General features: G+C 63.1%; 117 protein-coding genes, 1 tRNA gene and 1 pseudogene (2 of these 119 cut by a window edge). 74 read left to right on the forward strand and 45 right to left on the reverse strand.

All coding sequences use genetic code 11. From position 1 onward, the window contains the following. Together ATN37_RS17415 and glpX are read right to left on the reverse strand one after the other, a co-directional pair. Positions 1–1,271 carry the 5' portion of a class II fumarate hydratase gene (locus ATN37_RS17415; protein WP_003945220.1) on the reverse strand. It extends 133 nt beyond the left edge of the window, so only the first 1,271 of its 1,404 coding nucleotides appear in the window; its start codon is at positions 1,269–1,271; the stop codon falls past the left edge of the window. A 101-nt stretch (positions 1,272–1,372) separates the two neighbouring features. After that, complete coding sequence (gene glpX / locus ATN37_RS17420; RefSeq protein WP_003945202.1) at positions 1,373–2,407, reverse strand: class II fructose-bisphosphatase; 1,035 nt, start codon at positions 2,405–2,407, stop codon at positions 1,373–1,375. Positions 2,408–2,587: 180 nt separating this feature from the next. On the opposite strand from glpX, the gene ATN37_RS17425 reads away from it, so the two are divergent. Beyond that, positions 2,588–3,157, forward strand: coding sequence for a DUF4245 domain-containing protein (locus ATN37_RS17425; protein WP_218695449.1), 570 nt, complete (start codon positions 2,588–2,590; stop codon positions 3,155–3,157). A 21-nt stretch (positions 3,158–3,178) separates the two neighbouring features. On the opposite strand, the gene ATN37_RS17430 is transcribed toward ATN37_RS17425, so the two are convergent. Genes ATN37_RS17430 through ATN37_RS17440 form a run of 3 tightly spaced genes read right to left on the reverse strand, consistent with a single transcriptional unit; the run spans position 3,179 to position 5,255 of the window. Further along, positions 3,179–3,397 carry an exodeoxyribonuclease VII small subunit gene (locus ATN37_RS17430; RefSeq protein ID WP_003945276.1) on the reverse strand — a complete coding sequence of 73 codons (219 nt, stop codon included), beginning with the start codon at positions 3,395–3,397 and terminating at the stop codon, positions 3,179–3,181. Next, the gene (gene xseA / locus ATN37_RS17435; RefSeq protein WP_003945258.1) at positions 3,394–4,659 is read right to left on the reverse strand and encodes an exodeoxyribonuclease VII large subunit; all 1,266 of its coding nucleotides are present in this window, start codon (positions 4,657–4,659) and stop codon (positions 3,394–3,396) included. Before xseA ends, ATN37_RS17430 begins: the two co-directional genes overlap by 4 nt. Continuing rightward, complete coding sequence (locus tag ATN37_RS17440) at positions 4,656–5,255, reverse strand: lipid droplet-associated protein (protein WP_134932325.1); 600 nt, start codon at positions 5,253–5,255, stop codon at positions 4,656–4,658. Before ATN37_RS17440 ends, xseA begins: the two co-directional genes overlap by 4 nt. A 153-nt stretch (positions 5,256–5,408) precedes the next feature. Here ATN37_RS17440 and ATN37_RS17445 point away from each other — a divergent pair, with 153 nt between their 5' ends. Then, a complete protein-coding gene (locus tag ATN37_RS17445; protein WP_003945273.1) occupies positions 5,409–6,422 on the forward strand; it encodes a 4-hydroxy-3-methylbut-2-enyl diphosphate reductase in 1,014 nt (337 codons plus the stop codon). Positions 6,423–6,492: 70 nt separating this feature from the next. Here ATN37_RS17445 and ATN37_RS17450 read toward each other — a convergent pair whose 3' ends face one another. After that, the gene (locus ATN37_RS17450; protein WP_042448843.1) at positions 6,493–7,449 is read right to left on the reverse strand and encodes a DUF6542 domain-containing protein; all 957 of its coding nucleotides are present in this window, start codon (positions 7,447–7,449) and stop codon (positions 6,493–6,495) included. Positions 7,450–7,666: 217 nt separating this feature from the next. Between ATN37_RS17450 and ATN37_RS17455 the strand changes: the two genes are divergently transcribed. Further along, positions 7,667–8,842: an exonuclease SbcCD subunit D gene (locus tag ATN37_RS17455; RefSeq protein WP_054826655.1), complete on the forward strand. Its 1,176-nt coding sequence runs from the start codon at positions 7,667–7,669 to the stop codon at positions 8,840–8,842. Beyond that, on the forward strand, positions 8,839–11,817 hold the full coding sequence (locus ATN37_RS17460) for an AAA family ATPase (RefSeq protein ID WP_218695450.1): 2,979 nt from the start codon (positions 8,839–8,841) through the stop codon (positions 11,815–11,817). The genes ATN37_RS17455 and ATN37_RS17460 overlap by 4 nt, the downstream gene beginning before the upstream one ends. Here the strand turns inward: ATN37_RS17460 and ATN37_RS17465 are convergent, their stop codons facing one another. Next, a complete protein-coding gene (locus tag ATN37_RS17465; protein ID WP_003945249.1) occupies positions 11,818–13,011 on the reverse strand; it encodes an AI-2E family transporter in 1,194 nt (397 codons plus the stop codon). 152 nt (positions 13,012–13,163) lie between these two features. Here ATN37_RS17465 and ATN37_RS17470 point away from each other — a divergent pair, with 152 nt between their 5' ends. Further along, positions 13,164–13,568, forward strand: coding sequence for a hypothetical protein (locus ATN37_RS17470; RefSeq protein WP_003945253.1), 405 nt, complete (start codon positions 13,164–13,166; stop codon positions 13,566–13,568). Positions 13,569–13,574: 6 nt separating this feature from the next. Here the strand turns inward: ATN37_RS17470 and ATN37_RS17475 are convergent, their stop codons facing one another. From ATN37_RS17475 to ATN37_RS17485, 3 genes are all read right to left on the reverse strand, one after another. After that, positions 13,575–13,784 carry a YbdD/YjiX family protein gene (locus tag ATN37_RS17475; protein ID WP_218695451.1) on the reverse strand — a complete coding sequence of 70 codons (210 nt, stop codon included), beginning with the start codon at positions 13,782–13,784 and terminating at the stop codon, positions 13,575–13,577. A gap of 2 nt (positions 13,785–13,786) precedes the next feature. Continuing rightward, positions 13,787–16,069, reverse strand: coding sequence for a carbon starvation CstA family protein (locus tag ATN37_RS17480; RefSeq protein WP_007726338.1), 2,283 nt, complete (start codon positions 16,067–16,069; stop codon positions 13,787–13,789). A gap of 112 nt (positions 16,070–16,181) precedes the next feature. Next, the gene (locus ATN37_RS17485; RefSeq protein WP_037132028.1) at positions 16,182–17,759 is read right to left on the reverse strand and encodes an FMN-binding glutamate synthase family protein; all 1,578 of its coding nucleotides are present in this window, start codon (positions 17,757–17,759) and stop codon (positions 16,182–16,184) included. Positions 17,760–17,848: 89 nt separating this feature from the next. Here ATN37_RS17485 and ATN37_RS17490 point away from each other — a divergent pair, with 89 nt between their 5' ends. The 4 genes and pseudogenes from ATN37_RS17490 (at position 17,849) to ATN37_RS17500 (ending at position 21,134) form a co-directional block, all read left to right on the forward strand. Further along, entirely contained in the window at positions 17,849–18,352 is a 504-nt protein-coding gene (locus ATN37_RS17490) for a CD225/dispanin family protein (protein WP_218695452.1), read from the forward strand. A gap of 70 nt (positions 18,353–18,422) precedes the next feature. Further along, positions 18,423–19,502 carry a redox-regulated ATPase YchF gene (gene ychF / locus ATN37_RS17495; RefSeq protein WP_218695453.1) on the forward strand — a complete coding sequence of 360 codons (1,080 nt, stop codon included), beginning with the start codon at positions 18,423–18,425 and terminating at the stop codon, positions 19,500–19,502. 93 nt (positions 19,503–19,595) lie between these two features. Then, positions 19,596–19,946, forward strand: a pseudogene (locus tag ATN37_RS32575) (recombinase family protein); the annotation flags it as partial. 72 nt (positions 19,947–20,018) lie between these two features. Continuing rightward, complete coding sequence (locus ATN37_RS17500; protein ID WP_256933375.1) at positions 20,019–21,134, forward strand: recombinase family protein; 1,116 nt, start codon at positions 20,019–20,021, stop codon at positions 21,132–21,134. Between the two features lie 154 nt (positions 21,135–21,288). On the opposite strand, the gene ATN37_RS17505 is transcribed toward ATN37_RS17500, so the two are convergent. The 3 genes from ATN37_RS17505 to ATN37_RS17515 form a co-directional block, all read right to left on the reverse strand. After that, a complete protein-coding gene (locus ATN37_RS17505) occupies positions 21,289–22,302 on the reverse strand; it encodes an adenine-specific methyltransferase EcoRI family protein (RefSeq protein WP_218695454.1) in 1,014 nt (337 codons plus the stop codon). After that, positions 22,286–23,152 carry an EcoRI family type II restriction endonuclease gene (locus ATN37_RS17510; protein ID WP_308125219.1) on the reverse strand — a complete coding sequence of 289 codons (867 nt, stop codon included), beginning with the start codon at positions 23,150–23,152 and terminating at the stop codon, positions 22,286–22,288. The genes ATN37_RS17505 and ATN37_RS17510 overlap by 17 nt, the downstream gene beginning before the upstream one ends. A 157-nt stretch (positions 23,153–23,309) precedes the next feature. Then, positions 23,310–23,618, reverse strand: coding sequence for a hypothetical protein (locus ATN37_RS17515; RefSeq protein WP_218695455.1), 309 nt, complete (start codon positions 23,616–23,618; stop codon positions 23,310–23,312). 20 nt (positions 23,619–23,638) lie between these two features. Here ATN37_RS17515 and ATN37_RS32580 point away from each other — a divergent pair, with 20 nt between their 5' ends. Further along, positions 23,639–24,367, forward strand: coding sequence for a hypothetical protein (locus tag ATN37_RS32580; RefSeq protein ID WP_256933362.1), 729 nt, complete (start codon positions 23,639–23,641; stop codon positions 24,365–24,367). Positions 24,368–24,489: 122 nt separating this feature from the next. Here ATN37_RS32580 and ATN37_RS32585 read toward each other — a convergent pair whose 3' ends face one another. Both ATN37_RS32585 and ATN37_RS17525 read right to left on the reverse strand, forming a co-directional pair. Then, positions 24,490–24,738 (reverse strand): hypothetical protein, encoded by a 249-nt coding sequence (locus ATN37_RS32585; protein ID WP_256933363.1) that lies wholly within the window; start codon positions 24,736–24,738, stop codon positions 24,490–24,492. A 199-nt stretch (positions 24,739–24,937) separates the two neighbouring features. Next, positions 24,938–25,279, reverse strand: a complete 342-nt coding sequence (locus tag ATN37_RS17525; RefSeq protein WP_218695457.1) for a hypothetical protein — start codon at positions 25,277–25,279, stop codon at positions 24,938–24,940. A 72-nt stretch (positions 25,280–25,351) separates the two neighbouring features. Here ATN37_RS17525 and ATN37_RS17530 point away from each other — a divergent pair, with 72 nt between their 5' ends. Next, entirely contained in the window at positions 25,352–25,528 is a 177-nt protein-coding gene (locus ATN37_RS17530; protein WP_218695458.1) for a hypothetical protein, read from the forward strand. Here ATN37_RS17530 and ATN37_RS17535 read toward each other — a convergent pair. Continuing rightward, the gene (locus tag ATN37_RS17535) at positions 25,506–26,468 is read right to left on the reverse strand and encodes a pseudouridine synthase (protein WP_218695459.1); all 963 of its coding nucleotides are present in this window, start codon (positions 26,466–26,468) and stop codon (positions 25,506–25,508) included. The genes ATN37_RS17530 and ATN37_RS17535 overlap by 23 nt on opposite strands. A gap of 188 nt (positions 26,469–26,656) precedes the next feature. Here ATN37_RS17535 and ATN37_RS17540 point away from each other — a divergent pair. Further along, positions 26,657–26,732: transfer RNA gene (locus ATN37_RS17540), tRNA-His, on the forward strand. Between the two features lie 296 nt (positions 26,733–27,028). On the opposite strand, the gene ATN37_RS17545 is transcribed toward ATN37_RS17540, so the two are convergent. Continuing rightward, on the reverse strand, positions 27,029–28,126 hold the full coding sequence (locus tag ATN37_RS17545) for a glycerophosphodiester phosphodiesterase family protein (RefSeq protein WP_172827019.1): 1,098 nt from the start codon (positions 28,124–28,126) through the stop codon (positions 27,029–27,031). Between the two features lie 62 nt (positions 28,127–28,188). After that, positions 28,189–29,031, reverse strand: coding sequence for a PE-PPE domain-containing protein (locus tag ATN37_RS17550; RefSeq protein WP_256933364.1), 843 nt, complete (start codon positions 29,029–29,031; stop codon positions 28,189–28,191). Positions 29,032–29,138: 107 nt separating this feature from the next. Here ATN37_RS17550 and ATN37_RS17555 point away from each other — a divergent pair, with 107 nt between their 5' ends. The 7 genes from ATN37_RS17555 to ATN37_RS17585 all read left to right on the forward strand — a co-directional run bounded on the left by ATN37_RS17555 (position 29,139) and on the right by ATN37_RS17585 (position 33,793). Then, positions 29,139–30,104 carry an L-lactate dehydrogenase gene (locus ATN37_RS17555; protein ID WP_039972672.1) on the forward strand — a complete coding sequence of 322 codons (966 nt, stop codon included), beginning with the start codon at positions 29,139–29,141 and terminating at the stop codon, positions 30,102–30,104. A gap of 40 nt (positions 30,105–30,144) precedes the next feature. Further along, on the forward strand, positions 30,145–30,531 hold the full coding sequence (locus ATN37_RS17560; RefSeq protein ID WP_003945275.1) for a phage holin family protein: 387 nt from the start codon (positions 30,145–30,147) through the stop codon (positions 30,529–30,531). Next, positions 30,528–30,893, forward strand: a complete 366-nt coding sequence (locus tag ATN37_RS17565) for a VOC family protein (RefSeq protein ID WP_047270327.1) — start codon at positions 30,528–30,530, stop codon at positions 30,891–30,893. The genes ATN37_RS17560 and ATN37_RS17565 overlap by 4 nt, the downstream gene beginning before the upstream one ends. Before the next feature lie 75 nt (positions 30,894–30,968). Further along, positions 30,969–31,445, forward strand: coding sequence for an SRPBCC family protein (locus tag ATN37_RS17570; protein WP_007726321.1), 477 nt, complete (start codon positions 30,969–30,971; stop codon positions 31,443–31,445). 32 nt (positions 31,446–31,477) lie between these two features. Continuing rightward, positions 31,478–32,806: a WS/DGAT domain-containing protein gene (locus ATN37_RS17575; protein ID WP_218695461.1), complete on the forward strand. Its 1,329-nt coding sequence runs from the start codon at positions 31,478–31,480 to the stop codon at positions 32,804–32,806. A gap of 20 nt (positions 32,807–32,826) precedes the next feature. Continuing rightward, the gene (locus tag ATN37_RS17580) at positions 32,827–33,390 is read left to right on the forward strand and encodes a mismatch-specific DNA-glycosylase (protein ID WP_058037411.1); all 564 of its coding nucleotides are present in this window, start codon (positions 32,827–32,829) and stop codon (positions 33,388–33,390) included. A gap of 52 nt (positions 33,391–33,442) precedes the next feature. Then, positions 33,443–33,793: a hypothetical protein gene (locus ATN37_RS17585; RefSeq protein ID WP_003945214.1), complete on the forward strand. Its 351-nt coding sequence runs from the start codon at positions 33,443–33,445 to the stop codon at positions 33,791–33,793. A 60-nt stretch (positions 33,794–33,853) separates the two neighbouring features. Here ATN37_RS17585 and ATN37_RS17590 read toward each other — a convergent pair whose 3' ends face one another. Together ATN37_RS17590 and ATN37_RS17595 are read right to left on the reverse strand one after the other, a co-directional pair. Further along, positions 33,854–35,551 (reverse strand): fumarate hydratase, encoded by a 1,698-nt coding sequence (locus ATN37_RS17590; protein ID WP_007726313.1) that lies wholly within the window; start codon positions 35,549–35,551, stop codon positions 33,854–33,856. A gap of 114 nt (positions 35,552–35,665) precedes the next feature. After that, on the reverse strand, positions 35,666–36,787 hold the full coding sequence (locus tag ATN37_RS17595; protein ID WP_058037412.1) for a winged helix DNA-binding domain-containing protein: 1,122 nt from the start codon (positions 36,785–36,787) through the stop codon (positions 35,666–35,668). Between the two features lie 271 nt (positions 36,788–37,058). On the opposite strand from ATN37_RS17595, the gene ATN37_RS32590 reads away from it, so the two are divergent. The 8 genes from ATN37_RS32590 (at position 37,059) to ATN37_RS17630 (ending at position 44,389) form a co-directional block, all read left to right on the forward strand. Next, positions 37,059–37,184: a hypothetical protein gene (locus ATN37_RS32590; protein WP_019744544.1), complete on the forward strand. Its 126-nt coding sequence runs from the start codon at positions 37,059–37,061 to the stop codon at positions 37,182–37,184. Between the two features lie 315 nt (positions 37,185–37,499). Next, complete coding sequence (locus ATN37_RS17600) at positions 37,500–38,504, forward strand: alpha/beta hydrolase family protein (protein ID WP_058037413.1); 1,005 nt, start codon at positions 37,500–37,502, stop codon at positions 38,502–38,504. A gap of 50 nt (positions 38,505–38,554) precedes the next feature. Next, entirely contained in the window at positions 38,555–39,487 is a 933-nt protein-coding gene (locus ATN37_RS17605) for an alpha/beta hydrolase family protein (protein WP_256933365.1), read from the forward strand. An 85-nt stretch (positions 39,488–39,572) separates the two neighbouring features. Beyond that, the gene (locus ATN37_RS17610) at positions 39,573–40,052 is read left to right on the forward strand and encodes a VOC family protein (protein ID WP_050656019.1); all 480 of its coding nucleotides are present in this window, start codon (positions 39,573–39,575) and stop codon (positions 40,050–40,052) included. A 109-nt stretch (positions 40,053–40,161) separates the two neighbouring features. Further along, a complete protein-coding gene (locus ATN37_RS17615; RefSeq protein WP_231915195.1) occupies positions 40,162–41,124 on the forward strand; it encodes an iron-siderophore ABC transporter substrate-binding protein in 963 nt (320 codons plus the stop codon). 153 nt (positions 41,125–41,277) lie between these two features. After that, positions 41,278–41,976, forward strand: a complete 699-nt coding sequence (locus tag ATN37_RS17620) for a CPBP family intramembrane glutamic endopeptidase (protein WP_020908494.1) — start codon at positions 41,278–41,280, stop codon at positions 41,974–41,976. A 69-nt stretch (positions 41,977–42,045) separates the two neighbouring features. After that, a complete protein-coding gene (locus tag ATN37_RS17625) occupies positions 42,046–43,446 on the forward strand; it encodes an amidohydrolase family protein (RefSeq protein WP_209920276.1) in 1,401 nt (466 codons plus the stop codon). A gap of 1 nt (position 43,447) precedes the next feature. Next, positions 43,448–44,389, forward strand: coding sequence for an antibiotic biosynthesis monooxygenase (locus ATN37_RS17630; RefSeq protein ID WP_042920831.1), 942 nt, complete (start codon positions 43,448–43,450; stop codon positions 44,387–44,389). On the opposite strand, the gene ATN37_RS17635 is transcribed toward ATN37_RS17630, so the two are convergent. Next, entirely contained in the window at positions 44,377–44,607 is a 231-nt protein-coding gene (locus ATN37_RS17635) for a PLD nuclease N-terminal domain-containing protein (protein WP_007726301.1), read from the reverse strand. The genes ATN37_RS17630 and ATN37_RS17635 overlap by 13 nt on opposite strands. An 877-nt stretch (positions 44,608–45,484) precedes the next feature. Here ATN37_RS17635 and ATN37_RS17640 point away from each other — a divergent pair. After that, positions 45,485–46,267 carry a DUF1906 domain-containing protein gene (locus ATN37_RS17640; RefSeq protein WP_042920828.1) on the forward strand — a complete coding sequence of 261 codons (783 nt, stop codon included), beginning with the start codon at positions 45,485–45,487 and terminating at the stop codon, positions 46,265–46,267. On the opposite strand, the gene ATN37_RS17645 is transcribed toward ATN37_RS17640, so the two are convergent. Continuing rightward, the gene (locus tag ATN37_RS17645) at positions 46,254–46,754 is read right to left on the reverse strand and encodes a nuclear transport factor 2 family protein (RefSeq protein ID WP_042920826.1); all 501 of its coding nucleotides are present in this window, start codon (positions 46,752–46,754) and stop codon (positions 46,254–46,256) included. The two genes, ATN37_RS17640 and ATN37_RS17645, sit on opposite strands and share 14 nt — an antisense overlap. 235 nt (positions 46,755–46,989) lie before the next feature. Beyond that, entirely contained in the window at positions 46,990–48,420 is a 1,431-nt protein-coding gene (locus ATN37_RS17650; protein ID WP_054188751.1) for an MFS transporter, read from the reverse strand. An 85-nt stretch (positions 48,421–48,505) separates the two neighbouring features. Here ATN37_RS17650 and ATN37_RS17655 point away from each other — a divergent pair, with 85 nt between their 5' ends. After that, positions 48,506–48,964, forward strand: coding sequence for a MarR family winged helix-turn-helix transcriptional regulator (locus tag ATN37_RS17655; RefSeq protein WP_003945257.1), 459 nt, complete (start codon positions 48,506–48,508; stop codon positions 48,962–48,964). On the opposite strand, the gene ATN37_RS17660 is transcribed toward ATN37_RS17655, so the two are convergent. The 3 genes from ATN37_RS17660 to ATN37_RS17670 all read right to left on the reverse strand — a co-directional run bounded on the left by ATN37_RS17660 (position 48,955) and on the right by ATN37_RS17670 (position 50,749). Next, positions 48,955–49,353, reverse strand: coding sequence for a hypothetical protein (locus ATN37_RS17660; RefSeq protein ID WP_042448789.1), 399 nt, complete (start codon positions 49,351–49,353; stop codon positions 48,955–48,957). The two genes, ATN37_RS17655 and ATN37_RS17660, sit on opposite strands and share 10 nt — an antisense overlap. 78 nt (positions 49,354–49,431) lie before the next feature. Beyond that, positions 49,432–50,175 carry a hypothetical protein gene (locus ATN37_RS17665; protein ID WP_003945233.1) on the reverse strand — a complete coding sequence of 248 codons (744 nt, stop codon included), beginning with the start codon at positions 50,173–50,175 and terminating at the stop codon, positions 49,432–49,434. Between the two features lie 271 nt (positions 50,176–50,446). Next, positions 50,447–50,749 carry a 4a-hydroxytetrahydrobiopterin dehydratase gene (locus ATN37_RS17670; protein WP_003945236.1) on the reverse strand — a complete coding sequence of 101 codons (303 nt, stop codon included), beginning with the start codon at positions 50,747–50,749 and terminating at the stop codon, positions 50,447–50,449. 16 nt (positions 50,750–50,765) lie between these two features. Here ATN37_RS17670 and ATN37_RS17675 point away from each other — a divergent pair, with 16 nt between their 5' ends. Beyond that, the gene (locus tag ATN37_RS17675) at positions 50,766–51,191 is read left to right on the forward strand and encodes a (deoxy)nucleoside triphosphate pyrophosphohydrolase (RefSeq protein ID WP_007726279.1); all 426 of its coding nucleotides are present in this window, start codon (positions 50,766–50,768) and stop codon (positions 51,189–51,191) included. Here the strand turns inward: ATN37_RS17675 and ATN37_RS17680 are convergent. Next, a complete protein-coding gene (locus tag ATN37_RS17680) occupies positions 51,169–51,345 on the reverse strand; it encodes a hypothetical protein (protein WP_003945207.1) in 177 nt (58 codons plus the stop codon). The two genes, ATN37_RS17675 and ATN37_RS17680, sit on opposite strands and share 23 nt — an antisense overlap. A gap of 324 nt (positions 51,346–51,669) precedes the next feature. Here ATN37_RS17680 and typA point away from each other — a divergent pair, with 324 nt between their 5' ends. The 6 genes from typA (at position 51,670) to ATN37_RS17710 (ending at position 58,067) form a co-directional block, all read left to right on the forward strand. Beyond that, positions 51,670–53,577, forward strand: a complete 1,908-nt coding sequence (typA, locus tag ATN37_RS17685; RefSeq protein WP_007726276.1) for a translational GTPase TypA — start codon at positions 51,670–51,672, stop codon at positions 53,575–53,577. A gap of 152 nt (positions 53,578–53,729) precedes the next feature. Next, positions 53,730–55,514, forward strand: coding sequence for an ABC transporter family substrate-binding protein (locus ATN37_RS17690; RefSeq protein ID WP_030536226.1), 1,785 nt, complete (start codon positions 53,730–53,732; stop codon positions 55,512–55,514). Continuing rightward, positions 55,511–56,395, forward strand: coding sequence for an N-acetyl-1-D-myo-inositol-2-amino-2-deoxy-alpha-D-glucopyranoside deacetylase (gene mshB / locus ATN37_RS17695; RefSeq protein WP_030536225.1), 885 nt, complete (start codon positions 55,511–55,513; stop codon positions 56,393–56,395). The genes ATN37_RS17690 and mshB overlap by 4 nt, the downstream gene beginning before the upstream one ends. Positions 56,396–56,502: 107 nt before the next feature. After that, positions 56,503–56,661 (forward strand): hypothetical protein, encoded by a 159-nt coding sequence (locus tag ATN37_RS17700; protein WP_003945210.1) that lies wholly within the window; start codon positions 56,503–56,505, stop codon positions 56,659–56,661. Between the two features lie 92 nt (positions 56,662–56,753). Continuing rightward, the gene (locus ATN37_RS17705) at positions 56,754–57,170 is read left to right on the forward strand and encodes a hypothetical protein (protein WP_030536224.1); all 417 of its coding nucleotides are present in this window, start codon (positions 56,754–56,756) and stop codon (positions 57,168–57,170) included. A 51-nt stretch (positions 57,171–57,221) separates the two neighbouring features. Then, entirely contained in the window at positions 57,222–58,067 is an 846-nt protein-coding gene (locus ATN37_RS17710; protein ID WP_007726271.1) for a uroporphyrinogen-III synthase, read from the forward strand. Here the strand turns inward: ATN37_RS17710 and ATN37_RS17715 are convergent. Together ATN37_RS17715 and ATN37_RS17720 are read right to left on the reverse strand one after the other, a co-directional pair. Continuing rightward, positions 58,027–59,598: a PH domain-containing protein gene (locus tag ATN37_RS17715; protein WP_308125220.1), complete on the reverse strand. Its 1,572-nt coding sequence runs from the start codon at positions 59,596–59,598 to the stop codon at positions 58,027–58,029. The genes ATN37_RS17710 and ATN37_RS17715 overlap by 41 nt on opposite strands. After that, complete coding sequence (locus tag ATN37_RS17720) at positions 59,595–60,098, reverse strand: PH domain-containing protein (protein ID WP_042926352.1); 504 nt, start codon at positions 60,096–60,098, stop codon at positions 59,595–59,597. Before ATN37_RS17720 ends, ATN37_RS17715 begins: the two co-directional genes overlap by 4 nt. A gap of 82 nt (positions 60,099–60,180) precedes the next feature. Here ATN37_RS17720 and ATN37_RS17725 point away from each other — a divergent pair, with 82 nt between their 5' ends. From ATN37_RS17725 to ATN37_RS17760, 8 genes are all read left to right on the forward strand, one after another. After that, positions 60,181–60,369: a hypothetical protein gene (locus ATN37_RS17725; protein WP_003945217.1), complete on the forward strand. Its 189-nt coding sequence runs from the start codon at positions 60,181–60,183 to the stop codon at positions 60,367–60,369. Positions 60,370–60,487: 118 nt separating this feature from the next. After that, complete coding sequence (locus ATN37_RS17730; protein ID WP_003945208.1) at positions 60,488–63,046, forward strand: bifunctional FO biosynthesis protein CofGH; 2,559 nt, start codon at positions 60,488–60,490, stop codon at positions 63,044–63,046. Continuing rightward, the gene (locus tag ATN37_RS17735; protein WP_030536220.1) at positions 63,046–63,804 is read left to right on the forward strand and encodes a hypothetical protein; all 759 of its coding nucleotides are present in this window, start codon (positions 63,046–63,048) and stop codon (positions 63,802–63,804) included. Before ATN37_RS17730 ends, ATN37_RS17735 begins: the two co-directional genes overlap by 1 nt. A 146-nt stretch (positions 63,805–63,950) precedes the next feature. Then, on the forward strand, positions 63,951–64,274 hold the full coding sequence (fdxA, locus tag ATN37_RS17740) for a ferredoxin (protein ID WP_003945248.1): 324 nt from the start codon (positions 63,951–63,953) through the stop codon (positions 64,272–64,274). 5 nt (positions 64,275–64,279) lie between these two features. Next, positions 64,280–65,383, forward strand: a complete 1,104-nt coding sequence (gene dapC, locus ATN37_RS17745) for a succinyldiaminopimelate transaminase (protein ID WP_039972669.1) — start codon at positions 64,280–64,282, stop codon at positions 65,381–65,383. A gap of 64 nt (positions 65,384–65,447) precedes the next feature. After that, entirely contained in the window at positions 65,448–66,128 is a 681-nt protein-coding gene (locus ATN37_RS17750; protein WP_007726255.1) for a hypothetical protein, read from the forward strand. Between the two features lie 12 nt (positions 66,129–66,140). Beyond that, positions 66,141–67,553: an acyl-CoA synthetase gene (locus ATN37_RS17755; RefSeq protein WP_209920268.1), complete on the forward strand. Its 1,413-nt coding sequence runs from the start codon at positions 66,141–66,143 to the stop codon at positions 67,551–67,553. A gap of 213 nt (positions 67,554–67,766) precedes the next feature. Beyond that, positions 67,767–69,368, forward strand: coding sequence for a substrate-binding and VWA domain-containing protein (locus tag ATN37_RS17760; protein ID WP_204855544.1), 1,602 nt, complete (start codon positions 67,767–67,769; stop codon positions 69,366–69,368). Here the strand turns inward: ATN37_RS17760 and ATN37_RS17765 are convergent. Next, the gene (locus ATN37_RS17765; protein ID WP_007726246.1) at positions 69,365–70,585 is read right to left on the reverse strand and encodes an HNH endonuclease signature motif containing protein; all 1,221 of its coding nucleotides are present in this window, start codon (positions 70,583–70,585) and stop codon (positions 69,365–69,367) included. The genes ATN37_RS17760 and ATN37_RS17765 overlap by 4 nt on opposite strands. 211 nt (positions 70,586–70,796) lie before the next feature. Between ATN37_RS17765 and ATN37_RS17770 the strand changes: the two genes are divergently transcribed. Together ATN37_RS17770 and ATN37_RS17775 are read left to right on the forward strand one after the other, a co-directional pair. Beyond that, positions 70,797–71,786, forward strand: coding sequence for an ABC transporter ATP-binding protein (locus tag ATN37_RS17770; protein ID WP_058038516.1), 990 nt, complete (start codon positions 70,797–70,799; stop codon positions 71,784–71,786). After that, a complete protein-coding gene (locus tag ATN37_RS17775) occupies positions 71,786–72,544 on the forward strand; it encodes an ABC transporter permease (protein ID WP_064689318.1) in 759 nt (252 codons plus the stop codon). Before ATN37_RS17770 ends, ATN37_RS17775 begins: the two co-directional genes overlap by 1 nt. A 9-nt stretch (positions 72,545–72,553) precedes the next feature. Here the strand turns inward: ATN37_RS17775 and ATN37_RS17780 are convergent, their stop codons facing one another. Next, positions 72,554–73,936, reverse strand: a complete 1,383-nt coding sequence (locus tag ATN37_RS17780) for an amino acid permease (protein WP_218695462.1) — start codon at positions 73,934–73,936, stop codon at positions 72,554–72,556. Then, entirely contained in the window at positions 73,936–74,889 is a 954-nt protein-coding gene (gene dapD / locus ATN37_RS17785) for a 2,3,4,5-tetrahydropyridine-2,6-dicarboxylate N-succinyltransferase (protein ID WP_019749368.1), read from the reverse strand. The genes ATN37_RS17780 and dapD overlap by 1 nt, the downstream gene beginning before the upstream one ends. A gap of 49 nt (positions 74,890–74,938) precedes the next feature. On the opposite strand from dapD, the gene dapE reads away from it, so the two are divergent. The 10 genes from dapE to ATN37_RS17835 all read left to right on the forward strand — a co-directional run bounded on the left by dapE (position 74,939) and on the right by ATN37_RS17835 (position 83,388). Then, positions 74,939–76,009 (forward strand): succinyl-diaminopimelate desuccinylase, encoded by a 1,071-nt coding sequence (dapE, locus tag ATN37_RS17790; RefSeq protein WP_030536946.1) that lies wholly within the window; start codon positions 74,939–74,941, stop codon positions 76,007–76,009. A 16-nt stretch (positions 76,010–76,025) separates the two neighbouring features. Further along, entirely contained in the window at positions 76,026–76,829 is an 804-nt protein-coding gene (locus ATN37_RS17795) for a TIGR00730 family Rossman fold protein (protein WP_003945176.1), read from the forward strand. Then, positions 76,823–77,380: a TIGR00730 family Rossman fold protein gene (locus ATN37_RS17800; RefSeq protein WP_003945191.1), complete on the forward strand. Its 558-nt coding sequence runs from the start codon at positions 76,823–76,825 to the stop codon at positions 77,378–77,380. The genes ATN37_RS17795 and ATN37_RS17800 overlap by 7 nt, the downstream gene beginning before the upstream one ends. A gap of 112 nt (positions 77,381–77,492) precedes the next feature. Beyond that, positions 77,493–79,265, forward strand: coding sequence for a long-chain-acyl-CoA synthetase (locus tag ATN37_RS17805; protein WP_003945170.1), 1,773 nt, complete (start codon positions 77,493–77,495; stop codon positions 79,263–79,265). Positions 79,266–79,295: 30 nt separating this feature from the next. Next, positions 79,296–80,195: a dihydropteroate synthase gene (gene folP, locus ATN37_RS17810; protein ID WP_030536944.1), complete on the forward strand. Its 900-nt coding sequence runs from the start codon at positions 79,296–79,298 to the stop codon at positions 80,193–80,195. After that, positions 80,192–81,133 (forward strand): glucosyl-3-phosphoglycerate synthase, encoded by a 942-nt coding sequence (locus ATN37_RS17815; protein ID WP_019749363.1) that lies wholly within the window; start codon positions 80,192–80,194, stop codon positions 81,131–81,133. The genes folP and ATN37_RS17815 overlap by 4 nt, the downstream gene beginning before the upstream one ends. A gap of 32 nt (positions 81,134–81,165) precedes the next feature. Beyond that, complete coding sequence (locus ATN37_RS17820) at positions 81,166–81,543, forward strand: DivIVA domain-containing protein (protein ID WP_003945181.1); 378 nt, start codon at positions 81,166–81,168, stop codon at positions 81,541–81,543. Next, complete coding sequence (locus ATN37_RS17825; RefSeq protein WP_030536943.1) at positions 81,543–82,112, forward strand: DNA-3-methyladenine glycosylase I; 570 nt, start codon at positions 81,543–81,545, stop codon at positions 82,110–82,112. The genes ATN37_RS17820 and ATN37_RS17825 overlap by 1 nt, the downstream gene beginning before the upstream one ends. Before the next feature lie 151 nt (positions 82,113–82,263). Beyond that, entirely contained in the window at positions 82,264–82,431 is a 168-nt protein-coding gene (locus ATN37_RS17830) for a DUF3117 domain-containing protein (protein ID WP_003945169.1), read from the forward strand. A gap of 117 nt (positions 82,432–82,548) precedes the next feature. Continuing rightward, positions 82,549–83,388 (forward strand): putative RNA methyltransferase, encoded by an 840-nt coding sequence (locus tag ATN37_RS17835; RefSeq protein ID WP_054832111.1) that lies wholly within the window; start codon positions 82,549–82,551, stop codon positions 83,386–83,388. Between the two features lie 6 nt (positions 83,389–83,394). Here the strand turns inward: ATN37_RS17835 and glgA are convergent, their stop codons facing one another. Further along, positions 83,395–84,567, reverse strand: a complete 1,173-nt coding sequence (gene glgA, locus ATN37_RS17840; RefSeq protein WP_064075552.1) for a glycogen synthase — start codon at positions 84,565–84,567, stop codon at positions 83,395–83,397. A gap of 132 nt (positions 84,568–84,699) precedes the next feature. Here glgA and glgC point away from each other — a divergent pair, with 132 nt between their 5' ends. Beyond that, positions 84,700–85,914 (forward strand): glucose-1-phosphate adenylyltransferase, encoded by a 1,215-nt coding sequence (gene glgC / locus ATN37_RS17845; RefSeq protein ID WP_082893321.1) that lies wholly within the window; start codon positions 84,700–84,702, stop codon positions 85,912–85,914. Here the strand turns inward: glgC and ATN37_RS17850 are convergent. Then, complete coding sequence (locus ATN37_RS17850; protein WP_007736091.1) at positions 85,911–86,546, reverse strand: O-methyltransferase; 636 nt, start codon at positions 86,544–86,546, stop codon at positions 85,911–85,913. The two genes, glgC and ATN37_RS17850, sit on opposite strands and share 4 nt — an antisense overlap. A 330-nt stretch (positions 86,547–86,876) precedes the next feature. On the opposite strand from ATN37_RS17850, the gene sigE reads away from it, so the two are divergent. The 4 genes from sigE (at position 86,877) to tatB (ending at position 89,906) form a co-directional block, all read left to right on the forward strand. Continuing rightward, a complete protein-coding gene (gene sigE / locus ATN37_RS17855) occupies positions 86,877–87,473 on the forward strand; it encodes an RNA polymerase sigma factor SigE (RefSeq protein ID WP_029255812.1) in 597 nt (198 codons plus the stop codon). 52 nt (positions 87,474–87,525) lie between these two features. Continuing rightward, on the forward strand, positions 87,526–87,885 hold the full coding sequence (locus ATN37_RS17860; RefSeq protein WP_003945180.1) for a hypothetical protein: 360 nt from the start codon (positions 87,526–87,528) through the stop codon (positions 87,883–87,885). A 75-nt stretch (positions 87,886–87,960) separates the two neighbouring features. Next, a complete protein-coding gene (locus ATN37_RS17865) occupies positions 87,961–89,439 on the forward strand; it encodes a S1C family serine protease (protein WP_218695463.1) in 1,479 nt (492 codons plus the stop codon). Between the two features lie 74 nt (positions 89,440–89,513). Continuing rightward, the gene (gene tatB / locus ATN37_RS17870; protein ID WP_003945177.1) at positions 89,514–89,906 is read left to right on the forward strand and encodes a Sec-independent protein translocase protein TatB; all 393 of its coding nucleotides are present in this window, start codon (positions 89,514–89,516) and stop codon (positions 89,904–89,906) included. 64 nt (positions 89,907–89,970) lie between these two features. On the opposite strand, the gene ATN37_RS17875 is transcribed toward tatB, so the two are convergent. The 5 genes from ATN37_RS17875 to ATN37_RS17895 form a co-directional block, all read right to left on the reverse strand. Further along, positions 89,971–91,107 (reverse strand): Mrp/NBP35 family ATP-binding protein, encoded by a 1,137-nt coding sequence (locus ATN37_RS17875; protein ID WP_003945178.1) that lies wholly within the window; start codon positions 91,105–91,107, stop codon positions 89,971–89,973. Between the two features lie 24 nt (positions 91,108–91,131). Then, a complete protein-coding gene (locus ATN37_RS17880) occupies positions 91,132–91,995 on the reverse strand; it encodes a lytic transglycosylase domain-containing protein (RefSeq protein ID WP_003945171.1) in 864 nt (287 codons plus the stop codon). Positions 91,996–92,140: 145 nt separating this feature from the next. Then, on the reverse strand, positions 92,141–93,598 hold the full coding sequence (locus ATN37_RS17885; protein WP_308125221.1) for a lytic murein transglycosylase: 1,458 nt from the start codon (positions 93,596–93,598) through the stop codon (positions 92,141–92,143). A 75-nt stretch (positions 93,599–93,673) separates the two neighbouring features. Continuing rightward, on the reverse strand, positions 93,674–94,216 hold the full coding sequence (locus ATN37_RS17890) for a DUF1003 domain-containing protein (protein ID WP_003945067.1): 543 nt from the start codon (positions 94,214–94,216) through the stop codon (positions 93,674–93,676). Beyond that, the gene (locus tag ATN37_RS17895; RefSeq protein WP_003945077.1) at positions 94,213–95,499 is read right to left on the reverse strand and encodes a magnesium transporter MgtE N-terminal domain-containing protein; all 1,287 of its coding nucleotides are present in this window, start codon (positions 95,497–95,499) and stop codon (positions 94,213–94,215) included. The genes ATN37_RS17890 and ATN37_RS17895 overlap by 4 nt, the downstream gene beginning before the upstream one ends. Positions 95,500–95,571: 72 nt before the next feature. Here ATN37_RS17895 and ATN37_RS17900 point away from each other — a divergent pair, with 72 nt between their 5' ends. From ATN37_RS17900 to ATN37_RS17925, 6 genes are all read left to right on the forward strand, one after another. Beyond that, a complete protein-coding gene (locus ATN37_RS17900) occupies positions 95,572–96,534 on the forward strand; it encodes a CoA ester lyase (RefSeq protein WP_020908461.1) in 963 nt (320 codons plus the stop codon). 107 nt (positions 96,535–96,641) lie between these two features. After that, positions 96,642–97,136 (forward strand): general stress protein, encoded by a 495-nt coding sequence (locus ATN37_RS17905; protein WP_003945065.1) that lies wholly within the window; start codon positions 96,642–96,644, stop codon positions 97,134–97,136. A 251-nt stretch (positions 97,137–97,387) separates the two neighbouring features. Then, positions 97,388–98,725: an ABC transporter substrate-binding protein gene (locus ATN37_RS17910; RefSeq protein WP_218695472.1), complete on the forward strand. Its 1,338-nt coding sequence runs from the start codon at positions 97,388–97,390 to the stop codon at positions 98,723–98,725. Positions 98,726–98,805: 80 nt separating this feature from the next. Continuing rightward, positions 98,806–99,687 (forward strand): carbohydrate ABC transporter permease, encoded by an 882-nt coding sequence (locus ATN37_RS17915; protein WP_044480569.1) that lies wholly within the window; start codon positions 98,806–98,808, stop codon positions 99,685–99,687. Between the two features lies 1 nt (position 99,688). Then, positions 99,689–100,519: a carbohydrate ABC transporter permease gene (locus ATN37_RS17920; protein WP_003945075.1), complete on the forward strand. Its 831-nt coding sequence runs from the start codon at positions 99,689–99,691 to the stop codon at positions 100,517–100,519. Between the two features lie 4 nt (positions 100,520–100,523). Then, complete coding sequence (locus ATN37_RS17925; RefSeq protein ID WP_003945069.1) at positions 100,524–101,693, forward strand: ABC transporter ATP-binding protein; 1,170 nt, start codon at positions 100,524–100,526, stop codon at positions 101,691–101,693. A 3-nt stretch (positions 101,694–101,696) separates the two neighbouring features. On the opposite strand, the gene ATN37_RS17930 is transcribed toward ATN37_RS17925, so the two are convergent. Then, the gene (locus ATN37_RS17930) at positions 101,697–101,933 is read right to left on the reverse strand and encodes a hypothetical protein (RefSeq protein WP_007736112.1); all 237 of its coding nucleotides are present in this window, start codon (positions 101,931–101,933) and stop codon (positions 101,697–101,699) included. Positions 101,934–102,059: 126 nt separating this feature from the next. On the opposite strand from ATN37_RS17930, the gene ATN37_RS17935 reads away from it, so the two are divergent. Both ATN37_RS17935 and ATN37_RS17940 read left to right on the forward strand, forming a co-directional pair. Continuing rightward, on the forward strand, positions 102,060–103,325 hold the full coding sequence (locus ATN37_RS17935; RefSeq protein ID WP_218695464.1) for a sensor histidine kinase: 1,266 nt from the start codon (positions 102,060–102,062) through the stop codon (positions 103,323–103,325). 10 nt (positions 103,326–103,335) lie between these two features. Beyond that, entirely contained in the window at positions 103,336–104,442 is a 1,107-nt protein-coding gene (locus tag ATN37_RS17940) for a winged helix DNA-binding domain-containing protein (protein ID WP_054782366.1), read from the forward strand. Here ATN37_RS17940 and ATN37_RS17945 read toward each other — a convergent pair. Then, complete coding sequence (locus ATN37_RS17945; RefSeq protein ID WP_218695465.1) at positions 104,435–105,298, reverse strand: chromosome partitioning protein ParB; 864 nt, start codon at positions 105,296–105,298, stop codon at positions 104,435–104,437. The two genes, ATN37_RS17940 and ATN37_RS17945, sit on opposite strands and share 8 nt — an antisense overlap. Then, entirely contained in the window at positions 105,288–105,986 is a 699-nt protein-coding gene (locus ATN37_RS17950; RefSeq protein ID WP_218695473.1) for a metallophosphoesterase, read from the reverse strand. The genes ATN37_RS17945 and ATN37_RS17950 overlap by 11 nt, the downstream gene beginning before the upstream one ends. Before the next feature lie 71 nt (positions 105,987–106,057). Between ATN37_RS17950 and ATN37_RS17955 the strand changes: the two genes are divergently transcribed. After that, positions 106,058–106,642, forward strand: a complete 585-nt coding sequence (locus ATN37_RS17955) for a suppressor of fused domain protein (protein WP_007736116.1) — start codon at positions 106,058–106,060, stop codon at positions 106,640–106,642. A gap of 25 nt (positions 106,643–106,667) precedes the next feature. On the opposite strand, the gene ATN37_RS17960 is transcribed toward ATN37_RS17955, so the two are convergent. Together ATN37_RS17960 and ATN37_RS17965 are read right to left on the reverse strand one after the other, a co-directional pair. Continuing rightward, positions 106,668–107,114, reverse strand: a complete 447-nt coding sequence (locus ATN37_RS17960; protein WP_007736117.1) for an SRPBCC family protein — start codon at positions 107,112–107,114, stop codon at positions 106,668–106,670. Between the two features lie 134 nt (positions 107,115–107,248). Continuing rightward, positions 107,249–108,319, reverse strand: coding sequence for a magnesium and cobalt transport protein CorA (locus tag ATN37_RS17965; protein ID WP_007736118.1), 1,071 nt, complete (start codon positions 108,317–108,319; stop codon positions 107,249–107,251). A 169-nt stretch (positions 108,320–108,488) separates the two neighbouring features. On the opposite strand from ATN37_RS17965, the gene ATN37_RS17970 reads away from it, so the two are divergent. The 4 genes from ATN37_RS17970 to ATN37_RS17985 all read left to right on the forward strand — a co-directional run bounded on the left by ATN37_RS17970 (position 108,489) and on the right by ATN37_RS17985 (position 111,978). Then, positions 108,489–109,343 (forward strand): PHP domain-containing protein, encoded by an 855-nt coding sequence (locus tag ATN37_RS17970; RefSeq protein WP_064075557.1) that lies wholly within the window; start codon positions 108,489–108,491, stop codon positions 109,341–109,343. Then, a complete protein-coding gene (locus tag ATN37_RS17975; protein WP_164490628.1) occupies positions 109,340–109,954 on the forward strand; it encodes a MarC family protein in 615 nt (204 codons plus the stop codon). The genes ATN37_RS17970 and ATN37_RS17975 overlap by 4 nt, the downstream gene beginning before the upstream one ends. Positions 109,955–109,957: 3 nt before the next feature. After that, positions 109,958–110,350 (forward strand): hypothetical protein, encoded by a 393-nt coding sequence (locus ATN37_RS17980; protein ID WP_007736120.1) that lies wholly within the window; start codon positions 109,958–109,960, stop codon positions 110,348–110,350. A 434-nt stretch (positions 110,351–110,784) separates the two neighbouring features. Beyond that, positions 110,785–111,978 carry an NADP-dependent malic enzyme gene (locus tag ATN37_RS17985; RefSeq protein ID WP_003945072.1) on the forward strand — a complete coding sequence of 398 codons (1,194 nt, stop codon included), beginning with the start codon at positions 110,785–110,787 and terminating at the stop codon, positions 111,976–111,978. Between the two features lie 73 nt (positions 111,979–112,051). Here ATN37_RS17985 and ATN37_RS17990 read toward each other — a convergent pair whose 3' ends face one another. After that, positions 112,052–112,218, reverse strand: the final stretch of a protein-coding gene (locus ATN37_RS17990) for an ABC transporter permease (protein ID WP_003945081.1). The gene runs 523 nt beyond the window's last position; 167 of the gene's 690 nt are visible here — the last part of the coding sequence; its start codon lies off the right edge, out of view — the gene reads right to left on this strand; the stop codon is at positions 112,052–112,054.

Here is a 112,218-nt window from a genome sequence, read left to right on the forward strand (position 1 = left end):
GCGACGGCTGCGGCTTCCTCGTAACCGATTGCCGAGTTGAGGGGCGTCACGATCGACGGCGAAGATTCGGCGAGTGTCTTGAGGTGCTCCTCGTGCGCGACCAGTCCGCTGACGCACTTGTCGGCGAACAGTCGAGAGACGTTGGCCAGCAAGGTGAACGACTCCAGCAGGTTGCGGGCCATGACCGGGATGTAGACGTTGAGTTCGAAAGCTCCGGCGGCGCCACCCCACGCGATGGCGGCGTCGTTTCCGATCACCTGAGCCGCAACCTGAGTAGTTGCCTCGGGCAGGACCGGGTTCACCTTTCCGGGCATGATCGAGCTTCCCGGCTGCAGATCAGGGAGTGCGATCTCGCCGAGTCCGGTCAGCGGACCCGATCCCATCCACCGAATGTCGTTGGCAATCTTCGTCAGTGAGACGGCGATGGTCCGCAGCGCGCCCGATGCCTCGACCAGTCCGTCACGCGCGGCCTGCGCTTCGAAGCTGTTCTTCGCCGGAGTCAGCGCGTCGACACCGGTCGACTTGACCAGTTCGGCAACAACTTTGGGGCCGAATCCATCCGGAGCATTGAGACCGGTGCCGACTGCTGTTCCGCCGATCGGCAGCTCGCCGAGGCGGGGGAGTGTTGCGTTGACGCGCTCGATGCCGGCCTCGATCTGACGTGCGTAGCCGCCGAACTCCTGACCGAGCGTGACCGGCACAGCGTCCATCAGATGGGTGCGTCCGGATTTGACGACGGTCTTCCACTCGGTCGCCTTCGTGGCAAGCGCAGCATGCAGATGTTCCAGTGCCGGAACAAGATCGGTGACCGCTGCTTCGGTAGCTGCGACATGCGTGGCGGTGGGGAAGGTGTCGTTGGAGGACTGCGACATGTTGACGTGATCATTGGGATGTACGTCCACACCGGCGGCCTTCGCGATGGATGCGATGACCTCGTTGGCGTTCATGTTCGAACTGGTTCCCGAGCCGGTCTGGAAGACGTCGATGGGGAACTGATCGTCGTGCTTGCCTTCGGCGATCTCGTTCGCGGCGGCGATGATTGCGTCGGCCTTGTCCGCGTCGAGGAGTCCGAGGTCCTTGTTGACCTGCGCACACGCTGCTTTCAGCAAGCCCATTGCGCGGATCTGGGTGCGCTCGAGCGGGCGCCCGCTGATCGGGAAGTTCTCGACTGCACGCTGGGTCTGTGCTCGCCACAGTGCGTCGATGGGCACCCGAACTTCGCCCATGGTGTCGTGTTCGATTCGGAACTGTTGATCGTTGCTCTCCGTCATGGCTCCACATTGCCACTTTTCGAGAGCGGGTAGGGGACTACGTCCCCCGTGAGCGGTTAAGGAGTGCAGGGACTCCCTAACCACTCACGGGGCGGAGCCCATCAGAACGTCGGGGGAACCGCGCCCTCTTCGCCGTCGAAGTCGACGGAGCTGTACTCGCGCAGCTTCTCGAGACGGTGGTACGCGTCGATCATGCGAACGGTGCCGGACTTGCTACGCATCACGATGGACTGCGTGCTGGCGCCGCCGCCGTAGTAGCGGACGCCGCGCAGGAGGTCACCGTCGGTGACGCCGGTGGCGCAGAAGAAGACGTTCTCGCCCGAGACGAGATCTTCGGTGGACAGGATCCGATCGAGATCGTGACCGGCGTCGATGGCCTTCTGACGCTCTTCGTCGTCGGTGGGGGCCAGCTTGCCCTGCAACGATCCACCCATGCAGCGCATGGCTGCTGCGGCGATGATGCCCTCTGGCGTTCCGCCGATGCCCACGAGCATGTCGGTGCCGGACTCCGGACGCGCTGCGGCGATCGCGCCGGCAACGTCACCGTCGGAGATCAGACGGATACGAGCGCCGGTGTCGCGAACGTCCTGGATCAGCTGGTTGTGACGCGGGCGGTCCAGGATGCAGATCGTGATGTCGGAGACCGACGCCTTCTTGACCTTGGCCACGCGCTTGATGTTCTCGGCGATCGGTGCGCTGATGTCGATGACATCTGCGGCATCCGGCCCGACAGCGATCTTCTCCATGTAGAACACGGCCGACGGATCGAACATCGCGCCGCGCTCGGCAACAGCCAGAACAGAGATCGCGTTGGGCATGCCCTTGGACATCAAGGTGGTGCCGTCGACCGGGTCGACGGCGAAGTCACAGTCGGGGCCGTCGCCGTTTCCGACCTCTTCGCCGTTGAACAGCATCGGCGCTTCGTCCTTCTCGCCTTCACCGATGACGACGATGCCGCGCATCGAGACGGAGGAGACGAGCTGACGCATGGCGTCGACGGCTGCTCCGTCGCCGCCTTCCTTGTCGCCGCGGCCTACCCAGCGGCCGGCAGCCATAGCACCGGCTTCGGTGACTCGGACCAATTCGAGTGCGAGGTTACGGTCCGGGGTCTCACGATGAGTGCTGCTGGCCGTCATGTGCGGTGCCTCCTGGCGCGGTCGCGGTCGACGGGGTGTGTCGACGCAGTGGTTTCTTCAGGCGTCATTGTCCCAGATGGGAGCGGCTACGTGCGCTGTCGGGTCGCCGCAGAGACGTTTTGTCTCGCTCGAGGGGGACCGGGAATCGTATCTACTGCGGAGTACCTGGATACTGGGGGTGTGGCATCGAAGAAACCCCGCATTCTCGAAGACAACAAAGACATGGTCTGGTCTCTCGTACCGTTGGTGCTGTTCTGCATCATAATTGCGGGCATCGCCAGCCAGTGCACGTTCAGTCCTGGCGGCCCGACACAGGGGCCTATCCCGAGCGTCGACGTGGACGCAGCTCTGAACTACGACGCGAAGGAACTCGGATTTCCCATCCGTAATCCCGGTGTTCCGGACGGGTGGACTCCGAACTCCGGCAGTCGCAAGATCATCTCCGGCGACGGCGGCGGAGATTCGAGCACTGTGGGATTCATCACGACCAGTGGTCGCTACATCCAGCTGACACAGAGCAACGCCGAGGAATTCCCGTTGGTGTCACATGTTGCCGGTGGACAGCGATTCGCGACCGCAGTCGAGACCGTCGGTGCCGATACGTGGAACGTCTTCGGCGGCGAAGGTGTCGAGTCGATCTGGGTCACGGACGTCGGGGATGTTCGCCTGTTGCTCACGGGCGCGGCGACGCCGGAAGAGTTCCGGATTCTTGCCGAGAAGGTCGGTGCAGCGCAGCCGATCACGCCATAGGATTTGCGGTCGGAGCGGACGTTACTCGTCCGCTTCGGCCAGAGCCTTTTCGACGCGGGCCCTCGCGCCGGCCAAGTGCTCTTCACAGCGCTTGGCCAACGCTTCGCCTCGCTCCCACAGTGAGAGTGACGCGTCGAGGTCCAGACCGCCCTGTTCGAGAATCTTCACGACGCTCACCAATTCGTCGCGGGCTGCTTCGTAGCCGAGTTCGTTGATGTCGGTGTCGGTGGCGTTGCTCATTTTTCTCTTCCCATCACTGCGGCGCGAACGGCGCCGTCTGCAAGTCGAACTCGAATCTGGGTTCCGGGTGGCGCGTCCTCGACCGAGCGCAGAACCTCCGGATCGCCGTCGGCGACAACACGTTGCACGACTGCGTACCCGCGGGCCAGCGTCGCGGCGGGGCCCAGCGTGGTGAGCCGGGCGCGCAGATGCTCGATCGTTCGGGACTCGGAGTCGATCAACCGAGTCACATCGCGTCGTCCGGCGGCTTGGAGCCTTTCGACCTCCTCGGCGCGACGGTCCACCGCGAGCAGCGGCGATGCCATGACCGGTCGAGTGCGCAACTGTTCGATCAGATGAGACTCACGCTTGACCCAGCTGCGCAGTGCCGCAGCGCTGCGGTCACGCAGATCCGCAACCAGGGCAGCTTCCGCAACCGCGTCGGGTACGACGCGCTTGGCCGCGTCCGTGGGTGTGGCTGCGCGCAGGTCGGCGACGTGGTCACTGAGCGGGCTGTCCGGCTCGTGTCCGATGGCACTGACGATCGGCGTCGTGCAGGCCACGATGGCGCGGCACAGCGCTTCGTCGGAGAACGGCAGGAGATCCTCGACGCTACCGCCGCCGCGAGCGAGGATGATGACGTCGACTACCGGGTTGGCGTCGAGTTCCTTCAGCGCTTCGATGATCTGGGGAACAGCAGTCGGGCCCTGAACCGCGGTGTTACGCACTGCGATGGCAACTGCTGGCCAACGACGATGGGCGACTGAGACGACATCCTTCTCGGCCGCACTGGCTCGGCCCGTGATCAGGCCGATCGTGCCGGGCAGAAACGGAAGCGGCCGTTTGAGCCGCGGATCGAACAAGCCCTCGGCGGCGAGCAAGGCGCGCAGTCTCTCGATGCGGGCAAGCAGCTCACCGATACCCACGGCGCGAATCTCGGTGACACGCAACGACACCGTTCCGCGTCCGGTGTAGAACGAGAGCTTGCCGAACATCACGACACGCGAGCCCTCGGTCAACGGCACCGGGGAGTTGTGCAACAACTGCGGTGAGCACGTGATCGACAGCGACATGTCTGCCGACGGATCACGCAGGACGAGAAAGGCCGTTCGGGTGCCGGGGCGTGCATTGATCTGGGTGATCTGGCCTTCGACCCAGATGCTGCCGAGCCGATCGATCCAGCCGGCGACCTTGGCGGAAACCGTGCGGACCGGCCACGGCTGCTCAGCGCTGCTGGCGCCGGACGATCGCTGCGATGAAGCGGGGGGCGTTGCGGAAGTCACTTTGCCTTGGCTGTGGTGATGCGGTTGGTGAGCATGGTCTGGAACGGTGCCCGGGCGAGCGTCGCATTCTCGTAGTCCAGGACTGCGGTCAGCTCGTCGATGCTGAGCGTCCGGATGCGCGCACGGAGCTGTGCGAGTGTGAGGTTGGGGTAGTCGAGTTCGGTGACGATCTCGGGCTCTTCGGCAGGTCCGTCCGTCGTAGCTGCCGTGGATTCGGACTCGGCGACGGGTGCGGGTTCCTCGATGGGGGCAGTCGGCTCGAGCGAGTAGAGCGCGAAGCGACCGGCGTTGGTCGGGGTGTCAGCGGTGGTCGATCCGGTGGAAGACGTCGGGTCAGCAGGCGCGTCGACGTCTTCGTCGAAGACCGCCCACTCGGGCTGTTCGTCCTCGGAAGACCAGTTGATCAGTGCAAATGCCTGATCGCCCTTGATGGCCAACGAGGTGATCGACTGCTGCACGCGCATGCTTGTCTGCAGCATCTGGCTCACGGCGGTCATCGGCAGGGCGACGGCGGTGGTGGGCAACTTCTTTGCTTCTTCCATCGCGGTGACGGCGAGTCCCGCGGCAACGCGCGCCACGAACGGTGGTCGGATCATTCCCACAGCTTGCCGCAAAGCTCCGACAATCGGTAGCCGACTTGCCTGTGACGGCCGTACTCGTTTACTTCGGAACCTTCGATCGGAGCCCGAAACCGAGGTGTTCACGTTTGCCGGAGTGTCTCACGTTCGAGGTGCCAGTAGGCTGGTCACATGTCTTCGGCTGTTCCTCTCAATCTCGGTATCGCGCACTCGGCTGATTCGCCGTCCACCCGCAAGGGCAGCGCCAAGCGCGTGCTCCTCGCCGAGCCTCGCGGCTACTGCGCCGGCGTCGACCGCGCGGTCGAGACCGTCGAGAAGGCCCTCGAGAAGCACGGCGCACCCATCTACGTGCGTAAGGAGATCGTCCACAATCGCCACGTCGTCGAGACGCTCGAAGATCAAGGCGTGATCTTCGTCGACGAAACCGACGAGGTTCCCGAGGGATCGTTGCTCGTGTTCTCGGCGCACGGTGTGTCGCCGGCCGTCCACGACTCGGCTGCCGAGCGGAACCTGCGCACGATCGACGCAACGTGCCCCCTGGTCACGAAGGTGCACCAGGAAGCAAAGCGATTCGCCCGCGACGATTACGACATTCTGCTCATCGGCCACGAAGGCCACGAGGAGGTCGAGGGCACCGCAGGTGAGGCTCCCGATCACGTCACCATCGTCGACGGCCCGGATTCGGTCGACGCGGTCACGGTTCGTGACGAGTCGAAGGTCATCTGGCTTTCCCAGACCACACTGAGCGTCGACGAGACAATGCAGACCGTCGCGCGCCTGCGTGAGCGCTTCCCCAATCTGCAGGACCCGCCGTCCGACGACATCTGCTACGCCACGCAGAACCGTCAGGTCGCGGTCAAGGCGATGGCTCCCGAGTGCGATCTCGTGATCGTGGTGGGTTCGCGGAACTCGTCCAACTCGGTTCGCCTGGTCGAGGTCGCGCTCGGGGCGGGCGCTGCCGCGTCGTACCTGGTCGACTACGCCCGTGAGGTCGATCTCGCGTGGCTCGAGGGTGTCCAGACAGTCGGCATCACGTCAGGCGCATCGGTACCCGAGGTGCTCGTGCGCGGCGTGATCGAACTTCTTGCCGAGCACGGATACAACGACGTTCAACCCGTCACCACTGCCAACGAGACTCTGGTGTTCGCCCTTCCCCGTGAATTGCGAGCAGCGCGCACGTCCTGAATCAAGAAAATGCGGGGCACCTTCCATCTGGAAGGTGCCCCGCATTTTTTGTGCTACCGGGCGCGTCTGTTCAGGGCTCTTCGCGATCGCGGTACCGAACTCGCGGCGGCGGATACGCGGGAAGATCGACTCCGGGTGGGCGGCGGCGAGGGGGCAGCGGCGGCGATACGTCGTCACCCGAAGCGAAGAAGGGCTCCATCCGCTCCTCACGTCTGGGCGACGGAGTGGGCTCGGGCGCCCGGCGGCGACCGTACGACGGGTAGTCGTCGTCTGCCACGGGCCGACTGTCGGGCTGGGGGCGACGCGTAGGCGGTTGGTGCGTGCGATCGACCCTGGGTGGCTGAGGGCTTCTCCGAGGCGGCAGCGGACGCTCGTCCTGGATCGGCTCGCGCCTGGGGGTGCTTCGGTAGGCGGGCTGCTCGTCCACCTCGGGGGCGCGGCGACGCGGGGGCCCGGGGACGGGCGCGTCCGAGACTCTGCGTCGACGCCCGGTCTCGGGTGCGGGTTGTTCTCGCGTGGCAGCCGCAGAGGAGTCACGAGTGGTGGCCGCCGAGCGGCGGGAGCGGGTCGAGCGCGCGGGCCCGGTGGGGCGCTGATTGAGCAGGAAGTACCGGAAGCCACCGATGATCAGCACGACCACGGTTGCGGCCAACATGATCGGAAAGCGGTTGACCAACGGGTACGCGATGTTGATCGCGATATCGCGCAGCGCGGTGCTGTTGTCCTTGCCGATGAGCGTGTGCCCGATCGGCACCGCAGCGAAGAGCAGCAACGGCGGTTGGGCCATCGCGGTGAAGAGGGCCTTGTTCGAAGCGGCAACCACAGCGAAGAGACAGCCCAGGAAGTAGAACGTCGAGAACACCGCGGTGAGCTCTCCGCCGCCTCCGGTGGCATCGATCAGTACGCCGACGGCGGTCACACCGGCAGCAAGCAGGATCACTCCCCACCAGGGCAGGCCGGGGACGGTCACGATGAGCGATCGCTTGTCCAGCGGTACCCCGGAGCGAGCACGTTGGGTTGCAGACACATAACGACATTAGCGGTTCTTGCGTTGTCGGCCGTGTTTGTGCGGGTCGTGGCTGGCGCATTTATCGACGCGATGGCGCGATGGTTTCGGGTTCTTCGTCAAACGAACCGGACGGATTGTGTGCAGGGTCACCGGACGCTCGTGGGTTGGGGCACACCGACGAAGCCGTCAGCGTGGGAGATCGGCGGTGTCGGTGGGCTGCTCTACCGTCGGATTCATGAAGATTCTGCACACCTCCGATTGGCATATAGGTCGCACCTTTCACGGCGTCGATCTGTTGGCCGATCAGGCGAGTGTGCTCGGTTCCATCGCAGATTCCGTCCGTGAACACGGCGTCGACGTCGTGGTCGTGCCGGGCGACATCTACGACCGCTCGATTCCCAGTTCCGACGCGGTCACCGTGTGCAATCGAGGCTTCGAGGCAATCCGGGCGGCGGGGGCGGTCATCGTCGCGACGTCCGGCAATCACGATTCCGCGGTGCGGCTCGGAGCCGGGGCATCCTTTGCCGCTGCCGGCGGCTTGCACTTGATCACTCGCGTCGGCCAGATCGGTACTCCGGTGATGCTGAGCGATCAGTTCGGGCCCGTCGCCTTTTACGGGATTCCGTACCTCGAGCCGGAGATCACGCGCGTCGAGTTGGACGTGCCCCGGGCTCGTACTCATTCCGACATCCTCGGAGCGGCCATGTCGCGTGTTCGGCGAGATCTCGCCGAACGAACGGCTGCCGACCCCGCGACTCGATCGGTATTGCTCGCCCATGCCTTCGTCGTGGGCGGTGAGGCCTCTGAATCGGAACGCTCCATCTCGGTCGGCGGAGTGGAGACCGTCGCAGTGGGCGAGTTCGACGGCGTCGACTACGTCGCCCTCGGACACCTGCATTCTCCGCAGATGCTCTCGGAGAGTGTGCGGTACTCGGGTTCACCGTTGCCGTATTCGTTCGGTGAACGCAGCCACCGTAAGGCGGCGCTGCTGATAGAACTCGACGCAGCCGGCCTGTCGTCGGTGCAGCGCCTGGATCTCCCGGTCATTCGGGGGCTGAGCCAGGTGACGGGAACTCTCGAGGAACTACTCGGTGAGTCGAAGTACACCGATTCCGAGCAGTGCTACCTCTCCGCATTGCTCACTGATCCGGTTCGTCCCGTCGATGCCATGAGGCAACTTCAGGCGCGTTTTCCCTTTGCCGTTCATCTCGAATGGCAAAGGCCGGAAGGGCAATCGGATCTCAAGTACCGTGACGCGGTACGGGGTCGATCCGACATGGAGATCGCCCGCGGCTTTGTCTCGGCAGTGCGTAGTGACCCGTCCGAGCGTGAGGTCACGCTGATGGCCGAAGCGCTCAGCGCTGCCGCGCGCGCCGAGGAGTCCACGGTAGAACTGAGTGAAACCGCGTGAGGCTGCACAAACTCGAAGTCAGCTCTTTCGGGCCCTTCGCCGACACGGTCGAAGTCGACTTCGACCGTTTGGGTGCAGACGGGCTGTTCCTTCTGCACGGCGACACCGGTGCAGGCAAGACCACGATCCTCGACGCGGTTGCGTTTGCCCTGTACGGGCGGGTGCCGGGTGCGCGCAACGAGGGCAAGCGATTGTTGTCCGATCACGCGCCCGCCGGTTCGGTGCCGCGCGTGGAACTCGAAGCGACCATCAGTGGTCGCAGAATCAAACTTGTTCGTAGTCCAGAGTATTCGCGTCCGAAGAAGCGCGGGACCGGTTCGATCACAGAGAATGCAAAGGCCACACTGACGTGGTTGGACGGCCGCGGCGAGAATCTTTCGCGCATCCCTGACATCGGTGACGAGATCAACCGCCTCATGGGCATGAGCGCTGATCAGTTCTTCCAGGTGGTGCTCTTGCCGCAGGGTGAGTTCGCCAAATTCCTGCGTGCCGAGAGTGACGAGCGAGGCAAACTGCTCGAGCGTCTGTTCGACACCAAGCGTTTTGTCTCCGTCGAGGCATGGTTCGACGCCAAGCGAAAGGCAAGTGCGACCGCGCTCGCGGCAAGGGAGCAATCCGTGCGGCTGCTGCTCGCGAAGGTCGAGACAGCTGCGGGACTCGAGGTAGGCGCCGAGGCACACCCACTGGAATGGTCGCGCAAACTCCTCGCCGAGGCTCAGGACACCCGCGATACAAGTCTTGCGGAGCTGGTGACCGCGAAAGATGCAGCAGCCGAGGCTAATCGGGTTCTGTCGGCGGCGCAGCGAACCGCAGATCTGGTCGCTCGCCGTAATCGTGCGACCACTGAACTCGCAGCATTCGATACGGGCGCCGCCCAAAGAGCTGTGATCGGCGCTGAACTCGAGACCGCCAAGCGCGCACTGCCGGTGGCCGCTGTCGCCGGCGATGTGGACGCTGCCGGCTTGCACCTCGCTGCCGCACTCGAATCGATGACCGCAGCGATGTCGACCTACTCCGCACTCGACGGTCCGGAGATTTTTGTGCCGGAGGTGTGGCCACCCACCGACGACGAGCGTCAACGCGTCGTAGCTCGGATCCGGACCTGGCGTGACGAGATCGTTCGCCTGGACGCAATGGCGGAGGATGCTCGCAGAGCCGATGCGGCAGAAGCCGAGATCGAGAAACTCGGAGTTCGGCGAGACGCTCTGTCCGAGCGCATGGATGCCATCGCGGTTGAACGCACTCAACTGCCAGAAAAGGTGCGCTCGGCCGGCCAACGACTGGAGGATGCGCAACGCGCGCACGCGGCTCTGCCCGGCCTCGAAGCTGCACTGGCCAAAGCATCGGATGCTGCGGCAGCGGGTCATGAATTCGTCTCTCTGCGTACGCAAGCCGAGAAGATTCGTGTGCAGGTGTTGGATGCGCGCGACGCCCATCAGAGTGCTCGCGGGCGCTGGCTCGACCTCGTGCAGAAGCGTATCGAGGGCATGGCGGCGGAGTTGGCGAGTTCACTCGCGCCCGGTGACCCATGCCAGGTGTGTGGTTCGCGTGAACACCCTGCGCCGGCGCAGTCTGATGTCGTCACGGTCACCGAGCCCGATCTGGAAGCCGCGTCCGCAGCCGAGCGTGCGGCCGAGAAAGCCCTGAGCAAGGTAGTCGACCACCAGGTAGCCGTCGACCGTGACATCGACCGGGTGATCGCCCGCGGCGGGGATGGAGACGTCGCAGAACTCGACAGGCTCCGCGCCGCGGCTCGGAACGCCGTTGACGAGGCGACCCACTCTGCCGGTCAGGTTGGAGGGTTGGCCGACAAGCTCGGGCATCTCAACGAGCGTGACGGCGAGCTGCAACAGGAATCCGCTTCTCTGACGGCCGAATTGGCGGCACTGACCGAGCGTACGACGACTCTGTCGGCCACGGTCGAGCAGATTCGAGCGGCGATCGTCGCTGCGGTGGGAGAAGATTCGACCATCGCTGCTCGGCGCTCGTGGTTCGAAAGGCTTGCCTCCGCTGCCTCGGCGGCGTCTGAGATGCGTGACGACGCCGTTCGTGCGCAGGCGCGATCGGCGGAACTGTCGACCAAACTGGCCGCTGCCGCGGCCGCTGCTGGATTCGATTCGGTCGAGGCTGCGATCGAAGGGGTGAGATCGCCGGCCCGAATCGCGGCGATCGAAACGGAACTCGCCAAAGCACGCGACCTCGAGGTGGCCGCTCGGACGGTCCTCGACGACCCCGAGATCGTTGCGGTGAGCGAAGTCGAGACAGTCGACGTCGACGGTCCTCGCGAGCGTGCTCTTCAGTGCGCCGAGGTGGTGAACTCGGCTGTTGCATCTGCTTCCCTGGCCGAGAACCGTGTGTCGGATCTCGAACGGTTCAGCGGACAACTCGAGAAGGCATACGAAGCGGTTGCACCTGAGCGGGAACTGCACGACGAACTCGCGGCGCTTGCCGACGTGATCGCCGGCAAAGGTCAGAACAGTCGCAAGATGTCGCTGCGAGCGTATGTGCTCGCGTCGCGGTTGGAAGAGATCGCCGTGTCGGCATCGGTTCGGCTGCAGCGGATGTCCGGGGGCAGATACGAGTTCGTGCACAGTGACGAGGCAGGTTCTCGGGGTCGCCGCGGCGGTCTGGGACTCGACATCCGGGACGACTTCACGGGTGTCGTTCGCTCGGCGAAGACGCTCTCGGGCGGTGAATCATTCTTGGCGTCATTGTCTTTGGCCCTCGGACTTGCCGATGTGGTTGCGGCGGAGTCCGGCGGAATCGTTCTCGACACGATGTTCATCGACGAAGGATTCGGCACTCTCGACGCCGACACCCTCGACTCGGTGATGGCTGTGTTGGACGAGCTTCGCGACGGTGGACGAGTGGTGGGCATCGTCAGTCACGTGGACGAGATGAGGCAGCGAATCCCGAGTCGCCTGCACGTCATTCGCGGACGTGCAGGCTCCTCGGTGAAGGTGATCGCGGGCTGATCAGGCCTTTTTGTTCTCTACCTCTGACTCGGCGTCGTCGTCTTGATCCTCGAGGATGTCCGACGCATCGCCGGCGGGCATCGGTTCGTTGTCGCTTGCGCGTTCGTCGATCTGCTCGCCGATGTACCGGATGACAACTGCTGCCACAGCGGCGACGGGCACTGCGAGGAAGGCGCCGACGATGCCGTACAGCGAGCTACCGGCGGCCACGGCAAGCAGCACGATGACGGCGTGGAGTTTCATCGACTTGCTCTGCAGCACAGGCTGAAGGACGTTTCCTTCGATCTGCTGAACGGCCAGGATGATGATCAACACGATGATGGCGGTGGTGAGACCGTTGGCCACCAGCGCAACCAACACGGCCAGGGCGCCGGCGACAAAGGCACCGACGATCGGGATGAAGCCACCGATGAACGTGAGAATTGCCAGCACCGGTGCCAGCGGGACCCCGAGTATCAGCAGTCCGGCGCCGATGAAGACCGCGTCGATCAGACTCACCAGTGCTTGTGTCCTGATGAATCCGCCGAGCGTGTCCCACATGCGGGTGAGGACCTCTTCGAGATGCCGACCGGCGCGGCCGCCGCCGACAGCGTGGAGCCAGGGGATGAACCTCGGTCCGTCCTTGATGAAGAAGAAAGCGAGAATCAGGACCAAACCGAGCGTGACCAACAACGAGCTCGCTGTGCTCACGCCGCTGAAAACGCCTGAAGCGATGGCGGTTCCACTTTCCTGCACCTTGGTGATGACGGCATGGACGGCGTTGTCGATCTGGTCGTCCTTCAGGTTCAGCGGCGGACCCTGGAGCCAGTCCTGAACCTGGTTGATGCCCTCGGTGGTCTTGTTCGCGAGCTCGGGGGCCTGGCTGACCACTGACGGAACGATGCCGGCGATCACACCGGCGAGGATTCCGATCGAGAGCACCAGGGTGATGCCGGCTGCCGCGGCCGGTGGCATACCGCGCTTGATCATGCCGCGGGTCGGCGGCCACATGACTGTCGCAACAACGATAGCCAGAGCCACCGGCAGGATGATGACCCAGAGCTTTTCGATCAGCCAGCCGAAAATCCAGGCGCCCAGCGAAATCGACGCCAACACCAACGACCATTTTGCGAGCCACATACCCCCTTGCCCGATGATCTCGCCGCGGTCGCGCTTGCGCACCCCTGCGGACGTCCCCTTGTCTTGCTCGCTCACTGATCGTCCTTTCCGTCGGCGCAGGGATCTCCTCGCCGATGTGCGAATCCGGTGATCTAGCTGAGCTGATCGTAACGACTGCATGCGATAACTCGTGTGTTGCGCTGCAATACTGTGTTTTGAAGCATGCTGATCGGACTAACATTTCCGTCATGAGAATCGCAGCAGCAGTCGGGGCAGCAGCAATCGTCGTTCTCGGGCTCACCGCGTGTAGCACCGAGGATCAGGACAACGCGCAGAACAAGATCAGCGAGGCAGTCACGAGCGGGCAACAGGCGCTCGAGACGGCGAAACAGTCAGCGGGCAACGCCATCGATCAGGGCAAGACGGCGCTGTTCGTCGCCACGTTCCGTGGGGCTTACGCACCGTTGGCGGAGAACCGCGACGACGCAGACATCGAGGAGATCTTGACGACCACGTGTACCGAGGTCGCCAACGGCACGGACGAGGCGGAGGTCAAGACCAAGATCACCGACCTGGCCGAGAACAACGGCAACAAGCCCACCGACGAGCAGGCCGGCCACATTTACGAACTCGCGAAGGCCACCTGCCCCTGACCGGATTCAGCAGCAGCGGGCGCCTGGGTTGGCGTCGGCTGCTGCGTGACGGCGGCGCCAGAACTCTCGTTCGCTGATCACCGGTGAGTCGGCGTGCTGGCGTCGGGTGTGCTCGACGTAGCGCTGATAGTCGAGATCACCCATCACCGAGCGAACCCACCACAGCGTTCCGCGGAACGCTGTGGTGAGTTTTGCCGTCATGGTCGCCGTCGTCATGGTCAGTGCCCACCTCCGTGTGCGGCGCCGGGCGCCCGGACTTTCCCGGCTTTGATCAGCTCGTCCCATTCTTTCTGGATTTCCTTCTCCGCGGGCGTCGGAATGAAGCTGGCGGGTCCGAAGATTTTCGACGGTTCTTCCGGGGACTCGGTGGTCGGCAGCCCGCCCGCTCGGATTGCCTTGGCACATACGATGATCCCGGCGATGACCACGACGATCACCAGTGACGCGAAGATGATCGACAACGTGCCCTGGATGAAGGTGTTGCGAATGACGGCATCGATGGCCTCCGGAGTCTTCGCGGAACCGTGCGCCGTCTCGCCGGCAGCCTTCGCGTCCTTGAACACGTTGTGCTGAGCCCAGTACCCGATCGCGGGGTTGTCGGAGAAGATCTTCTGGTACGACGCGGTCATGGTTACGACCAGGTCCCACACCAGCGGCACGCCGGGAATCCAGGCCCATTTGAACAGGCCCTTCTTCATGACGATCGTCATGACCACCGTCAGTGCGATCGCGGCGAGTAGCTGGTTGGCGATGCCGAAGAGCGGGAAGAGTGTGTTGATTCCGCCCAGCGGATCGGTGACACCCATGAGCAGAATCGCGCCCCAGGCAGCGACGACGATCAGCGAGCACAGCCACGCGCCGATGCGCCACGACGGGTCCTTGAACTTCTTTGCCGGACCGCCGAAGTTGCCGAGCGAGTCGGAGAGCATGAATCGAGCGACGCGGGTGCCGGCATCGATCGTGGTGAGGATGAAGAGCGCCTCGAACATGATCGCGAAGTGGTACCAGAACGATTTCAGCGAGTCGCCGCCGAAGACGTCGCTGAGCACTTCGGACATTCCGAACGCGAGCGTCGGGGCGCCGCCGGTTCGCGAGATGATCGATTCTTCGCCGACGGCCTCGGCTGCCTGAGTCAGCACGTCCGGTGTGATGGGGGCAGTGCCGAGGGGCAGATTGTTGACGTATTCGGCTGCGGTTTCCGGTGTTCCACCGGTCAGTGCCGCGGGAGCGTTGAGTGCGAAGTACAGGTGCTGATCGAGGATGCAGGCGGTGACCAGAGCCATGATCGCGACAAACGATTCGGTCAGCATGCCGCCGTACCCGATCATCTTGGTCTGGCTTTCCTTCTCGAGCAGCTTTGGCGTCGTACCGGACGCGATCAGTGCGTGGAAGCCCGAGAGTGCGCCACAGGCAATGGTGATGAACAGGAACGGGAACAGTGAACCGGCAAAGGCCGGGCCTTCGCCGTTGGAGGCGAACGGCGTCACTGCCGGCATGTTCAGAGCGGGTCGTGCGACCAGAATTCCGATGGCCAGCAGCGCGATGGTGCCGACCTTCATGAACGTCGACAAGTAGTCGCGCGGTGCCAGGAGCAGCCAGACTGGCAGCACCGATGCGGCGAATCCGTACGCGATCATCAGCCACGCGATGGTGACCTTCGAGAGTGTGAACCAGTCTGCGCCCCAACCGGTATCGGCAACCCATCCGCCGGAGACGATGGCAAGGAGAAGCAGGACGACGCCGATCAGGGAGACCTCGGAAACCTTGCCCGGCCGCAGATACCGCAGGTACACGCCCATGAACAGCGCGATGGGGATGGTCATCGCGATCGAGAACACTCCCCACGGGGACTCGGCGAGCGCATTGACGACCACAAGTCCGAGCACCGCGATGAGGATGATCATGATGACGAACACGCCGATCAGTGCGGCGACGCCGCCGACAAGGCCGAGTTCTTCGCGGGCCATCTGACCGAGGCTGCGCCCGCGGCGCTTCGACGAGATCCACAGGACCATGAAGTCCTGCACCGCCCCGGCGAACACGACGCCGACGATGATCCAGATAGTTCCCGGAAGATATCCCATCTGCGCGGCCAACACGGGTCCGACCAGGGGACCGGCACCGGCGATTGCCGCGAAGTGGTGACCGAACAGCACCCGACGGTCGGTCGGCATGTAGTCGGCGCCGTTCTCCATGATCTCGGCGGGAGTTGCGACGTCGTCGCGGGGCTTGACGATCTTGCGTTCGATCAACCGCGCATAGAAGCGGTAGGCGATCAGATAGGTACAGATTGCGGCCAACACGAACCACACAGCGCTGATGTGTTCACCGCGGACGATCGCAATCATGTACCAGGCGCCCGCGCCGACCAGTCCGAGAACAAGGAAGACGACGCGCGCAGTCGTGGAGATGGGTGTTTTGTCGATGACGCCGACAGGTGGCAGGTCAGGATCGGTTTTCAGGTACTCGACATTTGGTTCCGGCGCAGTCGTCAAGCTCATCGTCGAACTCCGTCCACTAGTGCACGTGTGGCCGCCGTCACAGCGGGCCATCTGTCACTGTAGGACCAGAAGGGTGAATCCGCGCGATCTGAAACGCGGGAGTCGACCGACGTCAGAATCGGTGAGCGTCGGCGTCGATCCAATCGGTGAGCCAGCTCTGCGGCGGGGAGTCGAGCAGTTCGCCCGGCATCAGCCAGTCGAACAGGTCGGCATAGGTGCGAGTGGTGAGACCGTCGACGCGGCGGTTGAGCATTCCCGGTTGCAGTTGGTCGAAGGAATCGATGCCCATCGACGCGATCATCTGTTGCGCGCTGGCGACGGTTGCCTTCTGGAATCGGTAGACGCGCTCGCTCTTGTCGGGGATGTCGAGTGCGCGGGTGCGTGCCGGATCCTGAGTGGCAACGCCGACCGGGCAGCGGTTGGTGTGGCACATCTGGGCCTGAATACAGCCCACTGCGAACATCATTGCGCGGGCCGCCATCGTGAAGTCTGCGCCCTGGATGATGCGTTTGACGATGTCGGAACCGCTCGCCACCTTTCCGGAAGCGCCGACTTTCACGAGAGGGCGCAAACCAGTTCCCACCAGAGCGTTGTGCACCAGCATCAGGCCCTCGGTCAACGGCATGCCCATGTGGTCCTCGAACTCCACCGGACCTGCGCCGGTGCCGCCTTCGGAACCGTCCACGATGATGAAGTCGGGCGTGATGCCGCGTTCGATCATCGCCTTGCAGATTCCGAGGAATTCACGACGCGAGCCGACACACAGTTTCATCCCGACCGGCTTGCCTCCCGAAAGTTTTCGCAGGGTCGCGATGAAATCGACCAGTTCGACCGGGGTGCTGAACGCGGTGTGCGCGGGTGGCGAAATCACAGTCTGGCCGACGGGTACCCCGCGGGTTTCGGCGATTTCGGGGGAGACCTTGACTCCGGGAAGCACGCCACCCAACCCGGGTTTCGCACCTTGCGAGAGCTTGATCGAAATGGCCTTCACCTGGTCGGAGCCTGCGCGCTCGGCAAAACGGTCAGGATCGAATCGGCCGTCCTCGGTCCGGCATCCGAAGTATCCCGAAGCGATTTCCCAGATCAGATCGCCGCCGTGCTTGCGGTGATACGGACTGATCGCGCCTTCACCGGTGTCGTGAGCGAAACCGCCTTTGGCGGCGCCGGCGTTGAGGGCCTCGATTGCGTTGGCGGACAACGACCCGAAGCTCATCGCGGAGACGTTCAGGAGAGCGATGTCGTACGGCTTCGTGCAATCGCGTCCGCCGAGGCGAACTCGGGGAACGGTGTCGGGGGCGGTCCGTGCGCGAATCGAATGCGTCATGAACTCGTAGCCGATCGCATTGACGTCGCGCTCGGTCCCGAAGGGCTCTTCCGCCAGTGTTCCCTTTGCCCGCTCGTAAACCAGATCTCGCGTTTCGCGATCGAATGGCATTCCATCGGTGGATGATTCGACGAAGTACTGCTGGATCTCCGGTCGAATCTTCTCGAGGAGGAATCGCGCGTGCCCCAGGACCGGATAGTTACGGAGGATGCTGTGGGACTTCTGAGTGAGGTCGTAGGTGCCCATCGCCGCCAGCGCGAGTGTGACGACAGCGATCACCCACCATCCGGGCGAGGCGACAATTGCGAGCGCGGCGGTGCCGAGACCCACTATCCATATCAAGAGCACGATCAGCATCCGAGTCACCTCGAGAGCGTAGGCGCTCACTGTGACACGGCAGCGGTAAGTCTCCACTAGGTTCTGCGATAGAGAACCGAATCCGACTCTTTGGGGGAATGATGACCGAACCGCAATATCCGACCGACCCGCAGGATCCGAAGGAGCAGCAGTATCCGGCAGGCCAGCAGTATTCAGCCGGTCAGCAATATTCAGCAGGCCAGGAATATCCGACGGGCCAGCAGTACCCGACCGACCCGCAGTACTCAGCCGGACAGCAGTATCCGACCGGTCAGCAGTACAGCGCAGCCCAGCAGTACAGCGCTGCTCCCACGTACGCGGCGCCGCAGTACGGTCCGCCGAAGTCCAACGCGGGATGGGCCGTCGCGTCGATCATCTTCTTCTGGCCTATCGCGTTCGCCGCGTTCAACCATCTCCACGACATCTACCCGAAGTGGGCGATGGGCGATCACCAGGGCGCGCAGTACGCGTCCGAGCGGGTGAAGAAGCTCGGGCAGATTTCGCTCCTCATAGCCGTCACCTGCTGGGTGTTGTTCATCGCGTTCTACGTCATCTTCCTGGTTGCGATCGTGTCATCCGTCGATTCGTATACCTACAACTGATCACCTGCCGCGACGTGACGGTGGGGCGAGTACCCGTCACGTCGCCGCGAGGCCGTAGAATCCACAGACCGTGAGCCTTACCCTCGGAATCGTCGGACTGCCCAACGTCGGCAAGTCCACCCTTTTCAATGCACTGACCAACAACGACGTGTTGGCAGCGAACTACCCGTTCGCGACCATCGAACCCAACGTCGGCCTGGTCGAGCTGCCCGATCCGCGGCTGCAGAAGCTCGCCGAGATCTTCGGCTCCGAGCGCATCCTCCCCGCGACCGTGTCGTTCGTCGACATCGCCGGAATCGTCAAGGGTGCATCCGAGGGCGCCGGCCTGGGTAACAAGTTCCTGGCCAACATCCGTGAAGCGGACGCCATCTGCCAGGTAGTTCGCGTCTTCGCCGACGACGACGTCATCCACGTCGACGGCAAGGTCGACCCGGCCTCGGACATCGAGGTCATCGAGACCGAGTTGGTGATCGCCGACATGCAGACTCTCGAGAAGGCTCTCCCGCGTCTGGACAAGGAAGCTCGTAAGAACAAGGAGCTCAAGCCGGCCCACGACGAGGCACTCAAGGCTCAGGCCTTCCTCAACGAGGGCACGACGCTCTTCAGTGTCAAGGACAAGCTCGACTTCTCGCTGCTGCGTGAACTGAGCCTGCTCACCACCAAGCCCTTCCTGTACGTCTTCAACGCCGACGAGTCTGTGCTCACCGACGAGGCGAAGATCGCGGACCTGCGCGCTTCCGTCGCTCCGGCCGACGCCGTGTTCCTCGACGCGAAGGTCGAGCAGGAACTCCTCGAGCTGGACCAGGAAGACCGCCAGGAAATGCTCGACTCGATCGGTCAGACCGAGCCGGGCCTGCACGCTCTCGCGCGCACCGGCTTCCACACCCTCGGACTGCAGACCTACCTGACGGCTGGTCCGAAGGAAGCTCGCGCCTGGACCATCCACAAGGGTGACACCGCTCCCCAGGCTGCCGGCGTCATTCACACCGACTTCGAGCGCGGCTTCATCAAGGCTGAAATCGTGTCCTTCGACGATCTCGTCGAGGCGGGTTCCATGGCCGCAGCCAAGGCTGCCGGCAAGGTCCGCATGGAGGGCAAGGAATACGTCATGGCCGACGGCGATGTGGTGGAGTTCCGCTTCAACGTCTAAATCCGGCTTCTGGTCTCTATGGCCGTTACCAGCGCGAACGCCGGAAATACTACCTGAGCGGCGATCTACCTCCGGGGCAGCCAGGACCGGGAGGTGGACGGGCTCGCGCTCAGTCGCCAGCGTGAGGATTGCGAAAACCTGGCCAAGTTCCGCCGGTGGGAGGTCGTCAAGGTCTACACCGAACAGTCGAAGTCGGCCACGGACAAGACCGCTGTCCGGCCCGAGTACGACGACATGATCGCCGACTACGAGTCCGGGGCGTTCGAGGCCATCATCTGTTGGGTCCTCGACCGACTCACCCGCCAGCCCCGACAGCTCTAAGACTGGATCGACCGAGCGGAGGAACGCGACCTGGCCCTGGTGACCGCGAACGGTGTCGCGGACCTGAGCACCGACGGCGGCCGCATGTACGCCCGGATCAAGGCAGCTGTGGCCAGAGCCGAGATGGAGCGGAAGTCGGCCAGGCAGAAGGCAGCCCACCAACAGCGCGCCCGGCAGGGGAGAGCGCCGAAAGGCATGCGCCCGTTGGGGTATGACACCGCTGGCCACCAGATTGCAGCCGAGGCGAAGGTCGTCAACGCGATCTACCACGCCTTCAATGACGACAAGGGGACGTTGCGAGGCATTGCCCGGGCGCTGTCCGGGAAGCCCGACGAGCGCCACGCGGACGTTCCCCAGCTCCCGCGCCACAGCTGGACTCTCAACGAAGAGCGCAATGCGCGCAGGCGACGGGAGAACAAGAAGCTCCCGAAGGGGAAGCAGCAGCCACTGCGCAAGCCGCCGTGTGCGCCAGACGCGCCCTGGCCGGAGAGCAGCGTTTTGGAGATCCTGCGGAACCCCCGACATGGGGGATACGCCGTCTACACGCAGAAGAAGGACCGGCGGCAGGCCGTCGCCGAGAACGCAGAGAAGCAGGCCCGTCTCGACAACGGCATAGCCACCGACGAGGACAGGCAGCGCGGCCGGCGCCGGTCGTGGCGTGATCAGGTCGTCACCGATGACGACGGTCAGCCGATCATGGGGCAGTGGGAGCCGATCATCGACGTGGAGACCTGGCAAGCGGTGCAGGTCAAGCTCGACGACCACAGCCGGGTGACGAACAATGGCAGCACTCGCCGCACGCACACGGGATCAGGTCTGTATCTGTGCGGGGTCCGCGGGCTGCCAGTACGCGGATCGTCCCGCGGCTACCGATGCCGGACAGAGGGCCACGTCAACCGCACCGGCGCGCCCATCGACGAACACGTCATGGAGAAGATCGCCGATCGGCTGGCGGCCGCGCCAGAGGCCAGCGCCACGGTGCCCGCGAGCGATTCACCACAGCTGGCCACAGTCGTGGCCGACCTCGACGGACTGCACGCCCGCATTCAGCGGGCAGAGAAGGACTACGCCGCCGACCTCATCGAGGCCGCCGACCTGAAGCGGGTCCGAGACACTGCGCGCACGGAGATCGAGCGCCTTGAACGCGAACGGCTGGCACTCTCACGCAACGCCGCCACGGTGCCCCTGTTGGGGACGTCAGACCCGGCCGGACTGTTCAAGAGCGCGGACTTGGAAGGTCGCCGCCGGATCATCGACATCAATGCCGCCGTCACCCTGCTTCCAGTCCCTCAGGGCCGACGGGGGATTTGATCCGAGCACTGTGCAAATCGCTCGGAAGTAGCACGACAAGAGTCGTCTCGATCGCGGATCAGCGCGATCGAGCTATTGCCCAATTGGCTCGAACGCTGCCTCATCATGCTTGGCAAAGTAACAATTCATCGCTCCTCGACGACGGGCCCGATCGCTAGAACATCAACGTCTGACCGTCGGCAAGCGCAGCTTCTCCAGGAAGACGGGGCTCGGCTTCACGATCGATCTTTCGGCGCACGATGATGCGAAAGTACGGTGACTTTCCGTTCACCCTAAGGTCCTTGCCGTCGTCCCCCTTGCGAAAGCGGACGATCTCGAACTGGCGGGGATTGTGCTTGTGTAGGAACGTGATCGGAACACCGATGAGACCGTAGTAGTCCGCCGGGATGTCCTTGGTCTTGTTGACGTTGATCCCGTCGAGGTTGTCGTACGTCGGGTACTTGTCCTCGTTGCCCGCATAGGTCTCGACTAGCGGGATGTCTTCGTGTCGCTTCTTCAGATCCAACGTCGTGAGCCAGAGGCTGTTGTTCGTCGAGACGATCCGTTCTCCCCGCTCGTTGATCCGCGCCTCCGTGCCGTAGAGCTCGTAGTGCTCCGGGACGATGAAGCCTGAGACGGCTCGGCCAAGACCGACGCCCAGCCAGACTCTTCCGTCGTGGATGAGCTTGAAGATGTCCTTGTAGGTGATAGCGTTGACCGTGGCGACGATCAGGAAGTCCTTCTCATAGTTCGTCATGAACGAGACGAACTGGCGCAGAAGCGAATACGGCGGATTGGTAACCACCACGTCCGCCTGGCGCAAGTACTCGAGGCATTCGCTGCTGCGGAAGTCTCCGTCTCCCTCGAGTCGCTCGGCCTTCCCGGCCTCGAAGTCCTCGAGCGCCTGTTTCGAACCGTCATAGACCATGACCGAGCCGTGGGTCTCGGCTCCCAGGGCATAGCCGGTGGCGATGAGCTTAGCCAGCCCCAGGGACTCGAAGTTGTCGACGAAGAACTTGACGAAGTTGCTCACCTGCGGGTCATCGGTATTGCAGTAGACGACCTTGCCGTCGAAGTGGCCCTGATAGTGCGCCAGCTCGCTCTCGATGTCCACGTACTGCGTGTAGAACTCGTCGTTCTTGTTCTTCTTAGCCTTCTCAAGCAGAGACCTGTCAACGACCCTGGTCATTGGCCCTCCCCTCATCAGACTTGAGCACCATTTGGTTGAATAGATCGCTCGCCAGCACCTTGATTGAGGTGGTCGCGACCTCGATCATGATCGCCAACATGTCGGCGCCATCCCAGTCCCCGCCTTTGCCCTGGGTGAAGAGAGAGGCCGCCTGAAGCATGATCGCCTGTCCCTTACTGGTGACGACCCGATTCTCGCAAAGGTTGGTGTTGATGGGCATCGAGTAGTTGACGGCAGTCAAGCGGTCGATCCGGTTGAGGGTCCCCGAGTCGTAATGGAGCGTGACCTCCCGGCCGTCGGGCCTGACGACCGAGATCGTCTCGGTTAGGAAGTTCGACCCCTCTAGAAACAGGATGTAGGGGAAGTGCTGTTCACCGAGCATGAAGTTGGCGATTTCCCGGACGTTCTTGTGGGACCTCTCGATGGCGTTGCCCGCAGCCATGAGGTCTTGGTCCTTGTTCTTACCGACCAGAACCCCTTGGCTGATGTTCTCGATGTCCTTGCCCTGGTACTTGGCCTCTGTAACTAGGATGACTCTCCACTCTTTGTGGTCGTCGAGAACCTCGATCAGCCCACCGTCAGGCCGGATCTCCGCTTGCGGGAGGAAGAGCTCCTGACCCAGGTAGTCGTCGATCTTCTTGAGCTTGGCGTTGATCTCCGACTTGCGAATCGTCATACGGTGGCGGAACTGCAGACCTGGGAAGTCCTTCTCCAGCTTCTTGACCGCCAGACCAGCGATTTCGCCGACGTTCCCGTCGTGCTTTTTGGCGAGCTCGCCGAAAATGCCGTCTACGCCGCGACTAGCAAGATGCTGCGTTGTCAGTCGGTTGGTCTGGCCCCACTTCGCCACCTGTCCTCCGAACCCTTTGTCCCTGAAGGCACTACTCTAGCCGGAACCCTCTTGCGTGCTCGGCACCGAGTCCCGGATCTACCCGCCATCCGAATACCCGGCCTAACTCTCGTAGCAGGCGCCGACGAAGTGGTCACTAGACCCTGTCCCGACGCCGTCAGACGCGCACGACGCCGTACGCCCACACCAGCGAGCGCCACACTCCCCACAGAGCGGCGCCCACGGCGAAGACGAACAGGAGCGCCTTCGAGATCAGTTCCGGCTTGGAGCCGTCGGTGGTGACCAACTCCCAGGCATAGAAGACGCCACCAACGAGAACCGTCCAACTCATGAGCAGCGCGGCGCCCGGGACCAGCGTCAGCACGAACGCACCCAGCGCATCCCAGTACCGCTGTGCGGCCACCTTGTCGGCAGCGGCCACCAACTTCTCGACGCGGGCGGCCTTCGCCCGCTCTCTGGCGTCCATCGACTTTCTCGACCTCGGTGATGACGGCGTTGGCCACCACGCGGATTTCCTTCGCGGCAGCGGCCCGCACCCCATCGACAGCACCGGTGGCCTTCTCGGCAGCGTCGGCAGCTTTCCGGGCGTCGGCGGCCGCCTGCTTACTGGCCGAAGTAACGCCCTTCGTCTCGGCGCTGAGGACCTTCGTGGCTGAGCGCAGATCGTTCCCGCTGACGCTGTCGGCTAGCACGCTTAGCGTCTCCTCGATCTCGTCGAGCCTTTGCCGCACGGGCTCGATCTCGGATGCCGCGCTGGACGGCGGCGGACTGCTGGGCCGCTGCTGCTCCATCATCGTCAGCCGCCCGGACAGGCTCCGCGTGTCGCTGCTCTGCTTTTCGATGAGCTTGTTGATCGCCGCCGTCAACCCTGCGACGGGTTCCTCGACGCGGCTCTGGCGAGCCGTCAACTCGCGCAACAGATCCAAGTTCTCGGCGCTCGTCTGCGCGGACTGGTCCTCGGTCTTCATGTCGTTGAGCAACGGCATTGCTTCGCTCCTTCGTCCTGTTCTCGCTGTGGTACTTGAAGATCTCGTCAGCGCTCTTCGCGCTGAAGTCGGGGGAGAGCGCCTTGCCGGACTTCGACAGGAGCTTCCCGTTCTGGTGTCGCATTTTGTAGCGGTGTTCATCGCTCTTGGCCACGCTGAACTTCACGTCGTGCTCAGTCAGCACGGCCTTGTACGCCTCACGGTCGGTCGAGCGCGGATCACGCAATGAGGCAGCGATCTTGTCGCCCAGGGTCCGCGCGAAGCCGTCGACGTCGTACTGCTCCCGCTGCAACGACCAGTCGACCTTCGCTTGCATGGGGGAGTCGAGCACCTGACAACCCTCGCGCTCCATCAGGGCGTCGTTGGTCTGGTGGACGCCTTCCGCCCATGAGGTGTTCCGTTGCAACGACTTCCCGGTGAAATTGTCGTTGTTGCAGACGTAGACGTGGTTGTGGAGATGGCCGCCTTGCTGTCGACGTGCGTCACCACGAGGTAGTCCGCGCTGTGCATGTCCTCGGCGAGCATCCGGCCCAGATCGTTCACGCGCTTGACGTCGTCGGGGTTGTTCACGTCGAACTCGTCGGGGCTGAAGTTCTGCATGTAGCTGTACACCTCGACCTTTCGTCCGTGGCCCCGCACCGCGCGATGAAATCATCGGGATCATCCACGGACGAGGAGAGCGCGGCGGCGCGACTGGTACCGCGTCGCCGTTGCTCTTCCTTCTGCGGACCGCTGTCACCGTAGAGGGCGTAGTCCACACTGGACTGGGCCGAGCGGGACGACTGGACGTTGACGGTGCTCACAACCGGGTCCGATCCCCGGCGTCAGCCCGCAGTGCTTCGACGGCCGTGAGCACCGGATCGAGAACCTCGTCCCGGACGGTATCGGCGAGCACGGCCAGGGCATCGTCGAGCGCGGCCGCCCGCTGCCCGTCGAGCTGGCCACCATCGCGGATCAGATCCCGAATCTCGGTAAGGAGTTTGACCACCAGCTGTTCACGCCGACGCTCCCGCCAGAGCGCCGAGCCCTCTCGGCGCAACTGCTCCACCAGCGCTGCCCGCTCCGGGTCGGGACGACGCGCAGCGGCGCGATGAAGCCTCTCGACTTCATCGTGCCGAGCGTCGAGACCGTCGCGTGCCAAGGCTGCGCAACCACGCGCCGGGTTTGACTCGCTCGGGAGTGGTTCGGCAAGAAGTCCTTGGAGGAGTTGGCGGTGAAGACCATGGCCAACTCGACGTACGGCAAGACCGCGCAGGACGTTTCGCAGCAGAACGTGTGGGACGCCTTCGGTTATGCGCTCAGTTACAGCAAACTTACGAAACGCGGTGGAGTTCCGCTTCAACGTCTAAATCCGCGGCTTCTGGTCGTCACCCCACGGGCATCTCGCTGAGCGTCCGACGGGTGACGAACCGCCGCGCTTTCCCCGACAGCGGGTCGGTGAATTCGAGTTCCCTCGCGAGCAATTGGAGTGGGAGGGAATGATCGTCCGGGGCGTCGGGAAGCAGGTCGGGGTATCGCCGGTCGCCCAGGATCCCGGCGCCGAGAGCTGCCAAATGCACCCGCAACTGGTGCATCCGTCCGGACTGCGGACGTAGAACCGTGTGCAGCACAGCACGTCCGGAGGCACTCACGCCCATCCCTCGCGCCTCGATCATGGTCTCGGAGTTGGGTTCACGGCTGTCGTCGACGACGACTCGCAACTCGCCGCGTCGAGCTTCGATGTGGTTGCGGTAAACGAGAGGGACGTCGAGCGCTGGTGCATCCCGGCCCCGCCGGGTCGGTCGCGCCGACACCGCCTCGTAAACCTTCGTGACCTGACGCTTCTCGAACAGTGACTGGTACGCGCCGCGCGTCGCGGGGCGGGCCGAGAACATCACCACCCCTGCGGTGCCGCGGTCGAGTCGATGGATCGGGGTCAGATCTGGGTTGTCGAGACGAACCCGCAGGCGGATGAGCGCCGACTCACGCAGGTATCGCCCGCTCGGAGTGGTCGGGAGAAAATGTGGCTTGTCGATGACGACGAGATCGTCGTCGGTGTGCAGGATCTCCTCGTGGAACGGCACCGGGTCCTCCGCCGGCAACTCGCGGTAGTACCAGACGAACCGGTGCGCACAGAGTTCTGTGCTCCGGCAGAGCGACTGGCCGTCGATACCCACGAACTCGCCGTCGTCGAACCGCCGATACAGGTTCTCGGCGTCCAGATGGTCGAACTTGGCCACGACGTACTCGGCGATCGTCGCCCACGGCCCCGAGAGCGGGATGCGTAGGCGCGTCGGGCCAACCCCGTTCTTGACGGGCAGCGGTGGGGACATGGACACGCGGGTCATCATCCCATCGACTACTGGTCAGCGGTGATTCGGTGTGGCCTCGACGGGGACGTCCCCGCGGGGACGCGGAAACCGAACTCACAGCGGTGGTCGGTGTAGATCGTCTACTCGAAAATCAGTAGCGCGGACGAGATGCGGGCCCGTATGGTTCGGCAGAGAAAGATCGCAGTCGAAAAGCACTGCGGGCCATACCTTCTGTAGCTCAATTGGTGAGAGCACCCGACTGTGACTCGGGCGACGGCGGATCGTAACCGCCCAGAGGGACCAGCTCAGATACGGTTGAGGTCGGGCCTCTAGGCGCAGAGACCGGCGGCCCTTTGCCTGCACAGTTGTCGAACGAGCCTGAGCCGGTATTCCCTGAATCGCCGGACAGCATTCCAGTCGCCGGCCATTTCCGCGTCGGCAAGTAGGTATTCGCAGTTGTCCAACTGATCCTTCAAAGACATCATCAGAATTCACCTCCGATCACCCGAGCAAGTACCTGTCCAGGATGCGGCCGACGGGACCCCGGGGACATCGGCCGTAGTACCTGTTCAGGTACCTGCTTCGGTGCGCGGTGGAGGCTACTTCTTGACCGCAGGTGCAGGTAGTGGCATGCCTCGCTCGGCCAGAACGGCTCGGAGACGATCGGGGTAGTCGGTGATGATCCCGTCGACACCGAGGTCGATCAGGGCGTGCATGGTGGCGGGATCATCGACGGTCCACGGGATGACCTTCATGCCACGCGCATGTGCGCTCGCGATCATGTCGGCTGTCGGATAGAGGGTGAAACCGGGATCCCCGACCTTTCCGCCCTGCGGAGTTCCTTGGACGGGGGAGTAGGCGGAGGCACCAAAGGTTGCTACCGCCGCGATGCCGTCGCCACCGAAATCATCGATGTCCAGACCGCCGAGCCACGGTGACGCTCCGTCCTTGCCTACCTGGAGAAAGTCGCCGTTTGTGAGCGCAACGACGGGGACACTCGGCGCGAGTTGACGGGTGAGCATGAGCGAGCCCCAGTCGAAGCTCTGAATGGTGACGCTGTCCAACAATCCGGCTGCCCGGATCGTATCGAGGACTACAGAGACGAACTGCTCACGCGGGGCGGTCTCGTGAGGCGCTCCCGCTTCCACCTTGGTCTCGATGTTGAGCTTGATTCCGGGTGCGTTGTACGACTTCACCAGGGCAAGCACTTCTTCGAGCGTCTGCATTTTCGCTCCCGGAACATTCTGCTGTTCAGGGTATCCGGCAAGGGGGAGAGTGCCGCAGTCCATGGTCTTGATCTGCTGCAGGCTCAGCGTGTTGACGAATTTGCCGACGTACGGGAACTCCGGGTCACCCGCAGTTGCGGGCTCGGTGTCGAGGCATTTCTTGTTCGAGATCTTACGATCGTGCGTGACGACAGCGATCCCGTCCTCGGTGATCTGGGTATCGAGTTCCAGTGTGCTGACGCCCATTTCGAGGGCATTCGCGAACGCGGCCAGGCTGCTTTCCGTGTACAGGCCGAGCCCGCCGCGGTGGGCTTGGACGTCGAACGTCGAAACCGGCTGGGGTGCTGAACTACCGAACGAACCGGACCAGTCGAGACTGCCGGTTGGCGATGCGCCGGCCGGGGCCGCCAGGGCGGTGAGGGGGAGTGCGACGGTCACGGCGGCGCACGACAATATTCTGCTCAGTTGCATGAAAGGAACGTAGAGGTGTCGAATGGCTCACCGGGGTTCGTTAGGTAAACTAACGGTAAAGGTCAGGCCGCGTGAATGCGCTGCTCGACGCCGCTCGCGTGGACCTTCATCCACGACGCCAGAAGCTCACACCCGGTCAGTCCACTGGTGTCGAGAGGTTCGATCGCGTAGCTGATGTGTCTACCGCCGCGAGGGTTCTTCAGCTGAAATCGGTTCAGGTTCAACTTCGTCGGCAGATAACCAAGTACTTCGAGGAACGCGGTGCGGATGCGTCGTAGATCGGTACGCCACTGTTTGGGACTGAAACGAGTCTTCTGCGCATTCTGGAAAGCATTGCTACGAAGTAGTTCCCAAACCTTTCCTGCCCACACGCGTGCCTGCGAGAAGGACATCCAGCGCGTCAAGTCTGCGATGTCGCGAATGTAGCTGTCGTCGCTGGCATTACAGATCATGTCCTGCGGGTGCCCGATCCACTTGACCGGAATCCACGGCTGGATCTCGGGTCCGTCGCCGGCAACTCCGTGTCCCTCGCAACCTTCGATCACGCCTGCCGGTTGTTGAGGATCGGAGATCAGTCCGACTCCGATGATGTTGGCGCGGTTCAGCGTCGGAAGAGCCGAGCGGATCACGGTGCATCCCTGTGAGTATCCGATCAGCATGACCGGACCGTCTCTCTGTGCGATTTCGGCGGTGAGGGCCTTCACACCCATCGCGGTGCTGTGCCGAAAGCTCAGGCCACCGTCGGCGACCGGACCGTACGATGCGGGATAAGCGACCCAGCGAGAATCGAATCGACTGTCGAGTTCGTCGGTGACGGCACTGAGGAGTCCGCGCACACGGCCGCCGTCGTCGCCGACGTGGGATTCGCCGGTGCCGCCAACTGCAAGAACGGTTACCTCAGCCATGTCAGCGATCATCCACGTCGATTCTGAGAGGTCTGCATCCAAACCCTGAGAAGAGACTGGCAATCCGTTGTACTGCGAAATCGTTATCGAGCGAGCACCATTTACCCATGACGACGCCGAATCGTTCATCCAGACGAAAAGTGTCCGTTGTCGGTGCGGGAAGTGTCGGCACCGCAATTGCGTATGCGTGCCTGATACGCGGATCGGCCGACGCGCTCGCCCTCTACGACACCAACAGCGCAAAGGTCCGGGCCGAAGTTCTCGATCTCAACCACGGCACCCAGTTCACACCGCCGTGCACTGTCGACGGAGGCGATGACATCTCGGTCACCGCGGGATCCGACTTGGTCGTCGTCACCGCGGGTGCCAAACAGCATCCCGGTCAGTCGCGGCTCGAACTTGCCGCGGTGAACGTCAAGATCGCGCAGACACTGACCGAACAACTGTTGGCGGTGTCACCGGACGCGGTCCTTCTCTTCGTCACCAACCCGGTCGACGTGGCGACCTACGCAGCGATCCAGGCCGCGGGACCGTCGTACCGCGGCCGAATTTTCGGATCTGGGACCGTGCTGGACACGGCCCGATTGCGATTCCTGCTGGCTACCGAACTCGGAGTCGCGGTGGAGAACGTTCATGCCTTCATCGTGGGCGAGCATGGGGATTCCGAGATTCCGCTCTGGTCGAGCGCAACCATCGGCGGAGTGCCGGCAACCTCGTTCGTGGGACCGTCGGGTGGCGTCCTCGGCCCCGACCTACGCGCGAAAGTAGCGAAGTCTGTAGTCGAGAGTGCTTACGAGATCATCGAGGGTAAGGGTGCGACCAACCTCGCCATCGGATTGTCGAGCGCATTCATCGCGGAAGTCGTGTTGCGGGACGAACAACGGGTTCTGCCGGTGTCGACTTTGCAGAGCGGCGTCCACGGACTCGAGCACGTTTGCCTGTCCCTTCCCACGATGGTTGGTCGTGCTGGTGCCGGCCGAGTCCTCGAAGTGCCGCTATCGGAAAAGGAGGCTTCGGGGCTCCGATCTTCTGCCCGGACATTGCGAGAGGTGCAGGAATCTCTGGGATTGTGAATATCTGTTCTCCTTGATATCCGACATATAGGATCAACAAATGATCAGCTTCCTGATTCGCGCCGCGATCTTCCTGGGTTCTGCCGCTGTCGGGCTTCTAGTTGCGTCGTTGATTCTTTCGGGCTTCTCGGCGCCCACATCCGGATTCATCGTTGCGGTCGTGATCTTTGCGATTGCGCAGTCGGTCCTGGCGCCGTTCATCGCCACGGTGGCAAAGCGCCATGCACCGGCATTTCTCGGCGGAATCGGATTGGTGTCGACATTTGTCGCGCTGTTGGTGGCGTCGCTCTTCTCCAATCTGTCGATCTCCGGTGTCTCGACGTGGATTCTGGGAACCGTCGTCGTGTGGCTTGTAACCGCCGTTGCGACGTTGGTTCTTCCGTTGTTGTTCGTGCGTAAGAAAGTTCAGGAGAAGAAGGCACAGTGACGCGCCCGAACATCGGCATGGACTACACAGTCCTGGACTGCCCGGATCCGGCTGCATTGGCCAACTTCTACGTCCAGGTCCTCGAGTGGAAAAGTGTTCGCGACGAGGATGATTGGCACGTGATCGAAGGGCCCGGCGGGGGGCGGCTCGCATTTCAGCTCGCTCCGGATTTCGTTCCGGTGGACTGGCCGACCTCCGGTGTCGGGATCCATCTGGATCTGTTCGTGGATTCTCTCGACCCCGCCGAGGCTTGGGTGATCAGCCTGGGTGCGCAGCGGGTGACCGACATTCCGGAGCATCAGACTTTCCGCGTGTACCGCGACCCGGTCGGTCACTATTTCTGCCTGTGCCTGCGGGACTGAGTGTCGACTCGCTCCGATCTCGTCGACCGTGGATAATTCCGAACACTTGTCACGCCCGAGAATTGGAGATCGACGATGGCTTCGCAGAATTCCAACGAATTCCTGGTAGAACGTACGACGATCGTCAAGGCAGAAGCACCGGTCGTCTTCGCGTTGATCAACGATTTCCATCAGTGGACTCAGTGGTCGCCGTGGGAAGGTCTCGACCCGGCGATGCAGCGGACGTACGCGGGGCCTGACGCGGGCGTCGGGGCTTCGTACGCCTGGGCGGGAAACAAGAAGGCGGGCTCCGGTTCGATGGTGATCACCGAATCCGTCCCGAATGAACGAGTAGTTTTGGACCTGGCCTTCCTCAAGCCGTTCAAGGCGCAGAACGTCACCACGTTTCTCATCTCGCCGAATTCCGGTGAAGTTCAGGTGACGTGGAAGATGACCGGAAAGAAGAATCTGTTCTTCAAGATCTTCGGTTTCATCTTCAGCATGGACAAGCTTGTCGGAAAGGATTTCGAGAAGGGCCTGTCCCAGCTGAAAGCTGCTGCAGAAAAGAGCTGACAAGCCGGTGGTACCGTCTCCCGGTGTTACGGATGACGCCCACCGATGCCCAAACCTTCTGGATTTCGGAGAAGATCCCGAACGATCAGCTGCTGCTCTACTGTTTCGACGGGCAGAGCCAGCACATGGACGAGCTACGACGCTCGGTGGTCGAAAGAGCGTCGCTCATTCCGGATCTCAATGTTCGGATTCGTGAATCACCGTGGCACCTCGACTATCCGGTGTGGGAGCCCATGCCGGTCGACGCCTCCTTGGTGAGAGTGCATGAGCTGCCCGAAAACTCGTGGCTCTCGTGCATTCACGGAATCGAGAAACTACTCGAGAACCACGTCGACCCGCGCGAGTCCCCGTGGACGCTGCACCTGTTTCACGGCGTCACCGGCGTGCCGCGCTGCAGTGACCCGGCGCTGATCGCAGTTCTGCAGGTCGCTCATTCTCTGGCGGACGGCAAACGCGCGTCGGCGATTGCTCGCCAGCTGTTCTCGCCGCAACCGCCCGCGAAGCAGAAGACGGACGAGCGGCGTAGCGGATCAGCCGAGATTCTGGGCCGCGCCGCCCTGCGCCTTCCGGGACAACTTGTTTCGCTGTTCCGCGACGGCCGGGCGGGGCACCGCGCGCAGTTACAGCTGCAGGCGGACACCGAATCGGGAGTTGTTGCGGCGCAGGCGGCGAGCCGTCCGAAGGTGCGCTCGAACATCCCTCCCGGACCGCACCGACTGGTGCGCATGGTCGTGCGGGACAGCGCCGATTTCCGTGGCGACGGCGTATCCGTCACAGTCGGAGCGATGACAGCCATCTCGGTAGCGATGGCGAACTACCTCACCGAGCGAGACGGCTCGGTACCGCCCGAATTGGGAGCTGAGGTGACCATCGCCAAGGCAGGTACACCCACGGCGCGCAATCACTTCCGCAATGCAGGTGTCGGGCTGTTCCCGGAAGTCGATGATCTTCGTGAGCGAGCCCAATTGATCAGGGAGTCGATGGACGAGCGTCGCGCACGTGCGTCCCATCCATCCAGCGCAGCGTCGGATCTCGCGCTGAACGCGGTTCCCGGCCCGCTGGTCCGTTGGGGCGTGCAGCAATACGATTTCACGGCAGTACCCGACGAGGTCACTGGAAACACCGTGGTGTCGAGTGTCGCGCGCGGTGACGCGGATCTGGTGCTCGGAGGCGGCGTCGTTCGGTTCACAGCGGGCTTCCCGAGTTTGTCGCCGGTCATGTCGTTGACCCACGGCGTACACGGGATCGGGGACACTGTGACGATCAGCATCACCAGCAGTCCGGCCTCGATTCCGGACATCGATGTGTACGAGCAGATGATGCACGACGCGATCGACGAGGTGCGCGAAGCGCTGTCGTGACGGCCTGATGTACTGGCTGCATGGGATTCACGCGCGCCGAACTGGAATCGTTCCGAGACGCCGAGATCGAGGATCTGATCGGGCCGGATTGCCGGCTGTTGTTCGTCGGTATCAATCCGGGACTGTGGACGGCGGCGACCGGCGCGCATTTCGCCAGACCGGGTAATCGGTTCTATCCGGCACTGCTGCGGGCAGGCATAATCGAGCATGCGATCGATCCTTCCGCGGGTATGTCGGACGCTGACACACAGCATCTGATCGATCGGGGAGTGGGCATCACCAATTTGGCGGTGCGGGCAACTGCGCGCGCCGATGAATTGACGTCGGAGGAACTCGCAACTGGCGGAGTTCGGGTCCGAAACATCGTGCGCGCAACCAATCCAAGAGTCGTTGCCTTCGCCGGGATCACCGCCTATCGAACAGCTTTCGGTGACAAGAAGGCGAAGGCCGGGCGTCAGGACCGTGATTTCGAGGGGGCAAAACTGTGGATCGTGCCCAATCCCAGTGGTCTCAACGCACACGAGACGGTGGACACCTTGGCAGCGAAATATCGTTCCGCCGCATCCGAAGCCGGAATTCTCTGAGAGAAGTCGCAGTTCCGTTCGGCCAGAACAAGGTACAAGTTAAAGTGCTTGTATGTCTGTTCTATACAACGTCTTTGTAGTGATTCACCTACTCGGCATGGCTGCCCTGGTCGGTAGCTACTTCACCGTCCTCAAGGCTCCTTCGATCACCGAGGTCATGGTGTGGGGTGCCAGGATGCAGTTCGTGTCCGGCCTGATCATCGTCGGGTTGGGCGAAGGCGCCCTGGACAAGAACTACATTCACGCGAAGATCGCTGTGAAGCTGGTGCTTTCGCTGGTCATCGTGGCGCTTGCCGAGATCACCCGGGCGAAGCAGAAGAAGGGCCAGCCCAATCCGAATCTGGTACACGTCGTCGGCGGGTTGTCGATCGTGACCGTATTCGTGGCCGCGCTCTGGACCTGACAAAGACACAAAAGAGCCCCGGCGATCGAAACTCGCCGGGGCTCTTTGCTGTTGACGTGTCTACAGACCCGGGCGCTTGCCGATCGTCAGGGTCACTTCACCGGTGTGCGCAAAGAAGTCGTTGCCCTTGTCGTCGACGACGATGAAGGCGGGGAAGTCCTCGACGTCGATCTTCCAGACGGCTTCCATTCCCAGTTCGGCGTACTCGAGGATGTCGACCTTCTTGATGCAGTCGAGCGCCAGGCGAGCGGCCGGTCCACCGATCGACCCGAGGTAGAAACCGCCGTGCGAGTTGCAGGCGTCGGTGACCTGCTTGGAGCGGTTTCCCTTGGCCAGCATGATCATCGAGCCACCGGCGGCCTGGAACTGCTCGACGTACGAGTCCATACGGCCGGCCGTGGTCGGGCCGAACGAACCGGATGCCATACCGTCGGGCGTCTTGGCGGGGCCGGCGTAGTACACCGGGTGATCCTTGAGGTACTGCGGCATCTCTTCGCCTGCGTCGAGGCGTTCCTTGATCTTGGCGTGCGCGATGTCGCGTGCCACGACGAGCGGACCGGTCAAGGAGAGACGAGTCTTCACCGGGTGCTTGGAGAGCTCGGCGAGGATCTCCGACATCGGCTTGGTCAGATCGATCTTGACCGCAGCGCCCTTGCCGGTACCCGAAATGCCATCCGTCTCTTCGTCGAGCTGAGCGTCCGTGACCTCGGGCAGGAAACGGCCCGGGTTGAATTCGAGCTGTTCCAGGAACACGCCCTCCGGGGTGATCTTGGCCTTCGCCTGTCGATCTGCCGAGCAGGACACCGCAATGGCGACGGGCAACGAAGCGCCGTGGCGGGGGAGTCGAACGACGCGGACGTCGTGGCAGAAGTACTTACCGCCGAACTGTGCGCCGATGCCGATCTTCTGCGTGAGCTCGAAGACCTTCTTCTCGAGTTCGTGATCGCGGAAGCCGCGGCCCGTGATGGCGCCTTCGGTGGGCAATTCGTCGAGGTAGTGCGCGGACGCGTACTTGGCCGTCTTCATCGCGAACTCGGCCGAGGTACCGCCGACGACGATCGCGAGGTGGTACGGCGGGCAGGCCGCGGTGCCGAGTGAGCGGATCTTCGCCTCGAGGAACTGCATCATCGAGTCGGGGTTCAGGATCGCTTTGGTTTCCTGGTACAGGTAGGACTTGTTGGCGCTTCCGCCGCCCTTGGCCATGAAGAGGAACTTGTACGAGTTCTCATGTCCGGCAGCAGTATCGGCGTACAGCTCGATCTGCGCGGGCAAGTTGTTGCCAGTGTTCTTCTCGTCCCACATCGTGATGGGGGCGTTCTGCGAGTAGCGCAGGTTCAGACGCGTGTAGGCGTCGTAGACACCGCGGGCAATGGACTTCTCGTCGTCGCCGGGGGTGAGCACATGCTGTCCACGCTTGCCCATGACGATGGCGGTTCCGGTGTCCTGGCACATCGGCAGAACGCCGGCAGCGGCGATATTGGCGTTCTTGAGCAGATCGAGCGCGACGAACTTGTCGTTGTTCGACGCTTCGGGATCGTCGAGGATGCTCGCGAGTTGCGTCAGGTGATCCGTGCGCAGGTAATGAGAGATGTCGTGCAGCGCCGTTTCAGTCAGCAAGCGCATCGCTTCCGGCTCGACCTGCAGGAAGGTGCGGCCGTCCGGTCCCTCGACTGTCGACACCCCTTCGGTGGTGAGCAATCGGTACTCGGTGGTGTCATCACCGATCGGCAACAGGTCCTCATAGAGGAAGTCGGCCATCATCTCTCCTGAACAAGGGTGCGTGCGAAGGTCGCATTCAGGTTATCGTTGGGGGTTTCCTTCTCCGAATCGGGGCGGGTGTGAGCTGGAATTATCCGGATGCCACTGGCTCGATCAAGATACTTCGACCAGTTCGGAGAGCTCGACGCCGCGAAATTCGGCAAGTATTTCGGCCTGCTCGGCCACTGCTGCGCGGGCCGATCGTGACCACGTTCCCCACGGGGTGATCGCGACCTTCAGCTTCTTTCCGGATGCTCGTGGTCGCCACAATCCGGTGATCGTGCCACCGACCACCACCGTGCCCGGTCGCCCGAGGGTCGGCCACACCGTCTTTTGGGCGGTCGGATCGGGAACCAGGGTCTCCCGATCCTTGAGCTGTACATACGGATCGAAAGGCCCGAGCAAGCGCGTACTCGAATCGGTGGGGGAGCCGAACAAGTCTTCGCGGTCCTGTTCGAGAATCCACCGCTTCTCGCCGTTCACCTCGATCTCCTCGGCATCGATTGGCCAGTGGGCTTTGACGTCCCTGACCGGAGCATCGAGAAACGACGCGACGTGAGCAGGAGTCGCGGGGCCGTAGAACCGCAGATAACCCCGGATCACGTCGAAGCGGGAATCTGCGTCTGCGCCCGTGGCGCTGAATGGGCGTCGGCGCCAACCCGGAATGCGTTCGAGCACTGGGGGAGATGTGTCCGGCTGTAGCTCGAGGCCTGCCTGGAGTGCCGCGAGCCGGAACGGCATCTCGTACAGATGAGTGGCGTTGCACGGGCGGCAGAATCTCAGATAGGGCTCGGTCACTCGGTTGGTCAACTGCGCGGACATCTCGCCCTTGACGGTTGGTTTCGAGACGATGTCCCGCATCGCAGCAGCAACTGTTTGCAGGGCAGTCAGCGTCGGGATGCCGGCGGCCTTCAGGGGCCGATTCGCGTCGTAAATGCGCTTGGCTGCATCGGCTTCGCTGAACGGCGACGTGGCGGCGGCGACGGCAGGCAGGTCGCCCCGACGGTAATAGTGGGGGGCTCCGCGCAACGTCCAGGCAAGAGCGAGCTCAGTGGCGTCGACGCGGACGCCGCGGATCCGCAGGGCCCAGGCGGCTCCGTCAGGTCCGGTGTTCTGAATCCCGAGATCGAGAATGCTGCAATCGCTGTGATCGGCGTCACCGATAACCGCTCGGTCGAGTTGATGGCGGTGCCACCGGAAATTAGCTACCTGCGTGAGTGAGGTTGCGCTAGACATGATTTCAGTTTACTGGTGGGTAACCGCAGGATTTGGGGCGGTTGATCAATGCGGCGACAGAATTGGTCAAATTCGACCGATTGGCCGGAATTTTTTCAGTAGCAGACCTTATTAGTCGAAATAATGACCCCATTGTCGGAATCCTTTGCCAACTGGTCGTTCGTATGATTACTGTTACCCACGTCACGGATACATTACAGATGTGACGCAGCTGTCACAGCACTGTCGGGTGCTTTTGGCAGCTGACCTCTGACCTCTCAAGGAGATTCACATGGGTTCAATGGAAGGAATTCTCGGCGCTGTTGTTCAGGGCCTGGGATCACTGTTCAGCGCTGACGGTCTGCTCAAGACCTTCATGGGATCGGTAGAGACCATCTCCAAGGACCCCACCCCCTAATTCAGCGCGACATTGCCACGCCCGCTCCGGGTGTAGTTACTTCAATTTCGACAAACTGCAGGAGGAAACTCATGGGATCTCTCGGTGAAGCCATCGGAAGCGTCAACAACCTCGGTCAGCGTCTCGTCGACGCACTGACCACGCTCAGCGGCGGCACGGTTACGCCCAAGTAAGCGTCGTCTGACGAGAAAGGCTCACGCACTCGGTGCGTGAGCCTTTCCGTGTCGACCGGATCGAGTATTTCCGATCACGTCGGGTTTGCCTGTTTCAGGCGGTACCGTTCGAAAGGTTCCGCTGCCGAAGAGAGTGACCCGGATGATCGAGACTCGTGCGTTACGAACGGTTTTCCGTGTCTTCGTGGCGTTGGCCACGGCAGTGTGTGGGTTCCAGCTCCTCACAGCACCAGGTCACGCTCAGTCGGCGGACAGCAGGCTGGTCGACATCTCGGTGTACTCACCGTCGATGGGGCGCGACATTCCGTTGCAGGTCTTGCGGCCGGCTGATACTTCGACGCCTGCTCCGACGCTCTACCTACTCAACGGAGTAGACGGAGGAAAAGACGACGCGACGTGGTCGGTGCGGACCGACGCACCGAAGTTCTTCGCGGACAAGCATGTCAACGTGGTCACCCCTCTCAGTGGAGCATTCAGCTATTACACCGATTGGGAGCGGCCGGACCCCGGCCTCGCGAAATCCGGCAACAACAACGGGGTCAACATGTGGACCACGTTCCTGACGGAAGAACTACCGCCAGTCATTGATTCGACGTTCGGGACGACCGGCGAGAACGCACTGGCAGGCCTGTCGATGGCAGGCACGTCGGTACTGGATCTGGCTATGGCGGCGCCCGCGCTGTACAACAGTGTCGGGTCCTTCAGCGGGTGCGCGATGACGAGTCCGGGCATCGGGCAGGACTTCGTGAAACTCGTGGTCGCCGTCGGTGGGGGTGACGCGGAAAACATGTGGGGTCCGTACGATGGTCCGGGTTGGCCGGCTCACGATCCGGTTGTCAACGCGGACAAGCTACCTCGAATCCCGATGTACATCACAACCGCAACCGGAATTCCGGGTCCGTACGACACACTTGCCGATCCGCGGATCGACAACGACGTCACAGATTTGGCGTTGCAGCTTGTTCTCGGTGGCGGAATCGAGGCGGCAACTCACTACTGCACCACCCAGCTTGCGGACAGGACGAACGCATTGGGTATGAACAACATTCGCTACAACTTCAAGCCGGCAGGAACGCATTCATGGGGATACTGGGAAGACGACTTACACGACTCGTGGCCGATGATCGCCGCGTCGCTCGGCGTGTGAGGCCCCAACGAGCAAGTCTTCGAAGCGTCGTTCTCGTAGGCGCGCTCGCCTTGATTTCAGTACTGGCGCCGCCTTCGACCGCGCTCGCCGACGAGACTCCGCAGATAACGAGTGTCACCGAACTGTCTTCGCGCTTGGTGCTTCTCGACGTCGCGAGTCCCGCCATGGGGCGCACCATGGCGGTGAAAGTGCTGCTTCCTGCCGACCGCTCGGAACCGCGCGGGACGCTGTATCTCCTGGACGGCAATTCCGGGCAGATCGAAGAGAACAACTGGTTGGCCCCGGCTAACGGCGATATCGTCCCGTTCTTTGCCGACAAGAATGTGAACGTCGTACTCCCCATCGGTGGAACCGGCACCATGTACACCGATTGGCAGGAAGACCACCCGAAATTCGGTCGTCTGAAGTGGGAGACATTCCTGACGAAAGAGCTTCCCCCACTGATCGACACGAGGTTCGCCACCAACGGGCACAACGCAATCGGCGGGATCTCGATGGGTGCAGAAGCCGCGCTGATCCTGGCCCAACGCTCGGCCGGGTTGTACGACGTGGTCGCGGGCTACAGCGGCTGCTACACAACCGTCGGAGGATTCGGCAAGGCGTTGACCGATCTTGTGGTGATCAACGGAAATGCCCGTTCGGAGCAGATGTGGGGTCCGGCCGGCAGTGAGGCTTGGCAAGAGCACGACATTTTCGCCAATGCCGACAAGCTGCGCGGCACCAAGGTGTATCTCGCCTCGGGATCGGGACTACCAGGTCCGCACGAAACTCTCGATACTCCTGCCCTGGGCCGGGTATTGGTCGTCGGCGGGGTCATGGAACTGGGATCGAACCTGTGCACCGACCAGATCACTCAGGTGTTGCGTGATCGCGGAGTCGATGTCACCCGCAGCGCTCAACCGGTGGGGACGCACGGTTGGCCGTACTGGCGCGACGAACTCGTTCGTTCCTGGCCGATGCTCGAATCTGCGTTGTCCACTTGAGCAGTTCCTGGCGATGAGTTTTCGTTTCGGGTCGGGTCTATAACCCTGTACACCTGTTTCGTAACCTCTCCGACAAGGACAGAACATGCCTTCCATCACTCCCTGTTTGTGGTTCGACAACCAAGCAGAAGAAGCAGCCAACTTCTACATCTCGGTGTTCGGTTCCGGGCAGATACTCGGAATCGAAAGGTACGTCGAGGGATCGCCCTCCGGAATGCCGGCAGGCTCGGTGATGACCGTCAGCTTCGAACTCGGCGGTCAGCGATTCACCGGTTTGAACGGCGGGCCGATGTTCACGTTCTCGGAAGCAGTGTCTTTCGAGATTCCGTGCGTCGATCAGGCTGAGGTCGATCACTACTGGTCCAGGCTGACCGAGGATGGGGAAGAGGGCCCGTGCGGATGGGCCAAGGACAAGTTCGGATTGTCCTGGCAGGTAGTCCCGAATCGCCTTCTCGAACTGATGAAGGATCCGGATCGGGCCAAGGCGCAACGCGCCACGGACGCGATGATGAAGATGAAGAAGATCGACATCGCGGAGCTCGAACGGGCCGCAGACGCGTCCTGAACACGATCTGGCCGATGGGCGACAGCCTTCGTTAGCTGATGCTAGCCTTCCCTAATTCTCGCTCAGCGTTGGAGGAGTGCTGGTAACCATGCGAATCAAAGTCTCTCGAATGAAGATTGCAGTCACCGCCTTGGCGGCCTCGCTCGCCGTCGCCGGACTTGCCGGCTGCAGCAGCGACAGCGCTGACGCACCCGCGGAGGCGGGAGCAACCGTCTCGACCATGTTCGGTGACGTCGAGGTCCCGGCCAACCCGGAGCGCGTCGTCGCGCTCGGTTGGTCGGACGCCGAGACGGCACTCGCTCTGGGCACTCAACCAGTGGGCGTCGCGGACTGGATGGCGTTCGGTGGCAAGGGCGTCGGACCCTGGATTGCGGACGAGTTCACCACGGACCCGAAGATCCTCGGAACCATGGACCTGAGCATCGAGGACGTCATTGCTCTCGACCCGGACCTGATTTTGTGGACGAGAAGCGACAACACGCAGGCCACCTACGACAAGCTCAGCGCCATCGCGCCGACGGTCGGGCCGCCGCCGGGTCTGTCCACTGCGTACGGGACGACGGTCGAGCAGCAGACCGAACTCGTCGCGAAGGCTCTCGGCAAGGAAGCAGAAGGAAAGGCGCTACTGTCCGGCCTCGACGCCAAGTTCGACGCTGCAATTGCCGCCAATCCGAGTTTTGCGGGTAAGACAGCGGCCGTCGGCGCCTACAGTACCGACGGTTACGGCGCGTACGTACCCGGCGACGCACGCGCAGACTTCATGACCCGTCTCGGCTTCACGATCCCGACGGCGATCACCGAAAAAGCCACCGGAAACTTCTACATCCCGGTTGCCAACGAGAACCTGAATCTGTTCGACGCCGACCTGACCGTGCTGTTCCCGATCTTCCTCGACAGCAGTGCGTTTGCGAACGATCCGCTACTGCGCGCAATCCCGTCGGCCCAGGAGGGACATCTGTTGATCCTCGATGACCCGGCACTCGTCAATGCGTTCTCGAGTGGCTCGGTACCGGGGTTGACCTACGCAATCGACAACGCCGTTCCGAAGTTTGCGAGCACGCTCGTCGCCTGATCAGAGCTGTTTCGGGACCTGCCCGTCACTGTGAGCGTGTTCGCAAACAGTGGCGGGCAGTTCTCGTGCGTCAGTACACTGGAAAAAGTGAACTTTCAGCTAACGAGCGGCGGCCCAGTGGAGATCGAAGCGACCGCTCCTCGTTTTCCGCGGATGCATGCATACGTGGATATCGCTGTTGTGATCGTGGTGCTGGTGGGAACCAATCTGATCGCGCATTTCACCACCGCCTGGGCAAGCATCGCGACGGTACCCATCTCTGCTCTCGTCCTGTTGGCGCTCACCAAGCGCCGGGGAATGGGGTGGGCGGAATTGGGGCTGTCCCCTCGTGACCTGCGGCGAGGTTCGAAGTACGCGCTTGCTGCCGTCGGCCTGGTGCTGACCGTTGTCGCCGTCGGCGCCCTGCTTCCGCTCACACGTCCTTTCTTCATGGCGGATCGCTACGCCACTATTTCCGGCGCGATCATCGCGTCGATGATCGTGATCCCGCTGCAGACCGTCATTCCCGAAGAGTTGGCTTTCCGTGGCGTCCTGCACGGCACGTTGAACCGGGTCAGTGGATTCCGCGGCGTCGCCGCTGCCGGTTCTCTGATGTTCGGACTGTGGCACATCGCGTCGTCGATGGGTTTGACCAGCGGTAACGAAGGGCTGTCCGGCTTTCTCGGTACCGGAGTCGTCGGCCAGGTCGCCGGCATCCTCGGAGCCGTTCTCGCCACCGCTGCGGCCGGTCTCGTATTCACCTGGCTTCGTCATCGCAGCGGCAGCCTCATTGCGCCGATTGCTCTGCATTGGTCGTTGAACGGTGCCGGTGCGCTGGCTGCGGCTCTTGTTTGGCATGCAACTCTTGCTTGATCCCAATATCTGACAAAAAGGACAGCATTCGCCGCGCGACGCCGGGTAGTTTTGTGCTTTGCTCAGTAAGTGACGCACCTTCATCGAGGCCATGTCTTCCACATCTCCGGTCGTCCGACGGTAGAGGATGCGGCGCAGTCGCTCGTCTCGATCCCCGACGGCGTCTTGGCGATCGACGATGCCGGAACGATCGTCTACTGCGGAGAATTCGGATCACTCCCGAGCGGTCTCGAAGGCGCTGAAACCCACGACCACCGACCGGGTTTCCTGCTGCCCGGATTCGTCGATGCACACATTCATTTCCCGCAGACCTACGCCGGCGACGCATACGGCGGCGGCCAACTCCTCGAGTGGCTCGACCTGTGCGTCTTTCCCTCCGAATCGCGATTCGCTGATCCGGAGTTTGCCCAGCACGCTGCCGAGGCCTTCTGCGCTCGCCGAATCGCCACGGGAACCACGGCCGCGATGGTGTTCGGATCGGCCTTCCCGCACGCGCAGGACGCCCTGTTCTCGGAAACTCTGAAACGCGGCCTTCGGGTGGTCAGCGGACGTGGGGTTCAGACCACCGGCCCGGCCTCCGCCGCCGCGCTGATCACCTCGGAAGAGGACGCGATCAGACTCACCCGCGAGGAGATCGACAAGTGGCACGCGGCCGACACCGGCGACGTGAACACTGCGCTCGTTCACGTCGCAGTGGTTCCCCGCTTCTCTCTCGCGGTGACAACACGGACGCTGAAGGATTTGGGGGAGTTGTACGACTCCGTCCGTGACCGGGGCGTCTACTTCCACAGTCATCTCAACGAGAACAATCGGCCCGGAACCGGCGAGGTGGCAACCACACTCGCCGAGTACGAGGTCGAGACCTATCTCGACACGTACGACGGCAAGTTCCTCCCCGGCTCACAGGTCGGCGGAAAGAGCTTCCTGGGTCCACGCGCGATACTCGCGCACTCGGTGCACTGCCAGGACTCCGAACTCGCACGAATGGCCGAGACCGGAACCTCGATCGCACATTGCCCTACGTCCCAGCAGTTTCTCGGCTCCGGCACCATGCCGTGGAAACGAACCGTTGCGTCAGGGGTCAACATCGCGATCGGATCGGACTTCGGTGGCGGCGACGAGTGCCTGCTCACCCGAGTCCTCGGCGACGCCTTCAAGGTTCACATCTCCGAAGCCGGCGACGACGGAGTGTCGATGCACCCTGCCGAACTGCTGTTCACCGGAACACTCGCCGGTGCTCGCGCGCTGGACATGGAGAACCGGATCGGCAACTTCGACGAGGGCAAAGAGGCCGACTTCCTGGTGATCGATCCGTCCGGGTGGCCGCCGCTCGCCGGGCTCGTCAGCTACGGAACGCGTTCGGATGATCCGATACTCGCCCGCGACCAGACGCTCTTCGGGCTCCTGATGGCGATGCGCGAGCCCGCGATTGCGCACGTGTACGTGCAAGGGCGCCGGATATCGGGCTGACGTGTCCGCAACTGCCATCACCGGGTACCACCGAACGAGTTCGGGATTCCGGGCGTGGGTCGAGCGTGCGGCCGAGACCGCCGGTCGATTCGACGGCTACCTGAGCTGTGGCATCAGTGATCAACCGGAACCGGTGTCGCACGGCGTGTCCGTCACTTTCGACAGTGCCGACGATCTTCATCGTTGGCTGGAGTCGACTGATCGCCGCGATCTCGAAAGATCAGCTGCTGCAACGGGAATTATGGCGCAGACGAGTGATCTCGTTCTGATCGACGGCGTGCTGCCGCCGCCCGGTATCGGTGTGTACGACCACGCCGTCGTCGTGGGTAAGGAGAACGAGTTTCTGCGAACGCAACGACACCTCATCGATCTCAGTTCGCGATTCTCCGGCTACGAGTCGGTGATGTTGTTGCGGTCGGTCACCGACTCCACCGAGTGGAAGTCCGTCCTTCGGTTTCGGACAGAGCAGCAGTTGGCGGTGTGGATGGCGTCGCCCGAGAGGGCCGCAGCACTACCGAAACTGCGGGCCGAGTTGGCCGAGGACTTCACCGAGACCACGCGGTCGACACCGTTCGGCACCATTCTGCGTACGGAGAACGGGCAGACTCGCGCGACGCCGAATTGGAAGACGGCGATGATCATCCTGCTCGTCCTCTATCCGACGGTGATGACGCTGTCGAGGTTTCTCGGGCCGTTGCTCGACGGGATCGGAGCGCCGCCGTGGCTGTCGATGTGGTTGAGCCAGATAGTCAGCGTCGGCGCCATGACGTGGTTCCTGATGCCGACGGTCACGAGATGGTTCCGTCATTGGCTGGACCCGGTCGACGGCGCCGTTCCCCGCACCAACTGGCGCGGCGTCGCGGCGGTAATTGCGGTGTACGCAGTGACTCTGACGCTCTTCGCGTCGGTGAAGTGGCTGCAGTTCTGGGACTACTTCGACTGAATCCGGCCTCGGCGGAAGTAGGTGAGTGGCCCGAAGAAGTTGACGAAGATGATCGCCGCCCACTTCTTCTTGCTTCCGTTGACCGTATTGGCAGGGCGTCGCGCCAGGTCTGTCCACGCGGCGATCGCCAACAGGGACTGAATCGTTGCGAGCACGGCGACGACGCGGCGTTGCGCGGGTGACAGCTCACTCCAGGACTTCTTCTTTGTGAGGTTCATGAACTCCACTGTGCCCTCGAACGTCCAATCGGTGTCGAGAGCCGGTTGTTATCGGTGCCGGGAGTTCCTCAAATCAGTGTGAATAGCGTCACCATGATGACCGATAGGTACGGTCCCGCGGGCCGTCGGGCCGGTCGTTTTCGGCGTAAAGATCTCGCTAACTCGAACTGTGGCTGAATGTTTGCGCCCGCACTAAGCTCGCGTGGCTACATTGCCGCGGGGGATTTGGCCAATCTGCTGGTACGCCCTCTATCGGGAGCAACACCCATCCTGTTAAGTAAGGCTTGCCAATCTTGTGGTCGCCCTACAGGTTTGATGCTGTGCGGTAGCTGCTATCGGGAACGATGTTCGGAATACGTCAATAAATCGTCCTTAGGTGACAGTTTGATCACTGCCGGTGGGTGTTACCTGTGTGTATGTCCGCGCCCCGAAGGGGTCGAAATGTAACGTCCCGGACACATTTGGTGTCGCGGAAGTAACGGAAGGCCTCTACTCTTATCGCCAGCAGCCACTCACGTGGCGGCAATCCTCTGGACCGTATCTTCGACAGGAGCACATCGCATGAGCAGCGCAGAATTCTCGGATGCCTTCACCTTCCTCAACGACTTCTTCAGCAACGCGTCTGATCTCTTCAGCGCTCTGAGCTTCTTCACCTCGCTCAGCTGATAGCTTCCGGCCGCTAGGCCGACAACAGTGGCCCCCGAAGGCGATGCCTTCGGGGGCCACTGTTGTCTGTCAGGCGTCCAATTTGGTGACAATGTGAGCATTGTTGACCAAGTGCATGGCGGGGTTGATGTGACTGTGGTGGAATGCGAGCGAAAGAAGATAGCTTGCCTGCCCGCCACTTCGAGCGGGATACGCCGATGATCGGAGCTTTGTGCACGTCTCGCGAAGAAACCTCTTCAAGTACGCAGCGGCTGGATCGGCGGCTGCCGGACTCGCTGCATTGAGCGGTACGACGTCGGTGGCCAATGCCGGTTCGCTCGGGACCCTGCTCGATTACGCCGCCGGTGTGCCGTCCGCTCAGGCAATCAAGGCCGCCGGGTATGCGGGCGCCATTCGATACGTCTCGGACAGGCGCCCGGGCGCCGATTGGATGGTCGGCAAGCCCGTACTGGCGCGGGAAACCGACGCGTTGACCGCGGCCGGACTTCAAGTCGTTTCTTGCTATCAATTCGGCAAGGGCGGAACGGCGGACTGGCGCGGGGCCCGCGAAGCGGGCAAGCGTCATGCTGCCCGTGGCCTCGAACTACATGCGGCGGCTGGTGGGCCGTCCGGTCGCCCGATCTACGCGTCGATCGACGACAACCCGACCAGTACTGAAATCACTACGCTGATCGCGCCGTACCTCGAGGGGTGGGCCTCGGTTGTCGGCAACGGAGCGCTCGGCGTCTACGGAAACACTCGCGTGATCGACGCAATGATCAGTGCCGGCGTCGGAACCTGGTTCTGGCAGCACAACTGGGGCTCGCCCGCAGGGTATGTGCACCCGCGGGCAAACCTGCATCAGTTCGAGATCGACAAGCGCAAGGTCGACGGCGTCGGCGTGGATCTGAACTCGATCCTCACTCGGGACTACGGGCAGTGGTCGTTGGCCGGTGCGGTCGGTCCGGCCCAGCCGGTCGGATCCTCGTTGCCGACAGGATCTATCGCACCATAGCGCCGAATTTGGCGAGCCAGGCCTTGGCGTCGTCGGGGAGGGTGCCCGCCGCTTCCGCGGCGAGGCACCATGCTTTTGCCATCGACAGGAAGTTCATCGGGTTGTAGGCGTCTTCTTCGCGAGACCACAGTCCGTTGCCGGCGTAGTGCAGGATCGTGATGTTGGCGGCTCCGTGCTTGGATCCGTCACCCGGATCCTCCATCGGGTTGTCGATCTCGCACACGATCCATCCGCGCTGCTCGTCGATCACGAACCAGTTGGCCGGGAATTCGGTCATGCGGTGCCCCGGGAACTCCGTCATCGTGCGAGTGACCCACTTGCGTACGGCCTCTCGGCCATTGAGGGTGCCGAAAGCGTGTTCCACGTAGACGACGTCCTCGGTGAACATGTCCGCGAAGGCGTTCCAATCGCCGGAACGAGTGCACTCGACAACGGTGTTCTGGTAACCCGCGAAGGCGTCTTCGAGTTCGGTGCGTGTCCAGGTCATGAAAGGCTCCTCGGGTAGTCGTCGCCTCAAATTAGAACACGTTGCAGAATTGATTGTCGGCGATTCGATGGAGAAGAGTTCTGCGGTACCGTCGTTGGCGGGTCGGGGACCCGTTATGTGAGAGGGCACCACGTGGATATCATCATCAATTTCATCTACACACTTCTGTCGAAGTTGCAGACGGGCAGCATCGAAGGCTCTTCGGAGAAGTGAGTCCTCCGCCGGGTTGATTCCCTTACGAGACTTTCTGTTTGGGAATCAACCCGGCGAACACCATCGTCACGACGGCGGCGGCGATGGAGATCAGGAACGTGGCACGAAACGCCTCGAACGAGGGGATCACTGCGGTGCCGACGGTGATGGTCATTCCGGCCAGGACGACGCTCACGATCGCGGCAGACGTCGACGTGCCGATCGATCGCATCAGTGAGTTCAGTCCGTTCGCGGCTGCAGATTCCGTGATGGGGACTGCGCCCATGATCAAGGCCGGCATGGCCGAGTACGAGAGCCCGACGCCCGCTCCGATGAACATTCCGGCCACGGCGACCTGCCAGACGCTCGACACCGTGAAATATGCGAAGGCGTAACCCAATCCGATGACGAGGGCGCCGAGCATCAACGTGATTCGCGGGCCGCGCCAAGCCGAAATTCGAGCGGAGACGGGCGAGAGCGCCATCATGACGAGTCCGCCGGGGGCCAGTGCGAGCCCCGCTGCAACCATGGACAGTCCGAGTCCGTAACCGGTGGACGTCGGTGCCATGAGCAGTTGGGGGAGCGTCAGGGAATTGCCGTACATGGCAAAACCGACGGCGATCGACGCGAAGTTGGTGAAGAGAACTTGCGGCCGGGCCGATACGCGGAGGTCCACCAGCGGTGCGTTGCGTCGAAGTTCCCACCATCCCCACACCAGGAAGCTGAGCGCGGAAACCGCAAGGAGCCCCAGGGTTTTCGCGTCGCCCCATCCCCAGGTTCCGCCCTTGGTGATGGGGAGTAACAGGGTGATCAGACCAACGGTGAGGCCGAGCGCACCGACGAAGTCGAAACGTCCCGGGCGTCGTACGGTCGATTCGGGAATGACGAACGCAACCAGTGCGATGCAGATCAGCCCGAACGCTGCCGATGTGACGAAGAGGAAGTGCCAGTTGGCATTCTGGGCGATCACCGCGGCGATCGGCAGTCCGATCGCACCGCCGACGCCGAGGGTGGCGCTCATGACCGCCATCGCGCCGGCCACTTTCTTCGGTGGAAGAACGTCACGAATGATGGCTATGCCCAATGGAATTGCCCCGACCGATGCTCCTTGAAGTGCACGGCCGACAACGAGCACGATCAGTGAAGGTGCGATCGCGCAGATGGCCGAGCCCAGAACGACCATCGCGAGACTGACCAGCAGCATTCGTTTCTTGCCGAACATGTCGCCGAGGCGCCCGCTGATCGGCGTGATCACCGCGGCGGCGAGGAGTGTTGCGGTGACCGCCCACGAGGTGTCGGCGGGAGTGGAGTTCAACAGGTGCGGCAATTGCGGAATGATGGGGACTACCAGCGTCTGCATCAAGGCGACGACGATTCCGCACAGTCCTAGAACGGTGAGCACTGGACCCGAGGATGCGTAGTTCGTGTCGGGGATTTTCTCGTCGACATTGGACGACCCTGCGTGAACGGACATGCGGCTCCCGCCATGGCGTGTTCTGATTGGTGCGTTCGCCCCAGTGTGCACGCTACACATCGTGTGTAGTCTGCACAATATGAGGATGGACCGGGACCCTGATCTGGTGAATATCGAGTACGAGTTGACTCTGCTCTCGCGTTACCACGCGCTCGCACAACGGGCCGAACTTCATCTGGACCGGTCGGCGTATCTACTGCTCGGTCGACTGGAATTGCAACATCCCATGAGCCTCAAGGAACTCTCCTGCGCTTTCTCGCTCGACATCTCCACCATCAACCGGCAGATCGGCGCGCTGAGGCGTCAGGGCTTGGTGGAGCGAGTGGAGGATCCGGACGGAGGGCTCGCGCGAAAGGTCCGGCCGACGGCGCAGGGGCTGTCGAAACTTCGTGCTGATCGCGAACATTCGACAGCCGGTGTCGAAAAGGTCCTCCGCGAGTGGACGCCGGAGCAGCGTCTCGCGCTCGGTGACCTACTGCGGCAATTCAATACCTCGGTCGAAGCGCTGGAAGGCCGCGAATGGCCGCGACCGAATCAGGTCTGAGAGTGCGAGACGGATCGTAGTGAGCGGTCCGGATCGCTCGAATCCGATTCCGGCGCAATGACAACAAGTTTCGGGTGCTCTTCGGGGGCTGCATGATTTCCACGCCAGGAGAGCAGTGACCAACGTGAGAGACCGGACAGCGCGGACCCGAGACTGGCGAACGAGCCCGAACTCAGGACCGACGCCGTAGACCCGATGCTTCCGATCGAAAGAAAAGAGCCGACGCTACCGATCGACAGGATCGAGTACGCCGATCCGATCGAGAGAATGGACCCCTCGGATCGGATGGACAGTATCGATCGCGTCGACTTGTGTGACCGTATCGACTGGTCTGGGCCGGATTTCTTCTCTGGACGACCGTGCGTGATGTCCACTCGTAGATGTCCCATCTATCGGGTCTATCACGGTGATCGGAGATGCAAAAGGGACCCACCGAAATTCGGTGGGTCCCTTTCACAAGACTTCGATCAAGCTACCGCGAACATGCCCACGGTCGGAAGGAAGCTGCAGGTGATGCGATCTGCGCCTTCCGGCTGGGTGGTCAGCGAACCGCTGATCACCGAGAGAACGCGTCCGGGGCCGGTATCGGCGATAGCCGACAGAGTGGCTGGGCCGTCCGGGTTGATGCGTGCGGCGTTGGTCAAGTTCTGGGTGGCGCTGCGCTGGTTGTCGATGTTGACCCAGGTGACGGTCATCGGCACCGGCTGGTCGTCGACGGCGGGAGCCGTACCGAGAGCGGTGAAGACGAATCCGGCCTGACCGGCAGCGGGACCGGGAGGAGGCAGGTGAGCCGGGCCGGGAACGGCAAGTGCGGTTCCGACCGAATCGGCGGTGGCCGAGATGCAGCCCTTGCCAAGCGTCGGGTAGAGGAACTGCGCGATGACGGGGGCGTTCTCGTCCGGGATCGCCGGTCCGCCGCCGCCGCTGCCGTCGAGGAAGGTGATGACCTTCTCGAGGGTGGCCTTGATCTCGGGCGGAATGCCGGGGGAGTTCAGGATCGCGCGAGCCTGGTCGAGCAACGCTTGCTGCGGTCCGCCTGCAACATCGGCCGGACCTGCGGCGGCGCCGATGATGGCGGGCGCAAACGATGCGAGGAACTCGATCGGCACACTTTCGGGTGCGGGCGGTGCTGCCGGATCGGCCATTGCCTGTGCCGGCAATGCCAGTCCTGCTACTGCGGCAATAGCGACGGCGGTGAACGCCTTTCGCATACCTCGGGTTCGAAGCACTGTTTCCCCATCCTTAGTCATACCGCGCGGGCGCCTAGGCGAGCTCCGCGTTTGACGGCTCGAGGGGTCACTCTATGTACAGAGCCCCCGGGTTGTACAGCTGTTCAGTTGCTGAGCAGCTACGCACCGGGGGGAGTCTATGGCATGACCGGCCTCGATCGTGATTTACGGCGACCATACCTGTGACTGAAGTGATCTATGTGAAAGTTGATGCAACTGTTACGTCAGATTGCGAGGTTTGTTCACTCGAAGATCAGTCGAAACGGACCGAATCGTCGACGAGTACGTCAATTCGACGGGCAAGGTCGAAGTCCAGTTCCGTGAGACCGCCCGCCGAGTGTGTCGAAAGCGTGTACGTGACCTTTCGCCAGCGAACGTCGATGTCGGGATGATGATCCGCGGCCTCGGCGACTGCCGCGATGCGTTGAAGAAGCGCGATGGCGTCCGGGAATGTCGCGGAGTCGACCGTGCGAGTGATCGACCCTGGCGACAGTTGCCAGGCGGGCAGTTCGTCGAGAGCGTTTTGGATCGCGGAGTCGGACAACAAAGTGGCCATACTCCATCATGGTGCGATGAGTGATGCACCTGCAAGGGATCGGGAAGTTGTCGCCGGTGCGATCTTCCGCGAGGGAAGGCTGCTCCTCGCGCAGCGGACGAGTCCGCCGGCTTTGGCCGGTCGTTGGGAGCTGCCGGGCGGGAAGGTCGAAGAATTCGAATCGCCACAGAACGCGTTGGCGCGGGAGCTGCTCGAGGAACTGGCGGTCGAGGTGAGATGCGGCGCCAGAATCGGTGTCGACGTGCCACTGTCGCCGGGGTTGGTCCTGCGGGCCTACCGGGCGGAGTTGGTGTCGGGAGAACCGGTCGCGCTCGACCATGCTCAATTGACATGGGTCGACGCCGAAGAACTGTTGTCGATGGATCTGGTGGACAACGATCGAGCCTGGATCCCCGAGTTACTCGCGGAATTGAGCGCGCTTACGCCGCACGAGCCTTCTTGAGACCCGCTTTCAGTTCCTTCTTGGATGCGCCCTCGTTCTCGAGCTTCTTCATCCGCATGATGACGACGGGACACTTGATGCACCGCGTCTTCTTGCGGCAGCACTTCTTCTTCGGCTTGAGCTGCGAGACCTTGCTTGCCTTGACTTTTCCCATGTGACGCTGCGGCTTTCCTGTTTCACTACGGCGGAGAGCCCGCTCTTGGAACGAGGTTAGCGTACCCTTAAGTGACCTGTTTCTCCAGGTCGTAATCCTACGCGCATCGGCGTGGTGCAGATCACTATTCGCTGGTGGGGGCGGTGATAGAGGCCGCACAATGCAGGAGTATCAGCCCGGAGCGAGTAGTATTTACTAGGCCGCGGTGCCTTCTCAGGCGATTCGTGCCCTGATTCGGATCACACACTCGTGCAGCGGCCACCAGAAGAGCCGTGCGACTTGACTTTCGCGTGGCCGAATCAACTCAGCCAGGAGAGCCATCGCGTGACCATCACCAGCTTCCGTAACGTTGCCATCGTCGCACACGTCGACCACGGCAAGACCACCCTCGTCGACGCCATGCTTCGTCAGTCCGGCGCGTTCGAGGAGCGCGCCGAGCTGGTCGATCGCGTTATGGACTCCGGCGACCTCGAACGCGAGAAGGGCATCACCATTCTCGCGAAGAACACCGCAGTACATAAGGTCAACGAAGACGGTTCCATCACCGTCATCAACGTCATCGACACCCCCGGCCACGCCGACTTCGGTGGCGAGGTCGAGCGCGGCCTGTCCATGGTCGACGGCGTCGTCCTGCTCGTCGATGCTTCCGAGGGACCCCTGCCGCAGACGCGTTTCGTGCTGCGCAAGGCACTCGCCGCTTCGCTGCCCGTCATCCTGGTCGTCAACAAGACGGACCGCCCCGACGCCCGTATCGAAGAGGTTGTCACCGAGGCTCAGGACCTGCTCCTCGACCTCGCATCGGACCTGTCCGACGAGGCTGCCGAAGCCGCTGAGCTCGCACTCGAACTTCCCGTCCTCTACGCGTCCGGTCGCGAAGGCAAGGCATCGACCGTGCAGCCCGAGAACGGCAAGGCTCCCGACGCCGAGGACCTCACCGCACTCTTCCAGGTGCTGATGGAGTACGTCCCCGCGCCGAAGGGCTCGGTCGACGCACCGCTGCAGGCTCACGTCACCAACCTCGACGCATCCGCATTCCTCGGTCGCCTCGCACTCGTCCGCATCCACAACGGCGAGCTGCGCAAGGGCCAGACCGTGTCCTGGTGCCGCGAGGTCGACGGCGAGCCCGTCGTCACGAAGACCAAGATCACCGAACTCCTCACGACCATCGGTGTCGAGCGCGTTCCCGGTGAGGTCGCCGTCGCCGGTGACATCTGCGCCGTCGCAGGATTCCCGGACATCATGATCGGCGACACCCTCGCCGATCTGGAGAACCCGGTCGCACTGCCCCGCATCACCGTCGACCAGCCGGCAATCTCGGTCACGATCGGCACCAACACGTCACCGCTCGTCGGTCGCGTCAAGGGTCACAAGCTGACTGCACGCATGGTCAAGTCCCGCCTGGACCAGGAGCTCGTCGGTAACGTCTCGCTCAAGGTCCTCGACATCGGTCGCCCCGATGCGTGGGAGGTCCAGGGTCGTGGAGAGCTCGCGCTCGCCATCCTCGTCGAACAGATGCGTCGTGAGGGCTTCGAACTCACCGTCGGTAAGCCGCAGGTTGTCACGCAGCTCGTCGACGGCAAGGTTCACGAGCCTTTCGAAGAGCTGACCATCGACAGCCCCGAGGAGTACCTCGGCGCCATCACGCAGCTCCTGGCCAACCGCAAGGGCAAGATGGTCCAGATGTCGAACCACGGCGCAGGCTGGGTTCGCATGGAGTTCATCGTTCCTTCGCGTGGCCTCATCGGCTTCCGCACGGACTTCCTCACGGAAACCCGCGGAACCGGTATCGCCAACGCCGTGTTCGACGGATACGGCCCGTGGGCCGGCGAGATCCGCGCGCGCCACACCGGCTCGCTCGTCTCGGACCGCTCCGGCACGGTGACGCCGTTCGCCATGATCCAGTTGGCCGACCGCGGAACCTTCTTCGTCGAGCCCGGCGCAGACACCTACGAGGGACACGTCGTCGGTATCAACCCGCGTCAGGAAGACCTCGACATCAACGTCACTCGCGAGAAGAAGCTGACCAACATGCGTCAGTCGTCCGCAGACGTGATGGAGACCCTCGCAAAGCCGATCAAGCTCGAACTCGAAGCAGCGATGGAGTTCTGCTCCAGCGACGAGTGCGTCGAGGTCACCCCGGAGGACGTTCGCGTCCGCAAGGTGCACCTCAACGCAACCGAGCGCGCTCGCGAGCGTTCACGTAGCAAGGCACGCGACAAGGCTGCTCTGTAGTCTTTCGTCGGTTACAACCTGACAGGCGGATGTGCCTTTCAGCCGAGTTTTCGGCGGAAAGGTACATTCGCCTTCATGGTTTCCAGGCGAAAGATCTGCCAGGGAATCGAGTTGCAAAGGGGCGACGCGGCCCCGTACGGAAGGAATTGTCTGTGGCCTCAGGACGTCGCTACCTGGCGTTGGCAGTGGCAGTGACGGCGTTGTCACTGACTGCATGTACAGCCGATCCGCCGCCTCCGGTCGAGAGCACCGAAACCGTCAAGCCCACACCGACTCCGGTCGTTCCGGCGATGAAGCAGGTCACTGTGGCAATCGACGAGGTGGGAGGCGGATTCAACCCGCACCTGCTCGCGGATCAGTCGCCGGTCAACTCCGCAGTCGGCAACCTCGTACTGCCCAGTGCGTTTCGCCCGATCAATTCGCCCACACAACCTGGCGCGACGGAGTGGGCGATCGACGATTCTTTCCTCGTTTCCGCTGAAGTGACGTCGGAGGCCCCGTTCACGATTCGCTACCAACTGCGCAACGAAGCCCAATGGTCGGATGGCGCTCCCATTGCGGCAGAAGACTTTCGCTACCTGTGGCAGCAGATGATCTCGGTTCCCGGTGTGGTCAATCCCGCGGGCTATCAGATGATCGACGACGTGAACTCGTCCGGCGGCGGCAAAACGGTCAACGTCGTGATGCGTGCGCCGTATCCGGCATGGCGAGAGTTGTTCACCGATATTCTTCCGTCCCACCTGATCAAGGACACTCCCGGCGGTTTCAGCACCGGCCTGAGTGAGGGGATTCCGGTGTCGGGAGCCCACTTTCACGTGCGCTCGGTCGACCGCGGCCGGGACGAAATCGTGCTCGAACGCAACGACCGATTCTGGGGCAAGCCTTCAGACCCGGATCAGATAGTTCTGCGACGCGGAGGAACGGCTGCACAGTTGGCGGATGCGCTGCGTACCGACGATGCCCAAGTGGCGCAGGTTCATTCGGGTAGTGCCACGGATATTCAGCTGTCTGCAATCCCGGGTGTCAGGACGGCATTCTCCTACGTTCCGCGCACTCTCGACATCAACGTGAACGGGCGAAGCAAGAACTTCGCGGATGTTCGGGTGCGTAAAGGTGTTCTGGGACTGCTCGATCCGGACCTGCTCGCCGTGGTGGCGGCAGGGAGTGAATCGGCGTCGGCCCCGGTGAAAGCTCAGATCCTCGCTCCGTCGGATCCGGGATATGCGCCCACCGCGCCGCCGAAACCGACCAGGGAGCAAGCACTGGGCGAGCTGACTGCAGCCGGCTACCTGACGGCACCGCCCACCGGAATCGTCACGGGCACTGGAACGGTCGGATCGATCGTCCGTGACGGCGCCCAGTTGACACTGCTGATCGGCGCTCCCGAAAACGACGACATCGCGATCGCCGTGGCAAACACCGCTGCCGACGAATTGCGTGACGTGGGAATCCTGGCGACCGTCGAATCGGTGGCGCCGGAGGAACTCTACGGCGAGGACCTGACGACAGGACGCGTCGACATGATCGTCGGTTGGAGCCGGGCAGGCGCCGACACGGCCACTTCGCTGGCCTCGCGGTTCAGTTGCCCGAGCGCACCTTCCACTCCGGCAACAAGTTCGGCAGTGCCCGCACCGACGCCGTCGCAGACACCGGAGCCCATCCGAACGACAAGCGTCGAGGCTCCGAGCAACCTGTCCGGGCTGTGTGATCCGGCGTTGCAAGGTCGGATCGACGAAGCGCTCAGTGGCATCGGGGATCTGGGGTCGTTGATCGCCGATGCGGAACCCAAGCTGTGGGATCTTGCGGCGGTTTTGCCGATCGTGCAGAGCCGAGCGCTGGTCGCGGTCGGGACCGGAGTCGAGGGCGTGGTCCTCGACGGGCCGGTGCAGGTGGGGATATTCGGAAACGCTACGGACTGGGTGAGGGTGGAAAAGTGACCGCGTCGGCGAAGCGACTTCTGTTGGTACACGCACATCCGGACGACGAAACGATCACCACCGGTGGCACCATCGCGCGATACGCGTCCGAAGGCGTCGAGGTCACAGTCCTCACCTGCACGTTGGGGGAGGAAGGCGAAGTGATCGGTGATGCGTGGGCCGGGCTCGTGGCTTCCGAGGCCGATCAACTCGGTGGCTACCGGATCGCGGAACTGAGCGCTGCTTTGTCGGCTTTGGGCAGTGCCGCTCCTCGCTTCCTCGCCGATGCCGGTCGGTATCGCGACTCCGGAATGATCGGCACACCTTCGGCCGCCAATCCCCGTGCTTTTGTCAATGCTCGACTCGACGAAGCAGTCGGCGCGGTGGTCGCCGTCATTCGTGAGATTCGGCCGCACGTCGTGATCACGTACGACCCCAACGGCGGCTACGGGCACCCGGACCACATCCAGGCGCACGCGATCACGACAGCGGCCGTCGAAGCTGCAGGAACGACCGCGTATCCCGAGACCGGCGAGCCGTGGTCGACTCCGAAGTTCTACTGGACCGTGACCGAGCGCAGCGGACTCGAACGCGGCATCGCGGCGATTTCCGAGTTCCCGGAGAACTGGCGTCTGCCCGAGCCCGGGGAATTGCCGAGCGTCGAGGACACAGACGTGACGACGGCAATCGACGTTCGAGGCGTCATCGATGCGAAGGCGAGGGCATTGAGCGCCCACGCCACTCAGGTGACGGTAGCCCCGAGCCGAGCCGAGTTCGCATTGTCGAACAACGTGGTCCAACCGATCCTGACGGTCGAGCATTTCGTATTGGCCGCCGGCGCGCTCGGTCCGGTGGGTGAGGACGGCCGCGAGCGCGATCTGTTCGGCGGGCTGCACAGCTGACCTGGGCGTCGGCTCACAGGCATTGCGATCGACGCCGTAGTGGTGTGTGATGCGTGTCACCGGATGGGTGGTCCTTTCGGTAACAGCAAAGCCTGGGGGCTGAAGAAATGTACAACTGGGACCTGCAAAACCAGATCGTCGCCTTCGTCGATTCGTTGCGTCCGATGGCTGGTTATTACCACGACTTGTATTACGGGTCGCTCTACGCATTCGCAGATCAGCAGAGTCATTTGCTGACTCTGCTCGGGTTCCCGCCGGTTCCCTGATCAGCTTCGTGCTTTTCGGGCGCGAGCCGGGGTGCTTGTCGGGAGGGACCCCGCGCTCGCGCGATGACGACCGATAGACCACTATCAAAACCATGACGACCGTCGAGAACAACACGGACGCCTCGACAGGAACGTCGCTGTCGTGGCTCGACCCTGTCATCCTCGGCGTCCTGATTTTCGACGGATTCTTGTGCGCGGTGTTGTCCGTCCTGTTCTTGCCGACTCATCTCGGTACGACGGCATTTCCCATCAGCATTCTCGTAGCCGCGACCGCGAACCTCGTATTGGTGATCGCCGCCCGCACGGTTACGACGCCGGGTAGGGCCGCATTGCCGCTCGCCGGTTGGATCGTCGGGTTCTTGGTGTGCATGGTGGGCGGCCCCGGCGGCGACGTACTCGTGCTTTCGTCCCCTCTGACCTTCCTGCTGCTGGTCGGTGCGATCGCTCCGGCCGCCGTTTTCCTCTTCAAAGTGGCGATCAACAGACTTGCCACCCTCAGCTCGCAATAGTTCTCGGCGCGCGCGTAGGAAACTGACCCGTGCATAAGGGACACTCAGCCTGTGGCTGAACATGATTTGGCGGGTGCGACTATCGCCTTGACCGCAGAACGGCGTGTCGAAGAATTTGCGACGCTCCTCGAACGTCGAGGCGCGGAGATCGTGCGGACACCGGTGATCCATGTGCTGCCCTTGGTGGACGATCGAGACCTGAGGACTCAGACGTCCGCGTTGATTGCCGATCCTCCGGAATTGGTCGTGATCAGTACCGGGATCGGCTTCAGGGGTTGGCTCGAGGCCGTCGCCTCGTGGGGTTTGACCGAGGAGTTCCTCGGGGCGCTCGCCCACACGCGCATCATCGCCCGCGGCCCCAAGGCGACGGGCGCCATCCGAGGCGCCGGACTGCGCGAGGAATGGTCGCCTTCGGGTGAGTCGTCCGAGGAAGTTCTGGCACATCTCGGAAGCGAGGGAGTGGCAGGCTTGCGCATCGCAGTCCAGTTGCACGGCACCATCACCGAATGGGAGCCGTTGACGGACCTGAGCGCCTCCCTCGCCGACATCGGCGCGGTTGTCACTCCGGTATCGGTCTATCGGTGGATCCGGCCGCCGGATCAGTCGCCGGTCCGCGCGTTGGTCGCTGCAGTTCGTTCCGGTGCGATCGACGCGCTGACCTTCACCAGTGCCCCCGCGGTCTCCTCGATGCTCAGCACGGCAAAAGAAATGGGCGAGCTGGAGCGGTTCGTCGCAGCGATGCGCGGACCGGTACCGACCTACTGCGTCGGACCGGTCACGGCCGCTCCGCTGGAACTCCTCGGTGTTCCGACCATCCAGCCCGAGCGATCGCGTCTCGGTTCGCTGGCGAGGCTCATCATCGACGACCTGCCCACACGTCGCCACCGCCCGGAGTGACGGCTTCGATCAATTCCCACGCGTTCTCGGCGGGGAGATCGATCACCTCGTAGCTTCCGGTGCCGGCGGGCGTCGCGGCGACGACGGTTGCCACTCCCGCGCGTCGTTGGAAGAACGTCTCGCGCACCGTCCATCCGATGACACCTTCGGATTCGAGACTGTGACGCTGGCGATCGAGCGAGCCGTTTCGGGTGATCAACCATCCGGGTAGTACTGCGTGGCCGAGGCCCTTGTATCGGTCGTAGGCGAGGGCGGTGCCACCGATGGCGAGTACGGCGACCCCGAACCACGCGTAGATCGGTACATCGAGTCCAGAAGCCGCGCACGCCACACAGACCAGGAACGCCACCGCGGCGAGGAACAGTGCTCGGGTGTACCGGCGACGCCGCGCGGCCGGGCCGTGCGGGATCAGCGGGGCGGACGCCTGGCGTGAGTCACCGATCACGGTGGCCATCACTCGCTCGGCTTCCCTGCGCGGTCCCTGCGGGAGCAGTAGCGAAGATTCCTTCTTCTCGGCGCTGACCCCGGTCATGATGGCGTCGAGCCGCGCGCCGCGGGCCAATCGCAGCAGGAGCGGTTCCTTGAGCGTCGTGCCACGGAGGCGGGCGCGGTCGAGTGTGGTTTGCCGAGTCTTCAACAGGCCGTGACTGACATGCAGGATGCGGCCGTTGTCGGTGAGTTTCATGTTGCCGAACGCGATCAGGTACTGGACGCAGGCGAGTGCACTCGACAGCACCAGCAGCACGACGAGTGCGATGACGACCATCAGTGCGATGCCGAGGCTCTCGAGTGAGTCGAAGCTGTCGCTCACTGCCGAGGATTTCGCGACGGCAGCGCCGATGCCGTATTGGAACGAGATGCCGATGATGGCTGCGATGATGGCGATTCCGGTGAACGAAAAGGGGGCGTAGCGAACCCAACTCGGTTCCCAGTGACCGATTTCGGTGTCGACCGGTTCGGTGATGCTTTCGACCGGCGTGCCCGGGGTTTCCAGTCGCCGTGCTTGCTGGGCGCCGGCCAACAGTGCGGCGCGTAGGTCCGGAACCAGGGCGGTCGACAGGGCGTTGAGCTCGAACTTGTTCGAATCGTGGCCGCTCCCGGCGCGCTGGCCGGTACCGATGCGCACGATCGACAGTCCGAGCAACCGGTGCATGACCCCGGCCTCGACGTCGACGGATCGGATGCGGCTACGCGGGACGGAGAGCAGCTTTTTCTGGAAGACCCCGGTGCGCAGTTGAACGTGGACGGGTCCGATTCGGTACGTGGTGGTGAAATACCGCAACAAACCGAAGATGACGAGCAGAGTGACGACGCCGAGTCCCCACCAGTGGTTTCCGGATTGGCGGCCGAGAACTACGGAGACGAGTAGGACCGGGAGCAGTTTGACGACTTCGTTGACGGGGTGGACCAGAAGCATGCGTCGGTCGAGGCGGAGCCAGGGCTGTTCCTCTTCCGCGGCCTCGGCAGCTGCCGTTTCCGCCTCTACCGGGATCTCGATCGCGGTCGGGTCGCCCAACTGTTTCTCGTTCACGTCGCGTCTCCCACGTTGGTACCCGCGATCTCCGTCAGTTGAGCCACCGTGCGGTCGGCGACTTCCTGGTCGAGTGCGGAGATCTTCACGGCCCCGGCCGACGACGCTGTCGTGACCGTGACGGTTGCCAGACCCAACATGCGGTCGATCGGTCCGCGCTCGGTGTCCACGGTCTGCACGCGCGAGATCGGTGCGATGCGTCGCTCCTGGGTGAACCAGCCGGTGCGGGTGTATACCGCGGTGTCACTGATCTCCCATCGGTGGACCCGATACCGCCACGCCGGGACCATCAGAATGTAGGTGGCAGCGAAGAGTACGGTGACTGCGAATACGGTGCCGACCACCCAGGACGGGATTCCGGGTACCAAGACGGCACAGACGATTTCGGCGACGATGACGGGTACCCAGAACAGTGAGGCAGTGATTGCCCACAGCCTCGGGGCTTTGGTGCTGGGTCGCCATAAGGGGTCGGCCATGGTCAGCGGTTGCGGCGCAGTCATGGGCACTACTTTGGTCGAGTGAGGGGCGATCTGTCGACATCGGCCCTATCGTGGAGTGTGGCGACCGCGAAGGGAGCACGTGATGACCGAACAAGATGCGACATTCGACCCGGAGGCTCCGGAATCAGATGCGCTCGAACAATCGACACCCGTAGATCCGAACGCCCCTGAAGAACCCGATCTGACCGACATTCCGCTCGACGCGCCAGTGGCTGACGTGGTGGATCAACGAGTCGAGGTTGCGGTCGACGACGACTACCGGCCGTCGTGATCGAGGCGGTGTCGGGGCGGTGAGGCCTCCTACTTCTGGCACCGGGTGGCACTCGTCGTCCCACATGGCGCATGATCGCTAGGTGAACCGAACTGGTGATGACTCCGGCAAACCCACCATGCTTCCGATGCCAGGTATTTCCGCGTCCGCCTCGTCCAGTCCGTCGCCCGGCCCGTCAGCGTCGGCGATGCGGCGAGTTCTCCGTCGTGCACGCGACGGAGCGACCCTGAACGTCGACGAGGCGGCAACGCTGCTGCAGGCACGGGGAACCGATCTGACCGATCTGTGTTCTTCGGCGGCCAAGGTTCGCGATGCCGGTCTGCTGGCAGCGGGTCGGCCGAACACCGTGACGTATTCGCGAAAAGTTTTCATTCCGCTGACCCGTCTGTGCCAGGACAAGTGCCACTACTGCACATTCGTCACGGTGCCGGGGAAGCTGCGTGCCGCTGGGCACGGCATGTTCCTGGAACCGGACGAGGTTTTGGACATTGCCCGGGCAGGCGCCGAATTGGGCTGCAAGGAAGCGTTGTTCACGCTGGGGGATCGCCCCGAGGCTCGCTGGCCGGAAGCCAAGCAATGGCTGGACGAACGCGGCTACGACTCCACCCTCGACTACGTGCGAGCGATGTCGATCCGGGTACTCGAGGAGACAGGCCTGCTCCCACACCTCAATCCCGGTGTGATGAGCTGGCAGGAACTCTCGCGGCTCAAGCCCGTTGCGCCGTCGATGGGCATGATGCTCGAGACGACCGCTACCCGGCTGTTCACCGACAAGGGTGAATGCCACTACGGCAGCCCGGACAAGGACCCTGCGGTTCGGCTGCGCACCCTGACCGACGCAGGCCGACTGAACATCCCCTTCACCACGGGAATTCTTGTGGGCATCGGGGAGAACTTCCTCGAGCGTGCCGAGTCGATCATGGCGATACGCAAGTCGCAGAAGGCGTTCGGCCACATCCAGGAAGTGATCATTCAGAACTTCCTGGCCAAGCCTGATACCGCGATGCGCAATACCCCTGATGCTGGACTCGACGAGTTTCTCGCGGCCATCGCCGTCGCACGCCTGCTGCTCGGGCCGACGATGCGGATCCAGAGTCCGCCGAATCTCGTCTCGAACAGCGAGTGCCTCGCGCTGCTCGGCGCAGGCGTGGACGACTGGGGCGGGGTATCACCGTTGACCCCCGATCACGTCAACCCCGAGCGTCCCTGGCCGAATCTAGAGACCTTGGCCGAGATCAGCGCCGAGGGCGGCTTCACGCTGACCGAACGCACTGCGGCTCAGCCGGCATATGTCCTGGCCGGGGCTCCGTGGATCGATCCGCGCATTGCGGGTCACGTGCAGGCGCTGGCGGATCCCAAGACCGGCCTCGCCCTGCCCGACACCAAGCCGGTGGGCCGGCCGTGGCAGGAACCGGACGAGTCGTGGGAATCGAGCGGACGCGTCGATCTCAATACCGAGATCGACACGGACGGGCGCAACACCGAGACCCGCAGTGACCTGGGCAGTGCGTTCGGCGACTGGGAGACCGTGCGCGAACAGGTCCTCGAACTCAGTGCTCCGATTCGCGTCGACACCGATCTGCTGGCTGCGCTCCGCAGTGCCGAACGCGACCCGGCCGGATGTTCCGACGACGAGTACCTGGCCCTTGCCACGGCGGAGGGCCCGGGCCTGGAAGCCGTTGTGGCACTGGCGGATGCGCTGCGCAAGGATGCCGTCGGCGAGGACGTCACCTACGTGGTGAACCGGAACATCAACTTCACCAACATCTGCTACACGGGCTGCCGATTCTGTGCGTTCGCGCAGCGCAAGGGTGACGCCGACGCGTTCACGCTGTCGGCAGAGCAGGTCGCCGACCGTGCGTGGGAAGCGCACGTCGCCGGCGCAACCGAGGTGTGCATGCAGGGCGGTATCGATCCGGAACTTCCCGTCACCGGTTACGCCGACCTGGTCCGGGCCGTCAAGAAGCGCGTGCCGTCGATGCACGTCCACGCGTTCTCTCCGATGGAGATCGTGAACGGTGCATCGCGCAGTGGTGAGAGCATCAGGGATTGGCTGACGGCCCTTCGTGAGGCGGGCCTGGACACCATTCCCGGTACGGCAGCGGAGATCCTCGACGACGAGGTGCGCTGGATCCTCACCAAGGGCAAACTGCCGACGGCGGAATGGATCGAAGTGGTCACCACGGCGCACGAGGTGGGGCTGCGGTCGAGTTCGACGATGATGTACGGGCATGTCGATCAGCCGCACCATTGGGTCGGGCACCTGAACGTTCTTCGCGGAATCCAGGACCGTACAGGCGGATTCACGGAGTTCGTGCTGCTGCCGTTCGTTCACCAGAGCGCGCCCCTGTACCTGGCGGGCGCTTCCCGGCCAGGGCCGACCAATCGGGACAACCGCGCTGCGCACGCGTTGGCACGCATCATGCTGCACGGCCGCATACCCAATATCCAGACCAGCTGGGTCAAACTTGGCATCACCGGAACGCAGATGATGCTCAACGGCGGCGCCAACGACCTCGGCGGAACGCTGATGGAAGAGACGATCTCGCGGATGGCCGGCTCGGAACACGGTTCCGAGAAGACCGTGGCAGAACTGCGCGCCATCGCCGAGGGAATCGGACGCCCGGCACGCGAACGAACCACCACACATGCACGACGCGAAGGAGCGATTGCCTGATGGCTGACGTACTGGGGGACCGCAAGGTCGTCGAGGTTCTCGATCGAGCGGTGTGGGGGATCAACCCGGTTCTCGACCTCGCCTACAGCGATCCGCTCGGTATCAAGCGTCGGACGTTCGAGCCGACCGATCCCGAGCGAAACGCTGCTGCGATGGTGTTGGACGCGGCCGCTTGGGTCCTCGACGTCGTCAAGTTCCCCGGGACGGCGGCGTGGTCGGTGATGACCGACGAGCAGCGCTCGAAGTGGTGGACGACCCGGTTGGGTGCACTCAACACCGTCGCCGTCGCGTTTCCCGGCATCTTCGGCGTCCTCCTCAATCGGTTGCCGATCCAGGACCTGCTGGCCTTCGCGAATCAGGCCGTTGTGCTCGTTGCGGTTGCCCGTGAACACGGAGTGACCGAACGGGATCAGCAGGTGGACCTCCTGGCGTCGGTGCTGTGCCGGCGTGAGACGAAGTCTCGAGAGCTTCTCACCGGAGAAGACTTCGCCGAGAAATCAGCCGGCGGCGCCGACGAGACCTGGCGCCCGTTCGCGCTCATCGGAACGTTGTGGCGCACGTCCAAGACTTTTCGTGCCATCACGGACGAGTTGCACAAGCGGCCGTCTCGGACAAAACCGTACGAGATCATCGGCAAGATTCCGGTGGTCGGCGTCGTGGCGGATTACCTCGGTGAGCGGGGCGCACTGGTACGCGCGGCCGCTCTGGGGGAGAAGTGGATCGCGATTCGGTCGAGGAACTTCACCGCAGTAGGCTGAAATGTGTTACCCCCGCCTGCTCAGAGTCGGTCGGCAGGGGGATAATAGGCTGTTCCCGCGGTACGTGAGAGTCGTATCGGATTTTCGGCCCCTTGCAACTGCGTGTTGCGGCGGCGATGCACGACAGGAAGGCAGGGAGATCGGCAGTGACCTACACGATTGCTGAACCGTGTGTAGATGTGATGGACAAGGCGTGCATCGAAGAATGCCCTGTCGACTGCATCTACGAGGGTGGACGCATGCTTTACATCCACCCCGACGAGTGTGTCGACTGCGGCGCGTGTGAGCCTGTCTGTCCCGTCGAAGCCATCTTCTACGAAGACGACGTCCCGGACCAGTGGAACGCGTACATCAGCACCAACGTCGATTTCTTCGACGATCTCGGCTCGCCGGGTGGAGCGGCCAAGCTCGGCAAGGTCGACTACGACACGCCGTTTATCAAAGCGCTGCCTCCCATGGGTGAGGAATAGAGATCTTGTCTCGTACTCCGGTGGCCGCTGGGCTTCCTGATTTTCCGTGGGATTCGCTCGCCGATGTCACGGCGAAGGCGCACTCTCATCCCGACGGCATCGTGAACCTGTCCGTGGGGACGCCGGTGGATCCGGTGGACCCGGTGATTCAGGAGGCTCTGGCCTCTGTTGCCGAGGTGCCCGGATACCCGACGACTCATGGCACGCTCGCGCTTCGCGAGGCCGTGGCGGAGTCACTGGATCGCCGCTACAACATTCCCGACGTCGATCCGGCAGCGGTGCTGCCGGCCATCGGTACCAAGGAAATGATCGCGTGGCTGCCGAAATTGCTCGGTCTCGGAGCCGGCGATCTGGTGGTCATTCCGGAGTTGGCGTACCCGACGTACGAGGTCGCAGCGAAACTGGCAGGTGCTCGCGTCCTGCGCGCCGACGGCTTGAACAAGCTCGGTCCCGAGTCGGCGGCGATGATCTTCGTGAACTCGCCCTCGAATCCCACCGGCAAGGTGCTCGGCCTCGAGCACTTGCAGAAGGTCGTGGCCTGGGCGCGCGAGCGCGGCGCCATCGTCGTCTCCGACGAGTGCTACCTCGGATTGACGTGGGAAGCCGATGCGCTCTCCATTCTCGATCCTCGTGTCAACGACGGTGATCTGACCGGTTTGCTTGCGGTCCACTCACTTTCGAAGACGTCCAATCTCGCGAGCTATCGCGCCGGGTTCGTCACCGGTGATCCGGCTCTGGTGTCGGAACTGCTCGAGGTGCGCAAGCATGCGGGCATGATCCTGCCGCTACCGATCCAGGCGGCGATGACCGCAGCCTTGGGCGACGACCAACACGAGAACATCCAGCGCGAGCGGTACCGCGAGCGTCGTAGTGTGTTGATCGAAGCTGTTCGAGGCGCCGGATTCACCGTCGACAATTCCGAGGCAGGTCTGTACCTCTGGGCGACGCGCGGCGAGGAATGTCGAGCGACGGTCAGTTGGTTCGCCGATCGTGGGATCCTCGTTGCCCCCGGTGAGTTCTACGGACCGAGCGGGAGCAAGCACGTGCGGATCGCGCTCACTGCAACAGACGAACGAATCGCCGCGGCAGCAAAGCGCCTCTCCGCCTGAATCGTGTGCTTTCCCAGGTGTCAGGTTCCCTGATGTCGGTATCGGTCCGATGTAAGGTCGCGCTGTGACCACCTCAGGGACCGGCGGCTTGGACGCGGTACTGATTTTTGCTGTCGTTGCTGCCTCGGTTGCACTGATGCTCGTGTGGTTGAAAAGTCGTCGAGTTTTCGGAGAATTCCCACTCTCGGCAGCTCTCCTCTGGCTGATGGTTGCAGTGCCTTCCATCTTGCAGGCGGCGATGCCGGGACTGCTCGAGATGTTTCGTCGTGATCCCGCGTTGATTCGTGACGGGCAATGGTGGCGCATTCTGACCTCCGTGCTCGTTCAGGACGGAGGGGCCGCAGGAACTGTCACCAATCTCGCGACGCTGGCCGTGGTTGCACCGCTTGCGTTTCGGCTCTGGGGCGCCGCACGTGGCTGGGCTCTCTTCCTGCTCGGTCAACTGTTGTTCGGTTTGCTCACCACCGCAGTCTTCCCGTCGACCGGCGCAGGCAACTCCGGTGCCACGCTTGCTCTGGCAGCGGCGGCCGCGGGGATCGGCGTTCTGGTGCGCCCGCGAATGCCTGAGATTGTTCTGACGGTCGTGATTGTCGTCGGCGGCGCAACATTGGTGACGGTCGACGACGCACACGGATTCGCGGTGCTTTCCGGGGCGCTCTTGGGGGCTGCGCTGGTGACGCTGTTCCCTCCGCACTCGATGGACGCGCGTCGGGCAGGAGAAAGTTTGCGACCATCCGCGCTGTGAGATGCTGTCGTGGTGCTGCTGAGATCCTTGAACCCCCTTGCTGTTGCCCGCGGTGACGACCTCGATGACGCCGTGACGATCGGTGACACGGTTCTCTCGCGGAGTGCCATTCTCGGTGCCGCGACCTCGGTCGCGGAGCGAGTGGCGCAGGCCGATCGGGTTGCCGTATTGGCAACTCCCACAGCAAAAACGATTCTCGCCGTCGTCGGGGCGTTGATTGCCGGCGTCACCGTTGTGCCGGTCCCGCCGGACTCGGGGAAGGCTGAGCGAGAGCACATTCTGCGTGACTCCGGTGCCCAGGCGTGGCTCGGCGAAACGGACGACCACTGCGAAGGCCTGCCCGTGGTTCCCGTCCGATTGCACGCTCGCTCGTGGCACAGCTATCCCGAACCGGCACCGCAGTCCACAGCATTCGTCCTGTACACGTCCGGAACTACCGGCCCACCGAAGGGCGTTCTGCTCAGTCGCTCGGCTATCGCAGCCGGGCTCGACGCGCTCGCCGAGGCCTGGGACTGGACGTGGCGAGACACCCTCGTACACGGGCTTCCGCTCTTCCACGTGCACGGACTGATTCTCGGAATCCTCGGCCCCCTCCGGATCGGCAGCCGGGTGATCCACACCGTCAAGCCGACGCCGGAAAACTACGCAAGGGCCAAAGGCTCCCTCTACTTCGGTGTCCCCACCGTCTGGTCGCGTATCGCCGAAGACGAAGAAGCTGCCCGCGCGTTGTCCGGTGCCCGACTTCTGGTCTCCGGTAGTGCGCCGCTTCCCGTGCCGGTCTTCGAAAAGCTGCGGGAGCGAACAGGATTGATGCCCATCGAGCGTTACGGCATGAGTGAGACGATGCTGACCCTGAGCACGCGTTTCGACGGCGAGCGACGCCCGGGGTGGGTCGGCGTGCCGCTGCGCGGAGTCGAGACTCGTCTTCGTGACGAGAAGGGCAACAATGTGCCGCACGACGGCGAGAGTATCGGCGGCCTACAGGTACGTGGGCCGATGCTTTTCGACGGCTACTTGAACCGTCCGGACGCAACCGCCGAGTCCTGGACGGAGGACGGCTACTTCAAGACCGGTGACGTCGCCGTCATCGACGAGGGTGGGTTCCACCGAATCGTCGGCCGCGAATCCATCGACTTGATCAAATCCGGTGGATTCAGAGTCGGCGCCGGCGAGATCGAGACCGCCATCCTCGGGCACCCTTCGGTGTCCGAAGTTGCGGTGATCGGTGTCCCCGACGCCGATCTGGGGCAACGGATCATCGCCGTCGTAGTCCGTAAGCCCGGGACTCCCGAGGTCACCGAAGCCGAATTGGTCGAGTTGGTCGGGGCGGAGTTGTCGGCGCACAAGCGTCCCCGTGAGGTTCGATTTGCCGAGACTCTGCCACGTAACGCGATGGGCAAGGTTCAGAAGCGTGAGCTGCTCTAGGCAGGTCGGTTTGCTGAAAAGTCGCTGCGACGCTTGAAGGTTCGTGAATTCGGCCGGCCTGTCCCGAAATGTGGGCTCGCCGGTTCTCCGACGATTCAGCGCTAGTTGGAATTTCTGTGTTCTTGGCTACACTACCGCCCGGTAGGGACAGTTCCAGTCGCGCGCATACCGTCGGTATGCCTGAGTGCGAGTGGCCTCGGAAGGGCAGATTTCATGGCGGGCGGACGGCATTCGAGTCCTGACAGCGGGCGGTCGATCGGGTTCTACGCAGTGGGTGGGTTGGTTGCCGTCGCGGTAGTCGCCACCGGGGTGGTGGTCTTCAAGGCAACACAGTCCGATTCCTGCGAGAGCGTCGACGAGTACTCGCTGGCAGCGGATCCTGCGATCGCGCCGGCAGTCACGGAGATCCTCGCAGAATCGTCGCCGGAGCAGACAGGCTGTTCACGGATCACGGTCACTTCTGCGCTGCCCGGGGACGTTGCGGGAACCCTGGGTAAGGGCGTGGACGCGCCGGACATGTGGATACCGGATTCGACAGCGTGGGTGGGCAAAGCTGCATTGACGGCCAAAGGGCCGGTCGCTGCCGCCGGCGGTTCGATCGCCACCTCGCCTGTCGTACTTGCCTCCGGCGGTGGCGAACAGTTTGCCAGTTGGCTCACGGCGCTACAGGTTCCCGATCTGGCGTTGGGCAATCCGTTGTTCACAGGGGTTGCGTCGGCGCCCATTCTCGGAGCTCTCGCGGAGACCGGGGCCACCTCCGAATCCGTTCGAGCGGCACTCGTACCCCATGCGCAAGCGGAGAGTGTTCGTACCGAAGAGCAGCCGGTGGGACAGAAGATGCTCACCGAATTGGTCAGCTCCGGAAAGGTCGGTGTTTCGACCGAGCAACAGGTCGTCGAGTTCACGAAGGCCGAGTCGAAGATTTCCGCGACAGTACCGGCGACGGGAACCATGATCATGGATTACCCCCTGGTGGTCAGTGCTTCGGCACCGGACCGGCACTACGCCGCAGCCAAGAAGAGTGACGCCATCGCCGAGCTGTTGCACAGTGAATCTGCTCAGGAAGTGCTGACGCGCAGCGGGTTCCGTACTTCCGGCGGTGGAGCCGTCGAAGGTGGGGTCGGTGACGTCACGGCACTGACCGTGTCCGAACAGTCGGTGGCCGATCAAACGCTGGGCGCTTGGGCTCTGATGGCCAAGCCGATCCGGACACTCGTTGCGATCGACGTGTCTGCGTCGATGGACTACCCGGCGGCAGGCGGCAAGACGCGCATGCAGTTGACCACTGCTGCTGCTCTGGCCGGCAATCAGGTCTTCCCAGACAGCGTCGCTGCCGGTCTCTGGGCGTTTTCCCAAGGTATGAACGGAACCCAGGACTTCCAGGAATTGGTGCCGATCAGGCGCTACGACACGATCGTCGACGGTGTGACTCAACGAAAGTTGATGGCAGATCAGGCGAACCGGCTCACCGAACTCAAACGTGGCGCCACAGGTTTGTACGACACGACGCTGGCCGCATTCCGTAAGGTTCAGGAATCGTACGATCCGCGAGCAGTCAACAGTGTCATCATCTTGACCGACGGCGCAAACGAAGATCCTGACAGCATCAGCCGTGAACAGTTGCTCGATGTTCTTGCACGCGAGCAGGATCCGGCGCGTCCGGTCATCATCGTCACCATCGGCATCACCGATGACGCAGATGCGGCGGCGCTCGCCGATATCTCCCGCGTGACGGGCGGTTCGACGTACATCGCTCGTGACCCCTCGGAGATTTCCGAGGTGTTCGTGAACGCATTGGCTCACCGAGGAACTTAGGCCGCATCCGGACTGGTCCAGGGTGCCGGAAGTGGCGGAGCCTCAGACGAATACCGGTGCCCGGTAGGTGTCGTTGTGGTGAAGGTGTGCCGGTTACCTGGTACAGGTTCGGCAGTCCAGTCCGAGCCCTGTTTCGCGTAATTGCATGCCGCACACAACCCGGCACCGTTGGCTGCGCTGGTGAGGCCACCCCTCGAGTGATCGCGAATGTGGTCGCGGTGGCGAACCGGCGCGTCGCACCACGGAGTACGGCAGCTTCGATCACGGAGTTCGATCAATCGCGCCAACCCCTTCGGGAAGGTTCTCGCCGTGGATTCCATTGCGGTCAGCGCGCCCGTATCGGGGCGTGCGTAGAGCTTTCGGAGCGTTGCCACCGTTTCGGAGTCTTCGCTGGCCTTGGTGATCCATTCGCGTGCAATAGCGGCTGGTACAGGTCCGTACCCGTGGACGTACGCCGGGTCGGAATTTTCGCCCAACAATGACTGGTCGGAGACAACCAGATTCACGGTGACGGGTGTCGGTGTGGCGCGGCCGATTCCGGTAACTCGCTCGACCAGGAGATCAGCCATGATTTGCGCTCGGGTGCGCTTGTCCCCGCCGGCAAGTACGGAATCTGCGTCGCGCCTGAGCGTGGCGTGCACGGCGATACCTTCGGCCACGGGAAGGAACACATTGAGCCAGCACATCGTGTCGGGCGCAGGCCGTGACGTCACTCGTCTGTCTCCCACGGCTTTGCGTGCTCGTCTGGCAATACTATCGGAGTCTATTTCGGCAGTGCGTGCGCGGATTCTTTGTGTCAGTTGATGGTTGCCGCATCCGTCCAAGATTGCAGCGTCGCAGCAGAACTCGCGATCCAATGTAGCGCGATCCTGGGCGGTGAGACATGAAGTCTCGCGCATGAGGATCGTCGCTTGATGCTCACTGATGGAGCCGTCGACGAGTAGTCGAAGTGTGTGAGGCATCTCGTCGTTCAGTGCGCGGGCCAGGTTCAGATGCTGAGTTCCGAACCAAGCCGACTCTCGCCGTGCGAGGGCAATCTGCGCGTTGATTCCACGGCCTTGGTATGCGCGCGGCACTCCCCGTTCGCCGCGGTCGTTGCGGGTGAACGCGTCGAGATCGGCAGCCAGCAATGCCTGGGCACCAGCGCAACTGGCCTTCAACTCTTCCAATGCGCGCAGAAGATCCACGCGTGCTGCGTTGTCGATGGATCGATCCATGCTGGCGAGTGATGCCCGGAATTGTCCGATGGTCTCTTCGGATATCGCCTGTTTGGATATCGCCTGTCCAGATACTTGCGTCGTCACTTTTACCCCCCGGTAGTGTCGAACATACATTCGATACTAGCCTCGACAGCGAACGGACGCAACGCCTTTCTCCGTTGGCGTCTGAAAGTTCCGACAGTTCGGTTTTCGTGGTTGACTGGTCCTCATGATCGAGCTGAGGGGATTGACCAAGGTTTACGGACCGACGAAAGCGGTGGACGATTTGTCGTTCACGGTCAAGCCGGGCATCGTGACGGGCTTCCTGGGCCCGAACGGTGCCGGTAAGTCGACGACGATGCGGATGATCCTGGGTTTGGATCAGCCGACGTCGGGTGCGGCGTTGATCGAGGGCAAGCCGTACCGGGAGCTCAAGACGCCGTTGCGGACGGTGGGTGCGTTGCTGGATGCGAAGTGGGTGCACCCCAATCGCAGTGCGCGTGCGCATCTGCAGTGGATGGCTGCTTCGAACGGGATCCCGAAGTCCCGCGTCGACGAGGTGCTCGGGTTGGTCGGATTGTCCGAGGTGGCGGGCAAGAAGGCCGGCGGGTTCTCGTTGGGTATGTCGCAGCGTCTGGGGTTGGCGGGTGCGTTGTTGGGGGATCCGAAGGTGTTGTTGTTCGACGAGCCGGTCAACGGTCTCGATCCGGAGGGCATCGTCTGGATTCGTAAGTTCATGCAGCGGTTGGCGGCCGAGGGCCGCACGGTGCTGGTGTCGAGTCACCTTCTGTCGGAGATGGCGCTCACGGCGGAGCAGTTGGTGGTGATCGGTCGGGGTCGGTTGATTTCGGATTCGACGGTGGCGGAGTTCGTGGATCGTTCGTCGGAGTCGACGGTGCGGGTGCGTAGTCCTCAGCTCGATGCGTTGCGCAGTGTGTTGCTCTCGCAGGGGTTGACGGTGCGTGAGGACGGTTCCGGTGTTGCCCCGGCATTGGTGGTGGTGGATTCGACCACCGATGTGATCGGTGGGTTGGCTGGTTCGCAGGGGATCGTGTTGTACGAGTTGGCTTCTCAGCAGGGGTCGCTCGAGGATGCGTTCATGAAGTTGACCGGGGACGATGTCCAGTACCACGCATCCGGTATCGATCCGGGTGTCGGTGCACACCACGCAAATACACAGCAGGCAAACACGCAGCAGGCTATGGGAGGTGCACTGTAATGGCTGTTCTCAGTGCTGAACGTATCAAGATCACCACGACCAAGTCGCCGCTGTGGTGCTCGGTCATCATCATCGTGCTCGGGTTGGGACTCGCTACCGTTTTCGGACTGAGCGCCAAGTCGTCGCTCAGCAGCCCCAACGGTGCAATGATGCCGACAGTTTCGGGGGCACTCAGTGGAGTGACCGGCTTCGGTGTGTTGGTTCTGATGATCATGGCGGCTCTCGCGATCACCAGCGAATATCGTTTCGGGACAATCCGCACCACCTTCCAGGCGGTTCCGAACCGCGCCTCGGTGCTCATCGCCAAAGCGGGCCTCATCGGTGGGTTCGGAGCGGTGCTGACTCTCGTGTTGTCGTTCGGCGCCTTCGGCCTCACGAAGGCCACATCAGGTGACGCCGGAAGATTCCTGACTCTGTCCGGCGACGAGAACTGGCGGGTCGTCTACGGAATACCGATCTACGCGTTCTTCTGCGTAGTTCTAGCAGTCGGAGTCGGCGCGTTGCTCCGGCAGTCTGCAGGTGCGATCGCGCTTCTGCTGTTGTGGCCCTTGCTGATCGAGAATCTTTTCAACCTGTTCGGAAGTATCGGCGAGAAGATCATGCCGTTCCTGCCGTTCATGAACGCCAACAATTTTCTCGGTTCCGGCGGTAGCGTCGATTTCCACTGGGGACCCTGGGGCAGCCTGATCTACTTCGCCCTCTTCGTGCTCGTCGTATTCGGTCTCAGCATCGTCGTCGTGAACAGGCGGGATGCATAGGCACACGGATCAGACGGGCTGATTCTGCTTACGCCAACGGGCGTTCAGGAAACCCAATGCCGCGATCACGAGGAACAACACGGTGGTCGAGATCAACTGTGCACGGGCATCGGCGTCGAAGAGCATGAGGACGACGAAGACGCCAAGCATCGCGAGTGTCGCGTAGCTCAGATACGGGAACAGCCACATCCGAACCGTCAGCTTGCCCGACGCTTCGAGTTGTTTTCGCAGTCGCAGATGCGAGACGACGATGAAGATCCAGATGACCAGCAGCGCAGCGCCGACTGCGTTGAGCAGGATGCCGAGCAGGTCGTCGGGGAGCAGCCAGTTGAGCAGGACGCTGACGAAGCCGAAGAACACCGACAGCAGAACGGCATTGGTCGGAACTCCGGTGCACGACAGTTTCGCCATGAAGGCGGGTCCGTCGCCGCGGCGCGAAAGTGAGAACGCCATGCGAGAGGTGCCGTAGATGTTGGCGTTGAAGGCGGAAAGCAACGCCACCACTACGACGAGTTCCATGAACCCGGCAACGCCTGGAATGTTCGCCTTGTTCAGGACGGCCACAAACGGGCCGCTCTCGAGTTCGGGGTCGTTCCAGGGCAGCACCAGAACCATGATCGAGATGGCGCCGATGTAGAAGACGCTGATGCGCCACACGACGCTCCGGACAGCGACGGCGATGGAGCGTTCCGGATTCTCGGATTCGGCTGCGGCGATGGTGACGATCTCGATCCCACCGAAGGCGAATGCCACGACGAGAAGTCCTGCGGCTATGCCGGACAATCCATTGGGCATGAAGCCGCCCTGCCCGAACAGATTGCTCGTACCGACCGGGTCGGTATCGGGGAGGATGCCGAACACCAGCAGGACACCGATGATCAGGAAGCCGATGATGACGGTGACTTTGATTGCGGCGAACCAGAACTCGAACTCACCGAAGTTGCTGACTTTCGCCAGGTTCACCACGGCGAAGAACACCACGAAAACCAGGGCGACAACCCATTGCGGGATCGACGGCACCCAGTCGTTCACGATCGCCGAAGCCCCGGTGATCTCGGCGCCCAGCACCATGATCAGCATGAACCAGTAGAGCCAGCCCATCACGAAGCCGGCCCACTCGCCGATCCCCAGGCGCGCGTAGTGAGAGAAGGAACCGCTGGCCGGGATCGCGGCGCCCATCTCGCCGAGCATGCGCATCACGAACACCACGACGGCGCCCGCAAGGATGTAGGAGATCAGGACGGCCGGCCCGGCCTTGGCGATACCGACGCCGGTTCCGAGGAACAGGCCGGCGCCGATGGCCGAGCCCAAGCCCATCATCGTCAGATGGCGGACCTTGAGACCGTGGCCGAGAGCAGTGGTTGTTCCGTCGGAGACGTCGGTGCTACTCATCAGTCGTTGGCGTGCAAAGCAGCGTTCAGTTCGACGCCGGTGCCCTTCCACGGCACGACCTCGACGGCACCCGAGACCGAGTTACGACGGAAGAGAAGGTTCGACTTGCCGCTCAGTTCCTTGGCCTTGACGACGGTTCCGTCCGGGCCGGTGACCTTGGTGCCGGCGGTGACGTAGAGGCCCGCTTCGAGGACGCAGTCGTCGCCGAGCGAAATGCCGAGGCCGGCGTTTGCACCGAGGAGGCAGCGCTTGCCGAGGGAGATCGTTTCCTTGCCTCCACCGGAGAGGGTGCCCATGATCGAGGCGCCGCCGCCCACATCGGATCCGTCGTCGACGACGACGCCCGCGGAGATGCGGCCTTCGACCATCGAGTTGCCGAGGGTGCCGGCGTTGAAGTTGACGAAGCCCTCGTGCATGACGGTCGTTCCGCTGGCGAGGTGTGCACCGAGTCGGACACGGTCCGCGTCACCGATGCGAACTCCGGACGGCACGACGTAGTCGACCATGCGGGGGAACTTGTCGACGCTGAACACGGTCACGACGCCGCGGATGCGCAGACGCGAGCGAACCTGCTCGAAACCTTCGACGGCGCACGGGCCGAAGTTGGTCCACACGACGTTGCTGAGCAGGCCGAACTGGCCGTCGAGGTTGACACCGTGGGGTGCGACGAGACGGTGCGAGAGGAGATGGAGGCGCAGGTAGACGTCATGTGCGTCGACCGGCGCCTTGGAGAGATCGGCGATGGTGGTGCGCACGACGACCTGCGATACCTCGCGAGCGTCATCAGTGCCTGCCAGCAGTGCAAGATCGGAAGGAATATCTGTTCCCTCGACGTTCTCGGTACCGGTCTTGTCGAATGTTCCCAGCTCCGGTGCCGGGAACCAGGTGTCGAGGACGGTTCCGTCCGCGGTCACGTTGGCGATACCTACTGCTGTTGCTCCCTGTGCGCTCACGGGACTAGAGATTACTGGGTGGTGGGTGCACCGGCCTAGGCTGGTGCGTGTGAGCATCCTCGATCTTGCTTCGGACCCCATCGACTTGACGGCCGCCCTGGTCGACATCCCCAGCGTCTCGCACGACGAATCCGTCATCGCGCAGGCTGTCGAGGATGCGCTGCGTGAGCAGACTTCGGGCTTCGAGATCATCCGCAACGGCAATGCCGTGTTGGCGCGTACGTCGCGTGGTTTGCCCAGTCGGGTCATGCTCGCCGGACATCTGGATACGGTGCCGATCGCGGACAACGTTCCTTCGCGGCGTGACGGCGACATCCTGCACGGCTGCGGGACCGTGGACATGAAGTCGGGCGACGCGGTCTTCCTGCACCTTGCGGCCACCATCGAGAACCTGGCCCACGATCTGACCCTCGTCTTCTACGACTGCGAAGAGATCGCCGCAACGTACAACGGCCTGGGACGGATCGAACGCGAGATCCCGCAATGGCTCGCGGCGGACGTCGCAATTCTCGGTGAGCCGACGGCCGGTTTCATCGAGGCCGGGTGTCAGGGCACGATGCGGGTGCGGTTGACGGCTTCGGGAACTCGCGCCCATTCGGCCAGGTCCTGGCTGGGGGACAATGCCATTCACAAGTTCGGCGGTGCGTTGGAGCGGTTGTCGAGTTACCAGCCGCGCTCGGTCGACATCGACGGTTGCGGCTACCGCGAGGGCTTGTCGGCGGTGCGGATCTCCGGCGGTGTCGCCGGAAACGTCGTCCCGGACGAAGCCGAGATGGACGTCAACTTCCGATTCGCGCCCGATCGCAGTGAGGTACAAGCCGAGGCACACGTGCGCGAAGTGTTCGACGGTCTGGGCCTCGGATTCGAGGTCACCGACTCCTCGCCCGGCGCGCTGCCCGGCTTGGCGAACCCGTCCGCTGCCGCCCTGATCGAGGCGGCCGGTGGTCAGTTCCGTGCGAAGTACGGGTGGACCGACGTATCCAGGTTCTCGGCACTCGGCATTCCTGCCGTGAACTACGGACCGGGTGATCCGAACCTCGCGCACAAGCGCGACGAGCACGTTCCGGTGCAGCAGATCACCGACGTCGCGGCCGTGCTGAGGAAGTATCTGTCGGCCTGACCGTTAGCCTTGCCGCATGGCACCAGAGAAGAATTCGGCTTCGAAGAAGCAGAGCTCGTCGATCAAGCACCGCGGGCCGGTTCAGCTTCGACGCAAGCGCAAGGACGAGAAGACCACGACGGATCAGCGCTTGCTCGACAAGCGCGGACCCACGGATTGGGTACACACCGATCCGTGGCGTGTGCTGCGTATCCAGAGCGAATTCATCGAAGGTTTCGGCGCACTCGCCGAGGTCCCGCGTGCGGTGACGGTGTTCGGTTCGGCCCGCACCACGGTCGATCATCCCGAGTACCAATCCGGGCGCGAGCTGGGAACGGCGTTGGCCGAGGCCGGGTACGCCGTCATCACCGGTGGTGGGCCAGGAGTGATGGAAGCTGCCAACCGCGGTTGCAGTGAGGCCGGCGGGTACTCGATCGGCCTCGGCATCGAGTTGCCGTTCGAGCAGGGACTCAACGAGTGGGTGGATCTCGGAATCAACTTCCGGTACTTCTTCGCACGCAAGACGATGTTCGTGAAGTACTCCCAGGCATTCATCTGCCTGCCGGGTGGCTTCGGAACACTCGACGAGCTGTTCGAGGCACTGACCCTGGTGCAGACCCACAAGGTCACGCGCTTCCCGATCGTCCTGTTCGGTACCGAGTACTGGTCCGGACTCGTCGATTGGATCCGCGGCACCCTCGAGCGTGACGGCAAGATTTCCGAAGGTGACGTGAACTTGCTGCACGTCACCGACAGCGTGGAAGAAGCAGTACGAATCGTCCTCAACGCCGACAAGGGCGTCGACGAGGCCGCAGATCTGGGGAAAGAAGAAGAATGGTGACCGATTCCGACAAGAAGTACTCGATCTGCGTCTACTGCGCGTCGGGTCCGGTGGACGAATCGTTCCTGGCATTGGCTGCCGAGGTGGGAACCGCGATCGGTCGACGCGGATGGCAGTTGGTCTCGGGCGGTGGCAACGTGTCGATGATGGGCGCTGTCGCCGAGTCCGCTCGCGCGGCGGGTGCCTGGACCGTCGGCGTCATCCCGAAAGCCTTGGTGCACAAGGAAGTTGCCGACGTCGACGCCGACGAACTGATCGTCACGGACACCATGCGCGAACGCAAGAAGCTGATGGAAGACCACGCCGACGCGTTCATCACGCTGCCCGGCGGAATCGGGACGCTGGAAGAGTTGTTCGAGACGTGGACAGCCGGCTACCTGGGAATGCACGAGAAACCTGTCGTGATGCTCGATCCCGTCGGCCACTTCACCGGCCTGCTCGAGTGGTTGAACAAGCTCGACGGGACCGGCTTCGTCGGGCGTCAGGCGCTGGACACTCTGCTGGTGAGGACGGACGTCGAGGCCGCGCTCGACGCGTGCGTCAAATCCTGATCAGACGCGTGCGTGAAACCCTGACCTGGGGCATGGCGGGCTTTATTACCGTGCAGTAAGGTGGCCGCAGACTGGGCGGCCGAATGGGCGCCGGATACGTGTTAGGGGAGCCATGAGTTCGGAAGCCCGTTCGACCGTCGGCCTGCTCGATCTGGCGGCAAAACTGCCGTCGATGATCACCGAGGTGCCGATCCTGGCGCGGGGGGCCGCCGGGCTCACCCGTAAGCCTTCGGCCAAGGAATCGATCGGGTTGATCTTCCAGAAGGCCGCGCACGCGCACCCGTCGCGCCCGTTCATCCGGTTCGAGGGCCACGCGACCAGTTACGCGGAAGCCAACGAACTGGTGAACCGCTACGCGGACGTTCTCCGCGGCCGAGGAGTCGACCGCGGAGACGTCGTCGGAGTGCTGGCAAAGAACACTCCCGAAGCGCTGCTGATCGCCTTGGCCGCGGTAAAACTCGGCGCGGCAGCGGGCATGCTGAACTACAACCAGCGCGACGACGTTCTGGCACACAGCCTTACTCTCCTCGATGCGCGGGTCCTGGTGGTCGCCGACGAGTGCGAAGAAGCCCTCGAATCGTTGCCCGCCGGATTTAGCGGACCGAACCAACTTCTCGTCAGCGAACTCGCGGATCTGGCGAAGACGGCTGATCCGTCCAACCCCGCGGTCACCGCCGAGGTGCTGGCAAAGGAGAAGGCGTTCTACATCTTCACCTCGGGCACAACCGGAATGCCCAAGGCCAGCTTGATGACTCACTTCCGTTGGTTGAAGTCGATGTCGGGGCTCGGGTTGATGGGCGTGCGCTTGCGCGGCTCGGACACCCTGTACTGCTGCCTGCCGCTCTACCACAACAACGCGTTGACGGTCTCGCTGTCCTCGGTGCTCGCGTCCGGTGCGACAATCGCGATCGGACGTCAGTTCTCGGCCTCGCGGTTCTGGGACGACATCGCACTCAACAAGGCGACCGCGTTCACCTACATCGGCGAACTGTGCCGCTATCTGCTCAACCAGCCGGTCAAGCCGACCGACAGCGACAATGCTGTTCGGCTGATGGTGGGTAACGGTCTGCGCCCTGAGATCTGGGCCGAATTCACCCAGCGGTTCGGCATACCCCGCGTCGCCGAGTTCTACGGTGCGAGCGAATGCAACATCGCGTTCGTCAACGCACTCAACGTCGACAAGACAGCAGGCATCTGCCCGTTGCCGCACGCCGTCGTGGAGTTCGACGAGGACACCGGAAAAGCGTTGCGTGGAGCCGACGGTCGACTCCGCAAGGTTTCCACGGGTCAGGTCGGACTCCTGCTGTCGAAGGTCACCGACCGGGCGCCTTTCGACGGTTACACCGACGAAGCGGCGAGCAACAGCAAACTGGTACGCGGCGGATTCAAGGACGACGACACCTGGTTCGACACCGGAGACCTGGTGCGCAAGCAGGGATGGGGCCACGTCGCCTTCGTCGACCGTCTCGGCGACACCTTCCGTTGGAAGGGAGAGAACGTCGCCACCACGGAGGTCGAGGGCGCGCTGAGTTCGCACCCGGCCGTCGAGGAAGCAGTTGTCTACGGCGTAGAGATTCCGGGCACCGACGGTCGCGCGGGCATGGCGGCGGTCAAGCTGCGGGACGGTCAGAGCTTGGAGGGAAGTGAAGTCGCGGCACACCTCTACGGCAAGCTCCCCAACTACGCGGTCCCGCTGTTCATCCGCATCGTCGACTCACTCGAACACACCAGCACTTTCAAGTCGCGCAAGGTGGAATTGCGCAACGAGGGTTACGACGTCGGCGCCGACACTCTGCACGTTCTCGAAGGCCGCGAGGGTGGTTACGTGGACTCGTACGACGAATACGTCGGAAAGGTCGCGGCGGGCTCGGTACCCAAGGGCTAGACCGAGTTCCGTCATGCCAGTATGAGTGGCATGTCTTCACTCCCCGGTTCTACCGCGCAGCCAGGTCCGGCGCCCACCCTGTGTGGGCGTCCGGTCGCGGTCGACCGTGCACTGGTGATGGCCATCGTCAACCGCACTCCCGATTCCTTCTACGACCAGGGCGCGACGTTCTCGGATTCGGCAGCGATGGCTGCCGTCGACAGGGCCGTCGACGAGGGCGCCGATCTGGTGGACATCGGGGGAGTGAAAGCTGGGCCCGGTGACCTCGTCGACGCCGACGAAGAGGTCAGGCGAGTCGTTCCGTTCGTCGCCGCGATCAGAGCCAAGTACCCCGAGCTGATCATCAGCGTCGACACCTGGCGGAGCGGCGTCGCGCGGTTGGCACGCGCCGAAGGCGCCGACCTGATCAACGACACGTGGGCGGGTGCGGATCCCGACCTCGTCCTGGTTGCTGCCGAGACTGGTGCCGGGATCGTCTGCTCGCACACGGGTGGCGCGGTTCCGCGCACCCGCCCGCATCGTGTCCGCTACGACGACGTCGTCGCAGATGTGGTCACCGAGGTCGTGTCGGCGGCAGAGCGCGCCCTGGCACTCGGGGTTCCGCGTGACGCGATCCTGATCGATCCCACCCACGATTTCGGTAAGAACACCTTTCACGGGCTCGAGTTGTTGCGGAAAGTGGACGTTCTTGTAAACACCGGGTGGCCAGTGCTGATGGCGCTGAGTAATAAGGACTTCATCGGGGAGACTCTTGGTGTGGAGCTTTCTGAGAGGTTGGAGGGAACATTGGCAGCGACAGCAATGGCCGCGGCGGGCGGCGCCCGGGTGTTCCGTGTTCACGAGGTGGCGTCCACCCGTCGAGTCGTCGACATGGTGGCCGCGATCCAGGGACGCCGTGCCCCGGTACGTACGGTTCGAGGTCTGGCATGAGCATCACCGGTGCGGGCCCGACCCGCGTATGGGCAGAAGCCAACAGTTGGGACCATCCGAGTTGGACGGTCGCAGAACTTGAACGGGCGAAGGGCGGCCGAACCGTCTCGGTGGTGTTGCCCGCGCTCAACGAAGAGGACACCGTTGCTGCGGTGGTCGACACCATTCATCCGTTGCTCGGTGGTTTGGTCGACGAGTTGATCGTTCTCGATTCCGGTTCGACCGACCGTACCGCCGAGCGTGCTCGCGCGGCGGGGGCGACGGTGATCAGTCGTGAGAGCGCAGTCCCGTCCATCCCGCCGACCGCGGGCAAGGGTGAGGTGCTGTGGCGTTCGGTCGCCGCAACGACCGGCGATCTGATCGCATTCGTCGACTCCGATCTCATCAATCCCGATCCGGCGTTCGTGCCCAAACTGCTGGGGCCGCTGCTCACGGTTGACGGCATCCATCTGGTGAAGGGCTACTACCGCCGTCCGCTGCGCGTGAGCGGCACGGAGGATGCCAACGGCGGCGGGCGAGTCACGGAATTGGTTGCGCGGCCCATGTTGGCCGCGCTGCGGCCGGAACTCACGTCGGTACTGCAACCGCTTGGCGGTGAATACGCGGGCACCCGTGAGCTGCTGTCCGCTGTCCCGTTCGCGCCCGGCTACGGCGTCGAGATCGGCCTTCTGCTCGACACGTACGACACGTTGGGGCTGGCGGCGATCGGTCAGGTCAATCTCGGTGTGCGCAAGCATCGCAACCGGCCGCTCGCCGACCTCGGTGTGATGAGCCGGCAGATCATCGGAACGATGCTCCGGCGGTGCGGGATCGAGGATTCGGGTGCCGGGTTGACCCAATTCCTGGTCGACGGCGATTCTTTCGTGCCCGAGACCACCGAGGTTTCGCTACTCGATCGACCCCCGATGAATTCGATAGTGCGCACCGCGGGGGTCTGACCGCTCACACTCGGGTATGGGAGTATCGGTCCATGATGACGATCCTCCTGTACCTGATTGTCATGGCACTGGTCGGCGCGATGATCTTCCTCGCCGCCAGCGCTGTGTTCGGGCGCTCGGAAGAGCTGCCGCCGCTGCCTCCTGGCACGACGGCGACCGTACTCCCGGCAGAGGACGTCACCGGGGCGGATGTCGACGCGCTGCGTTTTCAGCAGGTGCTGCGTGGCTACAAGGCGAGTGAAGTGGATTGGGCCCTGCATCGCCTCGGGTTGGAAATCGATTCTCTGCGTGCACAACTGGGCCGTGACGAGCGGTCTGAGGTCCTGGTGAAAGCGGATGCTCCGGCCAAGGCCGAAGCATCGCAGGAGGAGCCTGAGACCGTATCCGAATCGAAGGATTCCCAGGGCTGATGGCCGACGGACTCGTTCGGTGCGGCTGGGTGGTCGAGACGCCCGGCGACACGCTCTACCGCGACTATCACGACGAGGAGTGGGGGCGTCCGCTGCACGGGCGCGACGAACTGTTCGAACGACTCGCCCTCGAAGCATTCCAATCGGGACTTTCGTGGATCACGATTCTGCGCAAACGCGAGGCGTTCCGCGAAGCCTTCGACGGGTTCGATCCGGACAAGGTCGCAGCGTACGGAGTTGCGGATGTCGAGAGATTGCTCTCCGATGCCGCGATCGTCCGCAATCGCGCGAAGATCGAGGCGACGATTTCCAACGCCCGAGTGCTCGTGAATTCGCCCGATCTGGACCTCGATTCGTTACTCTGGTCGTTCTCGCCGCCTCGACGCACCAGAAGACTGACATCAATTGCAGAGGTTCCCGCGGTCACTCCCGAGTCGACTGCCATGGCTAAGGAACTCAAGCGGCGCGGGTTCAAGTTTGTGGGTCCTACCACGGCTTATGCGCTCATGCAGGCTACCGGAATGGTCGATGATCACGTGGCTGATTGCTGGGTTCCGGTGCAGGTGTGACGGTCGACTGAACACCCCTAAATGTGACTCAGATTCCCGGTTCCCGCATCCATAGGGAACAATGGAGGGTACGAGCCTCGCTGATTGTTGGCGGGGCGCACCGTTAGTCGAGGCGCAGAGCAATGCAGCGCAGATCTGGAGGGAGCAGAGGATGGCGGCCATGAAGCCCCGGACCGGGGACGGTCCCCTCGAAGCAACCAAAGAGGGACGAGGAATCGTCATGCGGGTTCCACTCGAGGGTGGCGGACGCCTCGTCGTCGAGCTGACCCCGGATGAAGCTGCAGCGCTCGGTGTGGAACTCACGAACGTCACCAGCTAGTCGGGTCCAGGTTGTAGCAGTACAAACAACAGCACGTGATTGCACGCAGGCTCCGTATCCGTTTCGGTACGGGGCCTGAAGTGTGTGCGCACCGCCGGTAGCCGAAAGGACGGATCAATGCTTGCCGCCGTGATCGATCTTCTGTCCTGCCCGCAGTGTGCTGCTGATCTGGAATTGGTGGACGGCGCCGCCGAGTGCGACCGCGGACATCGATTCGATATCGCTCGCCAGGGTTACGTGAGCCTGATCAGTGGCGGTGCCACGAAGTTCACCGGCGACAGTGCCGAGATGATTGCCGCGCGTGCACGATTGCTCGGCGCCGGCCACTTCGGCCCGCTGATGGATGCCGTCACCCGAGCCTGCGCGACGACGGCGAGGTCGGATCCCGCGCGGATCGTCGAAATCGGCGCAGGCACAGGACAATACCTCGCACACGTCGTGGATTCGCTGCCTGATTCTCGGGCGATAGCCTTGGACGTGTCCAAGTTCGCGGCCCGGCGTGCCGCGAAGGTCCACGAAAGAATCGGTTCGATCGTCGCAGACGTCTGGCAACCACTGCCCATTCGCGACGGAGCGCTCTCTCACGTGCTCTGTGTGTTCGCTCCTCGTAACGGTCCGCAGTCCCATCGAGTTCTCGCCGAAGACGGCGTTCTGGTGGTCCTGACGCCCACCGACAGGCATCTGCGCGAGCTGATCGACATTCTCGCGATGGTCCGGGTCGACGACCGCAAAGTGGAACGTCTCGAATCGTCGATGGCCGGATACTTCGAGCGTGTGAGTAGCGACGAGGTCGAGTTCACGATGTCACTCTCACACCAGGACGTCCTCGACTTGGTGGGGATGGGACCGTCGGCGAGACACCTGACGCCCGCCGATCTGGCTGCCGCCGTGGCGAAGCTGCCGCAGCCGAGCACCGTCACCGCGTCGGCGACGGTCTCGACCTATCGCAAGATCTGACGCGGATCAGCGTCTCGTGACGGCGTCCGCGTAGACCTCGAGCGTCTGCTTGGCGATTTCGGCCCAGGAGAACTCGTCGATCGCACGGATCCTGCCCGCACGACCCATCGCGTCGGCGCCTTCTCGGTCGGCGACAACGGCATTGACGGTGGCCGCGAGCGATTCCTCGAATGCGGTCGGCTCGTAGGCGTTGTAGTGCACGAGTCGACCGGTGACGCCGTCGGCGACCACCTCGGGGATGCCGCCGACGTCGGAAGCGACCACGGCGGTCTCACACGCCATGGCTTCGAGATTGACGATCCCGAGGGGTTCGTACACCGAAGGGCAGACGAATACCGTTGCTGCCGAAAGTATTTCCCTGATCTGCTCGGTCGGGAGCATCTCGCGCACCCAGTAGACATTGCCCCGGTGCCGGGCGAGTTCGGCCACCGCCTTCTCCGTCTCGGCGGCGATCTCCGGCGTATCGGGAGCGCCGGCGCACAGCACGAGCTGAATCTCCGGGTCGAAGTGGTGGGCTGCCGCGACGAGGTGCCCGACGCCCTTCTGCCTCGTGATGCGTCCGACAAAGGCCACGATGGGTTTTGCCGGGTCGACGCCGATCGACGCGAGTGCGGACTGTGCTCCCGGCGCAGATCCCCCGGGATGCCATACCTCGGTGTCGATTCCGTTGCGGACTACGTGAACGCGACTCGGATCGACAGCGGGGTACGCGTCGAGGACGTCGAGTCGCATACCGGAACTGACGGCGATGATCGCGTCTGCGTGCTCGACGGCGTTGCGTTCGGACCACGACGAGATCCGATAGCCGCCGCCTAGCTGTTCGGCCTTCCACGGGCGTCTGGGCTCGAGTGAGTGCGCGGTGAGGATGTGCGGCACGTCGTAGAGAGCCGACGCGAGATGCCCGGCCAGTCCGGTGTACCAGGTGTGGGAGTGGACGATGTCGACACCGGCCGCGGCGTCCGCCATGCGCAGTTCGGTGGAGAGCGTCGTCAGGGCCGGGTTGGATCCGGCGAGAGCGGGGTCGGGAGAGTGGACGATCGCGCCTTCGCGCGGGGCGCCCATGCAGTGCACGTCGACCTCGCACAGCCGTTTCATCTGAGCGACGAGCTCGGTTACGTGTACTCCTGCGCCGCCGTAGATCTCCGGCGGGTATTCCTTGGTCATCATCGCGACTCGCACGCGCTAAACCTAACCGCCCGTGGTCGATCCGGCTACCGATCACGTTATCCCCGACCGTTCGGAGGGGGACACGATCGGACCTCTCGGACTGCTTCGCTAGCGGGAGTTCACCAGTGCGGATAGGTTAGCGGTGTGAGAAGCCAGCCGCATGTGCTTGGAATCGTGCTCGCCGGGGGCGAGGGCAAACGCTTGTATCCGCTGACCGCGGACAGAGCGAAGCCCGCAGTGCCCTTCGGAGGTGCATATCGACTTATCGACTTCGTGTTGAGCAACCTTGTCAACGCGGGATATCTGCGTATTTGTGTGTTGACGCAATACAAGTCACATTCACTCGACCGCCACATTTCGCAGACGTGGCGATTGTCCGGGTTCGCGGGTGAGTACATCACCCCGGTCCCGGCCCAGCAGCGGCTCGGGCCGCGCTGGTACACCGGCAGTGCCGATGCAATCCTGCAGTCGCTCAATCTCGTTTACGACGAGGACCCCGAGTACATCGTGGTTTTCGGTGCCGACCACGTGTACCGGATGGATCCGGAACAGATGGTTCAGCACCACATCGAATCCGGGGCAGGCGTGACGGTCGCGGGTATTCGTGTACCGCGAAGTGAGGCTTTTGCTTTCGGCTGCATCGACAGTGACGAGTCCGGACGCATCACCCAGTTCCTGGAAAAGCCCGCCCATCCTCCCGGGACACCGGACGACCCCAATTCGACGTTCGCGTCCATGGGTAACTATGTGTTCACCACCAAGGTACTCGTGGACGCCATCCGCGCTGATTCAGAGAATTCCGATTCCGATCACGACATGGGCGGAGACATCATTCCCGCCTTGGTCGCCGCGGGTGAGGCGTCGGTCTACGACTTCAAGGACAACGTCGTTCCCGGTGCCACTGATCGAGACCGCGGCTACTGGCGTGACGTCGGTACCCTCGACGCCTTCTACGACGCTCACATGGACCTGGTGTCGGTGCACCCGATCTTCAATCTCTACAACCGTCGCTGGCCCATCCGCGGCGCCACCGAGAATCTCGCGCCCGCAAAGTTCGTGAAGGGCGGACTCGCGCAGGAATCGGTGGTCGGTGCTGGGTCGATCCTGTCCGCGGCGACCGTGCGCAATTCGGTACTCAGTTCCAACGTGATGATCGAGGACGGTGCGACCGTCGAGGGCAGCGTGCTGATGCCGGGTGTGCGCATCGGCAAGGGTGCCGTCGTACGGCGAGCGATCCTCGACAAGAACATCGTCGTCGGTGACGGCGAAATCATCGGCGTCGATCTCGAACGTGACCGCGAACGATTTGCCGTCAGTCAGGGTGGCGTCGTCGCCATCGGTAAGGGCGTCTGGATCTAGAGCTTGCTCGCGCAGAGGAGGCCGTCACCGAGGGGGAGGAGGACTCGAATGAGTCGCTCGTCCTCGGTCACGGCCTTTGCCGCTTCTCGGACCGCAACCGTTGTCGCGTCGCGTGCGGAGCTGTCGGCAACGCGGCCGTCGGCCAGGGCGTTGTGCAGAACGATGACACCGCCGGAGCGCAGCAGGCGGACACCTTCGCGGACGTAGTGCGGGTGGTCGATCGCGGCGCAGTCGACGAACACCAGGTCGTAGCCGCCGTCCGCGAGCCGGGGAAGCACGTCGAGAGCCCGTCCGTTGATCAGGCGAGTGCGTGCCGGAGCGATTCCGCTTTCGCGGAAGGTCAGCTTGGCGGCCCGCTGATGTTCGGGTTCGCTGTCGATCGTGGTCAGGACGCCGTCGTCGCGCATTCCGTGCAGAAGCCACAGGCTGCTCACGCCGGCTCCGGTACCCACCTCGACGGCCGTCTTCGCGTCGAGCATCCTCGCGAACATCGCGAGCGTCGCACCGACGGCGGGCGTCACCGGATGGGCTCCGAGATCCAGCGCTCGATCTCGCGCCGCGGTCAAAATCTCGTCCTCGGAAACTACGTCCTCGACGTGGCGGAGTATCTGTTCGGCGTGGGTCACGCTCATGAGGTTATCGGGCGGTTCGGATTGTCGCTGCAAGGCGCGCAGTCACCAGGATTCTCAGGAATCCCTCAGGCTCCTCATATGGCGTGCACACCGCGATGAGAAAAGGTGTATACATCGCCGGATCGAAGATCGCACGGCGGTATCGATTTCTACCAAGTTGATCTTTCGCAGCTCGGTGATCGGGAACAAATCACAGCAACGGCTGGTTCTCCCGAATATCGCGCATCACGTGATTCGGACAACGCGGTGATCGAACTACGCGATCCCGAGCAGGAGGATCAACTTATTTACCAGGTCAACGACGAGCCTCGCCCTCGAGAGTCGGAAGTTTTGACGACGGAATCGGCTGTGGATTCCGAATTGATCGGCACTGCTGTGTTCGATGCAACTGGTGAGAAGTCCTCCATGCCGTCTTGGGACGAACTCGTGCGTCAGCACGGTGACCGGGTGTACCGCCTGGCCTACCGGTTGTCAGGCGATGCCCAGGACGCCGAGGACTTGACGCAGGACACCTTCATCCGGGTGTTCCGCTCGCTCTCCGATTATCAGCCCGGAACTTTTGAGGGCTGGTTGCACCGCATCACCACAAACCTGTTCCTCGACATGGTTCGCCGACGCAATCGCATCCGTATGGAAGCGCTGCCCGAGGACTACGACCGCGTTCCCTCGCCCGGTCCCGACCCCGAGCAGATCTACCACGACGCGCGCCTCGACGCAGGTCTGCAGGCCGCACTGGACTCACTCGCACCTGAATTTCGTGCCGCTGTCGTGCTCTGTGACATCGAAGGTCTGTCGTACGAGGAAATCGGTGCCACACTGGGAGTGAAGCTCGGAACGGTTCGTAGCCGTATCCATCGTGGGCGACAGGCGATTCGTGATCATCTGGCAGCGCAGCGCGCAGCCGAATCCGAACTCGTCGGTTTCTGACGGTCGGGTTCGAGCTACAGAGCGGGACGTGGTCAATCACCTGGAGGGACGAATGACGGAGGCGCGGGCACATCGCCAGTTCGGTTCGACCGAACATCTGGCCAGCGAGGCAATCGCTGCCTACGTCGACGGAGAACTCCGAATGCAGGCCTACTTGCGGGCCTCGCATCACATCTCGATCTGCGCCGAGTGCGCTGCGGCCGTCGATGCTCAGCAGCAGGCACGTGGTGCGCTGCGTCGAAGCGGCGAGATGACGATGCCGTTGTCCCTGGTGGGACTTCTCAGCCAGATTCCTTCGTGCAACAGTCCGACTACCGGGCCGAATTCGGAAAACGCCGACAGTTCCGTCGGTAATCAACCCGCCGGCTTCTCCACCATCAGCAAGAGGTTGTCCCGTCGCTGGCGCAAATGACGCCGCGCGCCAGCTTCCCGGCGCGGATCAGTGATACTGGACCATGTGACTGACGGAAAAAGGGGGCACTCCGGAGTGAGTTCGGATTCTTCGGCAAACGGTTCGGTGGACAGACCGGCAGATGCGCCGGTTCTCGACCCCCGTCCGGTCTATCGACCCCAGATCGATCCGGCCTCGCGCCAGGTGTTCGGTCGGCCGAGTGGAGTCGAGGGCTCGTTCACTCCGATTGCCACGCGATCGACCCCGTCTTCCGACGTCGTGATCGGGAATCCGGACCCGGTTCTGGCCGAAGCGTTCGGTCGACCGGCAGACGCCACCGAGTCGATCGGTCGCGATCCCGAGGCGACGGCGAACAACACACCCGACGAAGAAACGCCGAGTGATCCGTGGCGTGATCCTGAATCCGCCGTCTCGCTGGGCAAGCCCGCAGAGTCCGAGGCGCCGGTGCAGTTGCCTCCCGCCCAGAAACTCGACGTGCGTGAGCTGTTGTTCGGTCGCAAGGTCGCCCCCTCGGCACTGGCCGCGCTTGCGGGCATTGCGCTTGTCATCGCTCTCGTCGGTGGATTGCTTGCCACTGTCATCACTGCCGATCGCAGTTCACTCACCAGCTCACGTGTCACGCTCGTTCAATCCGGCGGTGGGGAACAGCCGGAGTCTCAGGTGGCGAAAGTCGCCGACGCCGTACTGCCATCCGTGGTGTCGATTCAGGTCGCCGTCGGCGACCAGGGCAGCACGGGTTCCGGTGTGGTCATCGACGGCGCCGGATACATCGTCACCAACAACCACGTGATCTCCTCGGCTGTTCCGCCCGCTCAGGACGCGAAGATCCAGGTGATCTTCTCCGACGGAACCAAGACCGACGCCCAGATCGTCGGACGTGATGTCAAGACAGACCTCGCAGTGCTCAAGGTGTCGGCGAACAATCTGACGGTCGCTCAGCTCGGAAAATCCGAGGATGTTCAGGTGGGCGACGACGTCGTCGCCGTCGGCTCACCGCTCGGATTGAGCAAGACCGTCACCCGCGGGATCGTCAGTGCACTGAACCGGCCTCTGCGGTTGTCGGGTGAAGGCACTGACACCAACGCCGTCATCGACGCCGTCCAGACCGACGCGGCGATCAATCACGGCAACTCCGGTGGTGCGCTCGTCGACGATGAAGCCCGCGTCATCGGCATCAACACCGCAATGCTCAGTGAGTCCGGTGGTTCGGTCGGGCTCGGCTTCGCGATTCCGATCGACACGGTCACCGAGGTGGCTCAGACCATCATCCGTGACGGCAAGGTTCATCACCCCGACATCGGCGTGAATGCCCGCACCGCGGTCAATGACGCGACCAGTGGTGCTGCGGTGGCCAACGTGCGCGACGGCAGCCCCGCTCAACGTGCGGGGATCGTCGAAGGTGACGTCATCGTCAAGGTCGGTGACCGACCGGTGACAAGCGCCGACGAATTGGTGGTTGCGGTCAACGCGACGACCGTCGATCAGCCTGTCAACGTTCAGTTGATCCGCGACGGACGGCAGGTCGACATTTCGGTCACGCCGGTGTCGGACTGATCGGACCCTGCGATCTTCCTGTGAGGTTGATCCGGACATGCGCGCACCGAGCGAGCACACAGTAGGCTGACCCTGTGTTTGGCAACATCGGTTGGGGCGAGTTCATGATCCTCCTCGTAGCGGCTCTGGTCATCTTGGGACCTGAGCGGCTTCCTGGTGCGGTCTCCTGGGTCACGAAATCCCTGAGGCAGGTGCGCGAATATGCTTCGGGCGCTTCCAATCAGCTCAAGGAAGAACTGGGCACCGATTTCGAGGATCTGCGTAAACCGCTCGCAGATCTGAACAAGCTGCGCGGAATGACGCCGCGCGCTGTGATCACCCAGCACCTCCTCGACGGCGACGACTCCATCTTCACGGGCAACTTCGACAAGAAGCCGCAGAGCGGAGTGCAGGAGCCGAAGACGCTGTCGAAGGACAAGCCACTCACCGCCGGCGAACGTCCTCCTGTGGACTTCGACGCCACCTAGAGTCGACATACGCAAGGGCGCCTGTCACCGATCGGTGACAGGCGCCCTTCCGTATGAGGGGGTTCTACAGGTTGCGAACCGTGTTGATACCAAGCGACATTCCGGCCAGCCCGCGCTGACGGACGGCCAACTTGTCGGCGATGTCCTTGAGTGCGATGGCTGCGGGTGAATCGGGAGCGCTGAGGACGATCGGCGTCCCGGCGTCGCCTGCCTCGCGGACGGACGGATCCAGCGGGATCTGTCCGAGAAGCGGAACCTTGGCGCCGACGGCCTTCGTGAGGCGATCGGAGACGGTCTGCCCGCCGCCTTCGCCGAAGACGTCCATACGGGTGCCGTCGGGAAGTTCGAGCCAGGACATGTTCTCGACGACGCCGGCGACGCGCTGGCGGGTCTGCAGGGCGATCGCGCCCGCGCGCTCGGCGACCTCTGCAGCAGCCTGCTGCGGTGTGGTGACGACCAGGATCTCGGCGCTCGGGATGAGCTGAGCCACCGAGATGGCGATGTCACCGGTGCCGGGCGGCAGATCGAGCAGCAGCACGTCCAGATCGCCCCAGAAGACGTCGGCGAGGAACTGCTGGAGCGCGCGGTGCAGCATCGGTCCGCGCCAGACGACAGGTGTGTTGCCCTGGGTGAACTGCGCGATGGAGATCATCTTCACGTCGTGGGCGACGGGCGGCATGATCATGCGCTCGACCTGAGTGGGCTTGGCGTCGGTGCCGAGCATGCGGGGGATCGAGTGGCCGTAGATATCCGCGTCGAGTACACCCACGGACAGTCCGCGCGCGGCCATTGCTGCCGCGAGATTGACTGTCACGCTGGACTTTCCGACGCCACCCTTGCCGGAGGCCACGGCGTAGACGCGGGTGAGTGAACCTGGCTGGGCGAACGGGATGACGGGCTCGGCGGAATCGCCGCGAAGCGACTTGCGGAGCTCGGTTCGCTGAGCGTCGTCCATGACGTCGAGTTCGACGCGAATCGCACCGACCCCGGCGACGTCGGCGACGGCCTTGGTGACGCGTTCGGTGATCTCGGTGCGCATCGGGCAGCCGGCGGTCGTGAGATAGATGCCGATGTCGACGCTGTTGTCACTGGAGAGGGAGATCCCCTTGACCATCCCCAGTTCGGTGATGGGTTTGCGGATCTCTGGGTCCAGAACTCGCGCGAGCGCGGAGCGAACGTCGGACTCGGTCAGTACAGACATGACTCCATGGTAAGTCCAGGTAGGTCAGTGGATGCGCGGCAGGTCCGATGCGGCGGGCACGATGCCGGTGGAGTACCCGAGCGACCAGGCCAGAACGTTGGCGACGTAGGCGGCCGAGTTGTTGTAGCGGTGGATCGCGGAGGCAACCTGGGTGACGTCCTGCATGTTGAGTCCGCCGTCGCACAGGTACTTGCCGGTGGTCAGTGCGGAGTCGAAAAGGTTCTGGGGGTCGGCGATTCCGTCACCGTTGCCGTCACCGGCGTATTGGTTCCACGTGGACGGGATGAACTGCATCGGGCCGACGGCGCGGTCGTAGACGGTGTCGCCGTCGAGGGCGCCGCCGTCGGTGTCCATGATGACGGCCTGGCCGGGGAGGCTGCCGTTGAGTGGCAGGCCGATCACGGGCTTGTAGAGGTTGCCGTTCGCGTCGGCGTCCTTGCCGTCGTTGGCGTGGCCGGATTCGACGCGGCCGATACCGGCGAGGAGCGTCCAGTGCATGTTGCAGTTGGGCTTCTCGACAGCGAGGATTCGCTCGGCGTTCTGGTAGGCGGCGACGCTCACGCTCGGGATTCCGAGTGCGCCCTCGGCCATCGAGGCGGGGAGCGGGGGAGTTGCCTGCACGGGAGCCAGCGGCGCGGGTTCCGGCGCGGGGGCGGGAGCCGGCTCGGCGATTGCTTCGACGGCGGGCAGAATCTGCGCCTGCGGTTCCTGCGTGGCTTGTGCGGCGGTGTCCACCGTTTCGGCGGAGCTGGTGTTGAAGAACGGGACCTTGGGAGCGGCGCCGGCCGTGTTGGCTGCGGTGACGAGTCCGATAGGGATGAGTCCGGTGAGCGCGATGACCGAATTTCGACGGATGTGCGAATCTGTCTTCTTGCTGTGCCGACCCACTGTTTATGCCTCCTGAACCTCCGCGAGGAGGTTTTCCGTTCAACTGACGGAGTCGAGGCTACCTGATTTGTTGCGTTTCCGTTATTCAACCGTGATCTAGGAGGGCAGTTTGGGGCATATGCACTGTTCTTTCGTGATTTTTCGGTTACAGAGCGGGCATGCCGGGCAGGCCCGGGAAGAACGGCACGAATGCCGGAGCCGGGACCGGTGCGGGTGCGGGTGCCGGTGCCGGTGCGGGCTCCGGAGAGGGGGCGGCGGGTGGAGAGGATTCCGCGGGAGCCGCGTCGGTGGTGGCGGGTGCCGTGGCGACCACTGCCATGCCCGGGATCGTGCACGGCAGAAGGATGCCGTCCTGCAAGGCGTCGAGGGCTGCGGGGTCCGGAAGGATCACACACATGTCGTCGGGCCAGCGCCATCCCTCGGCCGTCAGAATCGGCCACACGAGACCCCGTGAGGTGAGGACGGGGAGCGGGATGATCGGACCGGGAGCTGCGTTCCGGGCGGCGTTGGGTCCCGGAGCGGGGCTGGTCGGCATGACGCCCGGCGGGATCAGTGCCTGGATCTCGGGTGAGAGTGCAGGCATGTCCGGCAGACCCGGGAAGAGGGGAGTGGTGGTCGGGGTCGGCGTCGTCGACGCTGATTCCTTGTCGCCGGCCGCCGGATCGGTAGCCGCAGCCGCGGCGAGTACGGCCGAAGCGGCGGAGTCTGCCGAGGCGGCGGCGTTGATCGCGGAGCTGCCGGTGTTGATGCCCGAGGTGTACGGCAGCTGACCGGAAGGAATGACACCGTTCTTGTATGCCGTCGACCACATGATCACGTTTGCTGCGTAAGTGGCCGAGTTGTTGTATCGCAGAACAGCTTTGGTCTCCTGGGCGACATCGCGCAGGTTGAGTCCGCCGCTGCAGAGGTACTTCGCTGCCGAGAGTGCCGCATCGAAGACGTTGTTGGGGTCCTTGATTCCGTCCCCGTTGCCGTCGCTGGCATATCCGGCCCAGGTGGCCGGAATGAACTGCATCGGCCCGACGGCGCGGTCGTGAGTGGGGTCGCCGTCGATTGCGCCCTTGTCGGTGTCCCGAATGACTTCGTTGCCTGCCAGCCGTCCGTCGAGGACGGGGCCGAGGATCGGGGTGACCGTCGTACCCACCGAGGTCGTCTTGCCGCCGTTGGCGTGACCGGATTCGATGCGTCCGATGCCGGCCAGAAGATGCCAGGGGATTCCGCATCCCGGTGCCTCGGTCATCATCACCAGCTCCGCGGAGCGGTACGCGTTCAGGACGATCTCGGGGATGCCCAGAGAGGTGAGGACGACGGCCGCGGCGTTGGGCGCTGCCGGGGCGCCGGCGACCGTATCGCTGGGCGGGGCCGATCTTTGCGTTCGGACCGTGCGGGGCGTCGGGAGGAAGTCGACAGAGTCCGGCTGCGCAATCGAGGCGGAGCCCGCCAGTGCGATCGGAACCTGTGACCCTCCGGTCGGTGCGCTTCCGGCAGTGAGGGCCGCTGGACCTGTGACGACGAGCAGTCCCCCCACCAGTGTGGATGCTGCAATCATTCCGCGTACTCGCACGATTCCCCTTTGCTGGCGCTCCCGCTCCGGAGTACCCACCGTGATATCCATATTGCTGTGACTTACGTTACATATCGGTCACGGTGCGTGCAGCAAAACTCAGCGAACGCTCAGCTAGTTGTGACTTTGTTTCGCAGTATTCGAGTCACGGTGCTTCTTCTTCGGGGTCGGTTCGCCGTCGGCAGCAAGGATCGACTTGATCTCCTCGAGCTCCCGTCGCAGGTAGTCGCGGGTGGCAACCTCGCCGACGGCGATACGCAGAGCTGCGAGTTCTCGGGCGAGGAATTCGGTATCCGCCTTGGTTTGCTCGGCGCGTGAGCGGTCCTCCTCGAGCGAGACCCGGTCGCGGTTCTCCTGACGGTTCTGGGCCAGCAGGATCAGCGGCGCCGCGTAGGCGGCCTGGGTGGAGAAGGCCAGGTTGAGCAGGATGAACGGGTACGGGTCCCACTGCAGGGCCACCGCGAACACGTTGATCAGGATCCAGACGATCACGATGATCGTCTGGATTGCGAGATAACGCCCGGTGCCGAGGAAGCGGGCGATGCGTTCACTGACGCGCCCGACAGCTTCGACGTCGAAATCGAGATTGAACCGGCGGCTTCCGCGAGGCGTTTCCAGTCGTTGCCGTGCGGTCGTGCTCGACGCCCGTTCGCTCATCGGAGTAATTCCTCGTCGTCGGAGTAATCCTCACGCCAGTCTTCCGGCAGGAGGTGATCGAGCACGTCGTCGACCGTCACGGCCCCGATCAGGTGGTTCTCGTCGTCCACGACCGGCCCGCATACCAAGTTGTACGTCGCGAAATATCGGGTGACCGACGCCAACGAGTCGTCCGGGGCCAACCGGGGCATGTCGGTGTCGAGTAGTCCGCCTACCAGGCTGGCGGGAGGCTCGCGGAGAAGCTTCTGCAAGTGGACGCAGCCGAGATACCGCCCGGTCGGAGTCGCCGTCGGCGGACGTACGACGAAGACCATGCTCGACAGCGCCGGGGTCACGTCGTAGTTGCGGGCGCGGGCAAGGGCCTCCGCGACCGTCGTCGAGGCCGTCAGTACCACCGGTTCGGGCGTCATCAGACCACCGGCAGTGTCCGGGGAATGCTCGAGCAGGCGTCGAACAGGTTCGGAATCCTGCGGGTCCATCAACTGAAGCAGTGACTCGGCCTCGGTTTCGGGCAGCTCGCCCAACAGGTCGGCGGCGTCGTCGGGATCCATCGCTTCGAGTAGATCGGCGGCACGTTCGACTTCCAGATGCATCAGCAGATCGGTCTGGTCGTCCGCCGGCAGTTCCTGCACGACGTCGGCGAGGCGTTCGTCGTCGAGCGCCACGGCCAGTTCGTGGCGGCGCTTCTCCGGCAGTTCGCGCATGGCGTTGGCCACATCGGCGGGTCGCATGCCTTCGTACTGGAGAAGCAGGTGAGCTACGCCCTGGCCGGGGAGTGAGAGATCGCTCTGGGTGAGGCCGGCGACGTGCTGCCAGTCGACGATGTGAATCGCCGCGCGTCGACCGAGGCGTCCGCGATGGCCGCGAACCGCGACCTTGGAGACCACCCAGTCTCGCGTCCGCGTCGATTCGATTCCGAGATCGACGACTATCGTGTCGACGCCGTGAAGCTCCTCGAGTTCCGGGTCGTCCACGCGCACATGCGAATCGAGTACCTGCGCCAGAGCGAGCACTTCGCCCGGGCGCTGGTTGAAGCGCCGCAGACTGACGTTACCGGTGGTGAGGGTGACTGCACTCGGTTCGATTGCTGTCACACGCAACATCGGAACGAAAATGCGTTTGCGCGTGAACATTTCGATCACCAGACCGAGAACGCGGGGTTGCTGGCGTCCGATGCGGACCGTGATGACGACGTCGCGCACACGACCGATCGATTCGCCGTCCGGGCCGAGTACAACCAGGCCGGCAAGCCTGGCTGCAAATACCTTGCCTGCTGCTGCCATGATTGCAAGGCTAATTCGTCCAGCGTCAAAATCTGCAACGGCGCCACCGAAAATCGAGAAGGGCAGTCCGCAATGACTTCACGCAACCGTTCCCGTCGATCGGTATTGGCAGTTCCCGGCAGCAGTCGGAAGATGATCGACAAGGCGAAGGGATTGCCCGCCGACGAGATCTTTCTCGACCTCGAAGATGCGGTGGCGCCGCTGGCGAAGCAGGCGGCCAGGGAGTCGATCGGCGACGCGTTGGCCGAGGACGGGTGGGGCAAACAGGTCAAGGTCGTCCGGGTCAACGACTGGACCACCGAATGGACGTATGCCGACGTCGTGGAGGTGGTGGGCCGCGCCGGAGCGCATCTGGACGCCATTCTGCTGCCCAAGGTTCCCGATGCGAGTCACGTCCAGGCGCTCGATTTGTTGTTGACGCAGGTCGAGAAGGCCAACGGTCTCGAGGTCGGCAAGATCGGGATCGAACCGCAGATCGAGAACGCGATCGGCTTGACCAACATCGACGCGATCGCCACCGCGAGTCCCCGCGTCGAGGCGCTCGTGTTCGGCCCGGCCGACTTCATGGCGAGCTTGAACATGCGAACTCTGGTCGTCGGTGAGCAACCGGACGGCTACGACCGCGGTGACGCGTATCACCACATCCTGATGACCATCTTGATGGCCGCGCGGGCGCACGGCGTCCAGGCCATCGACGGGCCGTACCTGCAGATCCGCGACGTCGAGGCTTTCACTCGGTCGGCTGCGCGAACGGCAGCGCTCGGTTTCGACGGCAAGTGGGTTCTGCACCCCACGCAGATCGAGGCGGCCAACGAGGTGTTCAGTCCGCGCCAATCCGACTACGACCGTGCGGAACTCATCTTGGACGCGTACGCGTTCCACACCTCGGCTGCCGGGGGAGGGCGGGGCGCCGTCATGCTCGGCGACGAGATGATCGACGAGGCGAGTCGCAAGATGGCACTGGTGATTTCGGCCAAGGGCCGCGCCGCGGGGATGACGCGCACCTCGGAATTCACGCCGCCCGAACACGCCTGACGCTCGCATAGCCGAACGAATCAGGTCTGTAAAGGGCACAATAGGGGGTAGATGTACTTGCGTCATCCGCGTGGATGACGTGCCCGAAAAGAGGAGCGCAGCCAGCCATGTCCAATCCGCTCGGTCAATCGTCGAATGGGTCGCGCCGTGGAGCGTTGCCGACACCGCCTTCGGGATGGCCCATCGGGTCGTACCCCACCTACGCCGAGGCGCAGCGCGCAGTCGATTACCTCTCCGATCAGGAATTCCCGGTTCAGGACGTCACGATCGTCGGCGTGAACCTGATGCAGGTCGAGCGAGTTCTCGGTCGGTTGACGTGGGCCAAGGTGATCGGTGGCGGCATCGTCTCCGGTGCTTGGCTCGGTGTCTTCTTCGGCCTGGTGCTCGGAATCGTCACCGGTGGTTTCCTCGCTCCGCTGATCGCGGGCATCGTGGGCGGCATCATCTTCGGTGTCATCTCCACGACGATTCCGTACGCCGCGACGCGTGGGCAGCGGGACTTCGCCTCGACGATGCAGTTGGTCGCCGGACGTTACGACGTACTGTGTGAGCCCAAGACGGCGGAGTCGGCGCGCGACCTGCTCGCCAAGCTCGCCATCTGACATTCTCGCTCGGGCTGCCAACTTGTGTGATCTCGGTTACTTTATGTACACGCGGGCGAGGTAGTACTGGCTTCCCGTGACCGTTTGCCGGACAAGGAAATAGGTCCCTTCTCCGGCAAAAGTGCCGATGTGTGGTGCGTCGGCCAGCCGTAACGACTGCGCCGTCTCGCCGCCCGAGGAGGACGGCTGTGCAGAACAAGAGATCGCGGGCGGGGCAGAACGAGAGATCGCGGGCGGGACAGAAGAAGAAATTGCGGGCGGGGCTGCTCGGCGCGGCAACATTGTTGTTGGCGCCCTTGCTCAGTGCGTGCGGATCGGACAATGACGACGGCGTGGTGCTGTCCTTCTACACCGCTGCCGACGGCGCCGAGCAGTATGCGGAGGCCGCCGCCAATTGTTCGGCGGCGTCGAACGGCGCGTACCGGGTCGAGCAGAAAACTCTGCCCAAGGGTGCCGACGACCAGCGACTTCAGTTGGCCCGGCGTCTGACCGGCAATGACAAGTCACTCGATCTGATGACGCTCGACGTGGTGTGGACTGCCGAATTCGCCGAAGCGGGATGGGCATTGCCGCTTCCTGACGACGTGGCGGCCGAGGTCAGCAACGGGACGCTCGAGGGTCCGCTGGAGTCGGCGAAGTGGCAGGACCAGCTCTATGCGGCGCCATTGAACACCAACACCCAATTGCTCTGGTATCGACAGGATTTGATGCCGGACGGGCAACCACCCCAGACCTGGGATCAGATGATCGACATCTCCGAAGGCCTGGCCGCGGAGGGGCGCCCCAGCTGGATCGGTGTGCAGGGCAAGCAGTACGAAGGATTGATGGTCTGGTTCAACACTCTTCTCGCCAGTGCCGGCGGATCGGTGGTGGGGCCGGACGGAACAACCGTGACGGTGGCCGACGGTGATGCTGCCCAGCAGGCGCTGACCGTCATGAAGCGCGTCGCTACCGCCAAGGGTGCGGATCCCTCGATCTCGCAGGGGGATGAAGCGTCGTCGCGACTGGGCATGGAGAGCGGCAAATCTGCCTTCCAGGTCAACTGGCCGTTCGTGCTGCCCGGCATCATGGAGAACGCCGAGAAGGGCGATCTGCCGTACATCGACGACAAGGGCAATGTCACCAGTGAGAACACCGGAAACACGGTGCTCACGGTGAACGGAGAACGGAATTTCCTTGCCGCTCCGTATCCCTCGGTGATCGAGGGTAAGCCGGCCGAGGTCACGATCGGCGGCTTCAACGTGGCGGTGGCCAAGACCAGCCAGCATCCGGACCTCGCGTTCGAGGCGCTCACCTGTCTGCGTAACGAGGAGAATCAGCGCAACAACGCGGTAGCCGGTGGCGTTCCGCCGACTCTCGAGAGCCTGTACGACGACCCGGCGTTCCAGGAGGCGTACCCGGCGTGGCGTGAGGTTCGCGACAGCCTGGACACCGCTTCGGTTCGTCCGGTTTCTCCTGCCTATCAGAGTATTTCGACGCTCATCACTGCCACGCTGAACCCTGTGGGAAACATCGATCCGGAATCGACCGTGAACGATCTTGCCGAGCAGGTACGCAAGGCAGTCAATTCCGAGGGGCTGATTCCGTGACGATCGACAGCGAAAATTCGGGAGCTGCACCAACAGTCGCGACGGCGTCGCCGGAGCCGAAGCACTCCGCGAAAACGAAGATGTCCGACGGAAAGGCGGCCGAGCGTCGCCTCGGTCTCTGGCTGGTGGCCCCGGCCGCGATTCTCATGATCGCGGTGACCGCATATCCGGTGGTCTACGCCGTGTGGCTGAGTTTGCAGCGCTACGACCTGCGCTTCCCGGATCAACGAAAGTTCGTGTGGTTCGACAACTACGTGTCGGTGCTGACCGACGGTTACTGGTGGCAAGCGTTCGCGGTGACGACGTCGATCACGGTTGTCTCGGTCGTCATCGAGTTCGTTCTCGGACTGACCATCGCACTGGTGATGCACCGAACGATCGTGGGTAAGGGGCTCGTTCGCACCGTTGTGCTCATCCCGTACGGCATCGTCACCGTCGCGGCGGCATACAGCTGGTACTACGCGTGGACGCCGGGGACCGGCTACCTCGCCAATCTCCTGCCCGACGGCAGTGCGCCGCTCACCGACCAGATCCCGTCGCTCGCGATCATCGTCCTTGCCGAGGTCTGGAAGACGACGCCGTTCATGGCGCTGCTCCTGCTCGCCGGCTTGGCGCTCGTGCCCGATGACCTTCTCAAGGCGGCTCAGGTGGACGGCGCCGGCGCGTGGACCCGGTTGGTACGCATCATCCTTCCGCTGATGAAGCCCGCCATCCTCGTCGCTCTGCTGTTCCGCACACTCGACGCATTCCGCATCTTCGACAACATCTACGTGCTCACGAAGGGAGCGAACGACACCGGGTCGGTGTCGATTCTGGGTTACGACAATCTGTTCAAGGCATTCAACTTGGGTATCGGATCCGCGATCAGCGTGCTGATCTTCGTGTGTGTGGCAGTGATCGCGTTCATCTTCATCAAACTTTTCGGTGCTTCGGCTCCCGGATCCGATACGGAAGGACGCTGACATGACCGTGACTCCCAGACTCAAGATCAGCTGGTCCGTCGTCAACCTTCTGGTCTTGCTGTACGCGTTGGTTCCCGTCCTGTGGATTGCGAGCCTGTCCTTCAAGCCCGCCGGAACCATCAAGGACGGCAAGTTCATTCCGGAGAAGTGGACCCTGGACAACTACCGAGGAATCTTCGACACCAGCGCCTTCACCAGTGCTCTGATCAACTCCATCGGCATCGGACTCATCTCGACGGTCATCGCCGTGGTGATCGGAACCATGGCTGCTTACGCGATTGCGCGCCTGGATTTTCCGGGCAAGAAGCTGCTGGTGGCTGTTGCCCTGCTGATCGCGATGTTCCCGCAGATTTCATTGGTGAGCCCGCTGTTCGACATCGAACGACGGCTCGGGCTCTTCGACACCTGGGCCGGACTCATCCTGCCGTACATCACCTTTGCGTTGCCGTTGGCGATCTACACGCTCTCGGCGTTCTTCAAAGAGATTCCTTGGGAACTCGAAAAGGCGGCGCAGATGGACGGCGCGACGCCGGGGCAGGCGTTCCGGAAGGTGGTGGCTCCACTGGCCGCGCCCGGCATCGTCACTGCGGGAATCCTGGTGTTCATCTTCTGCTGGAACGACCTGTTGTTCGCGATTTCGCTGACGTCGACCGAACGCTCCATCACCGCCCCTGCGGCCATCGCAAACTTCACCGGCGCTTCACAATTCGAGGAGCCCACCGGGTCGATCGCCGCGGCCGCCATGGTCATCACCATTCCGATCATCATCTTTGTTCTGTTCTTCCAACGTCGTATCGTGGCCGGGCTTACTTCCGGCGCAGTGAAGGGATAAGCCTGTGGCCGAGATCGTGCTGGACAAGGTGACCAAGCTGTACCCGGACGGAGCCAAGGCGGTCAGTGATGTCGACATCACCATCGCCGACGGAGAATTCATCATTCTCGTGGGCCCGTCCGGTTGTGGAAAATCCACGACTCTCAACATGATTGCCGGGCTGGAAGACATTTCGACCGGTGAGTTGCGGATCGCGGGTGAACGCGTCAACGAACGCGCCCCCAAGGACCGCGACATCGCGATGGTCTTCCAGTCGTATGCGCTGTATCCGCACATGACGGTGCGCCAGAACATCGCGTTCCCGTTGACCTTGGCGAAGATGTCCAAGGACGAGATCAACGCCAAGGTCGACGACGCGGCGCGGGTCCTGGACCTCACCCAGCATCTCGATCGCAAACCGGCGAACCTGTCGGGCGGTCAGCGTCAGCGTGTCGCGATGGGACGCGCAATCGTGCGCAGCCCGAAGGCGTTTCTCATGGACGAGCCGCTATCGAACCTGGACGCCAAACTGCGCGTGCAGATGAGGACGGAGATCGCCCGTCTGCAGCAGCGACTCGGTACGACAACGATTTACGTGACCCACGACCAGACCGAGGCGATGACGCTCGGCGATCGGGTAGTCGTGCTGCGCGGCGGAATCGTGCAACAGATCGGTGCGCCGCAGGAACTCTACGATCGTCCGAACAATCTGTTCGTGGCGGGATTCATCGGGTCCCCGTCCATGAACTTCTTCCCCGGACAGTTGACGGCCGACGGTGTGAGCACGCCGATCGGCGATGTTCGCCTGCCAGCGGCGGCGCAGTCGAAGATCTCGGGCAGCGGTTCGGGCAAGGACGTGGTGGTCGGTATCAGACCGGAGCATTTCGAGGACGTGGCGCTGGTCGATGCAGCGCAGAAGCCGCACGGCGGGACGTTCACCGTCGACGTCGACGTGCTGGAATCGATGGGTTCGGACAAGTACGCGTATTTCCTCGCTGGTGGCCCCGCCGTCAACTCTCGTGAACTCGAGGAACTCGCCGCCGATTCGGGAACGGCCGTCGCTGGTGGCGGTCAACTGGTTGCCAGGCTCTCGTCCGAGTCCACGGTGGCCCAGGGCAGGTCTGTCGATCTCTGGTTCGATCCCGCCAAGATCGCAGTGTTCGACGGCGGTACGGGAGCCAATCTGCTGCTGTGACCTTTACCCGGGCAAGGTGACCGAATACGTCGCGCCCCAGGGGAGCGGTACCTGTTCGGGGCCGGGCGCTGCGTCGGCCGGTTCGGGTAGGGGGACCAGGCGGCCGAATTGTTCGTGATGGGTGGAGGCCGGGGCGGCTTGCGCTGTCCCGGCGACCACGGCGATCGGCGCCGCTGCCAGGGCGCCGGCGACGGCAAATCGAGTGGCGATGCGGCGCTTGCTTGCTCGGGTCGAGATCATGAGCACTCCTGCGTGGTTTCGAGGTTCGGTGAATGCTGTGCCATTCACGGTATTGCGGGTTGATTGTGAAATCTCGTGTGCGAAGCTCATTCACAGGGAACTGGGATGGGCGGCACAGGAGGACAGATGAACGAATCCTCGGTACGAACCGAGCACCTGCCCGGTGGCCCGGACCTCGAGCGGATCATGCGCGAACACGCCTACCGCGGTGCGTACCTCCAACTGACGGTGCGCGGCGCTCTGGTGCTGTTCATCGCCCTGACACTGATTTTCGTCCCGCCGATGAACGACGCGGGATGGTGTTTCGCGATTCTGGGCGCCTATGCACTCTGGTCGGCAGCCGTGGCGCTGTGGATCCGCAAGGGCGGCACCGGCCCGGTGACGATGATCTGGCTCGGCTTGTTCGTCGACCTTGCCGTGCTCGCAACTCTGACATTGCTGACCGGTCTCGCGGCCGAGCAGAGTTGGACCGCCGACATCTTGAGCAACGGGCTCTTCGTCATTCCGGTTCTGGCGTGTACGCAACTGCGGACGGACGTGTGTGTCGGCGTCGTTGCCTGCACGATCGGTGTGTTCTTCGTTTCCAGTTGGGCAACGATGACTTCGAACTCCGAGCCGTGGCCGTCGATCCTGCTGAGCACCATGGCCTTGGCCGGAGTGGGCGCAGGCGCAATCGGACTGACTCGGATTCAAAGATCACGCGTGTTGACCATCGGACAACTCGTCGGGCATCGAACCAGCCTTCTGGCCGAACTCATGGGGCTCGAGCAGCGAGAGCGCACGGAACTGTCCGAGCAGTTGCACGACGGGGCGCTCCAGTACGTTCTCGCCGCGCGGATGGATCTCGACGAATTGGCAGACAGTGCGGAGCCTGTCGCTTTGGCGCGAGCCGGAAAAGCGCTCGGTGAAGCGACCACGCTGTTGAGATCGTCCGTCTCGGAACTGCATCCCACAGTTCTCGTCCACGTGGGCCTTGCCCGCGCGATCGGGGACCTCGCGCGATCGGCGCAGGGACGCGGCGGAGTAGTGGTCGACGTCGACACTTCGGGCTGGAACGACGATCTACGCACGTCTGCCGACGAGGTCTTGTTCGGCGCCACCCGAGAGCTTCTGGGCAACGTCGTCAAACATGCCGGCGCGCAGAACGTCCGGATCGAGCTTGCACGACTGGACCACCGTGCGGTGCTCGTGGTCTCGGACGACGGTCGGGGGATCAGCGCCGATCGGATTGCCGAACGACGGGCTGCCGGGCACATCGGACTGCTCTCGCACGAACTGCGAGTGGTTGCCGCGGGTGGCTCGTTCTCGGTCGGACCGGGTGAAGAGTCCGGAACCCTCGCGCGAGTCGAGATACCGTTCGAGATCGTCACCGCCACTGACCACGATCGTTGAGGAGTTGTCGATGGCTGCACTGATCACCGATCGCGAGCTCAACCTGGCGACTCTGGCGCGGCAGTTCCTGCTGCGGAGGGCCGAGGTCAGTGCGTTGGATGCGATCGAGCACCTGGCAGGTCTGCAGGCCCAGGCGCCGAACCCGCCCTACCTGGCGCTGTGGGCGCGGCTGAAGAACTTTGCGGCAGAAGACCTCTCCACCCTTGTCGAGAAGCGCCAGGTGGTGCGGCTTGTTGCCATGCGGGGCACGGTCTTTGCTCTTTCGGCCGCGGATGCGGGCCCATTCCGGGCCACGGTTCAGACGATCATGGAACGCGATCTCCACACCAACAGCACACAGCGTGCGGCGCTCACCGGGTTGGATCTCGACGCTCTGGCGCGGGCGGGACGGGACCTCGTAGCGGACGGGCCGCTCACCCAAATGCAGATGAGACCGATACTGGCAGAGCGCTTTCCCGGCCACGCGGCCGAGGGGCTGGCGCACGGCGTTCGAGGACTTCTGCCGATGGTGCAGGTCCCACCGCGAGGCCTGTGGGGACGATCCGGAGTACCGGCACTGACGACCTTGGAGAATTGGCTTGGCACGGAAGTGAGTTCATCGCCGGATCCGGATGCGATGGTGCTTCGTTATCTGGCGGCCTTCGGGCCCGCGAGCGTGAAGGACGCTCAGGCGTGGTCGGGTCTGACCAGACTCGCCGAAGTATTCGAGCGGCTACGACCCGGCCTGGTCACCTTTGTCAACGAGAATGGGGCCGAGGTGTTCGACCTGCCGGACGCGCCACGACCGACCTCCGGAACACCCCCGGTTCGCATACTTGCACCGTTCGACAACATCTTGCTCTCGCACGCCGACCGATCTCGAATCATGGACGAGCAGTACCGAACTCGCGTCTTCACCGTGAACGGCATCATCAAGCCCGCCATCCTGGTGCGCGGGAAGGTGGTGGGATATGCGACGGTAACGCCGGCAAAGGAGACGGTCGAGTTGGGTGCGACTCTGTTTGCGCAGCAACCGAAGACCGCCCTCGCGTCCATCGAGAAAGAAGCGCGTTCGTTGCTGAAGTTCATGCACCCGAAGATCCCGAACCGCGAGGTTCGCTTCACTGCATCTACGTAGCGGGCTTGTGCTTTCGCGGTGCTCGATCGCGTAGTTCGGCCACGATCTCGTCGTTCCACATGTGCCGCCGCACCAGTCGGTACCGCTCCCGGGCGATCCACAAGTAGGCCTCGGCGTCGGTGTGCTCGGGCAACATGTCGGCACCCCGCAGCATTCGCACGACGGGCAGAAACTCCTCGCCGAACCAGCGGCGGGCGACGGTGTCTCGGCCGAGGAACTCACCCTTCTCCTGCATGAGCCGAAAACCCCACGCCTCCACACACTCACTGAGTTCGGCGTACTCCCACGGGTCGGTGACCTGGACGGCTTCGCGTTGTGAACCCTGCAGCGGAACGCGGGCGAGGAAGAGTCGACGATGATCCTTGATGAGCAGATCGGCGCGCTGAGTGATGCCTTCCGGCGAGATACGCGTGATGATCTCGGTGACGTACGCGTCGATTGTCTTCTGGTGCATCGCACACGCAATGGACACTCGGTGGTGCCCGTCGATCACGAAATGCATGGAGCCGACGCGATACAACTGAACAGGTGGTACCGATTCGCCGCGTCGTTGCGCCACCGCAAGTCGCTCCCAACGAGCGCGCGAGTGAGTGGACGTCGGACGGAAGTACCTGTCGAAATCACCTGTGCGGTCGACACTTCCGACTATTGATTCGATGGTGACGACCTGCAGCCCCAGAGACTTCTCGCCGACCTTGCCCAGAGCTGCGACAACCTCGTCGAACGGCAGGATCGCGTTGACGTCGTCCGGTTCGCGTCGTAGCCAACTGACCAGACGTGCCACGTCGGCGCGTCGACGCTGACGAGCGAAGTCGTTTTCCGCGTCGGCTGTGGGAAATCCGGTGTCACGAGCCATGTCGGCGCCTCACGATCGTCGGCGGAGTACCTGGGGAAATCTCCATCAGCGTGAAGCCGACGGTATTGAGCACGATAGTCCGGCCTACCGCCAGATCGAGAGGGGTTCGCCCGTGCGGGTGGATGTGTCCGTGGACCATCACCGTCGGATCGAGGTTGTGAATCAAAGGCGTGAAGCATTCGAACCCTCGATGTGGCCGATCCTCGGCGTCGCCGACACCGCGGGCGGGGCTGTGGGTGAGCAGCACATCCACGCCCGCCCGGCCGCCGGGAAGTCGCGATTGCCAGGCGTTTCGCCAAGCGAGCGAGCGAGCGCGTCGGCTCTGCTGGCGCTCGGACCATTGATTGGGACCCGTGTTGTATCGGATGGAACCACCGAGGCCCGCGATCCGCAGACCGGCGACGGTCACGATGCGTCCGTCGGCGTTGACTGCGCCGGTAGGCCCCGGCCACTGCGCAGGAATCCCGGCCCGCGTCCAACCCGATCTCTTGTTCGAATATCCGGACAGATCGGCGTCGTGGTTTCCGGGAACGAACACGCAAGGCGCATTCAGTTGGTCAGACAGGTACTCCAGATACGCAAACGGCAGATCGCCCGCGCCCAGGATCACGTCGACTCCGAGTGAACGAACTTGACTGCTCCACAGGAATTCGACGGTCTCGTCGCTGACAGCGAGAACGGAGACCATTTCGACGACGCTACCGCCACCGCGAGGTATCTGCGCTGCGAACCTCGCGGGCACGGTGTTTAGATGGACGAGTGTCAGACAGCGTCGTATCTTCCGTCCGGGCCCATCTCGTCAGCAGCATCGAGGGGCCGGACCCCACCGCGGCCTCGGTGACGTTCCTCGGTGTCGAACCGCTGGACGTGCTGCGTTTCGAATCACCCGACGGCCTGGTCCGCTACGTCACACTGGGGTGCTCGCGTCATCCGATGGGCGACCCCAACGAACTGGTCGCAGACCCCACACGCGGACCCCGCGCCGAGTTGGTACTCACGCTGCGCGGTGGCACCGGTGTGGCGTCAGGTGTGGCCAGGACGCTCGCGGTGCTGGCCGCGGCGCCGTCCGTCGAAGGCGTCGTGCTGCTCGAGGACGCACTGTTGGACCTGGGCGAGCCGCTGTGGAAGGACACTGCGTTCACGGCGGTGCTTCTCGGTGACAGCGGGATCGAAGACCTGACGCTGCCGGAGCCGTTCGACCCGGTGCGCTTCCTTGGTGTGGTCCCCCTGACCGGTACCGAAGCCGCCTGGGTGCGTCTGCGCGGCGCGGAGGCACTGAGGGAAGCGTGGACCGAGGCGGGGATCGACATCCGCGATCCGCACCGTTCCGCTGCCTCGCTCTAGCTGCGCTGGCGCTTTGTCCGTCAGATCATTCGGCGTGCACGAGGATGTCCGCCAAGTTCTCGAGACTTACCCGAACCGTCCGTGAAAATGCTTTCGTGACGATCGGGTCGGCCATCTTGCCGAATACTCCTCCCAGGCCGCTTTCGCTGTCGAGTCGGTAGGTGACCCGAGTGCCGTCACCGACTTCTTCGCAGGTCGTGGTCTGCGAGAAGCTGACCGGACTTTCGACGGACGTCGATTTCGACGATCTCGGTGGGTCGTACTCGGTGAATTCGGATGTCCACTCGAGACGCTTGCCCAGGATTCGCGAGACACCGTGCCAGCGGCTTCCCACGCCCATCGGGCCGTCGGTGATCTGTTTGCACTCGACCATCGAATTCTCCCAGTTGGGCCAGTTCTCGGCGACGGCGATGTACTCCCAGACGTCCTTGGGTGGCAACGCGATCTCCACGGATTGCTCGACTGTAGGCATGGTTGCTCCTCCACTTCTCCTTGGATCTGAATTTGCTTGTCGCAAAATGGATTTCGGGAACGGAATGAAAATGCGTACCCATATCCATTGTCCGCCTGCGACGGTGGCAAGTACAGGGAGTCAGCGTGCGAGGTTCACAGCCAGTTGTTGCGACGGAAGAGAAAGAACAAGCCGACACACACCGACGCGATGAGGAACAGGATGGACTGATAGCCGTACTTGTAACCGAGTTCCGGCATGTTCTCGAAGTTCATCCCGTAGATACCGGCAACGCCGGTCGGCACGGCGGCGATAGCGACCCACGCGGAGATCTTGCGCATGTCGGTGTTTTGCTGCACCGCGATCTTCGCGAGTGCGGCGTCGACCAGCGAACTCAACACCTCGTCGTATTCCGAGATACGTTCGGCCACGATCGTGTGGTGATCTCGTACGTCACGGAAGTATCGCCGGATCTCCTTCGGGACGAGGCCGCCCGCGGGCTGGGTCAGCTGGAGCAGTGGCAATCCGAGTGGAGTGACCGAGCGTCGTAGTTCGACGATTTCACGTTTGAGCAGGTAGATGTGCTCGACGGCAACGGTGTTCCGCGGGTTGAACACCAACTCTTCCATGCTGTCGACGTCCTGTTCGACGAGTTGGATGACGGAGAGATAGCTGTCGACGACGTGGTCGGTGATCGCGTGCAACACCGCGAACGGGCCCATGGTGAGGCGCTCGGGGTTCTGCTCGAGTGACTTGCGCACGCTTGCCAGTTCGGAGTGATCCCCGTGCCGGACGGTCACCACGAAGTCGGGGCCGACGAACACCATGATCTCGCCGGTTTCGACGATCTCGCTCGCCGTCGCGACGGACTCGTGCGGTACGTAGACGACCGTGCGCAGCACCAGGAACATGACGTCGTCGTAGCGTTCGAGTTTCGGGCGCTCGTGTGCATGGACAGCATCCTCGACCATCAGCTCGTGGAGTCCGAAAGTTGCTGCGACATCTTGCATCTGACCTTCGTCGGGAGCGTGCATGCCCACCCAGACGAACGCGTTGTCGCGACTACGAACCTCGGCCAACGCAGCGCGGTGCGTGTACTTGCCCGGCAACCGCACGCCGTCCACGTAGACCGCGCAGTCGACGATCGCGCGGGCTGCCGGAACGGGGATCTTGGGCGCATCGGCTTGCGTCGATTTGCCGTTCGACCAATTCGGCAGTGACGGCATGGTTGGCACGCTCGCTCCTTCTCGGTCTGTAATGCAGTGGAACGGCAGGGGAACGGCACTACAGCGACACCTGATCGAATTGCGCTGCCGCTGCGGCGTAATCGTACGTCAGCTTCCGGCTCGCCCACCGGAGCGCGATGAAGTTGCCGATTGCTGACACACTGGAACAGTGCGAATAGATCTTCACACCCACTCCAACGCATCGGACGGCACCGACACCCCGGCTGCCCTCATGCGCGCCGCAGCCGACGCCGGACTCGACGTCGTCGCCATCACCGATCACGACACGACTTCGGGCTGGGCCGAGGCGGCGCAGGCCTTGCCGGCCGGCGTCAGCCTGGTTCGTGGGATGGAGATGTCGTGCGAAGGTCGAGGTGAGCGTGGTTGGCCGGTCGCTGTACATCTTCTGGCGTACCTGTTCGATCCGACGCACCCCGAATTCGCAAAAGAACGTGAGCGACTGCGCGCCGAACGCGTCGAACGTATCCGGGTGATGACGACCATGATGGCGCGTGACGGTCTGCCCGTCGATCCCGATCAGATCTTGGCTGACGCCGGTCCGTCCGTCGGACGCCCGCACGTCGCAGCGGCCCTGATGCGAGCGGGAGTGGTGTCGAGCATCAGTGAGGCTTTCTCCGACCTGTTGTCCAGTCGAGGACGATACGACGTTCCCAAGTACGACACTCCGCTCGAGTACGCCGTCGAACTGGTGGCAGCCGCCGGGGGAGTGACCGTCCTGGCGCATGGACGGGCCCGTTCGCGCGGCGGATTGCTTGCGCTCGACCACATCCGCGATCTGGCCAATCTGGGTCTCGGGGGTCTCGAAGTCGATCACCCGGACCATCGCAGCGACGATCGTGACGTCCTGCGCCGCCTGGCTGTCGACCTCGGTTTGGCAGTCACCGGATCCTCTGACTACCACGGCGAGAACAAGACGATCGGACTCGGCGACGAGCTCACGGACGAAGCCGAGTTCGACAAACTCGTCTCGGCTGCCACCGGCGTGGAGGTACTGGGGCGCTGATGCTCGACACCACGCTCTACCTCACCGTGTTCATCACGCTGTTCGTGATCATGGACCCGCCCGGAGTCATCCCGGTGTTCTTGTCACTCGTCGGACGTAAAAGTCGTGAAGATCGCAATCGAGCGGCATGGCAGGCCCCCGCCGTCTCCCTGGCGGTCATCTCGGTCTTTGCCATCGGCGGTCAGGCGATCCTCAACTACCTCCACATCGGCATTCCGGCGTTGCAGGGCGCCGGCGGATTGCTGCTGCTTCTCATCGCACTCGAACTGCTGACCGGCAAGGCCTCCAACCGTCCGCAGGGAGCCGACGACGTCAACGTCGCACTCGTTCCTCTGGGAACGCCGATGATGGCCGGTCCCGGTGCGATAGCGGCCGTCATCGTCTTTGTCGCCCAGGCCGACGGTGAAGCGGCGTCGTATCTGGCCATCGCGTTGGCGATTCTGTCCATCCACCTCGTGCTGTTCGTGGTCCTGCGCTTCTCGACCGCACTGATCCGGATACTGGGCGAGGGTGGCATCAGTCTGCTGGCACGCATCGCCGGTCTTCTGCTCGCCGCCATCGCGGTTCAACTCATTGCGGAATCAGTCCGCGGATTCGTCGCGGGAGCGTAAGAGATGACATACGACGACAGGTACGACCGGAACGACAGGTACGAGGACGACTACCAGTACCAGGAATATCAGGACTATCAGTACGAAGACGATTACGACTATCCCGCCGACAAACGACAATGGCTGCTGGTCCGCGCTCTACGCGCCCTGAGTGGCACCGTGGCGGCCGGAATCGTGGTCTTGACACTCGTGATCATCGGTTCGGCATATCTGGGCGGCAACCGCGGATTCCCGGGTCCGGGAACAACGTCGATCACCGCGCACATTGCGGCCTCGGTGGTTGCTCTCGCCGCGCAGATCTGGTGCGACCGCAGGCGGGGTATCGCGGCGGTTGCCGGATCGGTGGTCGTGCTCGTGGTGGCGGGGCTGTTGTTGGTGACGCAGTGGTGGGGATGACACGGTGGGGATGACTGGGTGGGGATGACACGGTGGGGATGACACGGTGGGGATGACACGGTGGGGATGACGGCTCGGGTTCGAGTGTGGTGAGGAATCCGACCGCTTGGAGGATTTGATTGTGATCCGACTCTGGTGGCAAACTGGAGTTACTTCGAGGCGGCGCCACAGCCCGGCCCCGAAGTGCAGGTTTCGTCAGAATTTCTCCCGAAACCTAGATTGCATGGATACGCCAGGGCTCACCCGCCCCACACCATGACGCTTCGGATGTATTGCGGCCCACTTTCTCGCGCACGCCGAATGCTCTTCTTCTCAGTAGTCGTTCGCGGAAGAAATGATCTCTGACCGTTGTGAACGTAGTTTCGCAGCGGTCCGAAGGATTACTTCCCAGTAACCCAGCCCCGCTTGAGGCTGGACTAATCAGGAGTGTCATCGTGTCCCTCGTGACTGAAGCCATCAACGTACCCAAGGTCGAGTTGACCGACGAAGAAATCTTTGCCGCTCACGTCGGTGGCAAGCTCTCGGTCGAGACCACAGCACCGCTCGATACGCAGCGGGCCCTCTCGATCGCCTACACGCCGGGTGTTGCTCAGGTGAGCCGCGCCATCGCTGCAGACGAAACCCTCGCCGATCGATACACGTGGACCAACCGACTCGTCGTCGTGGTCAGCGACGGCACCGCGGTTCTCGGACTCGGCGACATCGGCCCCCGCGCGTCGCTGCCCGTCATGGAGGGCAAGTCGGCGCTGTTCAAGAACTTTGCCGGACTGAACTCCATTCCGCTGGTTCTCGACACCAAGGATCCCGACGAGATCGTCGAGACACTCATCCGACTGCGTCCGAGCTTCGGCGCGGTCAACCTCGAGGACATCTCGGCGCCGCGTTGCTTCGAGATCGAGAAGCGCGTCATCGAAGCTCTCGACTGCCCCGTCATGCACGACGATCAGCACGGAACCGCCATCGTGGTCCTCGCGGCACTCAAGGGCGCCGTGAAGGTCCAGAGCCGCGACATCACCACACTCAAGGTCGTCATCTCCGGCGCCGGCGCTGCGGGTGTTGCCTGCGCGAACATCCTGCTCGCCGCCGGAATCAGCGACGTCATCGTGCTGGACTCGAAGGGCATCATCTCGGGTGAGCGCAGCGACCTCAACGACGTGAAGGCAGAACTCGCGGCCCGCACAAATCCCCGTGACCTGCATGGTGGTGCCATCGAGGCTCTCGAAGGTGCTGACGTGTTCCTCGGTGTCTCGGCGGGCAAGATCCCCGAGGAGCTCATCGCTTCGATGGCTCCCGAGTCGATCGTGTTCGCACTTTCCAACCCGGACCCGGAGATTCACCCCGAAACCGCGTCGAAGTACGCGGCGATCGTGGCGACGGGCCGTAGTGATTTCCCGAACCAGATCAACAACGTTCTTGCCTTCCCCGGTGTCTTCAAGGGCGCGCTCGACGCCGGCGCCCGTCGCATCACCGAAGGTATGAAGCTCGCTGCCGCCGAGGCAATCCTGTCGGTGGTCGGCGACGAGTTGGCGGCGGACAAAATCGTCCCCAGCCCACTCGACCCTCGCGTGGCACCCGCAGTAGCGGAAGCCGTCGCGGCCGCAGCGCATGCTGAGGGCGTGACCAGCTAAGAGGGACTACGAAAGCCCCGATCGGAACCCGCACACAAGGTTCCGATCGGGGCTTTTTCGTGTGTACCGAGAGCTACAGACGAGTGAGGTCGGGTGTTCGGCGCAGCCTGCCGGTCCCGGGAACCGATGCCCAGACCACCAGCGCCAGTAAGCCGTCCACGACGAGAGCCACAACCGCGACCAGGATTGCGCCGACGACGACTCGGTCGTACTTGTAGAGTGCGAGACCGTCGAAGATGT

The sequence above is a fragment of the Rhodococcus sp. MH15 genome, assembly GCF_019266045.1.
Lineage (GTDB): Bacteria > Actinomycetota > Actinomycetes > Mycobacteriales > Mycobacteriaceae > Rhodococcus_F > Rhodococcus_F qingshengii.

Excerpts from the sequence above, each read along its gene's own strand:
- glpX (WP_003945202.1), bottom strand. The coding sequence starts at position 2,407 with ATGACGGCCAGCAGCACTCATCGTGAGACCCCGGACCGTAACCTCGCA.
- ATN37_RS17430 (WP_003945276.1), bottom strand. The coding sequence starts at position 3,397 with ATGAGCAACGCCACCGACACCGACATCAACGAACTCGGCTACGAAGCA.
- ATN37_RS17440 (WP_134932325.1), bottom strand. The coding sequence starts at position 5,255 with ATGATCCGACCACCGTTCGTGGCGCGCGTTGCCGCGGGACTCGCCGTC.
- ATN37_RS17445 (WP_003945273.1), top strand. The coding sequence starts at position 5,409 with ATGTCTTCGGCTGTTCCTCTCAATCTCGGTATCGCGCACTCGGCTGAT.
- ATN37_RS17455 (WP_054826655.1), top strand. The coding sequence starts at position 7,667 with ATGAAGATTCTGCACACCTCCGATTGGCATATAGGTCGCACCTTTCAC.
- ATN37_RS17470 (WP_003945253.1), top strand. The coding sequence starts at position 13,164 with ATGAGAATCGCAGCAGCAGTCGGGGCAGCAGCAATCGTCGTTCTCGGG.
- ATN37_RS17475 (WP_218695451.1), bottom strand. The coding sequence starts at position 13,784 with ATGACGACGGCGACCATGACGGCAAAACTCACCACAGCGTTCCGCGGA.
- ATN37_RS17480 (WP_007726338.1), bottom strand. The coding sequence starts at position 16,069 with ATGAGCTTGACGACTGCGCCGGAACCAAATGTCGAGTACCTGAAAACC.
- ATN37_RS17490 (WP_218695452.1), top strand. The coding sequence starts at position 17,849 with ATGATGACCGAACCGCAATATCCGACCGACCCGCAGGATCCGAAGGAG.
- ATN37_RS17500 (WP_256933375.1), top strand. The coding sequence starts at position 20,019 with ATGCGCCCGTTGGGGTATGACACCGCTGGCCACCAGATTGCAGCCGAG.
- ATN37_RS17505 (WP_218695454.1), bottom strand. The coding sequence starts at position 22,302 with ATGACCAGGGTCGTTGACAGGTCTCTGCTTGAGAAGGCTAAGAAGAAC.
- ATN37_RS17515 (WP_218695455.1), bottom strand. The coding sequence starts at position 23,618 with ATGGACGCCAGAGAGCGGGCGAAGGCCGCCCGCGTCGAGAAGTTGGTG.
- ATN37_RS32580 (WP_256933362.1), top strand. The coding sequence starts at position 23,639 with ATGACGGCGTTGGCCACCACGCGGATTTCCTTCGCGGCAGCGGCCCGC.
- ATN37_RS32585 (WP_256933363.1), bottom strand. The coding sequence starts at position 24,738 with ATGCAGAACTTCAGCCCCGACGAGTTCGACGTGAACAACCCCGACGAC.
- ATN37_RS17535 (WP_218695459.1), bottom strand. The coding sequence starts at position 26,468 with ATGATGACCCGCGTGTCCATGTCCCCACCGCTGCCCGTCAAGAACGGG.
- ATN37_RS17545 (WP_172827019.1), bottom strand. The coding sequence starts at position 28,126 with ATGCAACTGAGCAGAATATTGTCGTGCGCCGCCGTGACCGTCGCACTC.
- ATN37_RS17550 (WP_256933364.1), bottom strand. The coding sequence starts at position 29,031 with ATGGCTGAGGTAACCGTTCTTGCAGTTGGCGGCACCGGCGAATCCCAC.
- ATN37_RS17555 (WP_039972672.1), top strand. The coding sequence starts at position 29,139 with ATGACGACGCCGAATCGTTCATCCAGACGAAAAGTGTCCGTTGTCGGT.
- ATN37_RS17560 (WP_003945275.1), top strand. The coding sequence starts at position 30,145 with ATGATCAGCTTCCTGATTCGCGCCGCGATCTTCCTGGGTTCTGCCGCT.
- ATN37_RS17570 (WP_007726321.1), top strand. The coding sequence starts at position 30,969 with ATGGCTTCGCAGAATTCCAACGAATTCCTGGTAGAACGTACGACGATC.
- ATN37_RS17575 (WP_218695461.1), top strand. The coding sequence starts at position 31,478 with ATGACGCCCACCGATGCCCAAACCTTCTGGATTTCGGAGAAGATCCCG.
- ATN37_RS17580 (WP_058037411.1), top strand. The coding sequence starts at position 32,827 with ATGGGATTCACGCGCGCCGAACTGGAATCGTTCCGAGACGCCGAGATC.
- ATN37_RS17585 (WP_003945214.1), top strand. The coding sequence starts at position 33,443 with ATGTCTGTTCTATACAACGTCTTTGTAGTGATTCACCTACTCGGCATG.
- ATN37_RS17590 (WP_007726313.1), bottom strand. The coding sequence starts at position 35,551 with ATGGCCGACTTCCTCTATGAGGACCTGTTGCCGATCGGTGATGACACC.
- ATN37_RS17595 (WP_058037412.1), bottom strand. The coding sequence starts at position 36,787 with ATGTCTAGCGCAACCTCACTCACGCAGGTAGCTAATTTCCGGTGGCAC.
- ATN37_RS32590 (WP_019744544.1), top strand. The coding sequence starts at position 37,059 with ATGGGTTCAATGGAAGGAATTCTCGGCGCTGTTGTTCAGGGCCTGGGA.
- ATN37_RS17600 (WP_058037413.1), top strand. The coding sequence starts at position 37,500 with ATGATCGAGACTCGTGCGTTACGAACGGTTTTCCGTGTCTTCGTGGCG.
- ATN37_RS17610 (WP_050656019.1), top strand. The coding sequence starts at position 39,573 with ATGCCTTCCATCACTCCCTGTTTGTGGTTCGACAACCAAGCAGAAGAA.
- ATN37_RS17615 (WP_231915195.1), top strand. The coding sequence starts at position 40,162 with ATGAAGATTGCAGTCACCGCCTTGGCGGCCTCGCTCGCCGTCGCCGGA.
- ATN37_RS17620 (WP_020908494.1), top strand. The coding sequence starts at position 41,278 with ATGCATGCATACGTGGATATCGCTGTTGTGATCGTGGTGCTGGTGGGA.
- ATN37_RS17635 (WP_007726301.1), bottom strand. The coding sequence starts at position 44,607 with ATGAACCTCACAAAGAAGAAGTCCTGGAGTGAGCTGTCACCCGCGCAA.
- ATN37_RS17645 (WP_042920826.1), bottom strand. The coding sequence starts at position 46,754 with ATGACCTGGACACGCACCGAACTCGAAGACGCCTTCGCGGGTTACCAG.
- ATN37_RS17650 (WP_054188751.1), bottom strand. The coding sequence starts at position 48,420 with ATGTCCGTTCACGCAGGGTCGTCCAATGTCGACGAGAAAATCCCCGAC.
- ATN37_RS17655 (WP_003945257.1), top strand. The coding sequence starts at position 48,506 with ATGGACCGGGACCCTGATCTGGTGAATATCGAGTACGAGTTGACTCTG.
- ATN37_RS17660 (WP_042448789.1), bottom strand. The coding sequence starts at position 49,353 with ATGGGACATCTACGAGTGGACATCACGCACGGTCGTCCAGAGAAGAAA.
- ATN37_RS17665 (WP_003945233.1), bottom strand. The coding sequence starts at position 50,175 with ATGCGAAAGGCGTTCACCGCCGTCGCTATTGCCGCAGTAGCAGGACTG.
- ATN37_RS17670 (WP_003945236.1), bottom strand. The coding sequence starts at position 50,749 with ATGGCCACTTTGTTGTCCGACTCCGCGATCCAAAACGCTCTCGACGAA.
- ATN37_RS17675 (WP_007726279.1), top strand. The coding sequence starts at position 50,766 with ATGAGTGATGCACCTGCAAGGGATCGGGAAGTTGTCGCCGGTGCGATC.
- ATN37_RS17680 (WP_003945207.1), bottom strand. The coding sequence starts at position 51,345 with ATGGGAAAAGTCAAGGCAAGCAAGGTCTCGCAGCTCAAGCCGAAGAAG.
- ATN37_RS17700 (WP_003945210.1), top strand. The coding sequence starts at position 56,503 with ATGTACAACTGGGACCTGCAAAACCAGATCGTCGCCTTCGTCGATTCG.
- ATN37_RS17705 (WP_030536224.1), top strand. The coding sequence starts at position 56,754 with ATGACGACCGTCGAGAACAACACGGACGCCTCGACAGGAACGTCGCTG.
- ATN37_RS17720 (WP_042926352.1), bottom strand. The coding sequence starts at position 60,098 with ATGACTGCGCCGCAACCGCTGACCATGGCCGACCCCTTATGGCGACCC.
- ATN37_RS17725 (WP_003945217.1), top strand. The coding sequence starts at position 60,181 with ATGACCGAACAAGATGCGACATTCGACCCGGAGGCTCCGGAATCAGAT.
- ATN37_RS17730 (WP_003945208.1), top strand. The coding sequence starts at position 60,488 with ATGCTTCCGATGCCAGGTATTTCCGCGTCCGCCTCGTCCAGTCCGTCG.
- ATN37_RS17735 (WP_030536220.1), top strand. The coding sequence starts at position 63,046 with ATGGCTGACGTACTGGGGGACCGCAAGGTCGTCGAGGTTCTCGATCGA.
- ATN37_RS17760 (WP_204855544.1), top strand. The coding sequence starts at position 67,767 with ATGGCGGGCGGACGGCATTCGAGTCCTGACAGCGGGCGGTCGATCGGG.
- ATN37_RS17765 (WP_007726246.1), bottom strand. The coding sequence starts at position 70,585 with ATGGATCGATCCATCGACAACGCAGCACGCGTGGATCTTCTGCGCGCA.
- ATN37_RS17770 (WP_058038516.1), top strand. The coding sequence starts at position 70,797 with ATGATCGAGCTGAGGGGATTGACCAAGGTTTACGGACCGACGAAAGCG.
- ATN37_RS17775 (WP_064689318.1), top strand. The coding sequence starts at position 71,786 with ATGGCTGTTCTCAGTGCTGAACGTATCAAGATCACCACGACCAAGTCG.
- ATN37_RS17780 (WP_218695462.1), bottom strand. The coding sequence starts at position 73,936 with ATGAGTAGCACCGACGTCTCCGACGGAACAACCACTGCTCTCGGCCAC.
- ATN37_RS17795 (WP_003945176.1), top strand. The coding sequence starts at position 76,026 with ATGGCACCAGAGAAGAATTCGGCTTCGAAGAAGCAGAGCTCGTCGATC.
- ATN37_RS17800 (WP_003945191.1), top strand. The coding sequence starts at position 76,823 with ATGGTGACCGATTCCGACAAGAAGTACTCGATCTGCGTCTACTGCGCG.
- ATN37_RS17805 (WP_003945170.1), top strand. The coding sequence starts at position 77,493 with ATGAGTTCGGAAGCCCGTTCGACCGTCGGCCTGCTCGATCTGGCGGCA.
- folP (WP_030536944.1), top strand. The coding sequence starts at position 79,296 with ATGTCTTCACTCCCCGGTTCTACCGCGCAGCCAGGTCCGGCGCCCACC.
- ATN37_RS17815 (WP_019749363.1), top strand. The coding sequence starts at position 80,192 with ATGAGCATCACCGGTGCGGGCCCGACCCGCGTATGGGCAGAAGCCAAC.
- ATN37_RS17820 (WP_003945181.1), top strand. The coding sequence starts at position 81,166 with ATGATGACGATCCTCCTGTACCTGATTGTCATGGCACTGGTCGGCGCG.
- ATN37_RS17825 (WP_030536943.1), top strand. The coding sequence starts at position 81,543 with ATGGCCGACGGACTCGTTCGGTGCGGCTGGGTGGTCGAGACGCCCGGC.
- ATN37_RS17830 (WP_003945169.1), top strand. The coding sequence starts at position 82,264 with ATGGCGGCCATGAAGCCCCGGACCGGGGACGGTCCCCTCGAAGCAACC.
- ATN37_RS17835 (WP_054832111.1), top strand. The coding sequence starts at position 82,549 with ATGCTTGCCGCCGTGATCGATCTTCTGTCCTGCCCGCAGTGTGCTGCT.
- ATN37_RS17850 (WP_007736091.1), bottom strand. The coding sequence starts at position 86,546 with ATGAGCGTGACCCACGCCGAACAGATACTCCGCCACGTCGAGGACGTA.
- ATN37_RS17860 (WP_003945180.1), top strand. The coding sequence starts at position 87,526 with ATGACGGAGGCGCGGGCACATCGCCAGTTCGGTTCGACCGAACATCTG.
- ATN37_RS17875 (WP_003945178.1), bottom strand. The coding sequence starts at position 91,107 with ATGTCTGTACTGACCGAGTCCGACGTTCGCTCCGCGCTCGCGCGAGTT.
- ATN37_RS17890 (WP_003945067.1), bottom strand. The coding sequence starts at position 94,216 with ATGAGCGAACGGGCGTCGAGCACGACCGCACGGCAACGACTGGAAACG.
- ATN37_RS17895 (WP_003945077.1), bottom strand. The coding sequence starts at position 95,499 with ATGGCAGCAGCAGGCAAGGTATTTGCAGCCAGGCTTGCCGGCCTGGTT.
- ATN37_RS17900 (WP_020908461.1), top strand. The coding sequence starts at position 95,572 with ATGACTTCACGCAACCGTTCCCGTCGATCGGTATTGGCAGTTCCCGGC.
- ATN37_RS17905 (WP_003945065.1), top strand. The coding sequence starts at position 96,642 with ATGTCCAATCCGCTCGGTCAATCGTCGAATGGGTCGCGCCGTGGAGCG.
- ATN37_RS17915 (WP_044480569.1), top strand. The coding sequence starts at position 98,806 with ATGTCCGACGGAAAGGCGGCCGAGCGTCGCCTCGGTCTCTGGCTGGTG.
- ATN37_RS17920 (WP_003945075.1), top strand. The coding sequence starts at position 99,689 with ATGACCGTGACTCCCAGACTCAAGATCAGCTGGTCCGTCGTCAACCTT.
- ATN37_RS17930 (WP_007736112.1), bottom strand. The coding sequence starts at position 101,933 with ATGATCTCGACCCGAGCAAGCAAGCGCCGCATCGCCACTCGATTTGCC.
- ATN37_RS17935 (WP_218695464.1), top strand. The coding sequence starts at position 102,060 with ATGAACGAATCCTCGGTACGAACCGAGCACCTGCCCGGTGGCCCGGAC.
- ATN37_RS17940 (WP_054782366.1), top strand. The coding sequence starts at position 103,336 with ATGGCTGCACTGATCACCGATCGCGAGCTCAACCTGGCGACTCTGGCG.
- ATN37_RS17945 (WP_218695465.1), bottom strand. The coding sequence starts at position 105,298 with ATGGCTCGTGACACCGGATTTCCCACAGCCGACGCGGAAAACGACTTC.
- ATN37_RS17950 (WP_218695473.1), bottom strand. The coding sequence starts at position 105,986 with ATGGTCTCCGTTCTCGCTGTCAGCGACGAGACCGTCGAATTCCTGTGG.
- ATN37_RS17960 (WP_007736117.1), bottom strand. The coding sequence starts at position 107,114 with ATGCCTACAGTCGAGCAATCCGTGGAGATCGCGTTGCCACCCAAGGAC.
- ATN37_RS17965 (WP_007736118.1), bottom strand. The coding sequence starts at position 108,319 with ATGCCGTCACTGCCGAATTGGTCGAACGGCAAATCGACGCAAGCCGAT.
- ATN37_RS17980 (WP_007736120.1), top strand. The coding sequence starts at position 109,958 with ATGACATACGACGACAGGTACGACCGGAACGACAGGTACGAGGACGAC.